This window comes from Crenobacter luteus (assembly GCF_004345725.1).
Lineage (GTDB): Bacteria > Pseudomonadota > Gammaproteobacteria > Burkholderiales > Chromobacteriaceae > Crenobacter > Crenobacter luteus.
This window is the reverse complement of record NZ_SLXG01000007.1, coordinates 1-111,318: the sequence shown is the minus strand read 5'-3', so window position 1 is coordinate 111,318 and position 111,318 is coordinate 1. Positions and strand designations below refer to the sequence as shown.

Annotated in this window: 107 protein-coding genes, 1 tRNA gene, 1 pseudogene and 2 riboswitches (1 of these 111 only partly in view); of the genes and pseudogenes, 37 read left to right on the top strand and 72 right to left on the bottom strand. The window is 69.0% G+C overall.

Annotation, left to right across the window (positions count from 1 at the left end):
• The 3 genes in view from EV683_RS14560 to EV683_RS06355 are tightly spaced (at most 19 nt apart) and all read left to right on the top strand, a layout consistent with a single transcriptional unit that may run on beyond the window.
• Positions 1-181, top strand: the final stretch of a protein-coding gene (locus EV683_RS14560) for a glycosyltransferase (RefSeq protein ID WP_131862224.1). Its footprint begins 926 nt before the window's first position; the window shows 181 of its 1,107 coding nt (coding positions 927-1,107); its start codon lies beyond the left edge, outside the window; its stop codon occupies positions 179-181.
• A gap of 10 nt (positions 182-191) precedes the next feature.
• Complete coding sequence (locus EV683_RS06360; RefSeq protein WP_131862223.1) at positions 192-1,169, top strand: polysaccharide deacetylase family protein; 978 nt, start codon at positions 192-194, stop codon at positions 1,167-1,169.
• Between the two features lie 19 nt (positions 1,170-1,188).
• Positions 1,189-2,184 carry a glycosyltransferase family 2 protein gene (locus EV683_RS06355; RefSeq protein WP_131862222.1) on the top strand — a complete coding sequence of 332 codons (996 nt, stop codon included), beginning with the start codon at positions 1,189-1,191 and terminating at the stop codon, positions 2,182-2,184.
• 15 nt (positions 2,185-2,199) lie between these two features.
• On the opposite strand, the gene EV683_RS06350 is transcribed toward EV683_RS06355, so the two are convergent.
• The 9 genes from EV683_RS06350 to cysG all read right to left on the bottom strand — a co-directional run bounded on the left by EV683_RS06350 (position 2,200) and on the right by cysG (position 12,927).
• Positions 2,200-3,411 (bottom strand): glycosyltransferase, encoded by a 1,212-nt coding sequence (locus tag EV683_RS06350; protein WP_131862221.1) that lies wholly within the window; start codon positions 3,409-3,411, stop codon positions 2,200-2,202.
• Complete coding sequence (locus tag EV683_RS06345; protein WP_131862220.1) at positions 3,408-4,538, bottom strand: glycosyltransferase family 4 protein; 1,131 nt, start codon at positions 4,536-4,538, stop codon at positions 3,408-3,410. The genes EV683_RS06350 and EV683_RS06345 overlap by 4 nt, the downstream gene beginning before the upstream one ends.
• A 47-nt stretch (positions 4,539-4,585) precedes the next feature.
• Positions 4,586-5,995, bottom strand: a complete 1,410-nt coding sequence (locus tag EV683_RS06340) for an O-antigen ligase family protein (RefSeq protein ID WP_165916799.1) — start codon at positions 5,993-5,995, stop codon at positions 4,586-4,588.
• A 1-nt stretch (position 5,996) separates the two neighbouring features.
• A complete protein-coding gene (gene msbA, locus EV683_RS06335) occupies positions 5,997-7,790 on the bottom strand; it encodes a lipid A export permease/ATP-binding protein MsbA (RefSeq protein ID WP_066610817.1) in 1,794 nt (597 codons plus the stop codon).
• A 22-nt stretch (positions 7,791-7,812) separates the two neighbouring features.
• Positions 7,813-8,937, bottom strand: coding sequence for a glycosyltransferase family 4 protein (locus EV683_RS06330; RefSeq protein WP_131862218.1), 1,125 nt, complete (start codon positions 8,935-8,937; stop codon positions 7,813-7,815).
• A 95-nt stretch (positions 8,938-9,032) separates the two neighbouring features.
• A complete protein-coding gene (ptsP, locus tag EV683_RS06325; RefSeq protein WP_131862217.1) occupies positions 9,033-10,769 on the bottom strand; it encodes a phosphoenolpyruvate--protein phosphotransferase in 1,737 nt (578 codons plus the stop codon).
• A gap of 4 nt (positions 10,770-10,773) precedes the next feature.
• Positions 10,774-11,043: an HPr family phosphocarrier protein gene (locus EV683_RS06320; protein ID WP_066610824.1), complete on the bottom strand. Its 270-nt coding sequence runs from the start codon at positions 11,041-11,043 to the stop codon at positions 10,774-10,776.
• Between the two features lie 68 nt (positions 11,044-11,111).
• Positions 11,112-11,495, bottom strand: a complete 384-nt coding sequence (locus tag EV683_RS06315) for a PTS sugar transporter subunit IIA (protein WP_066610825.1) — start codon at positions 11,493-11,495, stop codon at positions 11,112-11,114.
• 1 nt (position 11,496) lies between these two features.
• Positions 11,497-12,927, bottom strand: coding sequence for a siroheme synthase CysG (cysG, locus tag EV683_RS06310; protein ID WP_131862216.1), 1,431 nt, complete (start codon positions 12,925-12,927; stop codon positions 11,497-11,499).
• Positions 12,928-13,067: 140 nt separating this feature from the next.
• Here cysG and EV683_RS06305 point away from each other — a divergent pair, with 140 nt between their 5' ends.
• Both EV683_RS06305 and EV683_RS06300 read left to right on the top strand, forming a co-directional pair.
• Positions 13,068-15,017 (top strand): sensor domain-containing diguanylate cyclase, encoded by a 1,950-nt coding sequence (locus EV683_RS06305; protein ID WP_165916798.1) that lies wholly within the window; start codon positions 13,068-13,070, stop codon positions 15,015-15,017.
• Positions 15,014-15,730 (top strand): annotated as a pseudogene (locus tag EV683_RS06300) (DUF3025 domain-containing protein); the annotation flags it as partial. The gene EV683_RS06305 and the pseudogene EV683_RS06300, both read left to right, overlap by 4 nt.
• Before the next feature lie 41 nt (positions 15,731-15,771).
• Here EV683_RS06300 and EV683_RS14555 read toward each other — a convergent pair.
• Positions 15,772-16,986, bottom strand: a complete 1,215-nt coding sequence (locus tag EV683_RS14555; RefSeq protein ID WP_481764292.1) for a YihY family inner membrane protein — start codon at positions 16,984-16,986, stop codon at positions 15,772-15,774.
• Between the two features lie 89 nt (positions 16,987-17,075).
• Between EV683_RS14555 and wrbA the strand changes: the two genes are divergently transcribed.
• Entirely contained in the window at positions 17,076-17,672 is a 597-nt protein-coding gene (wrbA, locus tag EV683_RS06290; protein ID WP_066610832.1) for an NAD(P)H:quinone oxidoreductase, read from the top strand.
• 86 nt (positions 17,673-17,758) lie between these two features.
• Here wrbA and EV683_RS06285 read toward each other — a convergent pair whose 3' ends face one another.
• Genes EV683_RS06285 through EV683_RS06275 form a run of 3 tightly spaced genes read right to left on the bottom strand, consistent with a single transcriptional unit; the run spans position 17,759 to position 19,784 of the window.
• Complete coding sequence (locus EV683_RS06285; RefSeq protein WP_131862214.1) at positions 17,759-18,697, bottom strand: homoserine kinase; 939 nt, start codon at positions 18,695-18,697, stop codon at positions 17,759-17,761.
• Positions 18,698-18,708: 11 nt separating this feature from the next.
• Positions 18,709-19,044 (bottom strand): DUF2782 domain-containing protein, encoded by a 336-nt coding sequence (locus EV683_RS06280; RefSeq protein WP_066610836.1) that lies wholly within the window; start codon positions 19,042-19,044, stop codon positions 18,709-18,711.
• Between the two features lie 11 nt (positions 19,045-19,055).
• Positions 19,056-19,784: an LOG family protein gene (locus EV683_RS06275; protein ID WP_066610847.1), complete on the bottom strand. Its 729-nt coding sequence runs from the start codon at positions 19,782-19,784 to the stop codon at positions 19,056-19,058.
• A 12-nt stretch (positions 19,785-19,796) separates the two neighbouring features.
• On the opposite strand from EV683_RS06275, the gene polA reads away from it, so the two are divergent.
• The 3 genes from polA to EV683_RS06260 all read left to right on the top strand — a co-directional run bounded on the left by polA (position 19,797) and on the right by EV683_RS06260 (position 27,284).
• Complete coding sequence (polA, locus tag EV683_RS06270; protein ID WP_131862213.1) at positions 19,797-22,571, top strand: DNA polymerase I; 2,775 nt, start codon at positions 19,797-19,799, stop codon at positions 22,569-22,571.
• Positions 22,572-22,943: 372 nt separating this feature from the next.
• Positions 22,944-25,958, top strand: a complete 3,015-nt coding sequence (locus EV683_RS06265) for a pilus assembly protein (RefSeq protein ID WP_131862212.1) — start codon at positions 22,944-22,946, stop codon at positions 25,956-25,958.
• Positions 25,959-26,078: 120 nt separating this feature from the next.
• On the top strand, positions 26,079-27,284 hold the full coding sequence (locus EV683_RS06260) for a multidrug effflux MFS transporter (protein ID WP_131862211.1): 1,206 nt from the start codon (positions 26,079-26,081) through the stop codon (positions 27,282-27,284).
• Between the two features lie 100 nt (positions 27,285-27,384).
• Here the strand turns inward: EV683_RS06260 and ybaK are convergent, their stop codons facing one another.
• Positions 27,385-27,867 carry a Cys-tRNA(Pro) deacylase gene (gene ybaK / locus EV683_RS06255; protein WP_066610855.1) on the bottom strand — a complete coding sequence of 161 codons (483 nt, stop codon included), beginning with the start codon at positions 27,865-27,867 and terminating at the stop codon, positions 27,385-27,387.
• Positions 27,868-28,052: 185 nt separating this feature from the next.
• On the opposite strand from ybaK, the gene EV683_RS06250 reads away from it, so the two are divergent.
• Positions 28,053-28,481 (top strand): Hsp20/alpha crystallin family protein, encoded by a 429-nt coding sequence (locus EV683_RS06250; RefSeq protein WP_066610857.1) that lies wholly within the window; start codon positions 28,053-28,055, stop codon positions 28,479-28,481.
• A 53-nt stretch (positions 28,482-28,534) separates the two neighbouring features.
• Here EV683_RS06250 and EV683_RS06245 read toward each other — a convergent pair whose 3' ends face one another.
• Both EV683_RS06245 and msrP read right to left on the bottom strand, forming a co-directional pair.
• On the bottom strand, positions 28,535-29,182 hold the full coding sequence (locus tag EV683_RS06245; RefSeq protein ID WP_131862210.1) for a protein-methionine-sulfoxide reductase heme-binding subunit MsrQ: 648 nt from the start codon (positions 29,180-29,182) through the stop codon (positions 28,535-28,537).
• Positions 29,182-30,096 (bottom strand): protein-methionine-sulfoxide reductase catalytic subunit MsrP, encoded by a 915-nt coding sequence (msrP, locus tag EV683_RS06240; RefSeq protein WP_131862209.1) that lies wholly within the window; start codon positions 30,094-30,096, stop codon positions 29,182-29,184. The genes EV683_RS06245 and msrP overlap by 1 nt, the downstream gene beginning before the upstream one ends.
• Positions 30,097-30,261: 165 nt before the next feature.
• Here msrP and EV683_RS06235 point away from each other — a divergent pair, with 165 nt between their 5' ends.
• Complete coding sequence (locus tag EV683_RS06235) at positions 30,262-30,660, top strand: SRPBCC family protein (RefSeq protein WP_066610860.1); 399 nt, start codon at positions 30,262-30,264, stop codon at positions 30,658-30,660.
• Between the two features lie 10 nt (positions 30,661-30,670).
• Here the strand turns inward: EV683_RS06235 and EV683_RS06230 are convergent, their stop codons facing one another.
• Positions 30,671-30,850, bottom strand: a complete 180-nt coding sequence (locus tag EV683_RS06230) for a protein MIGRI (RefSeq protein ID WP_131862208.1) — start codon at positions 30,848-30,850, stop codon at positions 30,671-30,673.
• Between the two features lie 171 nt (positions 30,851-31,021).
• Between EV683_RS06230 and metX the strand changes: the two genes are divergently transcribed.
• The 4 genes from metX to EV683_RS06210 all read left to right on the top strand — a co-directional run bounded on the left by metX (position 31,022) and on the right by EV683_RS06210 (position 34,457).
• On the top strand, positions 31,022-32,167 hold the full coding sequence (gene metX / locus EV683_RS06225; RefSeq protein ID WP_131862207.1) for a homoserine O-succinyltransferase MetX: 1,146 nt from the start codon (positions 31,022-31,024) through the stop codon (positions 32,165-32,167).
• Complete coding sequence (gene metW / locus EV683_RS06220; protein WP_066610864.1) at positions 32,164-32,748, top strand: methionine biosynthesis protein MetW; 585 nt, start codon at positions 32,164-32,166, stop codon at positions 32,746-32,748. Before metX ends, metW begins: the two co-directional genes overlap by 4 nt.
• 90 nt (positions 32,749-32,838) lie before the next feature.
• A complete protein-coding gene (locus tag EV683_RS06215; RefSeq protein ID WP_131862206.1) occupies positions 32,839-34,107 on the top strand; it encodes an AmpG family muropeptide MFS transporter in 1,269 nt (422 codons plus the stop codon).
• A complete protein-coding gene (locus EV683_RS06210; RefSeq protein WP_131862205.1) occupies positions 34,104-34,457 on the top strand; it encodes an MliC family protein in 354 nt (117 codons plus the stop codon). Before EV683_RS06215 ends, EV683_RS06210 begins: the two co-directional genes overlap by 4 nt.
• 73 nt (positions 34,458-34,530) lie before the next feature.
• Here the strand turns inward: EV683_RS06210 and cls are convergent, their stop codons facing one another.
• Both cls and EV683_RS06200 read right to left on the bottom strand, forming a co-directional pair.
• A complete protein-coding gene (cls, locus tag EV683_RS06205) occupies positions 34,531-35,967 on the bottom strand; it encodes a cardiolipin synthase (protein ID WP_131862204.1) in 1,437 nt (478 codons plus the stop codon).
• Between the two features lie 114 nt (positions 35,968-36,081).
• The gene (locus EV683_RS06200) at positions 36,082-36,699 is read right to left on the bottom strand and encodes a glutathione S-transferase family protein (RefSeq protein WP_131862203.1); all 618 of its coding nucleotides are present in this window, start codon (positions 36,697-36,699) and stop codon (positions 36,082-36,084) included.
• Between the two features lie 114 nt (positions 36,700-36,813).
• Between EV683_RS06200 and hemF the strand changes: the two genes are divergently transcribed.
• Together hemF and EV683_RS06190 are read left to right on the top strand one after the other, a co-directional pair.
• Entirely contained in the window at positions 36,814-37,722 is a 909-nt protein-coding gene (hemF, locus tag EV683_RS06195) for an oxygen-dependent coproporphyrinogen oxidase (RefSeq protein WP_131862202.1), read from the top strand.
• 33 nt (positions 37,723-37,755) lie between these two features.
• Positions 37,756-38,163, top strand: a complete 408-nt coding sequence (locus EV683_RS06190) for a VOC family protein (RefSeq protein WP_131862201.1) — start codon at positions 37,756-37,758, stop codon at positions 38,161-38,163.
• Positions 38,164-38,200: 37 nt separating this feature from the next.
• On the opposite strand, the gene EV683_RS06185 is transcribed toward EV683_RS06190, so the two are convergent.
• From EV683_RS06185 to EV683_RS06125, 13 genes are all read right to left on the bottom strand, one after another.
• Positions 38,201-38,725, bottom strand: coding sequence for a hypothetical protein (locus tag EV683_RS06185; RefSeq protein WP_131862200.1), 525 nt, complete (start codon positions 38,723-38,725; stop codon positions 38,201-38,203).
• A 97-nt stretch (positions 38,726-38,822) separates the two neighbouring features.
• On the bottom strand, positions 38,823-39,476 hold the full coding sequence (locus EV683_RS06180; protein WP_131862199.1) for a peroxiredoxin: 654 nt from the start codon (positions 39,474-39,476) through the stop codon (positions 38,823-38,825).
• A 104-nt stretch (positions 39,477-39,580) separates the two neighbouring features.
• Positions 39,581-40,051: a YbhB/YbcL family Raf kinase inhibitor-like protein gene (locus EV683_RS06175; protein ID WP_131862198.1), complete on the bottom strand. Its 471-nt coding sequence runs from the start codon at positions 40,049-40,051 to the stop codon at positions 39,581-39,583.
• 175 nt (positions 40,052-40,226) lie between these two features.
• The gene (locus tag EV683_RS06170) at positions 40,227-41,690 is read right to left on the bottom strand and encodes an NAD-dependent succinate-semialdehyde dehydrogenase (RefSeq protein WP_131862197.1); all 1,464 of its coding nucleotides are present in this window, start codon (positions 41,688-41,690) and stop codon (positions 40,227-40,229) included.
• 44 nt (positions 41,691-41,734) lie between these two features.
• Complete coding sequence (gene gabT, locus EV683_RS06165; RefSeq protein WP_131862196.1) at positions 41,735-43,000, bottom strand: 4-aminobutyrate--2-oxoglutarate transaminase; 1,266 nt, start codon at positions 42,998-43,000, stop codon at positions 41,735-41,737.
• Between the two features lie 77 nt (positions 43,001-43,077).
• Positions 43,078-44,376: an NAD(P)/FAD-dependent oxidoreductase gene (locus EV683_RS06160; protein WP_131862195.1), complete on the bottom strand. Its 1,299-nt coding sequence runs from the start codon at positions 44,374-44,376 to the stop codon at positions 43,078-43,080.
• 63 nt (positions 44,377-44,439) lie between these two features.
• A complete protein-coding gene (locus EV683_RS06155) occupies positions 44,440-45,276 on the bottom strand; it encodes an ABC transporter permease subunit (protein ID WP_066610880.1) in 837 nt (278 codons plus the stop codon).
• Positions 45,277-45,285: 9 nt separating this feature from the next.
• Positions 45,286-46,257: an ABC transporter permease subunit gene (locus EV683_RS06150; protein WP_131862194.1), complete on the bottom strand. Its 972-nt coding sequence runs from the start codon at positions 46,255-46,257 to the stop codon at positions 45,286-45,288.
• Positions 46,254-47,387: an ABC transporter ATP-binding protein gene (locus tag EV683_RS06145; RefSeq protein WP_131862193.1), complete on the bottom strand. Its 1,134-nt coding sequence runs from the start codon at positions 47,385-47,387 to the stop codon at positions 46,254-46,256. The genes EV683_RS06150 and EV683_RS06145 overlap by 4 nt, the downstream gene beginning before the upstream one ends.
• Positions 47,388-47,446: 59 nt before the next feature.
• Positions 47,447-48,547, bottom strand: a complete 1,101-nt coding sequence (locus EV683_RS06140) for a polyamine ABC transporter substrate-binding protein (protein WP_131862192.1) — start codon at positions 48,545-48,547, stop codon at positions 47,447-47,449.
• A gap of 90 nt (positions 48,548-48,637) precedes the next feature.
• Positions 48,638-50,056, bottom strand: coding sequence for an aspartate aminotransferase family protein (locus EV683_RS06135; protein ID WP_131862191.1), 1,419 nt, complete (start codon positions 50,054-50,056; stop codon positions 48,638-48,640).
• A gap of 20 nt (positions 50,057-50,076) precedes the next feature.
• The gene (locus EV683_RS06130) at positions 50,077-51,405 is read right to left on the bottom strand and encodes a glutamine synthetase family protein (protein ID WP_066610889.1); all 1,329 of its coding nucleotides are present in this window, start codon (positions 51,403-51,405) and stop codon (positions 50,077-50,079) included.
• A gap of 56 nt (positions 51,406-51,461) precedes the next feature.
• Entirely contained in the window at positions 51,462-52,208 is a 747-nt protein-coding gene (locus tag EV683_RS06125; RefSeq protein ID WP_131862190.1) for a gamma-glutamyl-gamma-aminobutyrate hydrolase family protein, read from the bottom strand.
• 525 nt (positions 52,209-52,733) lie between these two features.
• Here EV683_RS06125 and EV683_RS06120 point away from each other — a divergent pair.
• Entirely contained in the window at positions 52,734-53,282 is a 549-nt protein-coding gene (locus tag EV683_RS06120) for a cupin domain-containing protein (RefSeq protein ID WP_066610897.1), read from the top strand.
• Between the two features lie 38 nt (positions 53,283-53,320).
• Entirely contained in the window at positions 53,321-54,811 is a 1,491-nt protein-coding gene (locus tag EV683_RS06115) for an aldehyde dehydrogenase (RefSeq protein ID WP_131862189.1), read from the top strand.
• Between the two features lie 159 nt (positions 54,812-54,970).
• Here EV683_RS06115 and EV683_RS06110 read toward each other — a convergent pair whose 3' ends face one another.
• Together EV683_RS06110 and EV683_RS06105 are read right to left on the bottom strand one after the other, a co-directional pair.
• Positions 54,971-55,747 carry a ferredoxin--NADP reductase gene (locus EV683_RS06110; RefSeq protein ID WP_066611038.1) on the bottom strand — a complete coding sequence of 259 codons (777 nt, stop codon included), beginning with the start codon at positions 55,745-55,747 and terminating at the stop codon, positions 54,971-54,973.
• A 129-nt stretch (positions 55,748-55,876) separates the two neighbouring features.
• Positions 55,877-56,668, bottom strand: a complete 792-nt coding sequence (locus EV683_RS06105; RefSeq protein ID WP_243694729.1) for an AraC family transcriptional regulator — start codon at positions 56,666-56,668, stop codon at positions 55,877-55,879.
• 99 nt (positions 56,669-56,767) lie between these two features.
• Between EV683_RS06105 and EV683_RS06100 the strand changes: the two genes are divergently transcribed.
• The 3 genes from EV683_RS06100 (at position 56,768) to EV683_RS06090 (ending at position 59,655) form a co-directional block, all read left to right on the top strand.
• Complete coding sequence (locus tag EV683_RS06100; RefSeq protein WP_131862188.1) at positions 56,768-57,685, top strand: DMT family transporter; 918 nt, start codon at positions 56,768-56,770, stop codon at positions 57,683-57,685.
• 91 nt (positions 57,686-57,776) lie between these two features.
• Entirely contained in the window at positions 57,777-59,030 is a 1,254-nt protein-coding gene (locus EV683_RS06095) for an Hsp70 family protein (RefSeq protein WP_131862187.1), read from the top strand.
• Positions 59,031-59,319: 289 nt separating this feature from the next.
• Positions 59,320-59,655, top strand: coding sequence for a hypothetical protein (locus EV683_RS06090; RefSeq protein WP_131862186.1), 336 nt, complete (start codon positions 59,320-59,322; stop codon positions 59,653-59,655).
• A 48-nt stretch (positions 59,656-59,703) separates the two neighbouring features.
• Here the strand turns inward: EV683_RS06090 and EV683_RS06085 are convergent, their stop codons facing one another.
• The 8 genes from EV683_RS06085 to EV683_RS06050 all read right to left on the bottom strand — a co-directional run bounded on the left by EV683_RS06085 (position 59,704) and on the right by EV683_RS06050 (position 67,356).
• Positions 59,704-60,711, bottom strand: a complete 1,008-nt coding sequence (locus EV683_RS06085; RefSeq protein WP_131862185.1) for a nucleoid-associated protein — start codon at positions 60,709-60,711, stop codon at positions 59,704-59,706.
• A 105-nt stretch (positions 60,712-60,816) separates the two neighbouring features.
• Positions 60,817-61,119, bottom strand: coding sequence for a monovalent cation/H(+) antiporter subunit G (mnhG, locus tag EV683_RS06080; protein ID WP_066610913.1), 303 nt, complete (start codon positions 61,117-61,119; stop codon positions 60,817-60,819).
• Positions 61,116-61,385 carry an MrpF/PhaF family protein gene (locus EV683_RS06075; protein ID WP_131862184.1) on the bottom strand — a complete coding sequence of 90 codons (270 nt, stop codon included), beginning with the start codon at positions 61,383-61,385 and terminating at the stop codon, positions 61,116-61,118. Before EV683_RS06075 ends, mnhG begins: the two co-directional genes overlap by 4 nt.
• Positions 61,382-61,714 (bottom strand): Na+/H+ antiporter subunit E, encoded by a 333-nt coding sequence (locus tag EV683_RS06070; RefSeq protein WP_165916797.1) that lies wholly within the window; start codon positions 61,712-61,714, stop codon positions 61,382-61,384. The genes EV683_RS06075 and EV683_RS06070 overlap by 4 nt, the downstream gene beginning before the upstream one ends.
• On the bottom strand, positions 61,711-63,186 hold the full coding sequence (locus EV683_RS06065; RefSeq protein ID WP_131862182.1) for a proton-conducting transporter transmembrane domain-containing protein: 1,476 nt from the start codon (positions 63,184-63,186) through the stop codon (positions 61,711-61,713). The genes EV683_RS06070 and EV683_RS06065 overlap by 4 nt, the downstream gene beginning before the upstream one ends.
• Complete coding sequence (locus EV683_RS06060) at positions 63,183-63,566, bottom strand: sodium:proton antiporter (RefSeq protein ID WP_066610919.1); 384 nt, start codon at positions 63,564-63,566, stop codon at positions 63,183-63,185. The genes EV683_RS06065 and EV683_RS06060 overlap by 4 nt, the downstream gene beginning before the upstream one ends.
• A complete protein-coding gene (gene mbhE / locus EV683_RS06055) occupies positions 63,563-66,223 on the bottom strand; it encodes a hydrogen gas-evolving membrane-bound hydrogenase subunit E (RefSeq protein ID WP_131862181.1) in 2,661 nt (886 codons plus the stop codon). Before mbhE ends, EV683_RS06060 begins: the two co-directional genes overlap by 4 nt.
• 284 nt (positions 66,224-66,507) lie before the next feature.
• The gene (locus EV683_RS06050; RefSeq protein WP_165916796.1) at positions 66,508-67,356 is read right to left on the bottom strand and encodes a universal stress protein; all 849 of its coding nucleotides are present in this window, start codon (positions 67,354-67,356) and stop codon (positions 66,508-66,510) included.
• A gap of 358 nt (positions 67,357-67,714) precedes the next feature.
• Between EV683_RS06050 and EV683_RS06045 the strand changes: the two genes are divergently transcribed.
• Both EV683_RS06045 and EV683_RS06040 read left to right on the top strand, forming a co-directional pair.
• Positions 67,715-68,404: a type 1 glutamine amidotransferase domain-containing protein gene (locus EV683_RS06045; RefSeq protein WP_131862179.1), complete on the top strand. Its 690-nt coding sequence runs from the start codon at positions 67,715-67,717 to the stop codon at positions 68,402-68,404.
• 98 nt (positions 68,405-68,502) lie between these two features.
• Positions 68,503-71,226 (top strand): cation-translocating P-type ATPase, encoded by a 2,724-nt coding sequence (locus tag EV683_RS06040; protein ID WP_131862178.1) that lies wholly within the window; start codon positions 68,503-68,505, stop codon positions 71,224-71,226.
• Positions 71,227-71,369: 143 nt separating this feature from the next.
• Here the strand turns inward: EV683_RS06040 and EV683_RS06035 are convergent, their stop codons facing one another.
• From EV683_RS06035 to EV683_RS06015, 5 genes are all read right to left on the bottom strand, one after another.
• Positions 71,370-72,734 carry an MFS transporter gene (locus EV683_RS06035; protein ID WP_165916795.1) on the bottom strand — a complete coding sequence of 455 codons (1,365 nt, stop codon included), beginning with the start codon at positions 72,732-72,734 and terminating at the stop codon, positions 71,370-71,372.
• A gap of 97 nt (positions 72,735-72,831) precedes the next feature.
• Positions 72,832-73,536 carry a fumarylacetoacetate hydrolase family protein gene (locus tag EV683_RS06030; protein WP_131862177.1) on the bottom strand — a complete coding sequence of 235 codons (705 nt, stop codon included), beginning with the start codon at positions 73,534-73,536 and terminating at the stop codon, positions 72,832-72,834.
• Between the two features lie 42 nt (positions 73,537-73,578).
• A complete protein-coding gene (maiA, locus tag EV683_RS06025) occupies positions 73,579-74,220 on the bottom strand; it encodes a maleylacetoacetate isomerase (protein ID WP_131862176.1) in 642 nt (213 codons plus the stop codon).
• An 11-nt stretch (positions 74,221-74,231) separates the two neighbouring features.
• Positions 74,232-75,425, bottom strand: coding sequence for a 3-hydroxybenzoate 6-monooxygenase (locus EV683_RS06020; RefSeq protein WP_131862175.1), 1,194 nt, complete (start codon positions 75,423-75,425; stop codon positions 74,232-74,234).
• 132 nt (positions 75,426-75,557) lie between these two features.
• Positions 75,558-76,595, bottom strand: coding sequence for a cupin domain-containing protein (locus EV683_RS06015; RefSeq protein ID WP_131862174.1), 1,038 nt, complete (start codon positions 76,593-76,595; stop codon positions 75,558-75,560).
• Positions 76,596-76,763: 168 nt separating this feature from the next.
• On the opposite strand from EV683_RS06015, the gene EV683_RS06010 reads away from it, so the two are divergent.
• Both EV683_RS06010 and aspA read left to right on the top strand, forming a co-directional pair.
• Complete coding sequence (locus EV683_RS06010) at positions 76,764-77,663, top strand: LysR family transcriptional regulator (protein ID WP_131862173.1); 900 nt, start codon at positions 76,764-76,766, stop codon at positions 77,661-77,663.
• A 169-nt stretch (positions 77,664-77,832) separates the two neighbouring features.
• A complete protein-coding gene (gene aspA / locus EV683_RS06005; protein WP_131862172.1) occupies positions 77,833-79,239 on the top strand; it encodes an aspartate ammonia-lyase in 1,407 nt (468 codons plus the stop codon).
• Between the two features lie 60 nt (positions 79,240-79,299).
• Here aspA and EV683_RS06000 read toward each other — a convergent pair whose 3' ends face one another.
• The 21 genes from EV683_RS06000 to mnmG form a co-directional block, all read right to left on the bottom strand.
• Positions 79,300-80,211 carry a LysR substrate-binding domain-containing protein gene (locus tag EV683_RS06000; protein ID WP_131862171.1) on the bottom strand — a complete coding sequence of 304 codons (912 nt, stop codon included), beginning with the start codon at positions 80,209-80,211 and terminating at the stop codon, positions 79,300-79,302.
• 136 nt (positions 80,212-80,347) lie between these two features.
• Positions 80,348-81,514 carry an MFS transporter gene (locus EV683_RS05995; RefSeq protein WP_131862170.1) on the bottom strand — a complete coding sequence of 389 codons (1,167 nt, stop codon included), beginning with the start codon at positions 81,512-81,514 and terminating at the stop codon, positions 80,348-80,350.
• Positions 81,515-81,765: 251 nt separating this feature from the next.
• Positions 81,766-82,236, bottom strand: coding sequence for an HAD family hydrolase (locus EV683_RS05990; protein ID WP_066610946.1), 471 nt, complete (start codon positions 82,234-82,236; stop codon positions 81,766-81,768).
• Entirely contained in the window at positions 82,233-82,952 is a 720-nt protein-coding gene (locus tag EV683_RS05985; RefSeq protein ID WP_131862169.1) for a hypothetical protein, read from the bottom strand. Before EV683_RS05985 ends, EV683_RS05990 begins: the two co-directional genes overlap by 4 nt.
• A 265-nt stretch (positions 82,953-83,217) precedes the next feature.
• Positions 83,218-83,279, bottom strand: a riboswitch (Fluoride riboswitch).
• Between the two features lie 76 nt (positions 83,280-83,355).
• The gene (locus EV683_RS05980) at positions 83,356-83,694 is read right to left on the bottom strand and encodes a DUF190 domain-containing protein (RefSeq protein WP_066610950.1); all 339 of its coding nucleotides are present in this window, start codon (positions 83,692-83,694) and stop codon (positions 83,356-83,358) included.
• Positions 83,691-85,022, bottom strand: a complete 1,332-nt coding sequence (locus EV683_RS05975) for a voltage-gated chloride channel family protein (protein ID WP_131862168.1) — start codon at positions 85,020-85,022, stop codon at positions 83,691-83,693. Before EV683_RS05975 ends, EV683_RS05980 begins: the two co-directional genes overlap by 4 nt.
• Before the next feature lie 80 nt (positions 85,023-85,102).
• Positions 85,103-85,168, bottom strand: a riboswitch (Fluoride riboswitch).
• Between the two features lie 128 nt (positions 85,169-85,296).
• Positions 85,297-87,126: a glutamine--fructose-6-phosphate transaminase (isomerizing) gene (gene glmS, locus EV683_RS05970; RefSeq protein ID WP_131862167.1), complete on the bottom strand. Its 1,830-nt coding sequence runs from the start codon at positions 87,124-87,126 to the stop codon at positions 85,297-85,299.
• An 83-nt stretch (positions 87,127-87,209) separates the two neighbouring features.
• Positions 87,210-88,574: a bifunctional UDP-N-acetylglucosamine diphosphorylase/glucosamine-1-phosphate N-acetyltransferase GlmU gene (gene glmU / locus EV683_RS05965; protein WP_131862166.1), complete on the bottom strand. Its 1,365-nt coding sequence runs from the start codon at positions 88,572-88,574 to the stop codon at positions 87,210-87,212.
• A 72-nt stretch (positions 88,575-88,646) separates the two neighbouring features.
• The gene (locus tag EV683_RS05960; protein WP_066610958.1) at positions 88,647-89,069 is read right to left on the bottom strand and encodes a F0F1 ATP synthase subunit epsilon; all 423 of its coding nucleotides are present in this window, start codon (positions 89,067-89,069) and stop codon (positions 88,647-88,649) included.
• 11 nt (positions 89,070-89,080) lie between these two features.
• The gene (gene atpD / locus EV683_RS05955) at positions 89,081-90,478 is read right to left on the bottom strand and encodes a F0F1 ATP synthase subunit beta (RefSeq protein WP_066610961.1); all 1,398 of its coding nucleotides are present in this window, start codon (positions 90,476-90,478) and stop codon (positions 89,081-89,083) included.
• A 43-nt stretch (positions 90,479-90,521) separates the two neighbouring features.
• Positions 90,522-91,388, bottom strand: coding sequence for a F0F1 ATP synthase subunit gamma (gene atpG, locus EV683_RS05950; protein ID WP_066610962.1), 867 nt, complete (start codon positions 91,386-91,388; stop codon positions 90,522-90,524).
• A 38-nt stretch (positions 91,389-91,426) separates the two neighbouring features.
• Positions 91,427-92,971, bottom strand: a complete 1,545-nt coding sequence (gene atpA, locus EV683_RS05945) for a F0F1 ATP synthase subunit alpha (protein ID WP_131862165.1) — start codon at positions 92,969-92,971, stop codon at positions 91,427-91,429.
• Positions 92,972-92,979: 8 nt separating this feature from the next.
• The gene (locus EV683_RS05940) at positions 92,980-93,516 is read right to left on the bottom strand and encodes a F0F1 ATP synthase subunit delta (RefSeq protein ID WP_066610967.1); all 537 of its coding nucleotides are present in this window, start codon (positions 93,514-93,516) and stop codon (positions 92,980-92,982) included.
• Between the two features lie 7 nt (positions 93,517-93,523).
• Positions 93,524-93,994 carry a F0F1 ATP synthase subunit B gene (locus EV683_RS05935; protein WP_066610968.1) on the bottom strand — a complete coding sequence of 157 codons (471 nt, stop codon included), beginning with the start codon at positions 93,992-93,994 and terminating at the stop codon, positions 93,524-93,526.
• Between the two features lie 50 nt (positions 93,995-94,044).
• Entirely contained in the window at positions 94,045-94,332 is a 288-nt protein-coding gene (gene atpE, locus EV683_RS05930; protein WP_066610972.1) for a F0F1 ATP synthase subunit C, read from the bottom strand.
• A 59-nt stretch (positions 94,333-94,391) separates the two neighbouring features.
• Entirely contained in the window at positions 94,392-95,204 is an 813-nt protein-coding gene (atpB, locus tag EV683_RS05925; protein ID WP_066610973.1) for a F0F1 ATP synthase subunit A, read from the bottom strand.
• Positions 95,205-95,213: 9 nt separating this feature from the next.
• Positions 95,214-95,543, bottom strand: a complete 330-nt coding sequence (locus EV683_RS05920) for an ATP synthase subunit I (protein ID WP_243694728.1) — start codon at positions 95,541-95,543, stop codon at positions 95,214-95,216.
• A 122-nt stretch (positions 95,544-95,665) separates the two neighbouring features.
• Positions 95,666-96,526 (bottom strand): ParB/RepB/Spo0J family partition protein, encoded by an 861-nt coding sequence (locus EV683_RS05915; protein WP_131862164.1) that lies wholly within the window; start codon positions 96,524-96,526, stop codon positions 95,666-95,668.
• Positions 96,527-96,528: 2 nt separating this feature from the next.
• Positions 96,529-97,326: a ParA family protein gene (locus tag EV683_RS05910; RefSeq protein WP_131862163.1), complete on the bottom strand. Its 798-nt coding sequence runs from the start codon at positions 97,324-97,326 to the stop codon at positions 96,529-96,531.
• Positions 97,323-97,952 carry a 16S rRNA (guanine(527)-N(7))-methyltransferase RsmG gene (rsmG, locus tag EV683_RS05905; protein ID WP_131862162.1) on the bottom strand — a complete coding sequence of 210 codons (630 nt, stop codon included), beginning with the start codon at positions 97,950-97,952 and terminating at the stop codon, positions 97,323-97,325. The genes EV683_RS05910 and rsmG overlap by 4 nt, the downstream gene beginning before the upstream one ends.
• Positions 97,949-99,841, bottom strand: coding sequence for a tRNA uridine-5-carboxymethylaminomethyl(34) synthesis enzyme MnmG (gene mnmG / locus EV683_RS05900; protein ID WP_131862161.1), 1,893 nt, complete (start codon positions 99,839-99,841; stop codon positions 97,949-97,951). Before mnmG ends, rsmG begins: the two co-directional genes overlap by 4 nt.
• 258 nt (positions 99,842-100,099) lie before the next feature.
• On the opposite strand from mnmG, the gene EV683_RS05895 reads away from it, so the two are divergent.
• The 4 genes from EV683_RS05895 to EV683_RS05880 all read left to right on the top strand — a co-directional run bounded on the left by EV683_RS05895 (position 100,100) and on the right by EV683_RS05880 (position 103,897).
• A complete protein-coding gene (locus tag EV683_RS05895) occupies positions 100,100-100,849 on the top strand; it encodes a GNAT family N-acetyltransferase (RefSeq protein WP_066610987.1) in 750 nt (249 codons plus the stop codon).
• An 84-nt stretch (positions 100,850-100,933) separates the two neighbouring features.
• Entirely contained in the window at positions 100,934-101,632 is a 699-nt protein-coding gene (gene tsaA, locus EV683_RS05890; RefSeq protein ID WP_131862160.1) for a tRNA (N6-threonylcarbamoyladenosine(37)-N6)-methyltransferase TrmO, read from the top strand.
• A 62-nt stretch (positions 101,633-101,694) separates the two neighbouring features.
• Positions 101,695-102,603 carry a Tim44 domain-containing protein gene (locus EV683_RS05885; RefSeq protein WP_131862159.1) on the top strand — a complete coding sequence of 303 codons (909 nt, stop codon included), beginning with the start codon at positions 101,695-101,697 and terminating at the stop codon, positions 102,601-102,603.
• Between the two features lie 112 nt (positions 102,604-102,715).
• Positions 102,716-103,897, top strand: a complete 1,182-nt coding sequence (locus EV683_RS05880; RefSeq protein WP_066610992.1) for a sensor domain-containing phosphodiesterase — start codon at positions 102,716-102,718, stop codon at positions 103,895-103,897.
• A gap of 74 nt (positions 103,898-103,971) precedes the next feature.
• Here EV683_RS05880 and EV683_RS05875 read toward each other — a convergent pair whose 3' ends face one another.
• From EV683_RS05875 to EV683_RS14550, 4 genes are read right to left on the bottom strand one after another with little or no spacing between them, the layout of a single operon-like run.
• Positions 103,972-104,550 carry a BON domain-containing protein gene (locus EV683_RS05875; protein ID WP_066610993.1) on the bottom strand — a complete coding sequence of 193 codons (579 nt, stop codon included), beginning with the start codon at positions 104,548-104,550 and terminating at the stop codon, positions 103,972-103,974.
• Positions 104,551-105,141 carry a phosphoheptose isomerase gene (locus EV683_RS05870; RefSeq protein ID WP_066610994.1) on the bottom strand — a complete coding sequence of 197 codons (591 nt, stop codon included), beginning with the start codon at positions 105,139-105,141 and terminating at the stop codon, positions 104,551-104,553.
• A 39-nt stretch (positions 105,142-105,180) separates the two neighbouring features.
• Positions 105,181-105,522 carry a YraN family protein gene (locus EV683_RS14405; RefSeq protein ID WP_207910410.1) on the bottom strand — a complete coding sequence of 114 codons (342 nt, stop codon included), beginning with the start codon at positions 105,520-105,522 and terminating at the stop codon, positions 105,181-105,183.
• On the bottom strand, positions 105,519-106,487 hold the full coding sequence (locus tag EV683_RS14550) for a penicillin-binding protein activator (protein ID WP_243694727.1): 969 nt from the start codon (positions 106,485-106,487) through the stop codon (positions 105,519-105,521). The genes EV683_RS14405 and EV683_RS14550 overlap by 4 nt, the downstream gene beginning before the upstream one ends.
• A 213-nt stretch (positions 106,488-106,700) precedes the next feature.
• Here EV683_RS14550 and rsmI point away from each other — a divergent pair, with 213 nt between their 5' ends.
• The 7 genes from rsmI (at position 106,701) to EV683_RS05830 (ending at position 111,183) form a co-directional block, all read left to right on the top strand.
• On the top strand, positions 106,701-107,528 hold the full coding sequence (gene rsmI / locus EV683_RS14545; RefSeq protein ID WP_131862158.1) for a 16S rRNA (cytidine(1402)-2'-O)-methyltransferase: 828 nt from the start codon (positions 106,701-106,703) through the stop codon (positions 107,526-107,528).
• 56 nt (positions 107,529-107,584) lie between these two features.
• Positions 107,585-107,669, top strand: a tRNA-Leu gene (locus EV683_RS05855).
• A 241-nt stretch (positions 107,670-107,910) separates the two neighbouring features.
• Complete coding sequence (locus tag EV683_RS05850; RefSeq protein WP_165916794.1) at positions 107,911-108,477, top strand: GspH/FimT family pseudopilin; 567 nt, start codon at positions 107,911-107,913, stop codon at positions 108,475-108,477.
• Positions 108,467-109,087, top strand: coding sequence for a type IV pilus modification protein PilV (pilV, locus tag EV683_RS05845; RefSeq protein WP_066611004.1), 621 nt, complete (start codon positions 108,467-108,469; stop codon positions 109,085-109,087). The genes EV683_RS05850 and pilV overlap by 11 nt, the downstream gene beginning before the upstream one ends.
• Positions 109,084-110,166, top strand: coding sequence for a PilW family protein (locus EV683_RS05840; RefSeq protein ID WP_165916793.1), 1,083 nt, complete (start codon positions 109,084-109,086; stop codon positions 110,164-110,166). The genes pilV and EV683_RS05840 overlap by 4 nt, the downstream gene beginning before the upstream one ends.
• Before the next feature lie 17 nt (positions 110,167-110,183).
• Entirely contained in the window at positions 110,184-110,747 is a 564-nt protein-coding gene (locus EV683_RS05835; RefSeq protein WP_243694726.1) for a pilus assembly PilX family protein, read from the top strand.
• A gap of 13 nt (positions 110,748-110,760) precedes the next feature.
• Positions 110,761-111,183: a type IV pilin protein gene (locus EV683_RS05830; protein WP_131862155.1), complete on the top strand. Its 423-nt coding sequence runs from the start codon at positions 110,761-110,763 to the stop codon at positions 111,181-111,183.
• Positions 111,184-111,318 lie beyond the last annotated feature (135 nt).

Genomic DNA, 111,318 nt, shown 5'->3' with positions numbered 1-111,318 from the left:
GGCGGCCATCCTGAGCGGCGAGCTCGCGCGCGGTCTCGCGCCGTTGAACGCCGAGGGCCTGGCCGGCGCGATCCGCGCCGTGCTCGCCGACCCGCCGGCGATCGCCGACGACGCGCTCGACCGCTTCGCGCTCGACGCCGTGGTCGACCGCTACCTGGCCCTCGCCGACGCAAACGATTGAAAGTGACGCCATGACCCGTCCCAGCTTCCTGATCACCATCGACACCGAGGGCGACAACCTCTGGGGCCACGCGCCCGAGGTCACCACCCGCAACGCCCGCTACCTCGAGCGCTTCCAGCAACTGTGCGAACACCACGGCTTCAAGCCGTGCTACCTGACCAACTACGAGATGGCGGTCGACCCGCACTTCCAGGCCTTCGGCCGCGACGTGATCGCGCGCGGCAGCGGCGAGATCGGCATGCACCTGCACGCGTGGAACAGCCCGCCGCTGCATGCGCTGACCGCCGACGACGACCGCCACAAGCCCTACCTGATCGAGTACCCGGACCGGGTGATGCGCGACAAGGTCGACTTCATGACCAAGCTGCTCGAGGACACCTTCGCGGTGAAGATGGTCAGCCACCGCGCCGGCCGCTGGGCCTTCGACGAGCGCTACGCGCGGCTGCTGGTCGAGTACGGCTACCAGGTCGACTGCTCGGTGACCCCGCACGTCGACTGGCGCCGCACGATGGGCAACCCGGCCGGCCAAGGCGGCACCGACTACCGGCGCTTTCCGACGACGGCCTACTTCATGGACCCGGACGACATCGCGCGTCCCGGCGACTCGCCGCTGCTGCAGGTGCCGATGACGATCGTGCCCAAGCACCCGGACTGGGTCGAGGCGGTGCGCCAGGGGGTCAACCGGCTGCGCGGCAAGCACAAGCCGCGCTCGATGAAATGGCTGCGCCCGCGCGGCGGCAACGCGGCGGAGATGATCGCCGTCGCCCGCCAGGCGCTGGACGCCGGCCACGACTACGTCGAATTCATGCTGCACTCGTCGGAATTCATGCCCGGCGGCAGCCCGACCTTCCGCGACGAGGCGTCTATCGAGCGCCTGTACGCTGATCTCGAGGCCCTGTTCGCCCACCTCAAACAGTGCTGCACAGGCAGCACGCTGAAAGAATACCGCGACACGTTCGTCGCCAAACACGGCGCCAGCAACGCCTGAACCCTCCCGACTGACAGTTATGGCTCCCCTCGTCTCCATCATCCTGCCGACCTTTAACGACAGGACATATCTGGGCGCTACGATAGCGGCCGTCCTTGCACAAAGCCACGATAACTTCGAACTCATCGTCGTCGACGACGGCAGCAGCGACGGCAGCGACCTCATCTATCTGGCTGCAGCGCGAAGCGATGCACGCGTCCGCCACATCCGACAGGCAAACCAAGGACTCAGTGCCGCTCGCAACACCGGCCTAAGTCTCGCCCGTGGCGAACTGATCGCCTTCCTCGACAGCGACGATCTGCTGCACCCTGACTTCCTGCATGTTTTGGTCCACACGTTGCAAGCCGAAACCGCCGATGTCGTCGTGTGCCAGCCGGACGTATTTTCCGACGGGCAGCAACCCGCCTTCACCCAAGTCGGCACAGGCGAATTGGTTCGGCTTGACGGCCCACAGGCCGTCGGCGCGCTGTTACGGGGGGACATTGTCACCAATGTGTGGAACCGGCTGTACCGGCGCGAACTATTCGAACGGCTGCGTTTTTTGCCCGGCATTTACCACGAGGACCTGGAGTTCAGCGCACGCCTGTTCCCGCTGACCCACAAAGTGGTCTGTATCGACGCGCGCCTCTACGGCTATCGCAAACGCAGCGGCTCCATCCTGTCGACCCCCAAGCCCAAGCTGTTAGAAGACCGAATCCAAGTCATTCGCCTAGTCTACGCGAGCCTGAAAAACGCCGGCATGGAACGGGAGCTGGCAACCGAGCTGCAGGCAATGGCTATCAAGCACCTCGGCTACTACGGCATGAAGGACCTCGTGCGCAGCCCAAAGGTCGATTGGGCGTGGTTCGACGCGATGAAGGAATGCCTCGTCAAGGAGTGTGGCGTGACATCAGCAGGGTTGAAGTCGCTCCCCCTACCCGCCAAGGCACGAAAATGGGCCGGACTCGCCCTCGGACCGACGTGGTTGGGGCGCATCTTCCTCGCCTACCAGCACTGGCGCGCCCACCGAGCTTAGAACCGGCAAGGTAACTCAGCCCCTCAGGTAACGCGCCAGAATGCCGTAAAACGCGTCCAGATACTGGGGGTATTGGAAGCCATTCTTCGAGCGTGCTATCGCACCCGCGCTGAAGCGCTGGTAGGTCGCGCTGTCCTCGGCCAACGTCAGCACCGCCTCTGCGATAGCGGCGGGATCCAGCAAGCGGGTTTCAATGAGATGGTCGGCCTGCGGGTCGTAGACGCGGCGCGCGAACGCGGTGCTGGCGCCGGTCAGCGCCGCGTAGTCGTCGACCGACAGCGTCGGCGCGAGGCAGACGCCGCTGACGCCGTGCGCGACCACCTCGGGAAAGCCGTCGACCCGGCTGGCGATCACCGGCACGCCGTGCGCCATCGCCTCCAGGCACACCAGCGGCATCGTCTCGTGCATCGACGGGCAGACGAACAGGTCGATGCCGCGGTAGAAGGCGCCCATGTCCGACACCAGGCCCAGCCAGCGGACCCGGTCGGCGACGCCGGCGTTTCGCGCCAGTTGCTCCAGCACACCGCGCTCAGGCCCCTCCCCCGCGATCGCCAGCTCGGCCTTCACGCCGCGCTCGGCCAAGGTCTGCAGCGCCAGGATCGCCAGACCGACCGCCTTCAGCGGCACCAGCCGCGCGGCGACGCCGAGACGCAGCGGCTGGCCGGGCGCCAGGTTGCGCGGTGCCGCCTCGGCGGGCAGCAGGCCGGGGCGGATCGGGTTGGTGCACAGCGCGACCGGAAAGCGCACCGCGTGCTTGAGCGCGAGCATGCGTGCCGCCGCGTTCGACACCGCGATCGCGCCGTCGACGTGCGGCAGGAAGCTCTCGAGCTGGCGCGGCGAATGGTTGTACCAGCTCATGCCGTGCTCGTAGTACACGACCGGACAGTCGAAGGCCGGCACGGCCAGACGGAAATCGGTGAACTGGTTCCACACCAGCACCAGATCCGGTCTGGCGGCCCGGATCAGGCGCCGCCGGCGGTGCGCGCGCACCCAGTGCGGCTTTCTCGGCAGGCTGAACGGCCCCCAGCGCTTGGGCGAGGCCACCGTCTTGCAGCAACGCCGCACCACCGGAAGGAAACGCGCGGCGATGTTCGGGCTGTCGGCGACCAGGTGGTGTTCGACGTCGAAACCCGCCGGCGCGGCGGCGGCGACGAAGTCGGCGAACATCGTCTCGACGCCGCCGACCTTGTCCAGGTCGATCAGGTGGACGAGGCGCAGGCGCGTCATCGACCGTTCACCTTCCCCGAGCGCGCGATCGCCTGGCGATAGGCGTCGAGCATGCCCGTCATCATGTAATCGAACGACATGTACTGCATCGCGTGGCGGTAGGCGTTCTCGCGCAGCGTTTCGGCCAGGGCCCGGTCGTGCAGCAGCCGCTCGACTGCCGCCGCGATCGCCGCCGCGTCGCCCGGCGCGCACAACAGGCCGGTGCGTTCGTGCTCTATCATTTCCGGCAGGCCGCCGGTGGTGGTCGCGACGATGTTCTTCTTCATCAGGAAGGCCTGCGCGACCAGGCGCGTCTGCGCCTCGGTCGCGACCGAAGCGACGACGACCATGTCGGCGATCGCCAGCCAGTTCTCGATGTCCGACTGGTAGCCGAGGAAGCGGATGCGTCCGTCGTCGAGCGCCGCGCCGGCCTCGCGCAGCACCTCGTCCTTGTAGCCGGCCGTCTGGCCGGTCGCCTCGCCAAGCTGGATCGCGGTCACGCCAGCGTGACGCGCCAGCAATTCCTTGCACGCGCGCACGAAGTAGAGCTGGCCCTTGTCCGGCCGGATCATGCCGACGTTGGCGATCACCACGTGATCGAGCGGGATGCCGAGCCGCTGGCGCAGGGCGCGGCCGTCGCGCTCGGGACTGAAGCGGGCCTCGTCGACGCCGGCGACCGCGACGTAGACGCGCTCGGGCGCGACGAGCCCGGCCTCGGCCAACATCTCGCGGATCTTGCCGGCGGTCACGACGACGCCGTCGTTGCCGCGCCGCCAGACCAGGCGACGCAGCGCGTCGACGCGGATCGGATCGGTCACGTGGCGCGAGCGCACCACCGGCAGACGCCGGAACCACTTGATATACGCGCCGTAGGTGCTGTCGCGGTTACCGTGGCAGTCGAGCAGCTCGATGCGCTCGCGCGCGAGAAAGTCGGCCAGCGCGCGGTAGGTCGCGGGGTTGGCCGAGCCGCGGATCTCCATCTCGTGGGTCGGCACGCCGCGCGAACGCGCCTGCTCGAGAATGGCGGCGCCGGGGCGCGCGACCACCCAGGTCGGATGCCCCCGGCGGTTGAGCCATTCGCTCTGCTCGACGATGCGTAACTCCTGCCCTCCCCAGTCCATCGAGGATTCGATGTGCGCGATGCGCATGACGCTGAAACTCCCTGCAAGGTTTTCGATACGACGCCGGCGACGCCCTAGGCCCTGACGCGAAGCGGCGCTTCTGCCTTTTCCGCGCGACAGAGCGCGAGCAACAGCATCGTCAGGAAAAAGAACATTTCGAGCATGTGATCGCGCAACACGTCGTCGATCAGGCTGCGCCCGGCATAGCTGAGCACCAGCATCATCAGGAACAGGCCCGGCACCAGCCCGTCGCGGTAGAACGCCCGCCCTCCGGCATAGACCAGGGCGCCGAGCAGCAGCAGCCACAGCAGCAGCCCGGGAATACCGTTGGCCAAGGCGAAATTGATCACGCCGGAATGGCTCTGGCTGGTGGTCTTGCTCTCGCCGTAATAGCGCTCGACCAGACGATGGAAATTGTCGCCGGCGATGCCCTGCCCCAGCGGTTCCCGCAGGATCAGCTGGCTGCCGATCTTGATCCAGGCTATTCGCTCGTAGGCCGATACCTCAGCCACCCCCCCGTCGGGTAAAGCCGGCAAGGGGAACGCCTCTCGGTCGCGCCAGCTCTGGTAGCGCTCGGTATCGAGCGAGAGCGGCACCGTCTGCACAAAGGTCTTCCAGCGCGGGTCGGACTGCCAGGACACGCCCGCGACGACGGCCAGCAACAGCAGGCCGGCCCCCAGCCCGCCCAGGGTCTTCGCCCAGCCCCAGTCGCGCGCGCGGAACAGCACGGCCATCAGCGTCAGCGACAGCACCATGCCGGCCAGGCCTATCGTCGCGTTCCTCGTCGCGATGGCCAGCCCGCTGAACAAACAAGTCGCGAGCATGAAAAGCAGGACAGGCCAGGACAGCGGCAGCCAGCGCCGGCCGGCGACGAGACGCGCGGCCAGCTCGGCGAACAGGAAGCTGGCAACCAGGTTGATATGGACGCTCATCTCCATCTTCGAGTAGCCCAGCCGGGTCTGCATCCACGGCAAGCTGCCGAGCTTGAACCACAACCACAACACGTCCAGCGACTGCAACAAGGGCACCAGCCACATCGCGACGAGCAGGTAGCAGAACAGCCGACGAGCGCCGAGCGCGCCCTCGCCGCGCGCCGCGAACAGCGGCAGCACCAGCAACCCCATGAAGCCGGTCTGCAACACGCGTAACCACTTGCCGTTGAAGGTACCGAGGTAGCCCCACTGCCGCGGCGAATGCCACAGCCCCGTCAGCAGTATCCACGCCGACAGCAGCAGCAACAGCCAGGCCAGCGCGCGGTACGGCGCCAGCGCGGCGCGGCGCTCGTCCGCCGGCAAGCGGTAGAACAGGTAGAGCATCGCGAAGAACGACAGCAACAACGGGAAGTTGCGATGGAACGGCAACTGCCCGTTCGGAATCGGCCAGATGAAGGCCAGCAACAACAGCAGGCCCCAGGCCAGCCGCGACAGCCACACCGGCTCGGTGCGCGGCGCAAACCCCGGCAGCGACGCCAGAAGACGCGTCATCTCATACCCTCCCGTCGTCTGACAGCGCCGCGCCGGCGTGGGCGGCATGGTCGCGGAACTGGATAGCGTGCAACTGCGCGTAGCGGCCCTTCGCCGCCAGCAGCGCCGCGTGGCCGCCGACCTCGAGGATGCGCCCCTGGTCCATGACGACGATGCGGTCGGCGTTCTCGATCGTCGACAGACGGTGCGCAATCACGATGGTGGTGCGGTTCTTCATCAGGTTCTCGAGCGCCGCCTGCACCAGCCGTTCCGACTGCGTGTCGAGCGCGCTGGTCGCCTCGTCGAGGATCAGGATCGGCGCGTTCTTCAGCAGCGCGCGCGCGATCGCCAGGCGCTGGCGCTGGCCGCCGGACAGCCTGACGCCGTTCTCGCCGATCAGCGTGTCGAAGCCCTGCGGCATCGCCTCGATGAATTCGAGCGCGTTCGCCGCGCGCGCCGCCGCGACGATGGCGTCGCGGCCGACCTCGCCGAGCCGGCCGTAGGCGATGTTCGCCGCGACCGTGTCGTTGAACAGCACCACCTCCTGGCTGACGAGCGCGATCTGGCTCCTGAGGCTGGCGAGCGTGTAATCGGACAGCGGCACGCCGTCGAGACGGATCTGGCCGTCGGCCGGGTCGTAGAAGCGCGGGATCAGGCTGACCAGCGTCGTCTTGCCGCTGCCGCTGGAGCCGACCAGCGCGACCGTTTCACCGGGCCGGATCGACAGGTCGACGCCGGACAGCGCGTCGCGCTCGGCGCCCGGGTAGCGGAAGGTCACGCCGGAAAACTCGATCGCGCCGCGCGGCTGGGCGAGCACCTTGCGACCGTGGTCGGGTTCGGGCGCCTCGTCGAGGAAGCCGAACACGCTTTCGGCGGCCGCCAGGCCGCGCTGCAACGACTGGCTGATGCTGGTGATGCGCTTGACCGGCGCGAACAGCATCAGCATCGCGGTCAGGAAGGACATGAAGTCCCCGGCGGTGAAGTTGCCGGTGTGCGCGCGCAAGGTCGCAAAGTACAGGATGGCCGCCAGCGCCATCGAGATCACCAACTGGGTGACGCCGGTGTTGAGCGAGCTCATCGAGCTCTGCTTGATCGCGTTGTGGCGGATCGCGCCGGCGGCGCGCGCGAAGCGGTCCGACTCGTAAGCCTCGCCACCGTAGATCTTGACCACGCGCTGGCAGTCGATCGTCTCGCCGAGCACCTGGGTCAGCTGCGCCATGTGGTGCTGGTTCTGGCGCGACAGGCCGCGCAGCCGCTTGCCGACCACCCGCACGATCAGCGTCACCAGCGGCAGCACGGCCAGGCAGATCAGCGTCAGCTGCCAGTCGGTATAGAGCAGCAGCGCCAACAGGCCGATCACGGTGATGCCGTCCTTGACCACGACGGTGATCACGTTGAAGCCGGCCTCGGTCACCATGCCGACGTCGAAGGCGATGCGCGACAGCAGCCGACCCGAGGCGTTGTCGTCGAAATAGCGGTTGGGCAGGCGCAAAAGCTTGCCGAACATTTCCTGGCGCAGACTCTGCACCAGGTGGCCCGACAGATAGCTGGTGGTGTACTCGTTGACGTAGCTGGTCGCGCCGCGCACCAGGAACAGGCCGACGATCGCCAGCGGCGTCCAGATCATCGCGTTCTTGTCCTTGTCGACGAAACCGCCGTCGATCAGCGGCTTCATCAGGCTGGCGAACAGCGGTTCGGTAGCTGCCGCCAGCGACATCGCCAGCAGCGACACGGCGAACATCTTCCAGTACTGCCGAAGGTAGCGGAACAGGCGCTTGTAGAGCGCGAAACTGTCCAGCGTGCTGTGTTCCGACATCTAGTCTTGTCCTCTGCCGCTTCTACAGGAAGCGGCGGTAAAGTTCGGTCAATTGCCGCGCCATCGCCGTCAGCGTCAAGGGTTCGGCGCTCGCGCGCGCCGCCGCGGCCAGGCTCGGCCAGGCGGCTTCGCGCGCGAGCCAGACCTGGATCGCGGCGGACAGGCCGTCGACGTCGAGCGCGTCGACCACCCAGCCGTTCTCGCCGGGGCGCACGAGCTCGGAGGCGCCGCAGCTGTCGGTGGTGAACACCGGCAGACCGCAGGCCAGCGCCTCGACGCAGACGTTCGGGAACGGATCGTACAGCGTCGGCAGCACGAAGGCGTCGGCCATGCCGTAAAACGGCCTGACGTCGTTCTGCGCGCCGGCGAAGCGCACCCGCGCGGCGACGCCGAGCGTCTCGGCCAACCGTTGATAGCGGTCGGCGTGCTTGTCGCGGCCGACCACTACCAGATGGACGCCTGCCAAGGGCGCGATGGCGCGCAGCGCGCGCTCGACGCCCTTGCGCTCGAAGCCCGAGCCGACGTAGAGCAGCGTCGGCGCCGCGTCGGGAATCTGCCACTTTTGGCGCATCGCCGCACGGTGTTCGACCTTCAGGCGCGGATGGAAGGCTTCGGTGTCGACGCCGTTGTAGACGACGGCGAACTTCTCGTCGGGCAGGCCGAAGTGGCGCTGGATCTCGCGCTTGACCATATGCGCGTTGCAGATCACCAGCTTCAGCGCCGGGTCGACGAACATCGCGCGCTCGGCGCGGCACACGTAGGCGTGATACGGGTTGAACGCGAGCGACAGCCGCTTGAAGCCGCCAAGCGCGCGTTTACGGTGCGCCAGCCACGCCGCGTGCACGCCGTCGCCGGCGCGGTAGATGCTGCAGCCGGGGATGCGCTCGTGCGATTGCACCAGCTCGAAGCCCGCGCGCCGCCACGCGCGCCGCGCCGCGCGCGCGAAGCCCCAGTCGCGCCAGACGTTGCCGAGGTAAAACGGATCGACGGTGATCGCGCCGATGCCGTCGACCTTCTCCCAGCGGCGGGCGATCAGGCTGACCTCGAGCGCACCGTCGGCCGACAGCGCGGCCAGCGCGCGGCTGACGAAACGCTCGGCGCCGCCGGCCGGATTGTACTTCTGGCGGATGATGGCGAGCCGGGTCATGGCGCCTCCGACGCGCAGGCACCCCGGCGGCGGGCCGGCACGGGGTGGGGCGGGACAATAACGGAACGAGTGCAATCCATAAAAAAACCGCCGGGTCAGTCGCCCGGCGCGGCATTCAGTTGGGTCAGCAGGTCGGCGATTTTATCAGGGTCTTCGGTGCGCAGCATGCGCGCGACCAGATCCTTGACCGAATCGAGCCGCGTGTTGCGCACGATCTGCTTGACCGCCAGCACCTGCGCCGGGTGCATCGAGAAGCGGCGCAGGCCCATGCCGAGCAAGAGGCGGGTCAGCCTGAGGTCGCCGGCCATCTCGCCGCACACCGACACCGGCACGCCGGCCTTGTCGGCGCTCCTGATCGTGAGCGAAAGCAGCTTGAGCACCGCCGGGTGCAGCGGGTCGTACAGATGGCTGACCGAGTCGTCGCTACGGTCGACCGCCAGCGTGTACTGGATCAGGTCGTTGGTGCCGATCGACACGAAGTCGACCAGCTTGAAGAAGCTGGAGACAACCAGCGCGGCGGCGGGCACCTCGACCATCGCGCCGACCTCGACGTTCTCGGCGAAGGCGATGCCCTCCTCCCACAATTCGTCCTTGGCGATCTCGAGCTGGGACAGCGCCTGCCTCAGCTCGTTGAGCCCGCTGACCATCGGAAACAGGATGCGCAGCTTGCCGTACACCGACGCGCGCATCAGCGCGCGCAGCTGCACGCGGAACAGCAGCGGCTCCGCGAGGCACAGCCGGATGCCGGTCAGCCCCAGCGCCGGGTTGTCGGCGACGCCGTGGCTCATCCAGCGCGCGTTCTTGTCGGCGCCCAGGTCCATGGTGCGGATCGTCACCGGCTTGCCCTGCATCGCCGAGACGACCTTGCGGTAGGCCTGGAACTGCTCGTCCTCGGACGGCAGCGTGTCGCGGCCGAGGAAGAGGAATTCGCTGCGGAACAGGCCGACGCCGTCGGCCGACGCCTCGACGACGTCGTCGATGTCGGACGGCATCTCGATATTGGCCAGCAGCTCGACCGCCGTGCCGTCGAGCGTCTCGGCCGGCGCCAGCCGCAGGTTCGCCAGCTCGGCGCGCGCGGCGCGCCAGCTCGCCTGGCGCGCGCGGTAGTAGTCGAGCACCAGCGGCTCGGGGTCGATCACCACCACGCCCTGCTCGCCGTCGACGACGATCCATTCTTCCTCGCGGATCAGCTCGCGCGCGTTGTGCAGCGCGATCACCGACGGCAGGTCGAGGCTGCGGCCGAGGATGGCGGTATGGCTGGTCGCGCCGCCGACGTCGGTGACGAAGGCCGCGAAGGCGCTGTCCTTGAACAGCACCATGTCGGCCGGCGACAGGTCGTGCGCGACCAGGATCAGCTCGCCGTCCCAGTCGCCGTCGGGCAGCTCGACGCCGTGGCCGTTGAGGTTCTTGAACACCCGCTCGACCACCTGCAGCACGTCGTGCTTGCGCTCGCGCAGGTAGGTCTCCTCGATCGCGTCGAACTGCTCGACCAGCGCGTCGGCCTGCTGCTTGAGCGCCCATTCGGCGTTGCAGCGCTGCGCGGCGATGATGTCGCAAGGCACCTCGGCCAACATCGGGTCGGACAGCAGCATCACGTGCAACGACAGAAAGGCCTTCATCTCGGCCGGCGCCTTGTCGGGCACGCTCGCGGTCAGCCTCTCGAGCTCGGCGCGCGTGGTGGCGATCGCCGCGCCGAAGCGCGCCTGCTCGGCGGCGACCTCGGCCTCGTCGAGCTGGTAGTGCACCACCTCGTCCATGCTTTGCGAAACCAGGTGGGCGCGACCGATCGCGATGCCGCCGCCGATCGGCACCCCGTGCAGCACGATGCTCATCGGCTCACTCCGCCTCGTCGAACTTGTTCTGGATCAGCGCGATCAGCGCCTCGCTGGCGGCCTGCTCGTCGTCGCCGCTGACCTCGAGCTCGACGGTGCTGCCCTTGCCGGCCGCGAGCATCATCACCCCCATGATGCTCTTGCCGTTCACGCGCCGCGCGTTGCGCGCGAGCCAGACCTCGCTCTTGTAGCGCGACGCCAGCTGGGTGAACTTGCTGGATGCGCGCGCGTGCAGGCCCAGTTTGTTGATGATTTCCACCTGGGTCTTGATCATTTCTTGCTTTTCTCCCTTGGACCCGGCCCGCGCCGGGGTTGCCCACGTCGTGTCGCCCGTGGCGACGTCTATTGCATGTCGAGGATGCCGTTGCGGGCGCCTTCGAGCGCCTTGACCGTGACCTCGTCGACCGGCAAGGCGCGGTAGCACAGCGCGCGCACCAGCATCGGCAGGTTCAGGCCGGCGGCGACGCGCACGCGGCCGGGCTCGGCCAACCTTTGCGCCGCGTTGGCCGGCGTCGCGCCGAACAGGTCGGTCAGCACCAGCACGCCGTCGCCGCCGTCGAGCACGTCAAGCAAACGCCGTGCCTTCTCTTCGACCGTGTCGATGCAGTCGTCGCGGCCGACCGCCAGCGCCGCGCAGCGCTCGGGCGGCGCACCCAGCACGTGCGTCGCGCACTCGAGCAGCGCCTCGCCCAGATGATAATGACAGACCAGCAACACCCCGACCATCTTACCCTTCCCCCCCGTCGTCCTGCACCTTGGAAGCCGCGACACCGTCCGGGTTCCCGCCGCGGTACCACGCCAGCCGCTCGGCCAGGCTCACCACCTCGCCGACGACGATGATCGCCGGCGACTTGATCTGCGCCGCGTCGATCAGCCCGGGCAGGGTCGCGAGCGTGCCGGTCAGCGTGCGCTGGCGGCTCGTGGTCGCCGCCTCGACGATGGCCGCCGGCGTGTCGGCCGTGCGGCCGTGGGCGACGAAGGCCGCGCACAGCTCGCGCGCGGTCGACAGCCCCATGTAGACCACCACCGTCTGCTGCGGCCGCGTCAGCGCCGGCCAGTCGAGGTCGATGCTGCCGTCCTTCTTGTGGCCGGTGACGAAGGTCACCGACTGCGCGTAGTCGCGGTGCGTCAGCGGAATGCCGGCGTAGGCCGCCGCGCCCGACGCGCTGGTGATGCCCGGCACCACCTCGAAAGGGATGCCGCGCGCGGCCAGCTCCTCGATTTCCTCGCCGCCGCGGCCGAAGGTGAACGGGTCGCCGCCCTTGAGCCTGAGCACGCGCTTGCCCTCGAGCGCGAGGCGCACCATCAGCGCGTTGATGTCCTCCTGCGGCAGCGTGTGGTTGGCGCGCTGCTTGCCGACGAACACGCGCTCGGCGTCGCGTCGCACCAGTTCGAGCAGTTCCGGCGCGACCAGGCTGTCGTACAGCACCACGTCGGCCTGCTGCATCAGCCTGAGCGCGCGGAAGGTCAACAGATCGGGGTTGCCCGGGCCGGCGCCGACCAGATAGACCGCGCCGGACGGCGCATCCGGCTCGGCCAACCTCTGCGCCATCTGCGCCTCGGCCGACGCGATATTGCCGGCGACCACCGCGTCGGCGATCGGGCCTTCGAGCACCGACTCCCAGAAGTTGCGCCGCGCCTCGACGTCGGCAAAGCGCGCCTTGACCTGGTCGCGGAAACGCGCGGCGAAGCCGGCCAGCGCGCCGAAGCCCGCCGGAATCAGGCTCTCGAGCCGCGCGCGCACCAGACGCGCCAGCACCGGCACGCCGCCGCCGGTCGAGACCGCGACCACCAGCGGCGAGCGGTCGACGATGGCCGGCGTGATGTAGCTCGACAACTCGGGATCGTCGACCACGTTGACCGGCAGGCCGCGCGCCTCGCCGGCCTCGAACACCGCCTGGTTGACGGCGCGATCGTCGGTGGCGGCGATCGCCAGCCGCACGCCGTCGAGGTCGGCCGCGACGAAGGTGCCGGCGCGGTGCGCGATCCGGCCCTGATGCACCAGCTCGGCCAGGCCGGCGACCAGCGCGGGGGCGACCACCGTCACCCGCGCGCCGGCCTGCGACAGCAGCCTCACCTTGCGCAGCGCGACCTCGCCGCCGCCGACCACCACGCATGCTCTACCCTGAAGCTTGAGAAAAATGGGAAAATAATCCATACGCCTTCCCGCGCCGCGACGCCGCGCGCTGTCCGAATCGATCAATGGGTGGCTGAATGCAAGCCCGGCCGCCGCTCGCGGGAAACCGAACATCCGAACCCGTCAGTGTATCCGGCCCGACCCGCCTGGAGAACCCGTTCTTGAATTATGCCCGTCTGATCGCCCTTCTCCCGCTTCTGGCGGCCAGCCCCGCGGCGCTGGCCGCCGACCCCGTCGCCTGGGCCGCGCCAGCCGCCGCCGTCGGCGGCCTCGTCGGCGTGGCGGCCGGCCTGTGGCTCGCGCGGCGCCGGCCGGCGCACGGCAAGGACGCGCACTGGCGCATGGCGCGGCAGAGCGCGATGCTCGGCTGGTTCGAGTACGACCCCAAGAGCGGCCGGGTGTGCAGCGAGGCCGAGACGCTGCTCGGCCTCGACGAGAGCTGGCGCAACGCGCCGTTCGAGCGCTGGCTCGCGCGCATCCACCCCGACGATCTCGCCGCCGTGTCGGCGCTGCGCAGCGAGCTGTCGCCCGGCGCCGAGCACCGGCTGACCTTCCGGCTGCGCCACGCCGACGACTACTGGGAATGGCTGGCGGTGCACGCGCGCGTGGTCGGCGAGGCGCCCGGCCATTTCACGCTGTTCGGCGTCTGCCAGGTCGTCACCCAGGCGAAGCTGGCCGAGGCCGAGCTGATCCGCCGCGAGCAGAGCTTCCGCGCGCTGGTCGACAACGCGGCCGACATCGTCGCGCGCTTCGACCTGAACCTCGCCTGCCGCTTCGTCAACCGCGCGGTCAACCGCTACACGCCGACGCCGCGCGACGAGATGCTGGGCCGCCGCCTCGGCGAGCACGGCTGGCCGCCGCCCGTCGCCGAGCGATTCGAGGCCGAGTGCCGCCACCTGATCGACACCTGGGAGAGCCGCCGTTTCGAGATCGAGGCCGGCTTCGGCGGCGCGGCGCGCCGCCACTTGTTCGAGGTACAGTTGCTGCCGGAATTCGACGCCGAGCAGCGGCTGGTCTCGCTGCTGGCGCTGATGCGCGAGGTCACCGAGGCACGCCAGACGCAGCGCCAGCTCGAGGAGGAGAACATCGTCCTCGAGATGATCGCCAACAACCGGCCGTTGGCCGAGGTGCTGATCCAGCTATGCCGGATGATCGAATCGCAGCTGATCGCCGGGCGCTGCGCGGTGATGCTCAAGGCGCCCGACCGCGAGACGCTGACGCTGGCGGCCGCGCCGTCGCTGCCGACGGGCTTCGCCCACATGCTGCGCGAGGTCGCCGTCGGCCCCGACGAAGCCAACTGCGGCAGCACCGCCTACTGGCGCCGCACCAGCATCATCGCCGACCTTGACGACGTCCCCGCGGCGCGCCGCTGGCGCGACGCCGCCCAGCAGTTCGGCATCCGCGCCTGCTGGTCGGTACCGGTCACCACCAACGAACAGCACCTGATCGGCACGCTGGCCGTCTACTACGACGAGGCGCGCCGGCCGACGCCCGACGAGCTGCGCTTCGCCTACCGCGCCTCGCGCATCGCGGCGATCGCGCTCGAACGCGACCGGCACGAGAAGCGCCTCTACCACGAGGCGACGCGCGACGTGCTGACCAACGCCTACAACCGTCGCCACTTCCTCGAACTGGCGGTGCGCGAGCACAAGCGCAGCCACCGCTACGACAGCCCGCTGTCGCTGCTCGTGATCGACCTCGACCACTTCAAACAGATCAACGACCGCCACGGCCACGCCGCCGGCGACGCGGTGCTGCGCGCCTTCGCGCACTTGGCGCGCCAGACGCTGCGCGGCAGCGACGTGCTCGGCCGTCTCGGCGGCGAGGAATTCGCCGCGCTCTTGCCCAACACCCCGCTCGCCGAGGCGCACGAGGTCGCCGAGCGGCTGCGCGGCGCGGCCGAGGCGGACGCGGTCGACTGGCAGGGCGGCGCCATCCATTACACCTTGAGCGTCGGCGTCAGCACGCTGATCGGCGCCGACAGCGTCGACGACATGCTGGCGCGCGCCGACCGCTGGCTGTACGCCGTCAAGCGCCGCGGTCGCAACCGCTGCGACGGCGAACGCCCCGGCCTGCGCGAACCGGCCGACCTTGTCCAGCAAACCCGATGACCTACCCCGACTGGCCGCTGCCGCACCCCGACCACCCGCTGTACGCGCCGCTCGCGCCGCTGCCCGAGCTGCCACGTTGGCCGAGCCAGGCCGACTTCGACGCGCTGGTCGCGCGCGCGCGCGCCGCCGGCGCCGCGTTGCCGCCGGGCCTGCGCTTCGCCTGCGACCTCGAACCCGAGCGCTACTACGAGGCGCACATCGCGGCGACCGGCGAAGTGCCGACGCGCAGCGCAAACTGGCACGACTGGTTCAACGCGCTGTCGTGGCTGGCGTGGCCGCGCGCCAAGGCGGCGCTGAACGCGCGCCACATGCGCGCGATCGCGCGCGGCGAGGTCAAGCGCGGCCCGCTGCGCGACGCGGCGACCTTGTTCGACGAATGCGGCATCATCGTGCTCGCCTGCGACGCGGCGCCACTGGACGCGCTGGCCGGCATGCGCTGGCATGAACTGTTCGTGGCCGGACGGGAAAACTGGGGGACGCGCGTCGCCGCCGTCCCCTTCGGCCACGCGCTGATGGAACAAGGGCTGAGCATGCACATCGGCTGGTGCGGCAAGGCGCTGCCGCTGACGGTCGACGCGGACTTCTTCGCGCTGCCGGCCGCCGCGCAGCGCGAGGCGCTCGACGCCAGGTTGGCCGAGCTGTTGGCCGACGACGCGAACCTTGCGACGCCGCGCGCGCTCTTGCCGCTGCCGCTGCTGGGCATTCCCGGCTGGTGGGACGCCAACCGCGACCCGGCGTTCTACGACGACACCGGCTACTTCCGCGCCAGCCGGCGCGCGAAGTCGGCCAAGGTGGTGGTCTCGAACGTGTCGGTCAGCGGCCGCATCAACACCTCGATCTCGCGCGCGATCGCGCCGTCGTCCTCGTCCGGCCGGTAGACGAACAGGCGGAACAGTTCGCTCAGCCGGATCGCGTTGAGCTTTCTGGCCAGCACGCAGGCGCCGCCCTGGGTGCGCTCGGCGTAACCCTCCTGCACCAGCGTGTCGAACACCACGCCGAGCTCGTCGTAACCGACGTTGACCGCGCCGCGCAGCTCGGTGACGGTCGGCGCGCGGCCGTCTGACTGCGCGGCGTCCAAGAGCAGCAACACCTCGACCGCGTCGAGAAAGCGGCGGCGCGGGTCGAGCGAGCGGCGCCAGGCGCCGCCGTCCCAGTACGACAGCGACGCGGTCAGCACCGCGCCGGCCAGCACCAGGAGCCACAAGAGGTAGAGCCACAACAGGAAGATCGGCAGGCTGGCGAAAGCGCCGTACACCAGCTGGTACGAGGCGACCTCCTCGATGTAGTAACGGAAACCGGCTTTCAGGATCTCCATCAGCGCCGCCGTCAGCGTCGCGCCGATCAGCGCGTGGCGCATCGGCACGAAGCGCGCCGGCACGATGCGGTACAGCAGCGACAGCACCAGCATCGTCAGCACCATCGCGCCGACGCTCTGCAACAGCTCGGCCAACGTCGACAGCTCGTGCTGGCGCGCCATGGTCTTGAACAGCCAGTGCCAGGAGCCGAGGCCGACGCCGAGGATCAAGGGCCCGAGCGTCAGCACCGTCCAGTACACCATGGTCTGGCTGATCAAGGGCCGCGAGCGGGTGACGCGCCAGATGGTGTTGAAGGTACGCTCGACCGTCATCATCATCATGATCGCCGTCACGCCGAGCATGACCACGCCGGCCGAGGTCAGCTTGCCGGCGTTGTCGGCGAACTGGCGCAAATACACCGAGAACACCTTGCCGGCGAACTCCGGCACCAGCGTGGTCAGCAGCATCACCTTGAAGCGGGTGCTGTAGTCGTCGAACACCGGGAAGGCCGACACGACGATCAGCGCGACGGTGAATAGCGGCACCAGCGCCAACAGGGTGGTGAAGGTCAGGCTGCCGGCCACCTGGGTCAGGCGCGCCTGCGCCATGCGGGCGAACAGGAAGCGGCCGAAGCCGCGCCAGTCGTCCCAGCGCTTGAATTCAGTCGTTTGCACGGTAATATCGCGGTTCATGTTCCGATGGTAACGCGTGTCGGCGTTCAGGCCCAACGACACGACGACGCGCTCACAGCAAAGGCCCCACGATGCAGGACATTCTGGTGTTGTACTACAGCCAGCACGGCGCGACGCGCGAGCTGGCGCGGCTGATCGCGCGCGGCATCGAGAGCGTGCCCGGCGCGCGCGCGCGCCTGCGCACCGTGCCCAAGGTGTCCACCGTGTGCGAGGCGACTTCGCCCGCGATTCCCGAAGCGGGCGCGCCCTACGTCGAACGCGCCGACCTCGCCGACTGCGTCGGCCTCGCGCTCGGCAGCCCGACCCGCTTCGGCAATATGGCCGCGGCGATGAAATACTTCCTCGACGGCACCAGCGCCGAGTGGATGGCCGGCACGATGGCCGGCAAGCCGGCCTGCGTGTTCACCAGCACCAGCACCCAACACGGCGGCCAGGAAAGCACCTTGCTGTCGATGATGCTGCCGCTGTTGCACCACGGCATGCTGATCGTCGGCCTGCCGTACACCGAGCCGGCGCTGACGCACACCAGCACCGGCGGCGGCCCCTACGGCGTCTCGCACGTGTCGGGCGTCAAGGGCGAGGCGCCGGTCTCGGACGACGAGAAGGCGCTGGCGATCGCGCAAGGCAAGAGGCTGGCCGAGGCGGCGCTCAAGCTCGCCGCGCGCTAGGCACGAAGCGCCCCGCAAGGCGGCGCATGAAAAAAAGCTCGGCCAACCCCGCAAGGTTGGCCGAGCTTTTTGCCGAACGGAACGTCCTACAACCAGAAGTCGCGCCGCGCGCGGTGGTCTTCGACCACCTTCTGGAACACCTTCGGGTCTTTCGTATAGGTCATCTCGCCGGCCTGCGGCCGGTACAGGTCCAACAGACGCGAGGTCCAGAAGCGCAGCCCGGCGGCGCGCAACAGCACCGGCCAGGCGGCCTTCTCGTCGTCGCTGAAGCGGCGCAGCGACTGGTAGCCGGCCAGCAGCGCGCGCGCCAGCGCGTCGTCGATCGCGCCGTCGTCGCGGCGCGCCCAGTCGTTGAGCGCGATCGCGACGTCGTAGGCCAGCACGTCGTTGCACGCGTAGTAAAAGTCGATGAAGCCGGCGACGCGGTCGCCGTCGAACAGCACGTTGTCGCGGAACAGGTCGGCGTGCACCACGCCGGTCGGCAGGTGGGCGAAGCGGTAGCGGTCCTGAAAGGCCACCTCCTCCCGGAGGCTGGCCGCGTCAAGCGCGTCCATCTCGGCGTAGAGGCCGGCGGCGGTCGCGCTCCACCACGCCGGGCCGCGCGGGTTGGCCATCCGGCGCGGAAAGGTGTTGCCGGCCTCGTGCATCGCGGCCAGCATCTCGCCGACGGCGAAGCACTGCGCCGCGCTCGGCGCGGACACCTCGGCGCCGGTCAGGCAGGTGACGAGGCAGGCGGGCTTGCCGGCCAGCATCGACGCGTAGCCGTCGGTCGAATCGGCGATCGGCGCCGGACAGGCGACGCCGTGGCGCGCGAGGTGGCTCATCAGCTCGAGGTAGTACGGCAGCTCGTCGAGCCTCAGCACCTCGAACAGCGTCAGCACGTAGCGGCCGTGCGTGGTGTCGACGAAGTAGTTGGTGTTGGTGATGCCCGCGGCGATGCCCTTGAGCGACTTGAGCTGACCGATAGAGTAGCGCGACAGCCAGGCGGCGAGTTCGGCCTCGCCGACCGAGGTGTAAACCGACATCAAGAAACCTTTCAGAAGCGGTACAGCACCCAGCGCGGGATCACCACGCGCCGGGTCGGGTCGATCTGGCGACGCTGCATCTGGCCGGAGCCGTCCTCGTCGACCAGGTAGTACGGCGCGCCGACCGGCGGCGTCACCTTGATCATGTAGAGCTTGCCGTTGATGCGGTATTCCTCGATCTTCTGCTCGCCCTTCTGGATGATGCGCACCTCGGGCTCGGGCTCGGCGCTGCCGTCGTCGGCCACCTGTGGCGGCAGCGGAACGGGGGTTGGCGCGGCCGCATCGGCGGCGTGCGCGAACGCCGGCAGACAGAGCGCCAGCAGGGCGGAAAGGAGATGACGGCGCATGGCGCGGGCCCTCACAGGTTGAGCAGTTGTTCGCGCTCTTCGGGCAGCGCTTCGAAACCGCGGGTCTCGTAGTAGCGGAAGATCGCCTCGACGATCTCGGCCGGCTCGTCGATCAGCTGGAGCAGGTTCAGATCGTCCGGCGAGATCATCTTCTCGCCGACCAGACGGTCGCGGAACCAGTCGACCAGGCCGCTCCAGAAGCCGTGGCCGACCAGGATCACCGGGATGCGACGGCTCTTGCCGGTCTGGATCAGCGTCAGGATCTCGAACATCTCGTCCATGGTGCCGAAGCCGCCCGGCATCACCACGTAGGCGATCGCGTGCTTGACGAACATCACCTTGCGCGAGAAGAAGTGGTTGAAGCGCAAGCTGAGGTCCTGGTAGGCGTTGCCGCTTTGCTCGTGCGGCAGCACGATGTTCAGGCCGATCGACGGGCTCTTGCCGTGGAAGGCGCCCTTGTTGGCCGCCTCCATGATGCCGGGGCCGCCGCCGGACACCACCGAGAAGCCGGAGTCGGACAACTGGCGGGCGATCTGTTCGGCCAGCTTATAATAGGCGTGGTCACGCGGGGTGCGGGCGCTGCCGAAGATGCTGACGGCCGGCGCGATGCCCTGCAATTCTTCCGCCGACTCCACGAATTCCGAGACGATCTTCAGCACGTGCCACGCCTCGCGGGCGCGGAAGCGGTGCATGGTGGCGTAACGGTCGCTCGCCTGCGGCAACTTATCGGACAAGCTCATAGCGTTTGCCTCATGAAAACATTGTTATTGATCGACGGCTCTTCTTATCTCTACCGCGCGTTCCACGCCATGCCGGATCTTCGCTCGCCGGACGGCCGCCCGACCGGGGCGGTGTACGGCATGGTCAATATGCTCAGGAGGCTCGAAAAGGAAGTCGCGTTCGATTATAGCGCCTGCATATTCGACGCAAAAGGCAAGACCTTCCGCGACGCATTGTACCCGGAATACAAGGCGCACCGCCCGCCGATGCCGGACGATCTGCGCGCGCAGATCGAGCCGGTGCACCAGCTGGTGCGCGCGCTCGGCTGGCCCTTGCTGATGGTCGACGGCGTCGAGGCCGACGACGTGATCGGCACGCTGGCGCGCCGCGCCGCCGCCGAGGGTTTCCGCGTGATCGTCTCGACCGGCGACAAGGACATGGCGCAGCTGGTGACGCCCGACGTGACGCTGGTCAACACCATGACCGACGAGACGCTCGACATCGAAGGCGTCAGGGAGAAGTTCGGCGTGCCGCCCGAGCGCATCGTCGACTACCTGACCTTGATCGGCGACAAGGTCGACAACGTGCCCGGCGTCGACAAGTGCGGCCCGAAGACCGCGCTCAAGTGGCTGCAAGCGTACGGCGACCTCGACGGCGTGATCGCGCACGCGGATCAGATCAAGGGCGTGGTCGGCGACAAGCTGCGCGCGGCGCTCGGCCACCTGCCGCTGTCGCGCGAGCTCGTCACCATCAAGTGCGACGTCGACCTCTCCGCCGAGCTGCCCGCCGGGCTCGACACGCTGCGCCACGGCGAACGCGACGCGACGACCTTGGCCGAGGCCTTCCGCGCGCACGGTTTCCGCACCTGGCTGAAGGAGGCCGAGGGCTGGCTGGCCGCCGGCTCGGCCAACGTTGCAGCGCCGCCCGCGCCGGCAAACGGCGCGACCGCCGACCTGTTCGGCGCGGACGATCCGCCCGCCGCCGACCCGCCGGCGCGCGTCGAGCGCCGCTACGAAACCATCCTGACCGAGCCGCAGCTGGCCGCGTGGCTGGCGAAGCTCGACGCGGCGCCGGTGGTGTCGCTCGACACCGAAACCGACAGCCTCGACCAGATGGCGGCACGCATCGTCGGCGTCAGCTTCGCCGTCGCGCCGGGCGAGGCGGCCTACCTGCCCCTGGCGCACACCGCGCCGGGCGTGGCCGACCAGCTCGAGCTGAGCGCGACGCTGGCGCGCCTGAAGCCGTGGCTGGAGAACCCGGCCAAGAAGAAGCTCGGCCAGAATCTCAAGTATGACCGCCACGTGTTCGCCAACCACGGCATCGCGCTGGCCGGCGTCGCCGACGACACCATGCTGGCGTCCTACGTGGTCGAAAGCCACCTGACGCACAATATGGACGACCTGGCCGAACGGCACCTGGGCGAAACGACGATCAAGTACGAGGCGGTGTGCGGCAAGGGCGCCAAGCAGATCGGCTTCGCCGAGGTCGACCTCGACACCGCGACCGCCTACGCCGCCGAGGACGCCGACATCACGCTGCGACTGAACGCGGCGCTGGCGCCGCAGCTTGTCGGCAGGTTGGCCGAGGTCTACCGCGACATCGAGCTGCCGGTCGCCGGCGTGCTGTTCGCGATGGAGCGCAACGGCGTGCTGATCGACCGGCAAAGGTTGGCCGAGCAAAGCCGCGAGCTTGGCGAGGCGATGCTCGCGCTCGAAGCGAAGGCCTACGAGCTGGCCGGCCAGCCGTTCAACCTCAATTCGCCCAAGCAGCTGCAGGAGATCCTGTTCGGCAAGCTCGGCATCGACACCCGGGGCGTGAAGAAGACGCCGTCCGGCGGCTATTCGACCGACGAGTCGGTGCTGGAAAAACTGGCGCTCGACCACCCGCTGCCCAAGACCATCCTCGACTACCGCGGCCTCGCCAAGCTCAAGTCGACCTACACCGATAAATTGCCGACGCTGATCAACCCGGCCACCGGCCGCGTGCACACCAACTACGCGCAGGCGGTGGCGATCACCGGCCGGCTCGCCAGTTCCGACCCGAACCTGCAGAACATCCCGGTGCGCACCGCCGAGGGCCGCCGCGTGCGCGAGGCCTTCGTCGCGCCGCCCGGCTGCCATATCGTGTCGGCCGACTACTCGCAGATCGAACTGCGCATCATGGCGCACCTGTCGGGCGACGAGAACCTGTTGGCCGCCTTCCGCGACGGCGCCGACGTGCACAAGGCGACCGCCTCCGAAGTGTTCGGCGTGCCGCTGACCGCGGTGACCAGCGAACAGCGCCGCTACGCCAAGACGATCAACTTCGGCCTGATCTACGGCATGGGCGTGTTCGGGCTGGCCAGCCAGCTGGAGATCGAGCGTTCCGCCGCGCAGGCCTTCATCGACCGCTACTTCATGCGCTACCCGGGCGTGGCGCGCTATATGGAGGAAACGCGCGTCAAGGCGCGCGAGGACGGCTACGTCGAGACCGTGTTCGGCCGCCGCCTCTACCTGCCCGAGATCAAGTCGAGCAACGCGGCGCGCCGCGCCGGCGCCGAGCGCGCGGCGATCAACGCGCCGATGCAGGGCACCGCCGCCGACCTGATCAAGCTGGCGATGATCGCGACGCAGACCTGGCTCGTCGACGCCGGCCTCAAGAGCAAGCTGATCATACAGGTGCACGACGAACTGGTGCTCGAGGTGCCCGACGACGAGCTCGCCGTCGTGAAGGAAAGACTGCCGGCGATCATGGCCGGCGTCGCGACGCTGAAGGTGCCGCTGTTGGCCGAGGTCGGCGCCGGCGACAACTGGGAAGCCGCGCACTGAGCGCGACGCGCAAGCGCAACAGCCCGCCGCAAGGCGGGCTTTGTTCTGGCCGGGTGGCCCGCCCCCCAAAAAGTCCTACCGATCAAAGCCTTACTGTAGAAATGGTCTTGGCAAACAAATCAAAAGATTTAAAACATCCCGAGCTTAATAAATCAAACACTTTACTTTTGACAAAATAACCGTATTGCTTATGAATTTTAAGTATTTATACGTATAGAGACACGCCAACAGCCTTTCTATACCGCGAACACAGGCCAGCCCTCGCCCCCTTCCGGGCGAAACGGCCGGGCCGTCGCGGGGGCGAGGGCACGGCGGATCGGGCGGCGCCTGATGTGCCGGCCACTGGCCGGACGTCCGACAAGGAAGCCAGCCATGTCGTCCGCCGCGATCCGTACCGCCGTCTGCACCGCCCTGCTGCTGCCCAGCCTGGCCGCGCAGGCCGGCCTGATCCTGCCCTACCCGTCGCCCTATCCGGCCGAGCCCCTGGCGCAGTCGTCGGCCCCGGTGCCGCCGAACATCATGCTGCTGCTCGACACCTCGCCGTCGATGAACGTGCCGCTGGCCGGCACGCCGCTGAACCTGGGCACGCGCCTGTCGGCGACCAACGCGGTCAGCCAGCAGCTGCTCGGCAAGCAGTACCCGGCGCGCGTCGGCCTGATGGCCTACGACAACAGCGGCCTGCAAGACCTGCAAACCTTGCTGAACGACATCCTGTCCAGCCCGATCCGGACGCTGCTGGAGTTGCCCGGCGCGCTGCTGAACGCCGACAAGCAGAGCAAGCGCCGCAACCAGGGCGGCCGGCTCTATATGGAAGCCAACCAGTACCATCTGGTCGGCGACGCGCTCACCGACGTCAACAAGCTGTTGAGCAGCCTGCCGCCGATCCAGCTGCCCTGCGCCGGCTGCGAAAAGCCCGCTTCGCCGATGCTGGAGGCTTACGCCGAGCTGACCCGCTACTACCAGGGCAAGCCGACGATGTACGACAAACCGCACGAGCCGATGCTGCAGGGCGTCTCCTCGTTGCTCGGCGGCGTGGTCGGCGGCCTGCTCGGCCGACGCGACGGCAGCTACGACTCGCCGGTGGTCTACCGCTGCCAGAAAAACTTCGCGCTCGTGGTGTCGGCTGGAGCCTTCGACGACGGCAGCAACAACGCCTTCCCCTACCCGTCCGACTCGCCGCACGCCGGCCTCGGCGTGCCGCCCACCCTCGGCCAACTGGCCGAACGCGCCTACCAGCGCGACCTGATCGTCGGCGGCACCGACCGCGACGGCGCCTCCTTCGACGCGGGAGACTATCCGCGCCAGAACCTCGTCACCTACACGATAGGCTTCACCCCGAACGGCGACGCCCAACTCAAGGACGCCGCGCAACGCGGCGGCGGCCGCTACCAGGGGGTGAGCAGCGCCTCGGAGCTGCACACCGCCTACCACAACGCGATGCGCGACATGGTCGGGCAAGGCTCGATCGGCGTGCCGCCGGTCGCGGCCAACCCGGCCGCGCCGTCGGTCTTCCAGGCCTCCTACCAGGCCGGCGCCTGGACCGGCCGGCTCGACGTCCACCCGGTCGACGACGAGGGGCGCATCGACCTGACGAAGCCGGTACCGGCCAAACTGCCGGCGCCGAAGGACAGGCGCATCGTCACCACCTACAAGGGTCTGGTCGACAGCTTGGGCAACCTCGTCGACGCGGCCGGCGACGACGTCAGGCAACTGGTCGGCATCGACCTCGGCCTCGGCGCCCTGCTCGGCGAACTGTTCGGCGAACCCAAGGGGCGCGCGGTCGACCTGCCGGTGCGACGCCAGTACCAGCTTGGCGACATCATCGACAGCCGCCCCGAGGCGACCACCGACGGCCGGCTGGTCGCGGTCGGCGCCAACGACGGCATGCTGCACGTGTTCAAGCGCGGCAACGGCGACACCGACTACACCGAAGTGCTCGGCTACATCCCGTCGGCCGTGCTGTGGAACACGCTCTACCTGGCGCGCAACGACTACGGCAGCCTCTCGAACCCGCACCGCTACTACGTCAACGGCCCGCTGGCGATCGAACAGGCCGGCGGCGCCACCGTGCTGGTCGGCACGCTGGCGCAGGGCGGCCGTGGCCTGTTCGCGCTCAAGCTCGATCCGCTGCTCGGCGACGCGGCCTGGGCCCCCGGCGACGTCGTGCTGTGGGACAAGACGGAGAAATCGGCCGGTTACGGCAACCTCGGCCACACCTTCGGCCGCCCGGTCATCGCCAAGGTGCCGACCGGCCCGGGCCGCAACGACTGGACCTGGGCCGCCATCGTCGCCAACGGCTACGACAGCGCAAACGGGCGCGCCAGCCTCTACGTGATCGACCTAAACAGCGGCGCCGTGCTGCGCGAAATGCCGGTCGGCGACGCCGGCGGCAACGGCCTGTCGGCGCCGGCGGTGATGGACGTCGACGGCGACGAGGTCGCCGACCTCGTCTACGCCGGCGACCTGGCCGGCGACGTCTGGCGCTTCCGGCTGGAGGGCGCGCCGACGGGCTGGCGCGCCGACCGCTTCTGGGACGGCACGCCAGCCCAGCCCATCGTCGACGCGCCGGTACTGGCCAAGAACGGCAGCGGCGGCCACACGGTGATCTTCGGCACCGGCCGCCTGCTCTACGCCGCCGACAAGAACGCACCTTTCGCCGTGCAGAGCGTCTACGGCCTGCACGACCGCAGCGGCGGCGTGCTGCTCGACGCGGCCGCCGCCTACAGCCACGCGGGCCGCGACAGCCGGCTGACCGCGCAGACCATCGTCCGCGAGGAAGAGGTGCAGGCCGGCACGCAACGGCGCAAGGTGCGGCTGCTCAGCCGCAAGCCGCTCGAGGCCGGCAAGGGCGGCTGGTTCCTCGACCTGCCCTCGGTCAACGGCGAGCGCGTGCTGCACAGCCCGCAACTGATCGCCGGCCGGCTCTATTTTTCCACCCAAATGCCGATCGCCAGCAACGGCCAGCGCTGCGCGCCGCCCGGCGACGGCTGGATCATGGCGCTGGACCCGGCCAACGGCGGTCGCATCGAGGGCTCCACGCTCGACGTCGACGGCGACGGGCATTTGACCGACGCCGACCGCGTCCGCTACAGCGGCGACGCCGGCAGCACCACGGTCAGCGGCGTCAACTCGCGGGTCGGCATGCCGTCGGCGCTGAGCTACCTCGGCAGCCGCGCCAAATCGGTGACGTGGCAGCCCTATCGCACCCAGGACGGACAGATCAACAACCGCGCCAACCTCTACTCGCTGCTCGACCCGGCGCGGCTCGACGTCCGGCTGACCATGGGCGGCAGCCGCGACGACAAGGCGATCGACACGCTCAAGCCGCTGCTTCCCGGCGGGATGGGCATGGTCGGCTACCGGCTCGCCTGGCGCGAAATCTTCTGACGAACCCTCCTTCCCGCCGACGGGCCGCCGAGCGCGGCCCGTCGTCGTTCTGCTGCACCGATTTGCCGGATTTTTAGTAAACCACTAAACTATTTCCTCGCTACACCATTCCGGACCCCCATGACTCCCGATACCCGGCGGACCGACTTCCGCCTCGCCATGCTGCTGGCCGCGCTCGCGACGCTCGGCCCGTTCTCGATCGACACCTTCCTGCCGGCGATGCGTGCGATCGGCGCGAGCCTTGCCGCCAGCCCGATCGCGATCCAGCAGGCGCTGACCGTCTACCTGTTCTTCTACGGCCTGATGATGCTGTGGCACGGCGCGATCTCCGACGCGGTCGGCCGCCGGCCGGTGGTGCTGGCGACGACGCTGCTGTTCGCGCTCGCGTCGCTCGGCTGCGCGCTGGCCGACGACCTGCCGACGCTGCTGGTCTTCCGCGCGCTGCAGGGCATCTGCGGCGGCGCCGGCCTGATCGTCGGGCGCGCGATCATCCGCGACCGCCTGGCCGGTGCGGCCGCGCAAAAACTGATGTCGCAAGTGACGATGTTGTTCTCGCTGTCGCCGGCGATCGCACCAGTGGTCGGCGGCTGGCTGTTCGGCGCCTTCGGCTGGCATTCGATCTTCGTCTTCATGGCGCTGATCGGCGCGGCGCTGTTCGTCGCCAGCGCCGCGGCGCTGCCCGAGACGCTGGCGCCGCCGTCGCGCCAGAAGCTGGCGGCGACGACGTTGCTGTCCAACTACTGGCAGGTGCTGAAGAAGCCGGAATTCGACCTCTTGGCGCTGGCGGTATCGTTCAACTTCGCCGGCTTTTTCCTCTACGTCCCGTCGGCGCCGGTGTTCCTGATGCAGCACCTGAAGCTGTCGCCGCAGGCCTTCCTGTGGATGTTCGGCCCGGCGGTATCCGGCATCATGTTCGGCGCCTTCCTGTCCGGCCGGCTGGCCGGCCGGTACAGCGCGCGCACGCTGGTCAGCTTCGGCTACACGCTGATGTTCGCCGCCGCCTCGGCCAACCTCGCCTACCACCTGTTCTTCCCGGCCGCGCTGCCGTGGAGCGTGCTGCCGCTGACGCTGTACACCATCGGCATGTCGGTGGTCGCGCCCACGATCACGCTGCTGCTGATGGACCAGTTTCCGCACCTGAGGGGCACGGTGTCGTCGCTGCAGGGCTTCACGCAGACCATGCTGTCGAGTCTGACCGCCGGCGTGATCTCGCCGCTGGTCTGGGGCAGCCCGCTGACGCTGGCGGCGGCGATGTTCGCGATGCTGACGACCGGCTTCGCGATGCGCACGCTGTTCCGGCGCCGGCTCGCCGCCGCCGGCCGCTAGCGAACGGCCCTTCCCGGGGCGGCGCCCGATACCGCGCACGAAAAAGGCTCGGCCAACTTGAAAGTTTGGCCGAGCCTTTTGACCGTCGGCGCGCCGCCGCTCACACCGCGACGTTCACCGGCGTCGGCGCGAGGATGGCGACCACGTCGGCCGGCGCGAGGCCGACCAGGAAGCCGCGCTTGCCGCCGTTGATATAGAGGCGCGGCAACTGGGCGATGCTCGCCTCCATATAGACCGGCATCGCGGCCTTGGTGCCGAACGGGCTGGTACCGCCGACCTGATAGCCCGAATGCCGGTCGGCGGTCTTCGGGTCGCACGGCTCGACGCGCTTGACGCCGATCTGACGCGCCAGCAGGCCGACGCCGACCTCCCTGTCGCCGTGCATCAGCACGATCAGCGGCCGCTTGTGCTCGTCCTGCATCACCAGCGTCTTGATCACGCAGTGCTCGGGCACGCCGAGCGCGCGGCTCGAGACGCGCGTGCCGCCCTTGTCCTCGTAGTCGTACAGATGCTCGGTGTATTCAACCTTGTGCTCGCGCAGCACGCGCACCGCCTGGGTGACCGGGGCCTTGCCCTTGCTCATGTCGACGGCCCTCCTCGGCCCGGAAAAATCGCTGCCGGCGAGTATACGGGCCGGCCCGCGCACGCGGCAAACCGCGTTTGCGCCAGGTCAAGACAAGCCGTTTTTCACATTGAAAAACAAGGCGCTAGCACCTATTTCGATGCTGGGCACCGCGAAATGCCCGTACCGATCGATAGGAGGACAGCATGAATCCACTGGTCAAACGCCCCGCTTTCGAAAACCTGTTCGACGACATGCTCAAGGGCTTCTTCGTGCGCCCGGTGGGCCTCGCCGCCGAAGGCGGCCTGTCGCCCGACATCAAGCTCGACGTGCGCGAGGACGACAAGGCCTACACGGTGGAGGCTGAACTGCCCGGCGTGAAGAAGGAAGACATCCACGTCGAGATCGACGGCAACACCGTGTCGATCAGCGCCGAGGTCAGGCAGGAGAAGGAAAGCCGCGAAGGCGAGAAGGTGTTGCGCTCGGAACGCTACTTCGGCAGCACCAGCCGCCGCTTCCAGCTCGCGCACGAGATCGACGACCAGGCCGCCAACGCGCGCTTCGTCGACGGCGTGCTGACGCTGACCTTGCCCAAGCGCGCGCCGGGCCGCGGCAGCAAGCTGCTGATCGAGTAAGGCCGCCCGTGGGCTGAGCACCGGCCGCCCGGCACACCGGGCGGCCTTTTTCGTCACGCGCGGCGCGACGCCAGCCAGCGGCGCAGCGCGCGCTCGGCCAACAGCACGAACAGCACCGCGCCGTAGGCGAGCGGCTGGCTCAGGTCCTTCTTCACCAGCCACGCGTAGTGCAGCACCGCGAGCACGGCCAGCGGATAAACCAGCGCGTGCAACTGCCCCCAGCGCCGCTTCAGCCGCCGCATCGCCGCGTCGGTCGAGGTCAGCGCCAGCGGCAGCATCAGGCAGAAGGCGGCGAAGCCGAGCGTGACGAAGGGCCGCTTGACGATGTCGCGCGCGATCGCCGCCCAGTCGAAGAACTGGTCGAGCCAGAAATAGGTCGTGAAATGCAGGCTGGCGTAGAAGAAGGCGAACAGGCCCAGCAGGCGGCGCAGCCGCAGCAGCTGGCCCCAGCCGGTCGCGCGCCGCAGCGGCGACACCGCCAGCGTCGCCAGCAGCATCACCAGCGTCCAGGTGCCGGTCGAGCGCGTGATGAACTCGATCGGGTTGGTCGGCTCGCCGGCGGCGAGCAGCCAGGCGGCGCGCGCCAGCGGCAGCAGGCAGACGAGGAAGAGCGCGGCCTTCAGCCACGGCAGCCGGCGGCCGAGCCACTCGTTGGCCGAACTCCGCGCGGCGCCGCCCAGCGCCTGGCTGTGCGCGTCCATCAGAAATTCGCCTTCAGATCCATGCCGCGGTACAGCTGCGCGACCTGGCTTCCGTAGCCGTTGAACGGCAGCGTGTCGCGCTTGAAGAATTCGCCGATGCGCCGCTCGCGCGCCTGGCTCCAGCGCGGATGGTCGACCGCCGGGTTCACGTTCGAATAGAAGCCATACTCGTTCGGCGTGGCGAGGTTCCAGCTCGTCGCCGGCGGCTTCTCGACCAGACGTATCCTCACGATGGACTTGATGCTCTTGAAGCCGTACTTCCACGGCACGACGAGCCGGATCGGCGCGCCGTTCTGGTTGGGCAGCACGTCGCCGTACAGGCCGACCGCGAGGATGGCCAGGGGATGCATCGCCTCGTCGATGCGCAGCCCCTCGCGATACGGCCAGGCGAGCACGCGCGAGCGCTGGCCGGGCATCTCGTTCGGCCGCATCACCGTCTCGAACGCGACGTACTTGCCGCGGCTGGTCGGCTGCACCTGCTTCAAGAGCGCCGACAGCGGAAAACCGATCCACGGGATCACCATGCTCCAGCCCTCGACGCAGCGCAGCCGGTAGACGCGCTCCTCGAGCGGCGCGAGCTTCATCAGTTCGTCGAGCGAGAAGGTGCGCGGCCGCATCACCTCGCCGTCGACCGTCACCGTCCACGGCCGCGGCCGGAACGCGCCGGCGTAGGCGGCCGGGTCGGCCTTGTCGGTGCCGAACTCGTAAAAGTTGTTGTAGCCGGTGATGTCCTTGAGGCTGTTGGCCTTCTCGGCGGTCGAGTAGACGCTCTTTCTGGCGGTCAGCGCGGCCAGCGCGTCGGCCGACAGCAGCGCGCCGGCGGCGCCCAGCGCGAGAAAGCGGCGGCGGTCGAGGTAGAGTTCGCGCGGCGTGATCTCGGACGGCGCGATCTCGTCGGGGTGGCGAATCAGCATGCACAGGACTCCGGAAAAACGGGCGGAAAGCCGCCGGCGGCGCGGCCGCGACGCCGGGGGGCTGAGCACTTAGTCGGCTGCCCGTGGCGTTTCTGACAGCGCGCGCGACGCGGAAGTTGCCGAACGGCTATAAAGGCGATACACCGCAGCGCGAAGGAGCCGGCCATGGCGACCAGCCAAACCCGAACCGTCAGCGTGACCATCGAGCGCGGCGCCGACGAGGTCTACGCCTTCCTTGCCGTTCCCGACAACTTTCCGCGCTGGGCGTCCGGCCTGTGTTCGGCGGTGACGCCGGACGGCGACGCCTGGCTCGCCGACACCCCGAACGGCCCGATGCGGGTGCGCTTCTCGCCGCCCAACCCCTACGGCGTGCTCGACCACCGCGTCTATCCGTCGGCCGACGTCGAGATCTACGTGCCGCTGCGCGTGATCGCCAACGGCGACGGCGCCGAGGTGGTGTTCACGCTGTTCCGCCTCGACGGCATGAGCGACGCGCAGTTCGACGAGGACGCGCGCTGGGTGGCGCGCGACCTCGCGACGCTGAAGGCGCTGCTCGAGGCCTGAGCGGCGCCGCTCAGCGCGCGCCGGCGAACAGCTGCCACAGGAAGGTCAGCAGCGCCGACAGCAGCAGCGCCTGCGCCAGCGTTTTCGTGCCCTCGTGCAGCGCGGCCTTCTGGCGCGAGCTCAGCAGCCAGCGCGCCAGCGCGCAGCCGACGGCGATCAGCACGAAGAGCTTGAACAGGCGTCCGGGCATCGGGAAAACAAGCGGGGCGGGAAAGCGTCGATTATCGCCGCGCGCGTCGCGGCGGTCGAGGGACTGACAGGGCCGCGAATGCCGTTATAATCGGACACAATCCTACAACACGATAAAGAGATGCCGACGCGCGCGCCGCGGCGGCGTCAGACGCCCGCAAGCCCTAACGCCATGTCCACCACTACGCCCCGCTCGGTCGGCCTGGTGCGCGCCCAGACCGCCGTGTTCGAATCGCCGCTGGCGCTCGAATGCGGCACGGCGCTGCCGGCCTACCAACTGCAATTCGAAACCTACGGCACGCTCAACGCGGCCAAAAGCAACGCCGTGCTGATCTGCCACGCGCTGTCCGGCCACCACCACGTCGCCGGCCGCTACAGCGACGCCGACAAGTACCCCGGCTGGTGGGACAATATGGTCGGCCCGGGCAAGCCGATCGACACCGAGCGCTTCTTCGTGATCGGCGTGAACAACCTCGGCGGCTGCCACGGCTCGACCGGCCCGTCGTCGATCAACCCGGACACCGGCAAACCGTGGGGCTCGGCCTTCCCGGTCGTCACCGTGGGCGACTGGGTGAAAGCGCAGGCGCGACTGGCCGACCGGCTCGGCATCGACACCTTCGCCGCCGTGATCGGCGGCAGCCTCGGCGGCATGCAGGCGCTGCAGTGGAGCATCGACTACCCCGATCGCGTCAAGAACGCGCTGGTGATCGCGTCGGCGCCCAAGCTGTCGGCGCAGAACATCGCGTTCAACGACGTCGCGCGCCAGGCCATCCTGACCGACCCGGACTTTTTCGGCGGCGACTTCTACGAGCACGGCGCGATCCCGCGCCGCGGCCTCAGGCTGGCGCGCATGCTCGGCCACATCACCTACCTGTCCGACGACGGCATGGGCGCCAAGTTCGGCCGCATGCTCAAGTCCGGCGAGTACCAGTACGGCTTCGACGTCGAGTTCGAGATCGAGTCCTACCTGCGCTACCAGGGCGACAAGTTCTCCGACAGCTTCGACGCCAACACCTACCTGTTGATGACCAAGGCGCTCGACTACTTCGACCCGGCCAAGCCCTTCGGCGGCGACCTCGTCAAGGCGGTGTCGGGCACCTCGGCCAACTTCCTCGTCGTCAGCTTCGACAGCGACTGGCGCTTCTCGCCGGGCCGCTCGCGCGAGATCGTCGACGCGCTGGTGGCCGCCGGCAAGCGCGTGCAGTACGCCCAGATCGCCTCCGGCCACGGCCACGACGCCTTCCTGATGATGGACCACCCCTACCACGAGCTGATGCACGCCTTCCTGAACCGCGTGCACGAGGAGGTCAATAGATGAAGTTACGCGCCGACCTCAAGGTGATCGCCGACTGGATCCCGCCCAAGAGCCGCGTGCTCGACCTGGGCTGCGGCGACGGCACGCTGATGGCGCACCTGATGCGCGACAAGCGCGTGCAGGGCTACGGCGTCGAGATCGACGTCGACAACGTGGTCAAGTGCGTCGCCGCCGGCGTGCCGGTGATCCAGAGCGACCTGGAAGCCGGCCTCGCCGATTTCGGCGACGCCAGCTTCGACCACGTGATCCTGTCGCAAACGCTGCAGGCGATGCGCAACACCGAGGAAATCCTGATCGAGCTGTTGCGCGTCGGCCGCGAGGGCATCGTCACCTTCCCGAACTTCGGCTACTGGGAAAACCGCCTGCAAATCATGCAGGGCCGCATGCCGGTGTCCGAGACCATCCCCTACCAGTGGTACAACACGCCGAACATCCACTGGTGCATGCTGGGCGACTTCGAGGCGCTGTGCGCCAAGAACGGCATCGCGATCCGCGAGCGGGTGGTGCTGAACAACGACGAGCGCGTGCGCTTTTTGCCGAACCTGCGCGGCAGCCTTGCGGTCTACCGCATCGGCCGTCCCTAAGGCCCTACCAAACCCTCAGGGTTGGCCGTGGCCGAGCGAAACGTCGCGACGGTCTGCTCGGCCAACCCTGTTTCTGCCGGCCCGCCGCCCATGACCGAGACTTCCACGACGCTCAAGAGCACGGTGTTCTCCCGCACCATGCTGACCTGCGTATTCACCGGCTTCGCCTCCGGCCTGCCGCTCTACCTGCTGATCAACCTCGTGCCGGCCTGGCTCAGGAGCGAAGGGGTCGACCTGAAGGCGATCGGCCTGTTCGCGCTGATCCAGCTGCCGTTCACCTGGAAGTTCCTGTGGGCGCCGCTGATGGACCGCTTCGTGCCGCCGTGGCTGGGCCGCCGGCGCGGCTGGATGCTCGGCACCCAGCTGGCGCTGATCGCGACGATGGCGGCCTTCGGCCTGTACGCGCCGCAACAGGACATCTGGAGCATCGCCGCGCTCGCGGTCGGCGTCGCCTTCTTCTCGGCCAGCCAGGACATCGTGCTCGACGCGTTCCGGCGCGAGATCCTCAAGGACCACGAGCTGGGGCTGGGCAACACCGTCCACATCAACGCCTACCGGCTGGCGAGCCTGGTTCCCGGCTCGCTGTCGCTGATCCTCGCCGACCACCTGCCGTGGGCGACGGTCTTTTTCGTCACCGCGCTGTTCATGCTGCCGGGCGTCGCGATGACGCTCTTGGTGTCCGAACCCAGGCTCGTCGGCGCCGCGCCCAAGACGCTGCGCGAGGCGGTGGTCGAACCGTTCCACGAGTTCGTCACGCGCTCGGGCTGGAAGGCCGCGCTGACCGTGCTCGCCTTCATCTTCCTGTACAAGCTCGGCGACAGCATGGCCACCGCGCTGGCGACGCCGTTCTACCTCGACATGGGCTTCTCGAAGACCGAGATCGGCCTGGTCGCCAAGCACGCCGGGCTGTGGCCGGCGGTGTTCGGCGGGCTGCTGGGTGGCGTCTGGATGGTCAAGCTCGGCATCAACCGCGCGCTGTGGGCCTTCGGCGTGGTGCAGGTCGCGTCGATCGTCGGCTTCGCCTGGCTGGCGGCGAAGGGCCCGTTCGCCGCGATCGGCGCGCCCGAGCTGACGATGCTCGCGGTGGTGATCGGCTTCGAGGCGCTCGGCGTCGGCCTCGGCACCGCCGCCTTCGTCGCCTACATCGCGCGCACCACCCACCCGGCCTACACCGCGACGCAGTTCGCGCTGTTCACCAGCCTGGCCGCCGTGCCGCGCACGGTGGCCAACGCCGGCACCGGCTTCCTGGTCGAGGCCTTCGGCTGGGTGCCGTTCTTCTGGCTGTGCACCGCGCTCGCGCTGCCGGGCATGGCGCTGTTGTGGAAAGTCGCCCCGTGGGGCGCCAAGGAGGAAGCATGAAACGCCTATCCGCCCCGCTCGCCGCCCTGCTCGTCACGCTGGCCGCGCCGGCCTTCGCCGACGAAACGAGCGCGCCCGTCGCCGAACAGGGCGCGACGCCGTTCACCGTACACTACCGCTGCGCCGGCGAGCGCACGCTGACGGTGCGCTACCCGGCCTACGCCGACGCCGGGCGCGAGCCGATCGAGCTTAGCTGGCGCGGCCAGCGCTACCGGCTCACGCTGGTGAAGAGCGGCAGCGGCGCACGCTACGCCAACCGCCAGCTGATCTGGTGGAGCAAGGGCGACGACGGTTTCCTGACCACCCGCGGCGGCCGCATGATCGCGCGCGACTGCCGGGCGCGACCGTAGGAACGGCGCACGCCGCGAACGGCTCGGCCAACCTTCAAAGGTTGGCCGAGCTTTTTTGCGCGTGCAACGCGCGTCAGAGTATCGGCGCGAACAGCCGCGCAAGGCTCATGCCGACGCGCCGCCACAGCGGCAAGGCTGCCAGCGCGCCCGGCCCGAGCGGCTCGGCCCGGGCGAAGTCGGCGGCCAGCATCGCCTCGACCTCGCGCGCGAAGTGCGCGTCTATCGTCGCCACCGTCAGCTCGAAGTTGAGCCGGAACGAGCGGTTGTCGAGGTTGGCGCTGCCGATCAGCGCGATCTCGTCGTCGACGAGCACGACCTTCTGGTGCAGGAAGCCCGGCCGGTAGCGGAACACCTGCACCCCGGCGCGCGCCGCCTCGCAGGCGTACAGCGTCGAGGCGGCGAACACCACGCGGTGGTCGGGCCGCGACGGCAGGAGCACGCGCACGTCGACGCCGCGCAGCACCGCGAGCCGCAGCGCGGCCGACACCGCCTCGTCGGGCACGAAGTAGGGGCTGCTCAGCCACAGGCGCCGCCGCGCCGCGTGGATCGCCTCGACGAACATCAGCGAGCCGGTCTCGAAGCGGTCGGCCGGCCCGCTCGGGATCACCTGGCAGGCCACCGTCCCGCCGTCGGCCTGCTTCGGCATGCGCAGCGCCGGCACGCGCTGCGTCGCCGCGTACCAGTCCTCGGTGAAGCACAGCTGCAACAGCGCCGCGACCGGCCCGAGCAGCTCGACGTGGGTGTCGCGCCACGGCGACAGCGGCGGACGTCGGCCGAGGTATTCGTCGCCGACGTTGTGGCCGCCGACGAAGGCGCGCTCGCCGTCGACGACGACCAGCTTGCGGTGGTTGCGGAAGTTGACCTGGAAACGGTTGACCACGCCGCGCGTCGCGACGAAGGCGTGCGCCTCGACGCCGGCGGCGCGCAAGCTCTCGATATAGCGCGCCGGCAGCGCGTGGCTGCCGATGCTGTCGTACAGGAAGTGCACGCGCACGCCGGCGGCGGCGCGCTCGATCAGCACGCGCTGCAGCGCGCGGCCGGTCGCGTCGTCGTGCACGATGAAGGACTGCACCAGCACGCAGTGGCGCGCGGCGCCGACCGCCGCGAGGATGGCGGCAAAGGTCGCCTCGCCGTCGACCAGCAGCCGCGCGCGGTTGTGGCCGGTGGTCGGCAGGCCGGCCAGCCGCGACCAGGTGCGCACGCAGCCGTGCCCGGGGGAGACGATCAGGTCGGACGCCAGCTCGCGCAGCGGCCGCCAGCCCAGCTGCGCCGCCTGCTCGTGCATGCGCTCGACGACGAAGCGGCGCGCGGCGACGTAGTCGGCGAAACGGCGGCGGCCGAGGAACAGGTAGGGCAAGAGCGTCAGGTAGGGCACGGTCAACAGCGCGATGCACCAGGCGACCGCGCCCTGCGAGGTGCGCACGGTCAGCACCGCGTGCACCGCGGCGGCGACGCCGGCCAGGTGCAGCGCCAGCAGGGTAAGGCTGATGTCGAGCAGGCCGAAGGTCATGGACAGGGGCGAGGACGCGGCGACGGCATGACTCGGCCCATCCGGACATGCCGTATGCGTTCTCTGCTACTAGGGTAGTCGATGGCGGCAGGAGGGCCCGGCCGCCCCGCCCGCTCAGGCCGGCACCGCCATGCCGCGGACGAAGGCCGGGCGCTGCGACAGCGCGGCGAACCAGCGCGCGACGTTGGGGAAGTCGGCAAGCCTCACGCTCTGCCACTCGTGGCGCGCCGCCCACGGGTAGAGCGCGATGTCGGCGATCGAGAATTCGCCGGCGACGAAATCGCGACCGTCGAGCGCCGCATCGAGCACGCCGTACAGGCGCTGCGCCTCGGCGTTGTAGCGCTGTTGCGCGTACGGCACGGCCTCGGGCGCGAAGCGGTTGAAGTGGTGCGCCTGGCCGAGGAAGGGCCCGAAGCCGCCCATCTGGAACATCAGCCACTGCAAGGCCGCGTAGCGCGCCGCGCCGTCGGCCGGCAACAGCCGGCCGGTCTTCTCGGCGAGGTAGATCAGGATCGCGCCCGACTCGAACACGCCGATAGGCGCGCCGCCCGGGCCGTCGGCGTCGACGATGGCGGGGATCTTGTTGTTCGGGCTGATGGCGAGGAAGTCGGGCGCGAACTGCGCGTTCGCGCCGATGTCGACCGGCTTCACCTCGTAGGCGAGGCCGAGCTCCTCGAGCGCGATCGGAATCTTGCGACCGTTGGGCGTGCCCCAGGTATAGAGGGTGATCATGGCGTCTCCTTGTTGTCGAACGGCTTGATGAGAATCACGCCGATGATAAGGGGAAACGCGGCCGCGCTCGGCGCTGCAGTACAATGGCGGCGAATATTTCAGCGAGGAATCCCGATGAGCCAGCCCGATATCGCCCGTGTCAAAACCTTCCTGATGGACCTGCAGGACCGCATCTGCGCCGCGCTCGAGGCGCGCGACGGCCGCGCGCGTTTCGCCGAGGAGGTGTGGCAGCGCGAGGGCGGCGGCGGCGGCCGTAGCCGCGTGCTCGCCGGCGGCGCGGTGTTCGAGCAGGCCGGCGTCGGCTTCTCGCACGTGATGGGCGACGCGATGCCCGCCTCGGCGACCGCGCACCGCCCGGAACTGGCCGGCCGGCGCTGGGAGGCGATGGGCGTGTCGCTCGTCATCCACCCGGAGAACCCCTACATCCCGACCAGCCACGCCAACGTGCGCTTCTTCGTCGCCGAGAAGGACGGCGCCGAGCCGGTGTGGTGGTTCGGCGGCGGCTTCGACCTGACGCCGTTCTACGCCTTCGAGGAGGACGTCGTGCACTGGCACACCGTCGCCAAACGCGTGTGCGAACCGTTCGGCGCCGACGTCTACCCGAAGTACAAGCAATGGTGCGACGAGTACTTCTACCTCAAGCACCGCGACGAGGCGCGCGGCGTCGGCGGCCTGTTCTTCGACGACCTGAACGCCTGGGGCTTCGAGCGCTGCTTCGACTTCATGCAGGCGGTCGGCAACGGCTACCTCGACGCCTACCTGCCGATCGTCGACCGCCGCAAGGGCACGCCGTGGGGCGAGCGCGAGCGGCAGTTCCAGCTCTACCGTCGCGGCCGCTACGTCGAATTCAACCTGGTGTTCGACCGCGGCACGCTGTTCGGCCTGCAATCGGGCGGGCGCACCGAGTCGATCCTGATGTCGATGCCGCCGTTGGTGCGCTGGCAGTACAACTGGCAGCCGGAAGCGGGCACGCCCGAAGCCGAGCTGTACGAGAAATACCTGCCGGCGCGCGACTGGGTGTGAACCGGCCCCGCCCGCTTCGACGAGGAGGAAGCCATGGCTCTCGATTCGCTGATCACCGGCATCGCCCACGTCGGCATCCGCGTGCACGATCTGGCGCGTTCGCGCGCTTTCTACGAGCGGCTCGGCTTCGCCTTCGTCGCCGGTCCGCTCGGGCCGGAGCCGGTCGCGATCCTCGTCCATCCGTCGGGCGTCGCGGTCAACTTCATCCTGAACGCCGCCGAGCCGGACGCGCCGAACGCGCTGATGGACGTCCCCGTCAAGCGCGCCGGCTACACGCACGTCGCGCTGGCGGTGTCCGACCTGGACGCCGTCGAGCGCGCGCTGCGCTCGGCCGGCGTCGCGATCAGCGAGGGGCCGGTCGTGTTCGAGGGCGGCGCCCGCGCGCTGTTCGTGCGCGACCCGGACCGCAACGTGATCGAGTTCAACCAGGCGCCGGCCTGAACGCCAACGCGCTCGGCCAACCTTGCGGGGACTTGCGCTACGGCAAGTCGGCCTCGCGCACCTGGCGCGCGATCTGCTCGAGCGCGCTCTCTACCGTCGAGGCGACGACGCTCTCGCCCGGCCACAGGTAGGTTCGTTCCGTCTTCTCGCCGCGCAGGTCGAGCTTTTTCCCGTCCGCCTTCAGCGCCAGCCGCACCCGGCCGACCACGTCCCAGTACAGCGGCGTGGTGACGGTGTTGGCGCCGAACTCGATCAGGTCGCACTCGTAGCTGCGCGCCCCGCGGCCGCCCGACGCCGCCAGCTTGCGAGACAGCTCGGTCTCCAGCAGGTGCTGGACCACCTGCGCCTCGGGCGGGTTGAAGGCGATATTGCCCATCGGCACGCCGAAGGCGGCCTCGCGCTTGCTCGCCGCCACGCCCGGCGCGCGCAGGTCGTTGACCTTGACCGTGGCCAGCGCCGGCGCGGAAGTCGGCGCCGGGCTCGCCAGCCGGACCGTCATGTCGCTGGCGCACCCGGCCAGCAGCGCACCGGCCAACAACATCGCCGCGCACGCTGTTCTCATTTTTCTTCCCTTCCTGCCTGCTTCGTCCTGGCGCACGCCCCCGTACGGGCCGACAGCGAAAAGGGGAAGTCCGCCGGACTTCCCCTTGCCTGCCGCGCTACTTCGGCTGCGCCACCACGCGCAGATACGGTTTGAGCGTCTTGAAGCCGTCCGGGTATTTCTTCCGCGCGTCCTCGTCGGACACCGAGGTCGGGATGATCACGTCGTCGCCCGGCCGCCAGTTCACCGGCGTCGCGACGGTGTGCCTGGCGTTCAGTTGCAAGGCATCCAGGAGGCGCAGCACCTCGTCGAAGTTGCGGCCGGCGCTCATCGGGTAGACCAGCATCGCCTTGACCTTCTTGTCCGGGCCGATCATGAACACCGAGCGCACCGTCGCGTTGTCGACCGCGGTGCGCGGGCCGGCGCTGGCGTTCGGGTGGATCATGTCGTAGAGCTTGGCGACCTTCAGGTCGGCGTCGCCGATCAAGGGGTAGTTGACCGCGCAGCCCTGCGTTTCGGCGATGTCGCCGACCCAGGCCTTGTGGTCGCTGACCGGGTCGACCGACAGGCCGATGATCTTGGTGTTGCGCTTGTCGAACTCGGGCTTGAGGCGGGCCATGTAACCGAGTTCGGTGGTGCAGACCGGCGTGAAGTCCTTCGGGTGCGAGAACAGGATCGCCCAGCCGTCGCCTATCCATTCGTGGAAGCGGATCGTGCCTTCGGTGGTTTCTGCGGTGAAGTCGGGCGCTTCGTCGCCGATGCGGATCGTCATGTTCGAACTCCTTGGAGAGAGGGGCGAACCGGGCAGACGCCGCCGCCCGGGGACGTGGAAAGTATAGGCTGCCGCCCGGCGGCGCGGACGCGAACGGCGCGGCTTCAGCCGGCCTTGCGGTAGGTGCCGACGAGCACCGCCTCGGCCAGCACGTGGCCGCGCATCGCCGCTTCGAGGGTGGCCTTGTCGGGCTCGCCGAGCTCGGGCAGCACGGCGTCGAGCGCGTAGAGCTTGTGGAAGTAGCGGTGCGTGCCGACCGGCGGGCACGGGCCGCCGTAGCCGGTGCGCTGCCAGTCGTTGCGGCCCTCGCGCGTGCCCGCCGGCAGCGTCGCGACGCCCTCGGGCAGGCCGGCGCAGTCGGCCGGCAGGTTGTAGAGCAGCCAGTGGACCCAGGTCGTCTGCGGCGCCGCCGGGTCGGGCGCGTCCGGGTCGTCGACGATCAGCGCGAAGCTTTGCGTGCCGGCCGGCGCGCCGCGCCAGGCCAGCGCCGGCGACAGGTCCCGGCCTTCGCAGGTGTAAGGCGACGGGATCGCGCCGCCGTCGGCGAAGGCGTCGGAGCTGAGGATGAACGGCATGGTCTGGCCTCCCTGAGATGAAGACGGATTCCTCCCGCCCACTATAGCCCGCCCTTCCCCTTGCCGAAGACGCGCCGATCCGTGCGGGAACGGCTTTTTTCCGGCGCCGGCGCGCGACAAACCGGGCTCGGCCAACCGCCGGGGCTGGCCGAGCGGATGAGGCGTTGGACCGGGCTCAGCGCTCCAACCCCGCGAAGCACAGGTACTTGACCTCCAGGTAGTCGTCGAGGCCGTACTTCGAGCCCTCGCGGCCGAGGCCGGACTGCTTGACGCCGCCGAACGGCGCCGCCTCGTTCGAGATCAGCCCGGTGTTGACGCCGACCATGCCGTACTCGAGCGCCTCGGCGACGCGCCAGACGCGGCCGATGTCGCGGCTGTAGAAGTAGCTCGCCAGGCCGAACTCGGTGTCGTTGGCGGCGGCGATCAGCTCGGCCTCGGTGTCGAAGCGGAACACCGGCGCCAGCGGGCCGAAGGTCTCCTCGCGCGCGACGCGCATGTCGGCGGTCGCGCCGGACAGGATGGTCGGCTCGAAGAAGGTGCCGCCGAGCGGATGGCGCTTGCCGCCGGCGACCAAGGTCGCGCCCTTGGCCAGCGCGTCGGCGATGTGCGCCTCGACCTGGCGCACCGCCTTCTCGTCGATCAGCGGGCCCTGCGTCACCCCGTCGTCGACGCCTCGGCCGACCTTGAGCCGCGCGACCGCCGCGGCGAGCTTGTCGACGAAGGCGTCGTAGACGCCGGCCTGCACGTACAGCCGGTTCGCGCACACGCAGGTCTGGCCGGCGTTGCGGTACTTGGACGCGATCGCGCCGTCGACCGCCGCGTCGAGGTCGGCGTCGTCGAACACGATGAAGGGCGCGTTGCCGCCCAGCTCCAGCGACAGCTTCTTGATCGTCGGCGCGCACTGCGCCATCAGCAGCCGGCCGACCTCGGTCGAGCCGGTGAACGACAGCTTGGCAACCAGAGGGTTGGCGGTCAGCTCGCCGCCGATCTCGGCCGAGCCGCCGGTCAGCACGCTGAACAGCCCTTCCGGGATGCCGGCCTCCTCGGCCAGCACCGCCAGCGCCAGCGCCGACAGCGGCGTCTGCGACGCCGGCTTGAGCACCATCGCGCAGCCGGCGGCGAAGGCCGGCGCGGCCTTGCGCGCGATCATCGCGTTCGGGAAGTTCCACGGCGTGATCGCGGCGGCGACGCCGACCGGCTGCTTGATCACCACCAGACGGCGGTCCGGCGTCGGCGCCGGGATGGTGTCGCCGTAGACGCGTTTCGCCTCCTCGGCGAACCATTCGACGTAGGCGGCGCCGTAGGCGATCTCGGCGCGCGCCTCGGCCAACGGCTTGCCCTGCTCGGCGGTCAGGATCTGCGCCAGGTCCTCCTGGTTCGCCATCAAGAGCTCGTACCAGCGGCGCAGCACCGCGGCGCGCGCCTTGGCCGGGCGCGTCTTCCATTCGGCCATCGCGGCCTTGGCGGCGGCGATCGCCGCGCGGGTTTCCACGGCGCCGAGGCGCGGCACCTCGGCCAACGTGTCGCCGGTGGCCGGGTTGCTGACGACGATGGTCGCCTCCTTACTGGGGGCGCCGACCCAGCGGCCGGCGACGAAGGCCTGATTGCGCAGCAGGTCGGGACGTTTCAGTTGCAACATGGTGTCTCCTTGCCGGCCGGGGTCGCCGGCCGATTTCGTTCGTTTCAGCCGCGCAGCGCGACGTTCAGGATCGCGAGCGCCTCGTCGAGCACCGCGTCCTCGATGGTCAGCGGGCACAGGAAGCGGATCACGCTGCCGTAGCTGCCGCAGGTCAGGAGGATCAGCCCGGCGTCGAGCGCGCGCGCCTTGACCGCGTTGGCGATCTCGGCCGACGGCTGGCCGTCCGGGCCGAAGAACTCGACCGCGACCATCGCGCCCAGGCCGCGCACCTCGGCGATCGCCGGCACGTCGGCGCGCGCCGCCTCGAGCGTCGCGCGGATTTTGGCACCGATGAGGTCGGCGCGCTCGCACAGCCGCTCGTCGTCGATCACGTCGAGCACCGCCAGCGCGGCGGCGACGCCGATCGGGCTGCCGCCGTAGGTGCCGCCGAGCCCGCCCGGGGCCGCGGCGTCCATCAGCTCGGCGCGGCCGGTGACGCCGGCGAGCGGGAAGCCCCCGGCCAGCGACTTGGCCATGGTGATCAGATCGGCTTCGACGCCGTAGTGTTCCATCGCGAACAGGCGGCCGGTGCGCGCGAAGCCGGTCTGGATCTCGTCGGCGACCAAGAGGATGCCGTAGTAGTCGGCCAGTTCGCGCAGCCGCTGCATGAATTCCGGCGGGCAGACGGTGAAGCCGCCCTCGCCCTGCACCGGCTCGATGACGAAGGCGGCGACGCGCGCCGGGTCGACGTCGGCCTTGAACAGCCGCTCGACGCCGGCGAGCGCGTCGTCGACGCCGACGCCGTACAGCGCGTTAGGGTACGGCGCGTGGAAGATCTCGCCGGGAAACGGCCCGAAGCCGAGCTTGTACGGCGCGACCTTGCCGGTCAGCGCCATGCCCATCATCGTGCGGCCGTGGAAGCCGCCGGTAAAGGCGATCACCGCCGAGCGACCGGTAGCGGCGCGCGCGATCTTGACCGCGTTCTCGACCGCCTCGGCGCCGGTGGTGACGAACATCGTCTTGTTGACGCCGGCGATCGGCACGCGCTGGTTCAGTTTCTCGGCCAGCTCGACGTAGCCGGTATACGGCATCACCTGGTAGCAGGTGTGCGAGAACGCGTTCAACTGCGCGGCGACCGCCGCCTTCACCTTCGGGTGCAGGTGGCCGGTGTTCAGCACCGCGATGCCGGCGGCGAAGTCGATGTAGCGCCGGCCGTCGAGGTCCCAGACCTCGGCGTTCTGCGCGCGCGCGGCGAAGATCTGCGTCGTGAGGCCGACGCCGCGCGGCGTCGCGTGCCGGCGGCGTTCGTTCCATTGCTGCTGGATGCTCATGCTGTCCTCCTTCGCGTCCCACTCGGGACGGCTCGGCCAACGTTGGCCGAGGCCGGTCGATGGGCCAAGAACCTGCTCTAAAGGTAGTCGCGCAGCCGGTAGTAGCTGGTCGCCATCAACAGCGCCGGCGTCCGCAGCAGCGCGCCGCCGGGAAAGCTGCGGTGCGACAGCCGCGCGAACAGATCGAAGCGCTCGGGCTCGCCGTCTATCGCCTCGGCCATCAGCCGGCCCGCGAGCCCGGTCAGCGCGACGCCGTGGCCGGAGAAGCCCTGCGCGAAGAAGACGTTCGGCTGCACGCGGCCGAAGTGCGGCGCGCGGTTCATCGTGATGTCGACGAAGCCGCCCCAGTCGTACTCGACCTTCGCGTCGGCAAGACCCGGGAAGACCTTCAGCATGCTGCGCCGCATCGCGTCCCTGAGGCCGACCGGCGTCATGCCGGTGTAGCTGACGCGGCCGCCGAACAACAGCCGCGTGTCGCGCGAGAAGCGGAAGTAGTCGAGCACGAAGTTGGCGTCGCACACCGCGAGGTTCTTCGGGATCAGCGCGCGCGCCCTCGCCTCGCCCAGGGGCTCGGTCGCGATGAGGTAGGTGCCGACCGGCATGATCTTCTTGTCGAGCTCGGGCACCAGCTGGCCCAGATAGGTGTTGCCGGCCAGCACCACCGACTCGGCGCGCACCTCGAGCTTGCCGACCGCGACGCGCACCGTCGCGCCCGGCACGATCCCGCTGACCGCGCTGTGCTCGAAGATGCGCACGCCGGCCGCCTCGGCGGCGCGCGCCAGCCCCTGCGCGTACTTCAGCGGGTGCAGGTGCCCCGCGTCGGGCTCGAACAGGCCGCCGACGTAGCGCTCGGACGCCACCATCTCGGGCAGGCGGTCGCGGCCGACCAGCTCGAAGCGGTCGTAGCCGTAGTGGCGCGCGGCGTCCTCCTGCCAGGCGGCCTGCTCGCGCAGCTGGCGCTCCTTGAGCGCGGCGTGGAAATAGCCCCACACCAGCTCGGCGTCGATGTCGTACTTTGCGCAACGTTGGCCGACCAGCTCGACCGCCTCGCGCGTCATGTTCCAGATCTCGCGCGCGGCGTCCTGGCCGAGCTCGTCGCGCACGAGATTCATGCCGCAGGCGAGGTCGGACAAGACCTGGCCGCCGTTGCGCCCGGACGCGCCCCAGCCGACGCGCGCGCCCTCGAGCACGACGACGCGGTAGCCGCGCTCGGCCAGCTCCAGCGCCGCCGACAGCCCGGTATAGCCGGCGCCGACGACGCACACGTCGGCCGTCAGCGACTCGCCCAGCCGCGGTCGCGGCGTGAACGACCCGGCGCTGGCGGCGTACCACGACTCGACATGCTCCCGACCGGCAAACTGCAAGGACCCGAACATAAACCCTCCTGAAGCGTTGCGAAAAAAGCCCGCGCCGGCCAGGGCGGCGCGGGCGCCCTGCCCTCAAGCCGCGGCCGCCGCCAGCCGCGCGCGGCGGCGCTCGGCGCGGACCATGATGCGGTTGGCCGAGACCACCAGCACCGCGACCGCCAGCACGGTGATCGTCGCCAGCGCGTTGATCTCCGGGTTCAGGCCCAGACGCACGCGCGAGAAGATCAGCTGCGGCAGCGTGGTCGAGCCGGGGCCCGACAGGAAGGCGGTGATCACCAGATCGTCGAGCGACAGCGTGAAGGCCAGCAAAAAGCCCGACGCGATCGCCGGCGCGATGATCGGCAGCGTGATCAGGAAGAAGATCTTCAAGGGCCGCGCGCCGAGGTCCATCGCCGCCTCCTCGACCGAGCGGTCCATCTCGACCAGCCGCGCACGGATCACCACCGTCACGTAGGCCATGCACAGCGTCACGTGGCCGACCCAGATCGTCAGCACGCCGCGCTCGGCCGGGTGGCCGAACCACTGCTGCATCTGCACGAACAACAGCAGCATCGACAGGCCGGTGATCACCTCGGGCATCACCATCGGCGCGGTGATCATGCCGGCGAACAGGCTCTTGCCGCGGAACGGGCCGAAGCGCGCCAGCACCAGGCCGGCGATGGTGCCGAGCACCACGCTCATCGTGCTGGCCAGAAAGGCGATCTTCAGGCTCAGCCACAGCGAGGAGAGCACCGCCTCGTCGCGGAACAGCTCGCCGTACCAGTGCGTCGAGAAGCCGGCCCACACCGTCACCAGCTTGGACGCGTTGAACGAGTAGACGACGAGCACCACGATGGGCAGGTAGAGGAAGGCGAAGCCGGCGCCCAGCGACAGCTTGCCGAACACGCTGAGATTGTTGGCGTTGTTCATGCTTGTCTCCTAGCGCCGGGCCGCGCGGGCCAGTGCCTTCTCTTCGCGCTTGTGCAGATAGACGATGGGCAGGATCAACAGCGCGAGCATCACGATGGTCACCGACGCCGCCATCGGCCAGTTGTTGTTGTCGAAGAATTCCATCCACAACACCTTGCCTATCATCAGCGACTCGGGCGTGCCGACCAGTTCCGGGATCACGAACTCGCCGACCGCCGGGATGAACACCAGCATGGAGCCGGCGACGACGCCGTTCTTCGACAGGGGCAGCGTGACGGTCAGGAAGGTCTTCCACGGCCGGCAGCCGAGGTCGGCGGCGGCCTCCAGCAAGCGCCCGTCGAGCTTCACCAGGTTGGAGAACAGCGGCAGGATCATGAACGGCAGGTAGGCGTACACCATCACGATCTGCACCGACAGCTGGGTGTGCATCAGCTGCAGCGGCGCGTCGACCAGCCCGAGCGCCAGGAGCGCCTGGTTGACGAGGCCGTTGCTGTCGAGGATGCCCATCCACGCGTAGACGCGCACGAGGAAGGAGGTCCAGAACGGCAGCATCACCAGCATCAACAGCGTGTTGCGCCTGGCCTCCGGCGCGCGCGCGATGGTGTAGGCGATCGGGTAGCCGATCAGTAGGCAGATCGCCGTCGTCACCGCCGCCGTCTCCAGCGAACCGAGGTAGGCGTCGAAGTACAGCGGGTCGCCGAAGATGTACGTGTAGTTGCCGAGGTTCAGCGCGATGTTCAGCACGTCCTCGCTCCGTTCGACCAGCGCGCGGTACGGCGGGCTGGCGATCTCGACCTCGGAGAAGCTGATCTGCAGCACGAACAGGAAGGGCACCAGGAAGAACAGCAGCAGCCAGCCGTAGGGGATCGCCGTCACCAGCGTCCGACCGCGCGGCGCCAGCCGCTGCCACCAGGCGGCCCGGCGCGCGGCGCGCCCGGCCGGATCGCGGGAATCCCGCAGCGAGAGAAGTCGGCTCATCATTGCGTCAGCACCACAGCGTCGTTGTCAGCCCAGCTGACGAACACCGGCTCGTCCCAGGTCGGAGCCGCCTCTTCGCGCCAGCGCGTCGCCGGCACGCTGGCCTTGACCACCTTGCCGGTGGGCAGGCGCACGTGGAAGATCGAGAAGCCGCCGAGGTAGGCGATGTCGTGCACCGTGCCGGCCGCCCAGTTGCCGTCGCCGACCGGCTGCTGGCGCGACACGCCGACGCGCTCGGGACGCAGCGACAGCCACACCGGCATGCCGAGCGTGCCGGTGATGCCGTGGCCGATGTGCACCGGGCGCGGCAGCTCGGCCGACTGGATGCGCACGTAGTCGGGCTCGTCCTCGACGACGTGGCCGCCGAACAGATTGGTCTCGCCGATGAACTCGGCGGTGAAGCGGCAGTTCGGCCGCTCGTAGATCTCGCCGGGGCTGGCGACCTGCAAGAGCTGGCCGTCGGACATGATGCCGATGCGGCCGGCCATGGTCATCGCCTCCTCCTGGTCGTGGGTGACCATGATGCAGGTCACGCCGACCTGCTCGATCATGTTCACCAGCTCCAGCTGCGTCTGCTGGCGCAACTTCTTGTCCAGGGCGCCCAAGGGCTCGTCGAGCAGCAAGAGCTTGGGGCGCTTGGCGAGCGAGCGCGCGAGCGCGACGCGCTGCTGCTGGCCGCCGGAGAGCTGGAAGGGCTTGCGGCTCGCGTACTTCTTCATCTGCACCAGCTCGAGCATGCGCTCGACGCGCTCGGCGATCTCGCCGCGCGGCAGGCCGTCCTGCTTGAGGCCGAAGGCGATGTTCTGCGCGACGCTCATGTGCGGGAACAGCGCGTAGCTCTGGAACATCATGTTGATCGGGCGCTCGTAGGGCGCGAGGTGGGTGATGTCCTCGCCGTCGAGGATGATGCGGCCCGAGCTCGGCGTCTCCATGCCGGCGAGCATGCGCAGCAAGGTCGACTTGCCGCAGCCCGAGCTGCCCAGCAGCGCGAAGATCTCGTTCCTGGCGATGTTCAGATTGATGTGGTCGACCACGGTGTTGTCGCCGAACTTCTTCACGACGTCGACGATCTGCAGGTAGGGCTTGGCGCCTGCGGCCGCCCCGGCGGCCTGGTTCACGGACGATTCAAGCATGTTCACGATTCTTTCCCTCCGAGTTGGCCGCCCGTCGCGCGGGCGGCCGCGTCTTCAGCTCACTTGCGGGTTTTCACTTCGGTCCACAGACGCGTCTGCAGGCGCTGGGTCTTGGCGTCCAGCGGCAGCTGCACGAAGCTCTTTTGCTGGATCTCGGCCGTCGGGTAGATCGACGCGTCGGCCAGCAGCTTGGCGTCGAGCCGGGCCCGTGCGGCGCGGTTAGGCGTCGCGTAGCTGACCGCGCGCGCGTTCGCCGCCGCGACCTCGGGGCGCATCACGTAGTCGATGAAGGCGTAGGCGTTGTCGACGTTCTGGGCGTCCTTCGGGATCGCCATGCTGTCCATCCACAGCATCACGCCGGCCTTGGGCGCCAGCACCTTCAGTTGCTGGCCGTTCCTGGCTTCCTCGGCGCGGCGACGGGCGATGTTCAGGTCGCCGCCGTAACCGAGCACGACGCACAGCGAACCGTTGGCGAATTCGTTGATGTAGCCGGACGACGAGAAGCGCGTGATGTAAGGGCGCACCTGCTTGAACAGCTCGGCGGCGGCGCGCCAGTCGGCGTCGGCGTTGCTGTTGGGGTTGCGGCCCAGGTAGTGCGCGGCCATCGGCAAGGCCTCGGCCGGGCTGTCGAGCACCGACACGCCGCAGGACTTGAGCCTCGCCGCGTACTCGGGCTTGAACAGCAGGTCCCACTCGTTGGCCGGCATCGGCAGGCTGCCCAGCGCCGCCTTGACCTTGCCGACGTTGATCGCCAGCGTGTTGATGCCGTAGAAGTACGGCACCGAGTAGGCGTTGCCCGGGTCGAACTTGGCCGCCTGCGCCATCACCGCCGCGTCGAGGTGCTTGTAGTTGGCGATCTTGCTCTTGTCGATCGGCTGGTAGATCCCGGCCTTGATCTGCTTGGCGAGGAAGGCGTTGGTCGGCACCACGATGTCGTAGCCCGAGCGGCCGGTCAGGATCTTGGCCTGCAGCACCTCGTTCGAGTCGTAGACGTCGTAGCGGACCTTGATGCCGGTTTCCTTCTCGAAGTTCTTCACCGTTTCCGGCGCGATGTAGTCCGACCAGTTGTAGACGTTGAGCACCTTGCCGGCGGCGAGCGCCGGGCCGGCCGACGCGGCGAGGACGGAAGCGGCGATGACGGTGAACATGCGCTGGCGCATGGGTTTCTCCTCTATAGGCTCGATGGGCGAAGCGAAGGAGCGGGCCGCCTGTAGTCGGTGGCATGGCGGCGGCCCGTCCGAGGGGGACGCTTACAGTCGGCCGAGCTCGCGCGCGAACTGGTCGATGCACTTCTTGGCGAGGCCGACGAACTCCTCGGCCTCGGCGCGCGTCATCGTCAAGGGCGGCGCCGAGATCATGCTGTCGCCGGTCGCGCGCATCACCAGGTTGTTGGCGAAGCAGATGTCGCGGCAGCGCAGCGCCAGCTCGCCGCCATTGGCGAAGCGCTTGCGGCTGGCCTTGTCGTCGACCAGCGTCACCGCGAAGAAGAAGCCGAGCGCGCGCACGTCGTCGACCAGCGGGTGGTCGTCGAAGGCCTCGTGCCACAGCTGATGCGCGTACGGCATCACCTCGTCGCGCATCGTCTCGATGATGCGCTCGCGCTTGAGGATGCGGATGTTCTCGGCGGCGACCGCGCAGGCGACCGGGTGGCCCGAATACGTGAAGCCGTGGTTGAAGTCGCCCGACTCGGCGATCACCTTGGCGACCTGGTCGTGCACCAGCACGCCGCCGATCGGCATGTAGCCCGACGACAGGCCCTTGGCGATCGTCATCAGCTGCGGGCGGATGCCGAAGTGCTGGCTGCCGAACCACGAGCCGGTGCGGCCGAAGCCGCAGATCACCTCGTCGGCGACCAGCAGGATGCCGTACTGGTCGCAGATGCGCTGGATCTCCGGCCAGTACGTCGACGGCGGGATGATGATGCCGCCGGCGCCCTGCACCGGCTCGCCGATGAAGGCGGCGACGTTCTCCACCCCCAGTTCCAGAATCTTCTTCTCCAGCTCGCGCGCCGCCTTGATGCCGTATTCCTCGGGCGAGAGCTCGCCGCCGTTGGCGTACCAGTACGGCTGCTCGATGTGCACGACGCCGGGGATGGGCAGGTCGCCCTGCTCGTGCATATAGCCCATGCCGCCGAGGCTGGCGCCGCCGATGGTCGAGCCATGGTAACCGTTGACGCGCGAGATGATGGTCTTCTTCGCAGGTTGGCCGAGGCTCGCCCAGTAGTGGCGCACCATGCGGATCACCGTGTCGTTCCCCTCCGAGCCCGAGTTGGTATAGAAGACGTGGTTGAAGCCCTCCGGCGCGACCTCGGCCAACAGCGCCGACAGCTCGACCACCGGCGGGTGGGTGGTCTTGAAGAAGGTGTTGTAGAACGGCAGCTCGAGCATCTGCCGGTAGGCGACCTCGGCCAGCTCCTTGCGGCCGTAGCCGACGTTGACGCACCACAGGCCGCTCATCGCGTCGAACAGCTTGTTGCCGTCCGAATCCCACAGGTAGACGCCTTCGGCGTGCGTGATCACGCGGCTGCCCTGCTTGTTCAGCGACGCGGCGTCGGAGAAGGGGTGGAAGTGGTGGGCGGCGTCGAGCGCCTGCCACTCGCGGGTGCTGCGCTGGCCGGCCTGGCTGTCGTGGGCCGGGCGGACTTCGGCGACGTTCGGGATCAGGGTCATGATTCGGTCCTCTCGACAACTTAGACGTGCAGCAGCAGGAACTTGCGTTCCCACGGGCTGATCACGCGCGCGTATTCGATGTATTCGGCTTCCTTGACGGCGCAGAAGGCCTTGACGAAGCCCTCGCCGAGCACCTCGGCGACCGGACGGCAGGCGGCCAGCGCGTCGATCGCGTCGTCGAGCGAACGCGGGAAGGCGAACGGCAGGCCGTAGGCGTCGTCGGCCAGCGGCTCGGTCGGCTTGAGCTTTTCGACGATGCCGAGCCAGGCGCAGGCCAGCGTCGCCGCCAGCGCGATGTAGGGGTTGCAGTCGACGCCGGGCAGGCGGTTCTCGATGCGGCGCGCGCCCGGGCCCGAGTGCGGCACGCGGATGCCGCAGGTGCGGTTGTCGTAGCCCCACTGCACGTTGATCGGCGCGGCGGTGTGGCGCACCAGGCGGCGGTAGCTGTTGACGAAGGGCGCGAACAGCGCGATCGCCTGCGGGAAATACTTCTGCATGCCGCCGATGCTGTGGAAAAACACCTCGCTCGGGCTGCCGTCGGCGTTCGAGAACACGTTCTGGCCGGTCGCCTTGTCCTTGACGCTCATGTGGATGTGCATCGCGCTGCCCGGCTCGTTCTCCATCGGCTTGGCCATGAAGGTCGCGTACATGTTGTGGCGGATCGCCGCCTCGCGCACGGTGCGCTTGAACAGGAACACCTGGTCGGCCAACTCGAGCGGGTTACCGTGCAGGAAGTTGATCTCCATCTGGCAGGCGCCGACCTCGTGGATCAGCGTGTCGATCGCCAGGTTCTGCGCGTCGCAGAAGTCGTAGATTTCCTCGAACAGGTCGTCGTACTCGTTGACCGCGTCGATCGAGTAGGCCTTGCGGCCGGTCTCGGGGCGGCCGGTGCGGCCGATCGGCGGCGTGAGCGGCAGGTCCGGGTCGCGGTTGACGTCGACGATGTAGAACTCCATCTCGGGCGCGACCACCGGCTCCCAGCCCATGTCCTCGTACAGCTTCAGCACGCGGCGCAGGATGTGGCGCGGCGACTGCTCGACCGGCGAGCCGTCGAAGTGGTAGCAGTCGTGGATCACCTGCGCGACCGGATCCTTGGCCCACGGCACCAGGCGGATGGTGCTCGGGTCCGGGATCAGCACCATGTCCGGGTCGGTCGACTCGGTGATGCCTTCGGCGTACTCGCCGGTCACGGTCTGCACCAGCACCACCTCGGGCAGGCGCATGCCCTCCTCTTCGCTGAACTTTTCCTTCGGCACGATCTTGCCGCGCGCGATGCCGGTGAAATCGGGAATCACGCACTCCACTTCGGTAATCCGGTGTTCTCGCAGCCATTCGCTCAACACGCTCATGGTTGCCTCCTTGTCGACGGTTGTTTCAGTTGCGGGATGGTTGCGGCCGGCCTCGGTCAGGCGCGCGCCGCCTGGCGTTCGGCGCACGCGGCGCCGAAGGCCTTGAAAATCGCCAGCGACAGCGGGTCGTCGCGGAACTGCCACTCCGGGTGCCACTGCACGGCGAGCGCGAAGGCGCGCGCGTCGCGGACGCGGAAGGCTTCGACGAGACCGTCCGGCGCGTGCGCCTCGGCTTCCAGCGCCGACGCCAGCCGCTCGACGCCCTGGCCGTGCAGCGAGTTGACCTGCGCCCGGAGCCCGCCGGCCAGCCGCTCGAGCACGCCGCCCGGCACGAACGACACCGGGTGCGCCGGCGCGTACTGCTCGGCCAGCGTCTCGCCCCGGTCGCGGTGGTCGGCGAAACCGTCCACCTCGTGCACCCGGGCGTAGAGGCTGCCGCCGAACGCGACGTTGATCTCCTGAAAGCCGCGGCAGATGCCGAGCACCGGCACGCCGGCGGCGATCGCGGCGCGGATCAGGGGCAGCGTGGTCGCGTCGCGCGCCGGGTCGTTGAAGTCGCCGGCTACGCGCGCCGCGCCGTAGTGGTGCGGTTCGATGTTCGACGGGCTGCCGGTGAACAGCAGGCCGTCGACCAGCGACAGGACCTGTTCGAGCGGCGTCGTCTCGCCGAGCGCCGGCAGCAAGAGCGGCAGGCCGCCGGCGCCTTCGGCGGCGCGGATGTACTTCTCGCCGGCCAGGTGGAAGAACTGGGACTCCTTGAGCCACCAGCGACAGCAGGGTATTCCGATGACGGGTCGTTTCATCGCGATCGCGCCCCCCGCCTTCAGACGGCGGCGCGCCTCCTTTGCAGCGTGTTCAAGACAAAAAAACGGCGCCCCGAAAGAGGCGCCGTGAAAAGCACAACGACGAAGGCCGCCGCCAGCGCGCGGCGGGCGCGAAGCCCCTGCCCCTTGCGCTCGCCCGGCAAGAGCAGCCCGCAAGCGGCCGGCGCCGCGAAGGCGGCGGGCGGGGCGAGTCGGTGGCTGGGGCGGGCTGGCATTCGGCGTCTGTCCTTTGTGGCGCTCTGTTCCGCCGGTCGGAACGTTGTTTCGAGCGTGAATCCAGTCTAAGCTCGTTAAAAATAATTGACAAGCACCGTCAAAAAAATTTTACTGGTTCACGCCAACCGAATCGCCGATGCCCCAAGTTTGTGCTGCGACGCATCAAAATTGTGCATCACAACAAGCGTCAAAGGGTTTGAGATACAATGGTCTTTCGCCGCGACGGCTCAGAACCGTCAAGGATTTTTGAACGCCTTGCGTCAATTATTATCAACATCCGAGGGCAAGATGGACATCGGACCACGACTCAAACTGGTGCGCGAACGCTACAAGCTTTCGCAGCGGGAGCTGGCAAAACGGGCCGGCGTGACCAACGCCACGATTTCGCTGATCGAACAGAACCGGGTCAGCCCGTCGGTCAGCTCACTGAAGAAGCTGCTCGAAGGCATCCCGATGTCGCTGGCCGACTTCTTCACCTTCGACGAGCCGCCGCGTGAAAACCGCTACGTGTTCCGCCCCGGCGAACAGCCCGACCTCGGCAACAGCGGCCTGCGCCTGCTGCTGATCGGCGCGACGGTGCCGGGGCGGCAGATGCGCATGCTGCGCGAGCTGTACGCGCCGGGCGCCGACACCGGCCCCGAACCGATCACCCACCCCGAGGGCGAGGAGTGCGGCATCGTGGTGCGCGGCCGGATCGAGCTGACGATAGACGGGCAAGTCAACGTGCTGAACACCGGCGACGGCTACTACTTCCCGAGCACGCTGCCGCACCGCTTCCGGAACATCGGCCCGGACGAGGCCGAAATCATCAGCGCCAACACGCCGGCCAACTTCTGAGCCGCACCGGCGGTCGGCGCGCTACCTAGGAGAATGAGATGTCCCGCCTCACCCACGCAGAGTGGCAAGCGCTGGCCGCGCGCCAGACCTTCGAAGGCCGCGCCTTCATCGCCGGCGAGTACGTCGCCGCCGCCAGCGGCAAGACCTTCACCACCGTCAACCCGGCCAACCGGCAAACGTTGGCCGAGGTCGCCGACTGCGGCGAGGCCGACGTGAACCGCGCGGTGGCCGCCGCGCGCGCCGCCTTCGACGACGGCCGCTGGGCCAACCTCGCGCCGGTGCGGCGCAAGGCGGTGCTGCTCCGCTTCGCCGCGCTGCTCCGCGAGCACGCGCACGAGCTGGCGCTGCTGGAGACGCTCGACATGGGCAAGCCGGTGTCCGACTCGCTGAACGTCGACGTCGCCGGCGCCGCCTACTGCGTGCAGTGGTTCGCCGAGGCGATCGACAAGGTCGGCGGCGAGGTGCCGCCCCTGGCGCCGAACCTGCACGGCACCGTCACGCGCGAGCCGGTCGGCGTCGTCGCCGCGGTGGTGCCGTGGAACTTCCCGCTGTTGATGGCGAGCTGGAAGTTCGCGCCGGCGCTGGCGGCCGGCAACTCGCTGATCCTCAAACCGTCGGAAAAATCGCCGCTGACCGCGATCCGCGTCGCCGCGCTGGCGCAACAGGCCGGCATCCCCGACGGCGTGTTCAACGTGCTGCCCGGCGCCGGCGAGACCGGCCGCCTGCTGGCGCTGCACATGGACGTCGACTGCCTCGCCTTCACCGGCTCGACCGCGGTCGGCAAGAAGATCATGGCGTGCGCGGCCGAATCGAACCTGAAGCGCGTGTGGCTGGAATTGGGCGGCAAGTCGCCGAACATCGTGCTCGACGACTGCCCCGACGTCGCCGAGGCGGCGCGCGCCGCCGCCGGCGGCATCTTCTTCAACCAGGGCGAGATGTGCTCGGCCGGCTCGCGCGTGCTGGTGCAGCGCGGCATCTACGACGCCTTCATGGCCGAGCTCAAGCGCGCCGCCGAAGGCTACCGCCCGGGCGACCCGCTGAACCCGGCGAGCCGCATGGGCGCGATCGTCGACGAGCTGCAGTACCGCCGCGTGCTCGACTACATCGCGGTGGGCAAACAGGAAGCGACGCTGGCCTTCGGCGGCGACGCGCTGCACACCGACACCGGCTACTACATCGCGCCGACCGCGTTCGAGACCACGCCCGACGCGCGCATCGCGCGCGAGGAGATCTTCGGCCCGGTGTGCGCGGTGATTCCGTTCGACAGCGAGGACGAGGCGATCGCGATCGCCAACGACAGCGAGTACGGCCTCGCCGCCGCGCTGTGGACGCGCGACGTCAGCCGCGCGCACCGCCTCGCGCGCCGCTTGCGCGCCGGCACGGTGTGGATCAACTGCTACGACGAGGGCGGCGACCAGAACCTGCCGTTCGGCGGCTACAAACAGTCCGGCAACGGCCGCGACAAGTCGCTGCACGCGCTGGAGAAGTACACCGAGCTGAAGTCGACGCTGCTGAAGCTGTATGCCTGATTTGTCACGAGCGCGTGCTTTCGGGCCACCTGACGGTGGCCCGTTTTTTTGCGTGTGCGGCGCGCGAAGGTTGGCCGAGCCCTCTGGCATCCCGCGCCCCGGCCAACAAAAAAGCCCGCCAATTGGCGGGCTTTTTCACTGTCGACTCGCGACGGACGCTTACTTCTCGACGAAGGCGCGCTCGATCACGTAGTCGCCCGGCTCGCCGATGCGCGGCGAGACCTTGAAGCCGAGCTCGTCGAGGATCTTGCAAGTGTCGTCCAGCATCGCCGGGCTGCCGCACAGCATCGCGCGGTCGGTTTCCGGGTTCATCTGCGGCAGGCCGATATCGGCGGCCAGCTTGCCGTTGACGATCAGGTCGGTCAGACGGCCCTGGTTGCGGAAGGGCTCGCGCGTCACCGTCGGGTAGTAGATCAGCTTCTCGCGCACCGCTTCGCCGAAGAACTCGTTGTTCGGCAGCTCGTTGGTGATGAAGTCGGCGTAGGCCAGTTCGCTGGTCCAGCGCACGCCGTGGATCAGCACAACCTTGTCGAAGCGCTCGTAGGTTTCCGGATCCTGGATCACGCTCATGAACGGCGCGAGACCGGTGCCGGTCGACAGCAGGTACAGGTGCTTACCCGGGTTCAGGTCGTGCAGCACCAGCGTGCCGGTCGGCTTGCGGCTGATCATGATCGGATCGCCCGGCTTCAGGTGCTGGAGGCGCGAGGTCAGCGGGCCGTTCTGCACCTTGATGCTGAAGAACTCCAGGTGCTCCTCGTAGTTCGGGCTGGCGACGCTGTAGGCGCGCATCAGCGGCTTGCCGTTCACCTCGAGGCCGATCATCACGAACTGGCCGTTCTCGAAGCGCAGGCCGTCGTTGCGGGTGGTCTTGAAGCTGAACAGCGTGTCGTTCCAGTGGTGGACGCTGAGAACGGTTTCGGTGGAAAGATTGGACATGGCGGAGTCGCTCGCAAGGTTTACCGGTTGGTCGCAATTGTACGCGAGCGGCAACTCATCCGCGAAACAGATTGTTTCGATATTGATTATCGTGAATATCGATAAAACGGCCGGGAATAAGGTCCGGACTCAGCGCGGCGCGGGGCGGGTCTTGCGGAATTCGTCCGGCGACGCGCCGGTGTGGCGGCGGAACATCGCGATGAAGGCCGACGCGCCGCTGTAGCCGAGCTCGAAGGCGATGTGCTCGACCTTGTCGCCGGCCGCCAAGAGCGTCAGCGCACGCACCACACGCAGACGCTGGCGCCATTCGGAAAAGCTCATGCCGAGGTCGCGCCGGCAGCGGCGCTCGAGCGTGCGCGCGGTGCTGTGCACCGTCTCCGCCCAGGCCGACAGCGGCCGCCGGTCGCCCGGCGACGCCATCAGCGCCGACAGCACCGCCGACAAGGCCGGGTCGCCGGAGGTCGGCAGGTAGGAGCCGTGGCGCGGCGCGCGCGCGAGCGCGTCGACCAGCACGCGGAACAGCCGCCTCTGCTCGGCGCTCGCCGGCACCGACAGGCCGCGCGCGCGCAATTCGTCGATCAGGCCGGCGATCAGCGGGCTGACCGTCAGCGCGCACGGCGTCGCGGGCAGCGCGCTGCACAGCGCAGGGGCGAGGTAGAGCGAAGAGAAGCTCGCCGCGTCGCGGTTCTGGCTCAGGTGCTCGACGCCGGGCGGCAGCCAGATGCCGAAGCGCGGCGTCCCGATCAACTGGCCGCTGTCTAGGCCGATCTCGATCACGCCGCTGTAGGAATGGACGAACTGCCCGGCGCGATGGCTGTGCGGCGGGTAGAGGCTGCCAGCGTCGAGCGCGGCGCTCCTGAAGTAGACCGGCACTTCGGGCGGCTCACTCAAGGGCATCAGGTGGGGGAATTCGGCGCTCATGGCAAGTTCGCGCTATCGCTTGTCGCAAACGCGCTATATCCAGCGATGTTGACGGGCCGATAATGGCCCCGTCCCCCGTTTTGCCGCAAGGAGTTCGCCATGCATGCCCCCCGCCGCCCCATCGACGGCCTCGCCGCCGGCCTGATGGTCGTCCTGTGCTCTTTGTGGGGCCTGCAGCAGATCGCGCTCAAGCTGGCGGCCGACGACACCGCGCCCATCATGCAGATCGCGCTGCGCTCCGGCCTCGCCGCGCTCCTGGTCGGCGCGCTGATGTGGCGCCGCGGCCAGCGGCTGCGCCGCGACGTGCGCGACCCCGGCCTCGTCGCCGGCCTGCTGTTCGCGGTCGAGTTCGTGCTGATCGCGCTCGGCCTCGGCTACACCAGCGCGTCGCACATGGTGGTCTTCCTCTACACCGCGCCGATCTTCACCGCGCTCGGCCTCGCCTGGCGGCTCGAGAGCGAGCGGCTGGCGCCGCAGCAGTGGCTGGGCATCGCGCTGGCCTTCGCCGGCATCGCCTTCGCCTTCCTCGGCGACACCGGCGGCGACGCGCAAAGCCGCCTGGGCGATGCGCTCGGCGTGCTCGCCGGCGCCGCCTGGGGCGCGACGACGGTGGTGGTGCGCGCCTCAAGGCTGGCCGACGCCGACCCGGCCGAGACGCTGCTCTACCAGCTGGTCGCCGGCTGCGTGGTGGCGCTCGCCTGGGCCGCGTTCAGCGGCGACATCGGCCACGTCTCGTTTAGCTGGCTCACCGTCGCGACGCTGTTCTACCAGGGCGTGCTGGTCGCCTTCGCCAGCTACCTCGCGTGGTTCTGGCTGCTGCGCCGCTACCAGGCCGCGCAGCTGGTGGTGTTCTCCTTCCTGACCCCGCTGTACGGCGTCGTCTTCGGCGTCGCGCTGTTGGCCGAGGCGCTCGACCCCCACTTCGTCGCCGGCGCCGCGCTGGTGCTGGCCGGCATCTTCGTCGTCAACGGCGGCCCGCTGATCGGCCGCGCGCGGCTCGCGCTGGCGCGCCGCTGAGCACCCGAAAAGCGGCAGTGCACGCGAGCCGGCGTGCGCTGCCGCTTTCGGCTATACTCGCGCGCCCATCGCAAACCGCTTCGGAGCCCAGATGATCAGCAACGCCTGCGGCGTGGATTTCGGCACGTCCAACTCGACCGTCGGCTGGCACCGCCCCGGCCGGCCCACCCTGCTGTCGCTGGAGGACGGCAAGGGCACGCTGCCGTCGGTGGTGTTCTTCAACGCCGACGAGGACTCGGTCGCCGTCGGCCGCGCCGCGATCGCCGAATACCTCGAAGGCTACGAGGGCCGGCTGATGCGCTCGCTCAAGAGCCTGCTGGGCACCAGCCTGATGAACGGCCAGACCGAGGTGCAGGGCCGCGCGCTGCGCTTCATCGACCTGCTGACGCTGTTCATCGAACAGGTCAAGACGCGCGCCGAGGCCGAGGCCGGCCGCGCCTTCCGCCAGGCGGTGTTCGGCCGCCCGGTCCACTTCGTCGACGACGACGCAAAGGCCGACAAGTTGGCCGAGGACACGCTGGCCGAGATCGCGCGCCGCGTCGGCTTCGCCGACGTCGAATTCCAGTTCGAGCCGATCGCCGCCGCCTTCGACTACGAAAGCCGCATCGAACGCGAGGAGCTGGTGCTGGTGGTCGACATCGGCGGCGGCACCTCGGACTTCTCGCTGGTGCGCCTGTCGCCCGAGCGCGCCGACCGGCTCGACCGCCGCGACGACATCCTCGCCAACCGCGGCGTGCACATCGGCGGCACCGATTTCGACAAGATGCTCAGCCTTCACACGGTGATGCCGCTGCTGGGCCTCAAGAGCCGGCTCAAGAGCGGCGCCGAGATGCCGTCGGGCATCTACTTCAACCTCGCGACCTGGCACACGATCAACTTCGCCTACACCCGCCAGGCGCTCGCCGACCTCAAGGGCGTGTACAGCGAGGCGCTCAAGCGCGACAAGCTCGACCGCCTGTTCAACCTCGTCAACCGGCGCGCCGGCCACTGGCTGGCGATCCAGGTCGAGGCGGCCAAGATCGCGCTGTCGGACGACGAGACGGTGACGCTGTCGCTCGACGAGGTCGAGGCCGGCCTGACGCACGACATCGCCCGCGCCGACTTCGACGCGGCGATCGAACGCCAGATCGACACCATCGAGACCACCGTCGCTACGCTGCTGGCCGACGCCGGCGTCGCCGCCGGGGCGGTCGACACGGTGTTCTTCACCGGCGGTTCGAGCGGCGTGCCGCTGTTGCGCCGGCGCATCGGCGCGCTGCTGCCCGAGGCGCGGGCGGTCGAGGGCGACCGCTACGGCAGCATAGGCAGCGGCCTCGCGCTCGACGCGGCGCGCCGCTTCGCCTGAGAGCGGGCGGTCGCGCGCCGATCACGGCCAAATACCGTTTGGCGTGGCGGCATTGTTTTCCCATAATCAAATCAACAGTCGTCAGCGATACTTGCAAATGCGACGACATGGCGCCATGCGTCGCGGTACGACCGCACGGACGCCGCCACCGCCATACGGCGGTCTTTTCTCTTTCCGCTTCGGAAACCTCGGGGGATGTCGCCGCAGCGCCGGGACCCGGGGGATCCCGGGCGGCACCGCCGGCATGGGGCGGGCGGGCCGGCCAAGGCTGCGGGAAGGGAGAACGATCATGAGAATCAGCCTGCTGTTCAATCTGTTCGGCAAACCCGCGGCGCTGGCCGCGCTCGGCGCCGTCGCCCTCAGACAGGGCGAGCGGCTGCACGCGCTCGGCCCGCCGACCGAGTTTCCCACCATCGCCGGTGGCGTGATGGTCCAGCTCGGCCCGCTGCTGATCGGCGCGGCGATCGTCTGGGCGCTGTGGGGCGTGCTGCGGCTGCTGCGCGCGCGCGCCGGGCGCGGCATCGTCTGCTTCAGCTGCGGCGGCCCGATGCACCAGCGCCGCAACCGCTGGGGCGCCTACCAGCACTGCCTGAACTGCGGCCGCAACGAATCGCTGCGCCACTGAAACCCGCCCCCGGCCGCCCGGCCGGGGCGCCCGTCGCGACAGCCTCTCTCAGTCGCGGCGCCGCAACTTGATCGTCAGCGTCATCTCCCCTTCGCCGTCGTCCAGCGTGTGGAAGTGCTTCAGGCTCAGATGCGAGGGCATCAGGAGGTTGATGCCGTGGCCGACGCCGACGCGGCTCAGCGTCTTTTCCAGCCGCCGGGCCACGCCCAGCGCCGGCAGTTTCGCCTCGTCGTCGAGCGCGAAGCCGTAGGATGCGGCCGCCTCGTCCCTGACCTGCTCGACCCGCTCGCGCGGCACGAAACGCTCGGCCAGCCGCGCCACCTCGCCGGGCGCCACCTCGTCCTCGGCGACGCACAGCTCGAAGCAGGCCTCCTTGAAGCGCGCCTGCTCGAGCGGGTCTGCTATCCCGTCCGACAGCTGCTCGACCACGGTGGCGACCATCCGGCTGCGCGACGCGGCGTCCGGCACCCGCATCGCCTTCAGGAAGTCGTCGAGCCAGAACTTGGCTTGCTGGCCGAGGCGGTCGACCGCGTAGACGGTCGGGCCGTTCTCGAGCAAGAGCGCGCCCTTGTCGATCAGGCGCGGGTTGATGCCCGAGGCGTGGCGGATGTCGATCACGTCGCCCGAATCGATCAGCGTCAGGAACTCGTCGCGGATCTCCGACTTGAACACCCCGAGAGCCCGCTGCGCGGTCTCGCCGTCCGACAGGCCGGAAAACAGGATCACCAGGAGGTCGCCCGGGCTGATGTTCGGGTGCTGCGAGCGCGCGTAGAGGTGGCGGGCGATGCGCTGCGAGGCGTCGAGGAAGTCGACCTCGCCGCGGAAGAACTGCCGCGAGTAGTGGTAGAGCTCGTTGAGGTTGAGGTCGGACTCGTGGAAGAACTGGTGCTTTTTCTTGTCCGAAACGATGCCCTTCAGATAACCGTCGAGCAGCAGCGCCGACACCTCGTCGTCGACCGTCGCGGCGCGGTCCGACAGTTGCAGCCGCTCGTCGCGCGCCGGATTGCCGACGCGGTGCACCACCAGCCGCTCCACCTTCGCGTCACCGATCATCATCCGCCCTCTCCCTCCTTCCCGAATCCGAAAACCGGACCGCCCGGCGGACGGCCCGCCGCGCGGCCGCGCAGGCGGGCCGATTCTACACCGGGTGCGACGTCGCGATCAGGCGCCGTCGTCGGCCTGCCCCTGCCGGCCGGCCAGACGGGCGGCGGCGCGCGCCAGGGCGTGCGAGGCCAGCGGCAGGGTCAGCAGCAGCACGGCCATCAGCAACACTAGCCGCATCCACCAGGCGCCGTGCGGATGGATCAGGCCGACGCCGACCACCATCACGCCCAGGGCCAGCGTCGCCGCCTTGGTCGCGGCGTGCTGCCGGCTCAGCGCATCGGGCAAGCGCAGCACGCCCCAGCAGGCGACGACGAGCAGGCAGACACCGAGCAGCAGCAAGATCCAGCCCAGCGCGGTCATTTTTCGTCCTCCTCGCGTTTGGCGAGCGCGCTGGCCCAACTGACCGTCCCGAGAAAGGCGACCAGCGCGAAGCCGATGGCCACGTCGAGGAAGGCGGTCTCGCCGCTGAGCGCCGCGGCGATCAGGCAGGCGGCGAGCGCGCACGAGGACAGCGCGTCGACCGCCACCAGACGGTCGGCGCGACCGGGCAGGCGCCGGTAGATTAGCGCGATCAGCGCACAGGCGATGAACAGCCCGAGCACGCACAAGGCGACGACGAGCTTCATCGGCGCCCCCATAGCCGGCGCAGCGGCGCCTCGAAGCGGCGGCGGATGCCGTCCAGCGTGCCGGCCACGTCGCCGGTATCGAGCAGATGCAGACGCAGGCGGCCGCCCGCCGCGTCGAGCTCGACCGCCGTCGTGCCCGGCGTCAGCGTCACCAGGCAGGCGAGCACCACCATGCCGGTCTCGCTCAGGGGCGCGCACCGGTAATCGACGAAGCCCGGTCGCAGGCGAGCGGCCCGGAACAGGATCAGCCAGCTGGTCTGCACGCCCGACAGGCTCACCGCGACCAGAAAACGGCACGCGAGCACGAGCGCCGCCTGCGGTTTTGTCATCGTCCCCCTCCGTTCGGCAAGGCCAGGTCGGCGACGGCCGCCTCGGCAAAAGCGATCAAGGTTTGCGGGTAGACGCCGATCGCCAGCGTAATGGCGGCCAGCGCCCCGCAGGCGACCCAGGCCCGCCATGGCAGCGGCACCACGGCGGCAGCCGGCGCTTCGGGGCGGCGCCAGAACGCCTCGATCCAGACCTTGGACATCGAGTACAGCGTCAAGGCCCCGACCAGCAGCGCGACGCCCCCCCACGCGTACGCGCCCTGGGCAAAGCAGGCGCGCACCAACAGGTATTTGGCCCAGAAGCCCGAGGTCAGCGGCACGCCGACCAGCGAGGCGGCCGGCAAGGCAAACAGCAAGGCCAGCGCCGGCCGCGTCACCGACAGGCCGCCGCTGCGCCGCAGGTCGAAACTGCCGCCACAGCGGCGCATCAGCCCGCCGATCAGGAACAGGTTGGCCTTCACGACGATATGGTGCAGCGTGTAGAACAGCGCGGCGGCCAGCCCCGCCACGCTGCCGAGCGCGACGCCGAGCAGGATGTAGCCGATCTGGCTGATGATGTGGAAGGCGAGAACGCGCCGCATGTCCCAGTGCCACGCGGCGCCGAGCACGCCGGCCAGCATCGTGAGGACCGCCAGCCAGCCCAGGGCGGGCAGCAGCGGTTGCGCAACCGGCACCGCGATCTCGCCGACCACCCGCATGACGCCGTAGGCGCCGACCTTGGTCAGCAGGCCGGCGAACAGCGCCAGCAACGGCGTCGGCAAGGCCGGATAGGCGGCCGGCAGCCAGAAGAACAGCGGAAACGCGGCCGCCTTGCTCAGCAAGGCCAGCAGCAGCAGGGCGACGAAGACCGTCACCAGCGCCGCCTGCCCGCTCCCGGGCAGGACGGCGGCCAGTTGGCCGAAGCCCAACTGCCCCGCTACGCCGTACAGGCCGCCGACGGCGACCAGCAACCAGACCGTGCCGACGAGGTTGAGCACCAGATACTTGAAGCCGGCCTCGAAATGGGCCGCCCTGCCGCCCTGCACCAGCAGCCCCAGCGCGGCGATCAGCATCACCTCGAACCAGACGTAGAGGTTGAACAGGTCGGCGCTGGAAAAGGCCCCGCCGACGCCGGTCATCAGACCGAACAGCAGCGGCCGGCTCCAGGGGCCGACCGGGCCGGAAGCGTCGACGCGCGCCGGATAGAGCAACACGGCCAGCAGGACGAGCGCGCTGACGGCCAGCATCGCGGCGCCGAGCCGGTCGATGCGGAACGCGATCGCAAAGCCGGCCGGCCAGTCGCCGAAGTGCGCGACATAAGCAGCGCCGTCGGCCAGACCGGCCAGCAAGGCGACCGTGATCGCAACGAAACCCACCGCGCCCGCGAACGCGACCCCCTCTTGCCAGCGCGAGCGCCCGGCGCAGGCGATGCAGGCCAGCATCGTCAGCATCGGCCAGAGTACCGGCAGCGCGGTCAGCAGCAGGACGGCGTTCACGGCAAGCCCCCGGGTTCGCCGTCGCGCGCGGGCGGCGGCTCGGCGGCGCTCAGGGCATCACCGTCGACCTCGCGCCCGCCGGCCAGCCGCAGCGCCAGCGCGACCGCGAAGCAGGTCAGCGCGAAGCCGATCACGATGGCCGTCAGCACCAGCGCCTGCGGCAAGGGGTTGGCTACCGCGTGCGCGAAGGCCGTCTCGCCGGCCGCCAACAACGGCGGCCTGGCCTCCACCACGCGACCGGCGCCGAACAGGAAGAGATTGGCGGCGGTGCCGACCAGCGCCAGGCCGATGACGATGTCGACCAGATCGCGGCGCAGCGCCAGCCACAGGCCGGCGGCGGCGATCGCCGCCACCGACAAGGCAAACAACAGGTTCGTCATCGTCCCTCCCCCAAAAGCCGCAAGCAAAAGCCGGCAAGCGCGCCCCAGACGCAGCACAACACCCCGAGGTCGAACAGCAGCACCGTCGAGAACGCGAACGAAAACCCGCCCAGCGTTATCTCTCCCCACTGATGCGTCAGGAAAGCTTGGCCGAGCAGCAAGGCCGGCAGACCGCTCAAGAGCGCGAGCACCAGACCCGCCGCCGCCAGCGCCGGCGGCGCCAACGGCAGCCGGGAGCGGGCCGCCGCAGGGCCGAACACCAGCGCAATCGCCGCGCTGGCCGACACCGCGAGCAAGGCGGCGATGAAACCGCCGCCCGGCGCGTTGTGGCCACGCAGCAGCACCAACGCGGCGGTAAACAGCATCAGCGGGTACAGAAAGGCAACCGCGTGCGCGAGGATGACCGAGCGGCCGGCCGTCGCCGCGTCGGCGCCTCGCAGCGCCGCCACGAGCGGCCGCGCCGCGACAGCCGCCAGCAAGACCACCGCGATCTCGCCTAGCGTATCGAGCGCGCGGAAGTCGACGATGATCACGTTGACGACGTTCCGCCCGTGCGCCTGCGGCAAGCTGGCGCCGAGGAAGAACTGCGACAGTTGCGTATCGGGCGGTGCCTGCTGCACCGCGAGCGTCAACCCGCCCAGCAACGCGCCGAAGGCGACGGCGACGGCGGCGCGCAAGGCGCCGACGCGCGGCGGGGGCGACAACGGGCGATGGCGCCTGAGCGCGACGGCGGCCACCACGACGAACACCGTTTCGACCACCAGTTGCGTAAAGGCGAGGTCGGGCGCGCCGCGGAACAAAAAAACCATCGCGCAGGCGACGCCGACCAGACCGGCAGCCAGCAGGCGTGCCAGCGTGTCGCGTGCCGCGACCGCCGACACCGCGCCGACGACGGCCAGCGCGGCCGCCGCCGCAAACCCCAGATCGGCGCCGTCCAGCGCCGTGGCGGACCAGCGCGGCGGCGGCAACAGCGGGGCCGCCAGCGCGACGACGGCCAGCACCGACACGCACAGATAAAAGCCGGTACGGCCATTCTGCATGCGCCGGCCGACCAGCGCGCCGCCGGACTTGACCAGGCGCAGCGCGAGCCGGTAACCGGCGGCTGGGCCGAACGCGTCCAGCGGCCGCAGACGCTCGAGCAGAAGGTGGAAGCGGTCCCAGCAGCCATAGGTCGCCGCGCCCAGCGCCACGACGATGGCCACGCCGCCAAGCCGCGGCCCGTCGACCAGGCCCAGCACGGGCAACGCACCCGCCAGGCGTGGCGCGACGACACCGGCGGCCTCCAGCAGCACCGGCTCGGCCCAGGCCGGAAACAGGCCGAGCAGCAGACCGCACAAGGCCAGCAACAAGGGGGGCAGATCGAGTCGCAGCGAGACGCCCTGACCGTCGGCGGCGAGGGGCGGGCCGTCCGCCGGCCCGAAAAACACCCGCAAAGCCGCCACCGCCGCCACCGCGACGCCGACGGCGCTGACGACGACCGACGCCGCGCCGACCAGCCACATCGGTTCGCTCAGGCTCTTGGCGATACTCATCACATCCTTGGCGACGTAGCCAAGGCTGGCGGGCAAGCCAGCCATCGACAGGCCGGCCAGCACCGCGGCCGTCGCGGTCAGCGGCAAGGCGCGGCGCATGCCGCGCAGCCGGTCGATCGAGCGGGTGCCGGTAGCATGGTCGACGTTGCCGGCGACGAAGAACAACGGCGCCTTGTACAAGGCATGCGCGAGCAGAAAGATCGCGAAAGCCAGCGCGCCCCATTCGTTCGGCAGGCCGATCAGCAAGGTCAGCGTGCCCAATGCCGACACGGTCGACCAGGCCAGGATGCGTTTGAGGTCGCGCTCGCGCAGGCTCAGCACCGCCGCCCAGACGGCCGTCAGCGTGCCGATGGCGACCAGCGCATCGGCCCACCACGACAAGACGCCGCTCAGCGCCGGGTCGAAACGCGCCAGCAGGTAGACGCCCAGCTTGACCATGGTCGCCGAATGCAGATACGCCGACACCGGCGTCGGCGCGCTCATCGCGCCGGGCAGCCAGAAGTGGAACGGAAATTGCGCCGACTTGCTCATCGCCCCAACCAGCACCAGCGCCACGCCGGCCGCAAACAAGGGTTGGCCGACCGTCGCCGCATCGAGCGACGACAAGGTCGACAGGCGCAGCCCCGGAGCGGCCTCAAGCAAGAGCAGCAGACCGGCCAGCAGCACCAGCCCGCCGCCGCCGGTGACGAGCAGCGCCTGCCGGGCAGCCTCGCGGCTGGCCGGCTTCTCGTGGTCGAAGCCGACCAGCAGGAAGGACAGCACGCTGGTCGCCTCCCAGAACAGGAACAGCAGCACGAGATCGTCGGCGCACACGGCGCCGAGCATCGCGGCCATGAAGGCCAGCAGCAGCCGGACCAGCGACGCGAGCCGCGGGTCGCCGGCGAGATAGGCCGGTGCGTAGAACAGCACCAGAGCGCCGATGCCGGTGATCAGCAGCACGAACAGGCGGGAGAGCCCATCGATATGGAAGGCGACGGCAACGTCGAGCGCCGCCACCCAGGCGAATTCGACGCCCAGCGGCCAGCGCCCGTTGCCCAAGGCCAGCGCGAACAGCAAGGCCGGCAGCAGCCAGGCGAACCGGACCCATGCGGCAAGCGGAGGATGGACTGCGGGTGTGGCGTGCATCTTCCGTCTCCCGCGCGCGGCTCCGCCGCCGCGCGCTTTTTTTGGCGGCTAATGACAGAACGGGACGGGGCAGCTCGCATGCCGCATCAGGCGGCGTCGCCCCAACAAAAAACGCTCGCGCCAGCGACGGCCGGCAACGCTTTGCGCGGCCGCGCCGGAAAGTGGACGGCGGCCAGGGCGTGCGTGCAGCCGTAAACGGACCGTGGACCGCGCTCCCGAGGCAGCGGCCGGCATGTTCCTGCCAGTATGGGCAAGATTCCGCGCGGCCGCCCGCGCATCGGCGCTCAATGGCAGAGCAGCACCGGGCAGGTACAACGCGCGATCATCGTCTCGGTCGCCGCACCGAACAGGCGGTCGAGCCAGCTGCGGTGGCCGAAGGTGCCCATCACCAGCAGGCTCGCGTGCTGGCTGTCGAGCTCGGCCAACAGCAGTTGCCGGGGACGGGCGGCGCTGGCGATCGGCACCGGCTGCGCCGGCAGGCCGTGGCTGGCCAGATAGGCCGCCCCCTCGTCGGCGAGACGCCCGGCCTCGGCGGCATCCGGGTGGATGGCCACGACCTTGCGCGGCCGCTCGTGGCCGACACCGAGGAAGGCGAACTGCTGCAGGGCGCGCGCCGCGCTCGTGCTGCCGTCGTAGGCGAGCACGACGAACCCGGCGTCGGCGGCCTGCGGCCGGTAGGCCGGCGTCAGCAGCAACAGCGGTCGCGGCGCGTCGGCGAGGTAGCGGCTCAGCCAGTGGGTGTCGTGCGGGCGGCTCTCGGCGCCCAGATGGCAGTCCGAACTTGCGACGACCAGGTCGTGCATTCGCGCCTGGTTCAGCAGCGCGACGTCCGGCTGGTCGTCCTCGGCCAACACGCTGGAGACGGTGACGCCGGCGGCGGCGGCGGCTTCGCGCATGTGCACGATGCGCTCGCGGGCGCCCTCCAGCCATTCGGCCTCCCATTTCGCGTTGCGCGCCTCGAGAAAGGCCGAGCCGCCGGCCGGTGCGGCCTCTCCGGCGTGCAAGGGCGCGGTGTCGATCAGCGACAACGCCGTCAGTCCGGCGCCGTGGGTTTGCGCGAGCGAGAGCGCCAGCTCCCTTGCCTGCTCGGCGATGGGGCCGGCGTCGAGTACCAGCAACAGGTTTTTCAACATCGTGTTCTCCTTGGGGCGCGGATTGACGCCACGAACGGCCAGCGCAGCATCGTCCCCGATCGCCACCACGCCGGCCTTGATCGAAAACAAGTTGCCCCGCTTCCCGTCTGTCCCCCTTTCTGCCGTTCTGGTTCCGCGCGATCCGGCTGTCAAGTCATCGACATGGCCGTCGTCTAGACTGAAGCAGCCACGGCGCGCCGTCCCCGCCCCATCGTCCGTCGTCATGCCCGCCCCCCTGCGCGAGGAAAGCCTCGCGCGGCGGCGCCCTTTGCGACGCTGCCGGCCAGGAGCCGCGGACGGCCCGTTTGCCCCCCGGCGACGGCGCCCCGGCCCGCCTCCCCCCATCGAAGGAGCCCCCATGGACAAGAAGATTCTGATCGTACTGACCAGCGTGGCCAAATACCCGGATCTGAACCGCGCGACCGGCCTGTGGCTGGGCGAGGCGGTACACTTCGTCGCGCGCGTGACGGCCGCCGGCTACCGCGTCGACTACGTCAGCCCGCAGGGCGGCTACACGCCGATCGACCCGCACAGCCTGGCGATGGCCGACGAAGACGACTGGCGCTGGTACCAGGACAAGGGCTTCATGGCGCGGCTCGGCGCGACGCTGCACCCCGACGAGGTCGACGCCGACGCCTACGCGGCGATCTACTACGCCGGCGGCCACGGCGTGATCTGGGACTTTCCCGACGACGCCAGGCTGCAGGCGATCGGACGGCGCATCTACGAGAACGGCGGCGTCGTGGCGGCGGTCTGCCACGGCGTGGCGGGCCTGCTCAACATCGCGCTGTCGGACGGCAGCCTGCTGATCCGCGACAAGCGCGTCACCGGTTTTTCGAACGAGGAAGAAAGGTTGGCCGAGCTCGATCGCCACGTGCCCTTCCTGACCGAGGACGCGCTCGTCGCGCGCGGCGCGCGCTACCTCAAGGCCGACGCGCCGTGGGCGCCGTTCGCCGTCGCCGACCGGCGCGTGGTCACCGGCCAGAATCCGGCCTCGGGCGCGTGCGTCGCCGAGCTGGTGCTGGCCGAGCTGGCCGAGCCGCGCTAAAGCCGGCCCGGCTTGCGCCGGATCAAGCCGCGGCGCGCGCCGCGCCGCCACACTGAAGGGGCGGGCCCGCACCGGGCCCCCTCACGCAGGACGCCCCGATGCGAGAACCGCCCTCTCCCCCGCCCCCGTGGCACGCGCTGCCCGGCCAGGATGCACTCGACGCGCTGCGCAGCGGAGAACACGGCCTTTCCCGCGACGAGGCGGCCGCGCGGCTCGCGCGCCACGGCCCGAACGCGCTGCCGGCCCCGCCGCCCGAGAGCGTGCTGCGCCGTTTCCTGCGCCAGCTCGACAACCTGTTGATCTACGTGCTGCTCGTCGCGGGCGCGGTGACGCTGCTGATGGGCGACGTCGTCGACAGCGCGGTGATCCTCGGCGTGGTGTTGATCAACGCGACCATAGGCTGTCTGCAGGAAGGCCGCGCCGTCCGCGCGCTCGCCGCGATCCGCGCGATGCTGTCGCCGCGCGCGACCGTGATGCGCGACGGCGAGCGGCACGAGATCGACGCCGCGGCGCTGGTACCCGGCGACATCGTGCTGCTGGACGCCGGCGACAAGGTGCCGGCCGACCTCAGGCTGGTGCGCGCGCGCGCGTTGCGCGTCGACGAGGCGGCGCTGACCGGCGAATCGCTGCCGGTCGACAAGGGCGGCGACGCGCAGCCGGCCGACACGCCGCTCGCCGAGCGCCGCGCGATGGCCTACGCCGGCACGCTGGTCTGCGCCGGCCAGGCCCGCGGCCTCGTCGTCGCCACCGGCGAGGACACCGAGCTGGGCCGCATCAACCGGATGCTCGCGACCATCCCGCGCCACGACACGCCGCTGACGCGGCGGCTCGAGCGCTTCACCCGCACGCTGACCTGCGCCATCCTGACCGTCGCCGCGCTGACCGTCGCGCTGGGCACGCTCTGGCACGGCGAAGGCTGGCGGACCATGTTCCTCGCCGGCGTCAGCCTCGCCGTCGCCGCCATTCCCGAGGGCCTGCCGGCCATCGTCACCATCGTGCTGGCGATCGGCGTCGAGCGGATGGCGCGCCACCGCGCGATCGTGCGCCGCCTGCCGGCGGTCGAGACGCTGGGCTCGGTCACCGTGATCTGTACCGACAAGACCGGCACGCTGACGCGCAACGAGATGACCGCCGGCCGCGTCCGGCTCGCCGACCTCGACGTCGAGGTCAGCGGCAGCGGCTACGCGCCGGATGGCGGGCTGTGCTGGCGGCGCGACGACGGCACGGTGCCGCTCGCCTGGGGCGAGCGCCCGGAGCTGGATGCGCTGCTGACGGTGGCCTCGCTGTGCAACGACGCCCGGCTCGCGCACGACGACGCGCACGGCTGGCAAGCCTTCGGCGATCCGACCGAGGCGGCGCTGGTGACGCTGGCGCACAAGGCGGCGCAGCCGGTCGAGACGCTGGCGCGGCGCTGGCCGCGCGTCGACGCGCAGCCCTTCGACGCGGCGATGCGACTGATGGCGACGCTGCACCACGACCACCTCGGCCACCGGCTGATCCTGGTCAAGGGCGCGCCCGAAACGGTGCTCGCGCGCGCCTCGCGCGAACTGGGCGCCGCCGGCGAAAGACCGCTGGACGAGGCCGCGTGGCTGGCGCGCGCCGACGCGATGGCGCGCGACGGCTACCGGGTGCTGGCGCTGGCGCGGCGCGAGGTCGACGACGACGCTGCGCTGACATACGACGACGTCGCCGGGTTGACGCTGCTGGGCCTGGTCGGCCTGATCGACCCGCCGCGCGACGAGGCGGCCGACGCGGTCGCGCGCTGCCGCGAGGCCGGCATCCGCGTCAAGATGATCACCGGCGACCACGCGGCGACCGCCGCGGCGATCGGCCTGCGGCTCGGCATCGGCGACGGGCGGCGCGCGCTGTCCGGCCCCGAGCTCGACCGGATGGACGCGGCCGCGCTGCGCGCGGCGGTGCGCGACGTCGACGTGTTCGCGCGCGCCAGCCCCGAGCACAAGCTCGGCCTCGTCGCCGCGCTGCGCGCGAACGGCGAGGTCATCGCGATGACCGGCGACGGCGTCAACGACGCGCCGGCGCTGAAGTCGGCCGACATCGGCGTCGCGATGGGCGGCAAGGGCACCGAGGCGGCCAAGGAAGCGTCGGCGATGGTCATCACCGACGACAACTTCGCGACGCTGGCGCACGCGGTCGCCGAGGGGCGCGCCGTCTACGACAACATCCGCAAGGCGGTGCTGTTCATCCTGCCGACCAACGTCGGCCAGGCCGCGATCGTCGTCGCGGCGGTCGTCGCCGGCCTGCCGCTGCCGATCTCGCCGCTGCAGATCCTGTGGATCAACATGGTCACCGCCGTCACGCTGGCGCTGGCACTGGCCTTCGAAGCGCCCGAGGACGACGTGATGCGCCGCGCGCCGCGCCCGCCCGACGAGGGGCTCGGCGACCGGCTGTTCGTCTGGCGCCTCGTCTTCGTCGGCGCGCTGATGGTCGCGTTGCCGTTCGGCTTCTACCTCGACGCGCTCGGGCGCGCCGGCCACGCCTACGCCGGCACGCTGGCGGTCAACGCGATGGTCGCGATCGAGATCGCCTACCTGTTCAACAGCCGGCGCTACGGCCCGAATCCGGCCTCGCTCGCCCACCTCGCCGGCAACCGCGCCGCGCTGCTCGCCTGCGGCGTGCTCGCGCTCTTGCAACTGGCCTTCACCTACCTGCCGGCGATGCAGGCCCTGTTCGGCACCGTCGCGCTCGACGGCGCCGACTGGGCGCGAGCCGGCGCCGCCGCGCTGGCGGTCTACCTCCTGATCGAGGGCGAGAAGGCCGTCGCGCGGCGGCTCGCGGGCGGGCAGCCGCCCGGCGGTAGCTAGCGCAGCGCCGCGTAGCCTGCTTTCATGGGTATCTCCCGTATAGCTTGTCTTTTCGGGCCGCACCCCGCCCTGCCCCCTCGGCCGACGTTGGCCGAGGGCGGCGGCGCCGCGACGGACAGGGGAAAGGCGGGGCGGGGAAGGCGTCAGTGCGCGACGGCCTCGGTCGCGGCGACGGCGTCCTGGCGGTCGATGCGCCGCTTGACGAGGCCGAGCAGCAGCAGGCCCAGCGCCGCGAGCAGCGCCGGCAGCGCCAGCAGCAGCAGGATGCGGTCGATCGCGATCTGCATCGACAGCAGCCAGCCGCCCGCCATCGAGCCGAGCACCGAGCCGCAGCGGCCGACCGCGTTGGCCCAGCTCACGCCGGTCGCGCGGTTGCCGGTCTGGTAGAAGGCCGCGACCATCGCGTTGGCGCCGACCTGGCCGCCGCTGATGCAAAAGCCGATGCCGAACACCGCGAACGTCAACAGCGCGAACTGGCCGGTGCTGGCGCTGCACAGCGCGACGAAGGCGGCGCCGAGCACGTAGGACAGCGACAGCGTGCGCGCCGAGCCGAAGCGGTCCATCAGCCGGCCGAGCAGGATGGCGCCTATCGTGCCGCCGACCTGGAACATCGCGGTCACCACCGACGCGCGGCCGAGGCCGATGCCGGCGGAGTTGAGCAGGATGGGCAGCCAGCTCGACAACAGGTAGATGATCAACAGGCTCATGAAGAAGCTGCACCAGATCAGCAGCGTACCGGCGGCCAGCTTGCCGTGGAACAGCTCGCGCACCGGCGAGGCGACCTTGTGCTCGAGCCCGCCGACGACGAACTCGGGCACGGCGCCGCCGCGGCCGGCGCCCATCTTCTCGACGATGCGCCGTACCGTTTCGGGCGAGCCGTTGCGCAGCACCAGAAAGCGCAGCGACTCGGCCAGGTAGACCTTCAGGAAAACCGCCAGCAGCAGCGGCAGCACGCCGCCCACCACCAGCACGCCGCGCCAGCCGACGTAGGGCAGGATCTGCACCGACAACAGGCCGCCGAGCGCCGAGCCGACGGTGAAGCCGCAGAACATCAGCGTGACGAGCTGCGAGCGGCGCGCCTGCGGGCAGTATTCCGAGGTCAGCGTGATCGCGGTCGGCATCGCGCCGCCGAGGCCGACGCCGGTCAGGAAGCGCAGCGCGACCAGCGTCGTCAGGTCGGTGCTGAAGGCCGAGGCGAGGCTGGCCAGGCCGAAGAAGAGCACCGAGCACAGCAGCACCTTCTTGCGGCCGACGCGGTCGGCCAACGGGCCGAACACCAGCGCGCCGGCCATCAGGCCGAACAGGCCGGCGCCGAACAGCGGCGCGAGCGCCGCGGAGCTGAGCCCCCATTCGTCGCGGATCGCCGGCGCGATGAAGCCGATGTAGGCGGTGTCGAAGCCGTCGACCAGCACGACCAGGAAGCACAGCAGCAGGATGGTTTTCTGGAAGCGCGAAAACGGGTGGTCGTCGATGTAGCGCTGCACGTCGACGCGGGTATTCAGGTCCATCTGTTTCTCCTCTGGGGCGGACGCAAGGCCCGAGACGGACGGCGGCTGGTTTTATTATTGCCGCCGCTCCGGTTCACGACGCGCCTCGGGCGCGTCCTTAAACGACGTCGACCGTGATCGGGCTCAGGCCGTCGATGCGCGCGACCATGCGCTCGCCCACCTTCACCGCGCCGACGCCCTCGGGCGTGCCGGTGAAGATCAGGTCGCCCGGCTGCAGCTCGAACAGCGTCGACAGCTTGGCGATCACCTCGGACACCGACCAGATCAGGTGGGTCAGGTCGCTGTTCTGGCGGGTTTCGCCGTCGACGGTCAGCTCGATCGCCCCGGCGTTGATTTCGCCGGTCTGCGAGAGCGGGTGCAGCACGCCGACCGGCGCCGAGTAGTCGAAGGCCTTGCCGATTTCCCACGGGCGACCCATTTCGCGCATCGTCATCTGCAGGTCGCGGCGGGTCATGTCGAGGCCGACCGCGTAGCCGAAGATGTGCCCGGCGGCTTGTTCGACCGGGATATCGCGGCCGCCCTTGCCGATCGCGACCACCAGCTCGATCTCGTAGTGGTAGTTGCTGGTCTGGGCCGGGTACGGAATCGTCACCGCCTCGCCCGCCGGCACCGGCACGATCGATTCCGGATCGTTCGGCTTGCAGAAGAAGAACGGCGGCTCGCGGTCAGGGTCGAAGCCCATCTCGCGCGCGTGGGCGGCGTAGTTGCGGCCGACGCAGTAGACGCGGCGCACCGGGAACTGGTCGGCGGTGCCGGCGACCGTCAGGCCGACGGTGGCGACGGGGGGGAACAGGTAGCTCATGGTTTCACCTCGGGGAGAATCGGATAAGGGGTTGGCCGAGCCTTACGCCGCGTCGGGCTGGACGGCCGGCGCGGCGCGGGCGAAGGCCGGCAGCGCGGCGCAGGCCGCGTCGACGGCGACGATGTTCGGATAAGGCGCGAGGTCGACGCCGAAGCGGCGCGCGCTCTCGACCTGTGGCACCAGGTAGACGTCGGCCAAGGTCGGCGCGTCGCCGTGGCAGAAGTCGCCGCGCGCGGGATCGGCGGCCAGGAGCGCCTCGAGCGCGGCGAAGCCGGCCGCTATCCAGGTGCGGCACCAGGCGGCGACGGCCGCCTCGTCGTGGCCGAGCGTGTGGCGCAGGTACTCGAGCACGCGGCGGTTGTTGAGCGGGTGGATGTCGCAGCCGATGAGCGCCGCGAGCGCACGCACGCGGGCCCGGCCGGCCGCATCGGCCGGCAGCAGCGGCGGCGCCGGGTGGCGCTCCTCCAGCCACTCGACGATGGCCGGCGACTGGATCAGCACCTGCTCGCCGTCGACCAGCGCCGGCACCAGGCCCTGCGGGTTCAGCGCCCTGAACGCCTCCCCCAGATGCTCGTCGCGCCGCAGGTCGACCGCGACGTAGTCGTAGTCCAGTCCCTTGAGGTTCAGCGCGATGCGCAGCCGGTGCGAGGTGCCGCTGCGGAAGAAGTTGTACAGCTTCATCACGGTTCGGCCCCTCAGTCGCGCGCCAGGCAGTTGTCGGCGTTCCAGCCGTACAGCCATTCCATCGCGTCGTAGAAGCGTTCCGGGCTGCGGCCCTTCCACAACTCGTTGCGCACCAGGCGCTCGACGCCCTTGGCGTGGAAGATGCGGCCCATCTCGCGCGCCGACAGCACGATGCGCGCGGTGCGGGCGACGCGGGACGCCTGGTAGAGCGCGAAGGCCTTGGCGAAGTCGTTGCCGTTGACGCGCACCGCCTCGCCCAGCGTCACCGCGTCCTCGAGCGCCATGCACGCGCCCTGCGCGAGGTATTGCAGCGTCGGGTGGGCGGCGTCGCCCAAGAGCGCGACGCGGCCGAAGGTCCAGGTGGCGATCGGTTCGCGGTCGGCGGTCGCCCAGCGCTTCCAGCTCTTGGGCAGATCGATCAGCTGGCGCGCCTTCGGGCAGATGCCCTGGAAGTAGCTTTGCACCTCCTCCGGGCTGCCCTCGGTGACACCCCATTCCTCCTGGTCGCGGCTGTGGAAGGTGACGACGACGTTGTACTGCTCGCCGCCGCGCAGCGGGTAGTGCACCAGGTGACAGTTCGGGCCGACCCAGATGCTGGCGGCGTTCCACTGCAGGTCTTGCGGGAAGTCCTTCCTGTCGACCACCGCGCGGTAGACGACATGGCCGGACACGCGCGGCGGATCGCCGACGTACTGCGCGCGCACCACCGACTTGACGCCGTCGGCGCCGATCAGCGCGACGCCGCGGTGCGCGTTGCCGGCGCGGTCGTAGACGGTGACGCCGGCCTCGTCCTGCTCGACGCGCTCGACGTGGGTGCCGGTCAGGAATTCGACGCGGCCGGTCTCCTCGGCGCCTTCGAGCAGCGACAGGTGAACGTCGACGCGGTGGATCACCGCGTACGGGTTGCCGAAGCGCTTGCGGAACGCCTCGCCGGTCGGGATGCGGCCGACCAGCGTCTCGTCGAGCGCGTCGTGCATCACCATCTCGTCGGTGTAGACGGCGCGGCCGCGCGCCTTGTCGCCGACGCCGAGCGCGTCGAAAGCGTGGAAGGCGTTCGGGCCGAGCTGGATGCCGGCGCCGATCTCGCCGATCTGCGGCGCCTGTTCGAGCACCTTGACGGAAAAGCCTTGGCGCACCAGCGCCAGTGCGGCGGCGAGGCCGCCGATGCCGCCGCCGGCGACGATCACGGGAAGTTTGGGGGGCATGTCGTTCTCCTCTGTCTGAGGTCTCCCCCCGCGACGACGGGCAAGGCTCCGCCTGCGCGCGGACCGCCAGGGTCAGCGCGGGGCTCGGGCATCGGCCCGTCGTCGGGAAAGGAGGGAGTCGTTAGCGCCGGCTCAAGGGCGCACTTCGTAGACGCCGAGCTTTTTGTGCAGCGGGCTCTCGTCGGCGATGAACAGGAAGGCCGGCTCGGTCGCCGAACCGTTGCTGAGCGTGACGCGCGCAAAACCCGGCGCGCAGCAGGTGTCGGCCTCGGCCAACGTCAAGGTCTGACCGTCGATCTCGGCCGTGGCGGCGCCTTCGATCAGGTGGAACACCGCCGCGGGCGAACGGGCCGGCAGCGCGAGGGTCTCGCCCGGACGCAGCATCAGCGCGAAGAAACCGAGGATGTTTTCGCAGTCGCCGCCGTTTTCCGGGTTGATATAGGCCACCTGCACCGCGTCGAGGCCCGGCTCGGCCTCGGCCAAGGTTTCGAGCGCGACGCGCACCTCGGCCCACGGGTAGTGCAGCATCGGGTAGCGCGCGTCGCGGCGCTCGAACAGCGGGCTCGGCACCACGCCGCCGCGCGCGTAGGCGCGCGCGCCGCCGTCGCCGGCGACGCTCTGCAGCTCGCCCTCCTCGACGTAGGACGCCTCCATGTAATACACCAGCGGCAGGTCGAGCACGTCGAGCCACACCACCGGCGCGTCGCCCTCGTGGCCGTGTTCGTGCCACAGGCCGGTCGGCGTCAGGATCAGGTCGCCGCGGCGCATTTCGCATTTCTCGCCGTCGACGGTCGAGTAGGCGCCCTCGCCCTCGACGATCAGCCGCACGGCGTTCGGCGTGTGGCGGTGCGCCGGCGCGACTTCGCCGGGCAGCAAGAGCTGCATGCCCAGGTAGATCGCCGCGCTCGCCTGCATCTTCTCGAGGCCGTGGCCCGGGTTGGCGAGCACCAGCACGCGGCGCTCGGCCTTGGCTATCGGGGTCAGCTCGCCGGCCTGCATCAAGAGCGGGCGCAGCGCCTCGTAGCTCCAGTGCGTCGGGCGGGTGCGCGGCATGGGCTTGCCCGGCGGCAGCACCGCGCGCAGGCTGGGCCACAGCGGCACCAGGTTCTGCGCGCAAAGCGCGTCGCGGTAGTCCAGCGGCAGATCGTCGAGTCGGCCGAGTTCCAGCATGTTCATCTCCTGACTGTGCAAGGCCATCTCGTGCCCCGGCCGAAAAACCGAATCGGCTCAAGGGGATGGCGGCCCGTGGTGGTGATGAAAATGTAGACCCGCGTCGACATTCGGTCCATTCAATGGTATCAATCCATATCATTCATAAATTGAATGGAGAACGCGGCGATGCTGACGCCCGATATCCGGCTGCTGCAGGTGTTCGACGAGATCTACAAGACGCGCAGCGTGACGCGCGCGGCCGAGAACCTCGGCGTCGGCCAGCCGACCGTCAGCATCGCGCTCGCGAAGCTGCGCGAGCACTTCGACGACCCGCTGTTCGTGCGCATCTCGAACGCGATGGCGCCGACGCCGATGGCGCGCGCGCTCGAACAGCCGGTGCGCGCGGCGCTCGACGCGGCGAACGCGGTGTTCGGCCACCGCGTCGAGTTCGACCCGGCGAGGTCCGAGCGCACCTTCACCATCAGCATGACCGACATCAGCCAGCTGGTGCTGCTGCCGAGGCTGTCGACTTACCTGAGAAAGACTTCGCCGGGCGTGCACATCGACGTCGTGCCGCTGTCGGCCGACACCGCGCGCCTGCTCGAATCGGGCGAGGCCGACCTCGCGCTCGGCTTCATGCCGCAGCTGGAAGCCGGCTTCTACCAGCAGGCGCTGTTCCGCCAGCGCTACGTGTGCGTGGCCGGCGCCGACCACCCGCGCATCCGCGACGCGCTGACGCTCGCACAATTCGAGGCCGAGGAGCACGCGGTCGTCACCTCCTCCGGCACCGGCCACCTGATCCTCGAGCGCGAGATCGCGCGCCAGGGCATCGCGCGCCGCATCGCGCTGAGGGTGCCGAACTACCTGGGCGTCGCTTTCGTGGTCGAGCAGACCGACATGCTGGTGACGATTCCGGAAAGGTTGGCCGAGGTGCTCGAGGGGCGCGGCCGCTTCAAGGCGTTTCCGGTGCCGTTCGAATTGCCCGACTACGCGGTCAAGCAGCACTGGCACGAGCGCTTCCACCACGACCCGGGCAACCGCTGGCTGCGGAAGGCGATCTCCGACCTGCTGTCGGCGCCGGCCTGAGCCGCTGTCGCCGGCTTCGTTGCCGAGCCGGCGGCCCGGCAACGGCCGGGGCATGTCCGGCCGGCATGGGGCGATGAGGAATCGGCATTGGCAAGGGACGGGGCGGCGGCCCTACAGTGGCGGCATCGCTTCGCCACGTCGGCGAAGCCCCCGAAGGAAAGCCCCCGCCATGCAGACCCGACGCGAACACGACCTCCTGGGCGACCGCGACGTCCCCGCCTCCGCCTACTACGGCGTGCACACGCTGCGCGCGCTCGAGAACTTCCCGATCACCGGCACGCCGATCTCGGCCTACCCCGACCTCGTCGACGCGCTGGCCGCGATCAAGCACGCGGCGGCCGAGGCCAACCACCAGCTCGGCCTGCTCGACGCGGGCAAGGCCGCCGCGATCGGCCGCGCCTGCGAGGAGATCCGCGCCGGCCGCCTGCACGACCAGTTCGTCGTCGACGTGATCCAGGGCGGCGCGGGCACCTCGACCAATATGAACGCCAACGAGGTGATCGCCAACCGCGCGCTCGAGCTGATGGGCCACGCCAAGGGCGACTACCAGCACCTGCACCCGAACGAGGACGTCAACCTCGGCCAGAGCACCAACGACGTCTACCCGTCGGCGCTGAAGCTGGCGACCTACACCGGCATCTTCCGCCTCGTCGACGCGATGGCCTACCTGCGCCGCGCCTTCGAGGCCAAGGCCGAGGAATTCAAGGACGTGCTGAAGATGGGCCGCACCCAGCTGCAGGACGCGGTGCCGATGACGCTGGGCCAGGAGTTCTCGACCTACGCGGTGATGTTGGCCGAGGACGAGGAGCGCTTGAAGGAAGCCGCGCGGCTGATCTGCGAGATCAACCTCGGCGCCACCGCGATCGGCACCGGCATCAACACCCACCCCCAGTACGCCGCGCGCGTCAGCCGCCTGCTCGCCGGCCTGACCGGCATCCCGGTGGTGACCGCGCCGAACCTAGTCGAGGCGACGCAGGACTGCGGCGCCTTCGTGCAGCTGTCGGGCGTGCTCAAGCGCGTCGCGGTCAAGCTGTCCAAGACCTGCAACGACCTGCGCCTGTTGTCGAGCGGCCCGCGCGCCGGCTTCGGCGAGATCAACCTGCCGCCGATGCAGGCCGGCTCGTCGATCATGCCGGGCAAGGTCAACCCGGTGATTCCCGAGGTGGTGAACCAGATCGCCTTCGAGGTGATCGGCAACGACACGACGGTGACCTTCGCCGCCGAGGCCGGCCAGCTGCAGCTGAACGCCTTCGAGCCGATCATCGCGCACAGCCTGTTCAAGAGCGTCGCCCACCTGACGCAGGGCTGCCGCGTGCTCGCCGACCGCTGCGTGTCCGGCATCACCGCCAACCGCGACCACCTGCGCGCGAGCATCGAGCGCTCGATCGGCATCGTCACCGCGCTGAACCCCTACATCGGCTACGCGAACGCGACCGATATCGCCGCCGCGGCGCACGCCAGCGGCCGCGGCGTCGCCGAGATCGTGCTCGAGCGCGGCCTGATGTCGGCCGAGGCGCTGGCCGAGGCGCTGCGCCCCGAAAGCCTGACCCAGCCGCGCCCGCTGCCGGCTCACTGATAAAGCATCCTCCGCTTTGCCCGCGCCGCCCCTCACCGGGGTCGCGCGGGTCTTTTTGCGTCAAACCGCCGGATAGCGCGCCGCCAGGAAAGCCCACAGCGCGTCCTGCGCCGGCTTCGCGCGCCGCGCGTCGCGGTACAGGTGAATGCCCAGCGCCTCGCCCCAGGCCGCGTCGCCGGCCGGCGCGAGCTGACCTTGCGCCAGCTCGCGCGCCACCGTGCTCTCGGGCAGGAAGGCGACGCCATGGCCCTCGAGCACCATGTTCTTCAGCCCTTCCGCCATGTCGTTCTCGTAGCACTGCTCGAGGTGGCAGGGCGCGGCCGAGCGAGCGAGGATCAGGTCGGCGATCCGCCTGAGGTAGGCGCCCGCCGAATAGCCGAGGTAGGGCAAGGGCCGGCCCGGCTCGCCCGGCAGCGCGTAGCGCGGCGCGCCGCCCCCGTCGCAGGCCGAGAACGGCAGCAGCCGCTCGACGCCGAGCACCAGGCCCGGGTAGCGCCGACGTTCGAGTTCGACCGGCTGCGCCGGGTGGTGGTAGCACAGCAACAGGTCGCACTCGCCCTCGACGAAGGCCAGCACCGCGTCGTGCACGTTGCCGGCTTCGAGCCGGCAAGGCAGCGCGCCGAAGCCCTGCCGGATCTGGCTCAGCCACTTCGGGAAGAAGGACAGCGCCAGCGCGTGCGGCAGCGCGAAGGCGAGGCTGGCCGCCGGCAGCGGCGTCTGGCCGCGCACCTGAGCGCGCGCGGCGCGCAGCGCCTCGACGATGGACGCGGCGTGCTCGCGGAACAGCTCGCCGGCGACGGTCAGCCGCGGCGGGTAGACGGTGCGGTCGATCAGGTCGGCGCCGACCCATTCTTCCAGCGCCTGGATTCGGCGCGAAAACGCCGGCTGCGTCATGTGGCGGAACTGCGCCGAGCGGGTGAAGCTGCCGGTCTCGGCCAGCGACAGGAAGTCCTCGAGAAGCTTGGTGTCCATGCGAAGGGGGCGTCAGTGGCGGTAAAAGGCGCGCCGCGCGTGGAGCGCGGCGCCGCCCAAGCGTAGCGGCAGGCGCGGCGACGGCGCCATCGGAGAAAACCTGGACGGGACGATGCCGTACCGAGCGCGTGACGGCTCACGCGCGCCCGTCCGGAGGGGTAGCGGGCAGCAGGTAACGGTCGATCGGTCCGATCAGCGTGAACAACTGCACGGCGGCCAAGCCCTGTAGCGCGACCGAGAACACCACCAGCGCCGTCAGCGAGACATCGTACAGCCACCCCATCAGCGCGCTGCCGGCAAACCAGAAGACGCCGAAAGCCAGATGGTAGACCCCGAAGGCCCTGCCGCGCTGCTCCGCCGGCGACATCGCGGCAATGGTCGCCTTCATGATCGACTCCTGGGCCCCCATCCCCAGCCCCCACAGGATGGCGCCGGCCAGACTGGCGCCGAACCCGCCCCAGAACACCAGCGGGGCGACCGGCATCGCCAGGACGGCGGCCAGCACCAGCACGCTCAGCCCGTGCCGGTCGTAGCCGTAACCGAGCAGCAACGCGGCCAGGCCGTCGACGCCCATCGCGATCGCGTAGAACATCGCGATCCACTCGCCGCCGACGCCGCCGCTCTTGCCGAGGTGGAAGGCAATCAGCGGGTAATCGGCAAAACCGGCGGCGATACAGCCGGCGGCGATCAGGTAACGCCAGTAGACCCGGTCGAAACCGCGCGCCCCGAGTGCCAGCCCGGCCGGTTCGAGCGCGGCCGGGTTAGGGTACAAGGCCCGCGCCAGCAGCAGCACGCCGAGCGACAGCAGCGCCGGCAACAACAGCACCGCAAAGCCGAGCCGGTAATCGTGCCGCCAGGCCAGCAGCGCCGCGACGGCCAACGGACCCAGCATCGCCCCGCCCTGATCCATCGCCTCGTGCAGGGCGAAGCCCCAGCCCTTGCCCATGCGCCGGCCGGCAAACGACAGCATCGCGTCGCGCGGCGACACGCGGATGGCCCGGCCGGCCCGCTCGATGAACAGCAAGCCCACGGCCAGTTGCCAGCTTCCGGCCAATGCGAGCAAGGGCACGGCCAGCAGGTTGAGCGCGTAGCCGGTCAAGGCGATCGACCAGTAGCGACGGGTGCGGTCGACCAGACTGCCCGACACCAGACGAAGCGCGTAGCCGAGCAGCTCGCCCAGACCAGCAGCGACGCCGACGGTGGTGGCGCTGGCGCCGAGCAGGGCCAAGAAGGGGCCCGAGATGCTGCGCGCCGATTCGTAAGTCATGTCGCCGAACAGGCTGACCGTCCCGAGCAAAAGCACGAAGGCCGTCGCGCGTCGTGCGTCGAGCCCGCGATCCGGCCTGGCGCTCGGGGCTGTCCGTTCCGCTCGCCCCGCCGGGCGACTAGCCCGCGTGTCCCGCCGTCGCATCGTCCCTCCCCCGCTCATCGGCGTTCAGGCGGACCAACGGTCGAACCGCGCCGCCCGGCTCCGGCCGGCTGGCGGGCACAGCCACCGCGTGGCCCGTTTCGATCCGGATAGACAAGGTCTTGCCCGTCAACCGGGTGCTACCGTCAATCGCGCAAGCTGGCGACGAGCCGCAAGGGATGCGCGAGCAGCGCGAACGCTTCGTCGATATCGCGCACCAGCAGGTCGGCCGCCTGCACGCTCTGGGCCGCACAGCCCTCCGGCCCGAGCACGGCAATGCCGAGCGCTGCGGCGGACAACATCAGGCGGTCGTTGCGGCCATTGCCTATCGCAACGGTCTGCTCGGCCCCGAGCCGCAGCACATAGTCGCGTTTGGCTTGTGCCTGCCCGTGGGCACCGAGCACGGACAGGGTACAAGGTAGGTCGCCGAGCTGCCGGGCGGCCTGTCCGAAGGTGTCGCCGCTCAGAACGTGGACGGTCAGACCGCCGGGAGCATCGGCCAAGCGCGCCCTCAGCCGCGACGGCAAAACGCCGTCGCAGGCGAGCGTACCGTTGAAATCGAGCACCAGATGCCGCAAGTCGGCCTGGCCAAAGCCGGGAATGTCGAGCGAGATCATGACGGGACTCCTTGCCGGATTTCGACGTCGTAAAAAGCGAGCAGGTCACGCCAACCGGCGCTCCAGCCGGCAGCGCAGATCAGGGCAGCGCGATCCTCGCGGCGGTCGCTGCCTCTCAGTTCCCATTGAAACGAGGCGTCATAACGGGCCAGACGCGCCGCCACGGTCTCGACCGCCTCGCGCTGGCGCGGCAACGTCGCCGCTCCGGCACGGGCGAGGTCGTCGCACAGATGGCGGCGGCAGCGCGCCAGGCCGGACGAGCCGGCGCAAACGCCGCACACGAAGGGCCGCCAGTCCGGCTCCGTCTCGCGCATGAACGCGCGCAAGGGACCCGCGTCCTGGCCGCATAGCAGCCGCGGATCGAGACGATCCGCCGTCGACGGCGGCGCGCTCGTCATCGCGCACAGATGGCAGACGCCTTCTGTACACAGCCGACGCGCCAACCAGCGCACCGACACCCTCCCCCAGCGCACGAAGGTACGCTCGGCGTGCTCCATCAGGTCGCGGTAGAACACCGCCGGCCCGTGCAGATAAGCGTGGCGCCACGCCGCCTCGACGCGCAGCCAGATCAGCGCATGACGCTCGCACAATCCCCAGGCGCGCAACATGCCGTTTCGCACGTCGGCGTCCATGATGCTGCCTTGGATGAACCACCACAGAAAGGCGAGTTCGGCAGCGGACGGCGTCAGCCGGTCGATTTTTCCGTCGTCCAGCATTCCCCTGCCGCTCAGCGCACGGTCGGCTCCGGGCCCGCACAACGCCACCGCTTGCGGTGAACACGGGACATGCGAGTCACTTGCTGCAGCCATGGCGGCCTCCTGCCTTGAACGGCGGTCCGGCAAGCATGCGGCGGCGAAGAAAGCAGGCCGATGGCAAACCGACGAACCGCCCGTCGCGCTCGCGATGGTCTTCGACGACGCGGCGCCCGGGACGGCGTGACGGCAAGCACATAAAGAAAATGCCTACACCGATCCCGACGGATCGCGTGTAGGCATCATCAGCCGTAAAGGCGGTTAGGGAGGCATGCCATCTCCCACGCTGCGACTATAGGCAAGGGCGGCGGCGGCGGCAAGGTGCGCTATCGCGGCCGCCGGTCGCGCTGCGCCGCGGCGGGCGTATTCAGAACAGAGAGGCGCAGGGATGCAGCACCGCCCTCACCTCGGCCAGATGATCGGCATGGGCGCAGAGAAAGGCTTGCAGGCGCGCCTCCTCGTCGATCAGTTCAAGGCAGTTCGGCAAGCGTGCCGGCGGCGTGTCCGACGCATAGTGCTGCACCTGCCCGCCCGGCAAATAGCCGGCAAAGACCTTGTGCAGGACGGCCTGCCGGATGCCGGCCCGGTGGGCATGGCGTAGCAGGTAAGTCGCCAGGCTAGGCGCAACGAGCCGCTGCCAAAAACGCGCCGGCTTGGCCTTGGCGGACTGCGGAAAATAAAGGCGCAAGGCCGACAGCTGGGTCATGGTTGCGTTTCCTGCGAGCTGTTCATCGACGTCTGCGCGGGCGTTTTGGCGAGCGCCTTGCGCCAGGCCGGCAACTCGGACAGACGCATCCCCTCGGGCAACTTGCGGTGCTTGGCCTGCCCCACCCGCTGCGCACGGTAAATCCCGGTGTGCCCCGAGCACAAGTAGCTGACCACGCAGGCCAGGCCGGCATAGACGCCGATTTGCGGACCGAACAATTCGATGGCCATGACCGTGGACGCCAGCGGCGTATTGGCCGCGCCGGCGAACACCGCGACGAAGCCCATGCCGGCCAGCAGCGGGAACGGCAGTTGCAACAACGGCGCAAGCGCATTGCCCAGCGTCGCGCCGATGTAGAACAGCGGGGTCACCTCCCCGCCTTTGAAACCGGAGCCGAGGGTGAGCGCGGTGAACGCCAGCTTGCCGATGAAGTCGTAGGGCGGCAGCGGCTGCTCGAAGGACGACACGATCGTCGGGATACCCAGCCCCAGATAGGGGTCGGCCGGCAGAGCGACGGCGGCCAGCACGAGCAGCGCCCCGCCCAGCAGGGGCCGCGCCGGCGCAAACACGACGCGCCGTTTGAACTGCGCCGCGACGAAGTGCACGGTGTCGGCAAACAGCTTGCCGACCAGCCCGAAAGCCACCCCGGCGACAATCGACGCGAACAGGCCCCAGCTGTCCAGTTTGGGAATGAAAGGAATCGCGTAATGGCTGTGGTGCACTCCCCACAGCGAAGCGACCTGGTCGGCGACGATCGCCGCCACCATGCACGGCAAAATCGCATCGTAGCGCAGGCGTCCGATCGCCAGCACCTCGAGGGCGAAAATCGCACCGGCCAGCGGGGTGCCGAATACCGACGCGAAGCCGGCGCCGATCCCGCTCATCAGCAAAATGCGCCGGTCCTCGGACGACAGCGGCAACAGATGGTTCAGCTGGTCGGCCAGGGCGCCGCCCATTTGCACGGCCGCCCCTTCCCGGCCGGCCGAGGCGCCGAACAGGTGCGACACCACCGTGCCGATCAGCACCAGGGGCGCCATCCGCAAGGGGATGACTTTTTTCGGGTCGTGGATTTCGTCGATCAGCAGATTGTTGCCGGCCTCGACCTCGCGCCCCAGCCACCAATACGCCAGCCCGACGACGAAGCCGGCCAGCGGCAACAGCCAGATCAGCCAGGCGTGCGCCAGCCGCGTCGCCGTGGCCCATTCGAGCGCGAACAGGAAAAAAGCCGACGCGGTGCCGGCGAGCACGGCCACCAGGCCGGAGAGCACGACCCACTTGCCCAGATACGGCAAGACGGCGATCGACTCGGGGAGTTTGGAAGAAGTCATGGTTGTCCAGTGTTGCGTGTGTCGACGACCCTGGACGGAAAACGGCAGAAAAGGCTGCGCCTATAGCTTCCCGGCCAGGGAATACCATAGGCATCATCAGCCCGATCGGGGCGGTTATGAGGAGGAATGCCATCTCCTGCAGCAGCGGTTGACGATTTTGTGGCGCGGCCCCCGAAGGGCTGGCCCGGCACGCAGATCGTGAACAGCTTCTGACGACGGGACGCATTTTAAAGGCGAGCGAACCCGGCGGCAAGCCGCGTTCGCTCGCGCGTGCTTACTCCACCGTCACCGATTTGGCGAGGTTGCGCGGCTTGTCGACGTCGGTGCCGCGTGCCAGCGCGGCGTGGTAGGCGAGCAACTGCACCGGGATCGCGTGCACGATCGGGCTCAGGATGCCGACGTGGCGCGGCGTGCGGATCACGTGCACGCCTTCCGAATCGGTGAAATGGCTGTCGGCGTCGGCGAACACGAACAGCTCGCCGCCGCGCGCGCGCACTTCCTGCATGTTCGACTTCACCTTTTCCAGCAGCGCGTCGTTCGGCGCGATCACCACCACCGGCATCGCCTCGTCGACCAGCGCGAGCGGGCCGTGCTTGAGCTCGCCGGCCGGATAGGCCTCGGCGTGGATGTAGGTGATTTCCTTGAGCTTGAGCGCGCCCTCGAGCGCGATCGGGTAGTGCAGGCCGCGACCGAGGAACAGCGCGTTGTGCTTGGCGGCGAAGGCCTGCGCCCACGCGTGGATCTGCGGCTCGAGGTTCAGCGCGTGTTGCACGCTGCCCGGCAGCGCGCGCAATTCCTCGAGCAGCGCGGCTTCCCGCTCCAACGACAGGCGGCCGCGCAGCTTGGCCAGCGTCGCGGCCAGCGTGAACAGCGCGACCAGCTGGGTGGTGAACGCCTTGGTCGACGCGACGCCGATCTCGGCGCCGGCGCGGGTGTAGAACACCAGGTCGGACGCGCGCGGGATCGCCGACTCGCGCACGTTGCAGATCGACAGCGCATGCTCGTGGCCAAGGCTGCGGGCGTACTTGAGCGCTTCCATGGTGTCGAGCGTCTCGCCGGACTGCGAGATGGTGACGATCAGGTGCTTGGGATGCGCCCACGCGTCGCGGTAGCGGTATTCGCTGGCGATCTCGACGTTGCACGGCAGGCCGGTCATCGCCTCGATCCAGTACTTGGCGGTCAGGCCGGCGTAGTAGCTGGTGCCGCAGGCGAGGATCTGCACGCCCTCGACCTCGGCCAACCTTTGCGCGGCGCTCTCGCCGAACAGCGCGGCGTCGAAGCCGAGCTCAAGCACCGCCTCGATGGTGTCGGCCAGCGCCCTGGGCTGCTCGTGGATTTCCTTCTGCATGTAGTGGTCGTACGGGCCGAGCTCGAGCGAGGCGAGCGACACGTCCGACTGGTGCACGGCGCGCTCGGCCGGCTGGCCGTTGCCGTCGAGGATCTCGACCGCGTCGCGCGTCAGGCGCGCGACGTCGCCCTCCTCGAGGAAGATCACCTTGCGGGTGGCCGACAGGATGGCCGACACGTCCGAGGCGATGAAATTCTCGCCGTCGCCGAGGCCGATCAGCAGCGGGCAGCCCATGCGCGCGGTGATCAGCTCGTCGGGGCGCGCCTGCGCGATCACGCCGATCGCGTAGGCGCCGTGCAGCTCGGCGGTCGCCTCGCGCACCGCGCCGAACAGGTCGCCCGAAGCCTTGAAATAGTGGTGGACCAGGTGGGCGATCACCTCGGTGTCGGTCTGCGACTCGAAGGTGTAGCCGAGGCCCTTGAGGCGCTCGCGCTGCGCCTCGTGGTTTTCGATGATGCCGTTGTGCACCACCGCCAGCTCGCCGAAGGAGATGTGCGGGTGGGCGTTCGGCTCGGTCACGCCGCCGTGCGTCGCCCAGCGCGTGTGGCCGATGCCGACCTGACCTGCGAGGCTCTCGGCCGCCGCCGCGCCCTCCATCTCGGCGACGCGGCCGACGCGGCGCACGCGGCGCACCGTCTCGCCGTCGAGCACCGCCACCCCGGCCGAATCGTAACCGCGGTACTCGAGGCGCTTGAGGCCGTCGACCAGTACCGGAACCACATTGCGCGACGCGATCGCACCGACAATCCCACACATAATGTCCACCTTGCGGGGCCACGCCCCGAATCATGATGATCTGTAGTTTCCGCCCGGCCAAGGTTGGCCGAGCCTTGCTGCGCTTACTTGTGCTTGACCGGACGCTGCCAGCCGGACACGGTGACCTGGCGCGCGCGCGCCACCGTCAGCGCTCCGGCCGGCGCGGTCTTGGTCAGCACGGTGCCGGCGCCGATGGTGGCGCCGTCCTCGACCGCGACCGGCGCGACCAGCAGCGTGCCCGAACCGACGAACACATCGTCGCCGATGGCGGTCTGGAACTTGTTCACGCCGTCGTAGTTGCAGGTCACGGTGCCGGCGCCGATATTGCTGCCGGCGCCGATCGTCGCGTCGCCGATGTAGCTCAGGTGGTTGACCTTGCTGCCGCGGCCGATCTCGCTCTTCTTGACCTCGACGAAGTTGCCGATGTGCACGCCCTCGGCCAACCTCGCGCCCGGGCGCAGCCGCGCGTACGGGCCGACGCGGCTGTTCGCGCCGACCACGGCGTCTTCCAGATGCGAGAACGGCGCGATCCTGGCGCCGGCTTCGACCCGGACGTTCCTGAGCACGCAGTTGGCGCCGATGCTGACCTTGTCGCCGAGCACGACCTCGCCCTCGAACACGCAGTTGACGTCTATCGTCACGTCGCGGCCATGCGCCAGCGTGCCGCGGATGTCGATGCGCGCCGGGTCGAGCAGCTGCACGCCCGCTTCCAGCAGCGCGCGCGCCTGGTTGGCCTGCAGCACGCGCTCGAGCTCGGCCAACTGCACCTTGTTGTTGACGCCGGCGGCCTGCCACGAGGCCGGCACCTTGAGCGCGTGGACCTTGACGCCGTCGCGCACCGCCAGCTCGACGACGTCGGTCAGGTAGTACTCGCCCTGGGCGTTGCCGTTCTTCAGCTCGGCCAACCAGCGGCCGAGGTGGCGGTTCGGCAGCACCAGCATGCCGGTGTTGATTTCGCGGATCGCCTTCTGCTCGGGCGCGCAGTCCTTGTCCTCGACGATGGCCTCGACCGCGCCGCTGGCGCCGCGCACGATGCGGCCGTAGCCGGACGGGTTCGCCAGCTCGTCGGTCAACAGCGCCGCGTCGTCGCCGGCCAGCGCGGCGAGCTCCTCCAGCACATGCGCCTCGATCAGCGGCACGTCGCCGTACAGCACCAGCGTCTTGCCGGTATCGGGCAGCAGCGGCAGCGCGCACTTGAGCGCGTGGCCGGTGCCCAGCTGTTCGGCCTGTTCGGCCCAGGCGAGGTCGGCGTCCGGCAGCGCGGCGCGCACCTGTTCGCCGCCGTGGCCGTAGACGACCACCAGCTGCGCCGGTTCGAGCCGGCGCGCGGTGTCGAGCACGCGCGCGAGCATAGGCTTGCCGCCGACGGTGTGCAGCACCTTGGGCAGATCGGAATACATGCGCTTGCCGCGGCCGGCGGCGAGAATGACTACGGAAAGACGATCCATGAACGTTTAATCGGCGTCGAAAATGGAAAAAGGCTGCCCCTGGGGGCAGCCTGGAAGTATACGCGATTCGACTCAGTGCGCGCGTCGACGCAGGTACTCGAGCGTCTTCAGCTCGGCGATCGCGGCGGCCAGCGCCACATGGGCGTTGGCGGTGTCGCGGTCGTCGGTGGCCTTCTTGAGCGCCTCTTCGGCGTCCTTCTTGGCCTGCTGCGCCCGGGCCTCGTCCAGCTCGTCGCCGCGCACGGCCACGTCGGCCAGCACGGTGATGAGGGTCGGCTGCACTTCCATCATGCCGCCGGAGACCGCCACCAGAACCTCTTTCGCCTCGCCCGGCACCTGCACGCGCAGGACGCCGGGTTTGATGCGAGTCAGGAGCGGCACGTGACGCGGATAAATACCGATTTCGCCGTTTTCCGCCGGGGCGACCAGGAACTCGGCCTCACCGGAGAAGATCTGCTCTTCGGTACTCACCACTTCCACACGCATCTTGGCCATGGGCCCTCTCCTTAGTTAAGGGTCTTGGCCTTCTCGACGGCTTCTTCGATGGAACCGACCATGTAGAACGCTTGTTCCGGCAGGTGGTCGTATTCACCGGAGATGATCGCCTTGAAGCCCTTGATGGTGTCCTTCAGCGACACGTATTTGCCCGGCGAACCGGTAAACACTTCGGCCACGTGGAAGGGCTGCGACAGGAAGCGCTGGATCTTACGCGCGCGGTACACGGTGAGCTTGTCTTCTTCCGACAGTTCGTCCATGCCCAGGATCGCGATGATGTCGCGCAGTTCCTTGTACTTCTGCAGCGTGGTCTGCACGCCGCGGGCGACCGCGTAGTGCTCGTCGCCGACCACCAGCGGGTCGAGCTGGCGGGAAGTCGAGTCGAGCGGGTCCACCGCCGGGTAGATACCGAGCGAGGCGATGTCACGGGACAACACGACGGTCGCGTCCAGGTGGGCGAAGGTGGTCGCCGGCGACGGGTCGGTCAAGTCGTCCGCGGGGACGTACACGGCCTGGATCGAGGTGATCGAACCGGTGCGGGTGGAGGTGATACGCTCCTGCAGACGGCCCATTTCCTCGGCCAGCGTCGGCTGGTAACCCACCGCCGACGGCATACGGCCCAAGAGTGCGGACACTTCGGTACCGGCCAACGTGTAGCGGTAGATGTTGTCGACGAAGAACAGCACGTCGCGGCCCTTGCCCGACGCGTCCTTCTCGTCGCGGAAGTGCTCGGCCATCGTCAGGCCGGTCAGCGCGACGCGCAGACGGTTGCCCGGCGGCTCGTTCATCTGGCCGTAGACCATCGCCACTTTGTCGAGGACGTTGGAGTCCTTCATCTCGTGGTAGAAGTCGTTGCCCTCACGGGTACGCTCACCCACGCCGGCGAACACGGACAGACCCGAGTGCGCCTTGGCGATGTTGTTGATGAGCTCCATCATGTTCACGGTCTTGCCGACGCCGGCGCCGCCGAACAGACCCACCTTGCCGCCCTTGGCGAACGGGCACAGGAGGTCGATCACCTTGATGCCGGTTTCCAGCAGCTCGGTGGCGGACGACAGCTCGTCGAACTTCGGTGCGGCCTGGTGGATGGCGCGACGTTCCTCGGTGGCGACTTCGCCGGCCTCGTCGACCGGGTTGCCCAGCACGTCCATGATGCGGCCGAGGGTGGCGGCGCCGACCGGCACCGAGATCGGTGCGCCGGTGTTCACGACGTCCGTGCCACGCTTCAGACCGTCCGAGCTGCCCATGGCGATGGTACGCACCACGCCGTCGCCCAGCAGTTGCTGGACTTCGAAGGTGAGGCTACCGTCGACCAGTTTCAGGGCATCATAAACCCTCGGCATGGCGTCGCGCGGAAACTCCACGTCGACCACCGGGCCGATGATTTGTACGATTTTGCCTTGGCTCATTATCGGTTCCTAAACAATATACGTTACAGCCTGCTTGGCGGGTTTACACCGCGGCGGCGCCGGCCACGATTTCCGACAGCTCGGTGGTGATCGCAGCCTGGCGCGCCTTGTTGTACACAAGACGCAGCTGCTTGATCGTATTCCCGGCGTTGTCGGTGGCGGCTTTCATCGCCACCATCCGAGCGGCCTGCTCGGAGGCCATGTTCTCGGCCAACGCCTGGTAGACCACCGACTCCACGTAGCGACGCACCAGGAATTCCATCACGGCGTCGGCGCTCGGCTCGTAGAGGTAATCCCACGAGTGCGAGTGCTCGACCACCATCTGTTCCGGGGTCAGCGGGAGCAGCTGTTCGAGCGCCGGCTCCTGCTTCATCGTGTTGATGAAGCGGGAATACACGACGTAAACCGCGTCCAGTTCGCCATCGGCGTACTTCTTCAACAGGACTGTAAGCGGGCCAATCAGTTTTTCCAGCTTGGGCACGTCGCCCAGGTGGATCGCGCTGGTCACCACGTCGAGGCCGGTACGCTGCGCGGCCGCCAGGCCCTTCTGGCCCAGGGTGCACACTTCGACTTCGACGCCGGCTTCGGTCAGTTCCTGCACCTTGGTGTAGAAGCGCTTGAGGGTGTTGACGTTCAGTCCACCGCACAAGCCCTTGTCCGAGGTGATCAGGATGACGCCGGCGCGCTTGATGACGTCGCGCTTGGCGAGCAGAGGATGCTCCAGGTCCGTATTGGCCTGAGCCAGGTGCGCCATCACGTGGCGCACCTTCTCGGCGTAAGGACGGGCAGCGCGCATACGCTCTTGCGATTTGCGCATCTTGGAGGTTGCCACCATCTGCATCGCGCGCGTGATCTTCTGCGTGTTCTGCACGCTTCGGATCTTGGTGAGAATCTCTTTACCGACTGCCATGTCCTGACCCTTTCAGTTAGCTTCGTTTACCGAAAGGCTCAGTTGTAGCTGTAGCCGGCCTTGAACGATTGCATCGCCGAGGTCAGGATCTTCTCGTTGTCGCCCGACAGTTCGCCCGACGCGTCGACGGCCTTCAGCAGGTCGCCGTGGTTGGCGCGCACGTAGGCGAGGAAGGCGGCTTCGAACGCCAGCGCGTTCTTGACCGGCACGTCGTCGTAGCAGCCCTTGCTCACCGACCACAGCGTCAGCGCCATTTCGGCGGTCGACAGGGTCGAGAACTGCTTCTGCTTCATCAGCTCGGTCACGACCTGGCCGTGGCGCAGCTGCTTGCGGGTCGCTTCGTCGAGGTCCGACGCGAACTGCGCGAACGCGGCCAGTTCACGGTACTGGGCCAGCGCCAGACGGATACCGCCGCCGAGCTTCTTGATGACCTTGGTCTGGGCTGCGCCGCCGACGCGGGACACCGAGATACCGGCGTTGATGGCCGGACGGATGCCCGAGTTGAACAGGTCGGTTTCCAGGAAGATCTGGCCGTCGGTGATCGAGATCACGTTGGTCGGCACGAAGGCGGACACGTCGCCGGCCTGGGTTTCGATGATCGGCAGCGCGGTCAGGCTACCGGTCTTGCCCTTGACGCGGCCACCGGTCAGCTTCTCGACTTCGTCTTCGTTGATGCGCGAGGCGCGCTCCAAGAGACGCGAGTGCAGGTAGAACACGTCGCCCGGGTAGGCTTCGCGGCCCGGCGGACGGCGCAGCAGCAGCGAGATCTGACGGTAGGCGACGGCCTGCTTGGACAGGTCGTCGTACACGATCAGCGCGTCTTCGCCGTTGTCGCGGAAGTATTCGCCCATCGCGCAGCCGGCGTACGGCGCCAGGAACTGCAGCGCGGCGGCTTCGGAAGCGGTCGCGGCGACGATGATGGTGTGACCCATCGCGCCGTGCTCTTCGAGCTTGCGCACCACGTTGGCGATCGACGAGGCCTTCTGGCCGACGGCGACGTAGATACAAATGACGCCGGTGCCCTTCTGGTTGATGATCGCGTCCAGCGCGACGGCGGTCTTGCCGGTCTGGCGGTCGCCGATGATCAGTTCGCGCTGACCGCGGCCGATCGGCACCATCGAGTCGATCGACTTCAGGCCGGTCTGCATCGGCTGGTCGACCGATTTACGCGCGATCACGCCCGGGGCGATCTTTTCCACCGGCGAGGTCGCCGAGGCGTTGATCGGGCCCTTGCCGTCGATCGGTTGGCCGAGCGCGTTCACGACGCGACCGACCAGTTCCGGGCCGACCGGCACTTCGAGGATGCGGCCGGTGCAGGTGACTTCGTCGCCTTCGGAAATGTGCTCGTACTCGCCCAGAACCACGGCGCCGACGGAGTCGCGCTCGAGGTTCATCGCGAGGCCAAAGGTGTTGCCCGGGAATTCGAGCATTTCACCCTGCATCACGTCTGCCAGGCCATGGATGCGAACGATACCGTCGGTCACGGAAATCACCGTACCTTTGGTACGGGTTTCAGCGCCTTCGGCCAGGTTCTGGATCTTGGCCTTGATCAGGTCGCTGATCTCAGAGGGGTTCAACTGCATGATCTCTCCTAATTCTTGAGGCTTGCCGCCATGGCGTGCAGTTTGCCGCGAACGGAAGCGTCGATGACATCGTCACCGACCAGAACCCGCACTCCGCCGATCAGATCGGCGTTCTCGCGCACGTCAAGACGCACGGCGCGGCCGTACTTCTTGGAAAGCGTCTGGACGAGTTCGGTCTTCTGTTCCTCACTCAGGGGGAAGGCGGTCTCGACGGTGGCGTCGACCGCGCCTTCGGCCTGGGCCTTGAGCAGTTCAAACTGGTGGGCGATTTGGGGCAGCAGCGTCAGACGGCTGTTCTCGATCAGCGTGCGGACGAAGTTCTTCACTTCGCCGTCGGCACGCTCGCCGAGCACTTCCAGCATCAGCGCCTCAACCTCTTGGGCGGTATGTTTCGGATTAGCGGCGTATTCGGCCACTTCCGGGTTTTGCACCATGGCAGCCAGCCAGCGAAGCGCCTCGGACCATTGGTCGAGGCGTTGGGCTTCGCTGGCGAGGCTGTATACCGCTTCGGCGTAGGGCCTTGCTACGGTAGTAAGTTCTGCCATGAGTTAATTACAACTCCGCTTTGATGGAGGCGAGCAGATCGGCGTGCTTGGCCGAGTCGATCTCGCGGCGCAGGATCTTCTCCGCACCGGCGACCGCCAGGGCCGACACCTGCTGGCGCAGGGCTTCCTTGGCGCGCAGGACTTCCTGCTCGATCTCGGACTTGGCGTCGGCGACGAGACGGGCGCCTTCGGCGCGGGCGGTCTCCTTCGCTTCTTCCACGATCTGGTTGGCGCGCTTCTCGGCCGACAGCACGATTTCGGTCGACTGCTCCCGGGCCTTGCGCAGCTCGTCGGCTACGCGTTTTTCGGCGGCTTCCAGATCTTGTTTGCCGCGTTCTGCAGCGGCCAAGCCATCAGCGATGCGCTTGGCACGCTCGTCCATCATGTTGGTAAGCGGAGGCCAAACAAACTTCATGGTGAACCATACCAGGATGGCGAAGGTGATCGCCTGACCCAGTAGTGTCGCGTTGAATTCCACGCTTGTTTTCCTCCAGTGTGGTGACTACAACAACCGTCACTGCCCGATGATTAGGCAGCGGCTTTCAGGGCGGCCAGGGCAGCACCCAGGAACGGGTTGTTGAAGGTCAGCAGCATGGCCACACCCACACCGATCATGGAGATCGCGTCCAGCAGACCGGCCAGGATGAACAGTTTGGTTTGCAGGACGGAGATCATTTCCGGCTGACGAGCGGAGGACTCGAGGAACTTGCCGCCGAGGATGGCGAAACCGATGGCGGTACCGATAGCGCCCACAGCCACGATGATAGCCACTGCCAGAACGGTCATCGACTGGATCTGAGAAACGAGAGCTTCCATTTAAATCTCCTAAGAAGTAAGCAAGGATGGTTGGGTAAAAGGGTTCTGCGAAATCGGGGTTAGTGCGCTTCGACCGCGAGGCTCAGGTACACGATGGTCAGCATCATGAACACGAAGGCCTGCAGGGTGATCACCAGGATGTGGAAGATCGCCCACGGCGCGCCGAGCAGCCACTGCGCGCCCCACGGCAGCAGCGCGATCAGGATGAAGATCAGCTCGCCGGCGTACATGTTGCCGAAGAGACGCAGCGACAGCGAAATGCCCTTGGCGCCCAGCTCGACGAGCTGGAAGGCGAAGTTGATCGGCGCGAGGATGGCCGCCAGGATCGGGTTGGTCGCGTGGAACGGCGCGGTCAGCAGTTCCTTGCCCCAGCCGCCGACGCCCTTGGCGCCGATCGAGAAGCCGATGATGCAGATCAGCACCGACAGCGACATCGCGAAGGTGGCGTTCACGTCGGCCGAGGGCACGACGCGGAAGTAGACGTGGGCCGGGTCGGCACCGAAGAAGGTGTAGCCCACCCACTGCGCGATCATCGGAATCAGGTCGACCGGCAGCAGGTCCATGAAGTTCATCAGGAAGATCCAGCAGAAGATCGTCAGCGCGAGCGGCGCGATCACCTTGCTCTTGCCGTGAAACACGTCGCGCACCTGGGTGTCGACCATCTCGACCACGGTTTCGATGAACAGCTGCAGGCGGCCCGGGTTTTCCAGGCTCGCGCTGCGCGCGACCTTGGCGAACACGCCGGCGAAGATGAAGCCGAGAACCAGCGACACGCTGAAGGTGTCGATATTGAGCGACCAGAAGCCGCCGCCCGGCGAGGACTGCCAGAAGGTTAGGTGGTGCTGGATGTATTCAGTAGCGTTGCTTGCCATTGCTTTGTCTCAATTTTTGATTAGAAGCCCGAACCAGTAACCCGACGCCGCGGACAGATAGCCCAGGACCAGCGCAGGTATGGATAAACTCTTGAAAAACGCCCCCACCACCACCATCAGGACTACAGTCAGCAGGAACTTGTAGGCCTCGGCCTTGTAGTGCGCCCGCATCAGCACTGCGGGAGCCGCCCTCCCCGGGGCGCCCGACACCCGCCCGTAGAGCAGGGCGGGGATCACCACCACGGCACCGCCCGCGAGCGCGGACAGCGCCGCGTCCTGCCCCGCGAAGAGCGCGACCAGCACGGTCGCGGCCACGGTCATGGCCACTTGCAGGCGCACGACCCGCTTCACCTCTGGACTCATCATGTCGGACGATGCACAAAAAGCACGCGATTATAGGCTGTCGCCGCTCATGACGTCAACCGACAGACCACCCTCGCGGTATGACGACGTTGAGGCCATTAGCTTGATTTTGCTTGCAGTTTTCCCAAAAGACTGTCCAGCTCGTCGAGCGAGCCGTAGTCGATCGACAGCCGGCCGGTACCGCGCCGGCCGTGACGGATCTGCACCCGCGCGCCGATGCGCTCGGACAATTCCTCGGCCAACCTCGCGATATCCGGATCGACCGGCCGCGTCTCGCGCGGCGCGGCCGGCGCCAGCTCGCGCTTGACGCGCTCCTCCACCTCGCGCACCGACAGGCCCCGGTCGGCGATCTCCTGCGCGAGCTCGACCTGCCGCAGCACCGGCAGCGGCAGCAGCGCGCGCGCGTGCCCCATCTCGAGCTCGCGCCGGTGCACCATCTGCTGCACCGGCTCGGGCAGCGCCAAGAGGCGCAGCAGGTTGGACACCGCGCTCCTCGAGCGGCCGACCGCCTGCGCGGTCGCGTCGTGGGTGAGGCCGAATTCGTCGATCAGGCGCTTGAGGCCCTGCGCCTCTTCGAGCGGGTCGAGCTCCTGGCGCTGGATGTTCTCGATCAGCGCCATCGCCAGCGCCGCCTCGTCGGACACCTGGCGCACCACCGCCGGCAGTTCGGCCAGGCCCGCCAGCTGCGACGCGCGCCAGCGGCGCTCGCCGGCGATCAGTTCATAGCGGCCGAGGTCGACCTCGCGCACCACCACCGGCTGGATGATGCCCTGGGCGCGGATCGAGTCGGCGAGCTCGGCCAACGCCGCCTCGTCCATGTGGCTGCGCGGCTGGTACTTGCCGGGCCGGATGGCGGACACCGCCAGGGTTTGCAGGCGGTCTTCGGGAGCTTGCTCGTCGGCGGCGCCGAACAGCGCGTCAAGGCCGCGGCCGAGTCCTTTGAGTTTGGGTTTGGCCATGGTCAGACGGGGTCGGATTGCGGTTGGACGGCGGGTTCGAGGCGCGACACCAGCTCGGCGGCGAGCGCCGCGTAGGCCTTGGCGCCGCGCGACGACTTGTCGTAGGCGAAGATCGGCCGGCCGTAGCTCGGGGCCTCGGCCAACCTGACGTTGCGCGGGATCACGGTGTCGTACACCTTGTCGCCGTAATGCTTTTTCAGCTGTTCGGACACCTGCACCGACAGCAGCCGCTGCGGCTCGAACAGCGTGCGCAGCACGCCCTCGATCTCGATCTTGGGGTTGAGCCACTTCTTGATCTTGCGCAGCGTGGTCGACAACTCGGCCAAGCCTTCGAGCGCGAAGTACTCGCACTGCATCGGGATGATCACCGAATCGGCGGCGACGAAGCCGTTGATCGTCATCAGGTTCAAGGCCGGCGGGCAGTCGATCAGGATGTAGTCGTAGTCGTTCTCGACTTCGGCGAGCGCCATCTTCAGGCGCGTCTCGCGCGCCATCATCTCGACCAGCTCGACGTCGGCGCCGGCGAGGTCGCGGTTGGCCGGCAGCACGTCGAAGCCGCCCGAGTCGGAGCGCGCGATCGCCTCGCGCGTCTCGCATTCGTCGATCAGCACGTGGTAGACCGAGCGCTCGAGGACGTGCTTGTCGATGCCGCAGCCCATCGTCGCGTTGGCCTGCGGGTCGAGGTCGATGATCAGCACGCGACGGCCGAGCTGGGCCAGGCCGGCGGCGAGGTTGACCACGGTGGTGGTCTTGCCGACGCCGCCCTTCTGGTTGGCGACGGCCATCACGCGCGCGCTCATGCGGCCACCATCCTCACCAGATGGCGCTCGGCGTCGAGGCCGGGCACCGTCACGGGCAGCACCTCGGCGACGCGCACCGTGGCCGGCAGCTGGGCGATCTCCTCGTAGGGGTAGACGCCCTTCATCGCGACGTACTGGCCACCCTCGGCCAACAGGTGCGGCGTCAGCTTGACGAACTCGGCCAGCTCGGCGAAGGCGCGGCTGGTCAGGCGGTCGAATTTCTCTTCCGGCCGGTAGGCCTCGACGCGCTCGGTCACCACCTCGACGTTCGGCAGCTTCAGCTCGATCACCGCCTGGCGCAGGAAGGTGGTCTTCTTGTGGTTGGCGTCGAGCAGCACCACCTTGAGGTCGGGCCGCGCGATCGCCGCCGGGATGCCCGGCATGCCGCCGCCGGAACCGACGTCCAAGAGGCGCGTGCCGCCGGCCAGGTGCGGCACCAGGCTCAGGCTGTCCAAGAGGTGGTAGCTGACCATGCGGTCGGTGTCGCGCACCGCCGTCAGGTTATAGGTCTGGTTCCACTTGGCCAGCAGCGCGAGGTAGGCGCCCAGCTGCTCGAGTTGGCTGTCGGAGAGGCTCAGGCCGAGGGCGGCCACGCCCGCGGCGAAATCGGATCGGGTGGAAGTCATGCGCTTTTTTTCGCGTCGGCAAAGCCGCGTTTCAGGTGAACCATCAGGAGCGCCACCGCGGCCGGGGTGATCCCCTGGATGCGCGAGGCCTGACCCAGCGTCTCGGGACGCTGGGCGTTGAGTTTCTGCTGGACCTCCTTCGAGAGGCCCTTGACCAGCGCATAGTCGATGTCGTCGGGCAGCCTGACCTCTTCGAGGCCGCTGGCGCGCGCGATTTCTTCGTTCTGGCGGTCGATATAACCCTGATATTTGACCTGAATTTCCACCTGCTCGGCAACGTCGGGTTCCGTCACCGGCTCGCCGGCGCCCGGCAGCGTCATCAGGCTTTGGTAGCTGACGTCGGGGCGGCGCAGCAGGTCGGACAGGTTGTACTCGCGCTCGATCGCCTTGCCCAGCACGCGCAGCGCGTCCTCGGCCGGCAGACGGCCCGGGTGCACCCAGGTCGCCTTCAGGCGCGCCTTTTCGGCCTCGACCGCGTCGCGCTTGCGGCAGAAGGCGTCCCACTGCGCGTCGCCGATCAGGCCGAGGCTTCGGCCAAGCTCGGTCAGGCGCAGGTCGGCGTTGTCCTCGCGCAGCTGCAGCCGGTATTCGGCGCGGCTGGTGAACATGCGGTACGGCTCGGAGACGCCCTTGGTGATCAGGTCGTCGACCAGCACGCCCAGATACGCTTCGTCGCGGCGCGGGCTCCAGCCCTCGTCGCCGGTCGCGAAGCGCGCGGCGTTCAGGCCGGCCAACAGGCCCTGCGCGGCCGCTTCTTCATAACCGGTGGTGCCGTTGATCTGGCCGGCGAAAAACAGCCCGGCAATCGACTTGGTCTCGAAGGTCGACTTCAGGTTGCGCGGGTCGAAGTAGTCGTACTCGATCGCGTAGCCGGGGCGCAGGATGTGCGCGTTTTCCATGCCGCGGATCGAGCGCACCGCCGCCAGCTGGATGTCGAACGGCAGGCTGGTCGAGATCCCGTTCGGGTAGAACTCGTGCGTGGTCAGGCCCTCCGGTTCGAGGAAGACCTGGTGGCTGTCCTTGTCGGCGAAGCGGTTGATCTTGTCCTCGATCGACGGGCAGTAGCGCGGGCCGACGCCCTCGATCACGCCGGTGAACATCGGGCTGCGATCGAAACCGGAACGGATGATCTCGTGGGTGCGTTCGTTGGTGTGGGTGATCCAGCACGGCAGCTGCTTCGGGTGCAGATCGCGCGAACCGCGGTAGGAGAACACCGGCGCGGGGCTATCGCCCGGCTGTTCCTCCATCACCGAGAAATCGATGGTCCGGCCGTCGATGCGCGGCGGCGTGCCGGTCTTGAGGCGGCCGGTCGGCAGCGCCAGCTCGCGCAGCCGCGCGCCGAGCGTGACCGCCGCCGGGTCGCCGGCGCGGCCGCCGGTGTAGTTCTCGAGACCGACGTGGATCTTGCCCGACAGGAAGGTGCCGGCGGTCAACACCACCGCGCGCGCGCTGAAGGTGATGCCGATGGTGGTGACCACGCCGGTGACGCGCTCGCCCGTGACGATCAGGTCGTCGACCTGCTGCTGGAACAGCATCAGGTTGGGCTGGTTCTCCAGCATCTCGCGGATCGCGGCCTTGTAGAGCACGCGGTCGGCCTGCGCGCGGGTGGCGCGCACCGCCGGACCCTTGGAGGCGTTCAGCGTGCGGAACTGGATGCCGCCGATGTCGGTGGCCAGCGCCATCGCACCGCCGAGCGCGTCGACTTCCTTGACCAGATGACCCTTGCCGATGCCGCCGATCGACGGGTTGCACGACATCTGGCCGAGCGTTTCGATGTTGTGCGTCAGAAGGAGCGTGGTGCGCCCCATGCGCGCGCTGGCGAGCGCGGCTTCGGTGCCGGCGTGGCCGCCGCCGACCACGATGACGTCAAAGGCTGTCGGGTAGATCATGGCTCAAAGATCGGTTCAGCAAGGACAAACGCAGCATTGTAAGGCAAAACCCGTCCTTCTGCTTAAGTGACTGATTTTACTCGCCCGCGGCCGTCATTTCGTCTTCACACGCCGGTCACGCCGTCGTCACGCGCGCGACACGCCGCCGTCAAGCACGCCCCCTAGCATGGACACCAGCACCCGGCACGAGCCGGCGTGCGACCGCGAATCCGGCCCGACAGCGGGCGCCCGTGCCACACGAGAAGAAGGGGCAAGGCCATGCAACTGAACGAACACGAACAGCCGCGCGAACGCGTCCGCCTGTCGGTACGCGTCGCCGACCAGGCCGAGGACATCCGCCGCGCGCAGAAGCTGCGCTACCACGTCTTCGCCGGCGAGATGGGCGCGCGGCTCGCGTCGGCCGCGCAGGGCATAGACTGCGACGAGTACGACGCGCTGTGCGACCACCTGATCGTCGAAGACCACGCGCGCGGCCTGGTGGTCGGCACCTACCGCATGCTGCCGCCGCAGGCGGCTCGCCGCGTCGACCGTCTCTACTCCGAGCACGAATTCTCGATCGAACGGCTCGGCCACCTCCGTGACCGGCTGATCGAGGTCGGCCGCTCCTGCGTACACCCGGACTACCGCTCCGGCGCGGTGATCGCGCTGTTGTGGTCGGGTCTGGCCGACTACGTCGCGCGCCAGGGCGGCGAATACCTCGCCGGCTGCGCCAGCGTCAGCCTCGCCGACGGCGGCCACCAGGCGGTCAGCCTGTACCGTCAGCTCGAGCAGCAACACCTGTCGCCTCCCGAGTGGCGCGTGTTCCCGCACCTGCCGCTGCCGCTCGAACGCGTGCACGACGACGCGCCGCCCGCGCCGCTGCCGCCGCTGATCAAGGGCTACCTGCGCGCCGGCGCCTTCGTGTGCGGCGAGCCGGCTTGGGACCCGGACTTCAACTGCGCCGACTTCTTCATGCTCTTGCCGATGAGCCGCCTCAACGGCCGCCACAAGAAGCACTTCGCCGCCTGATCGTCCGAGGCTCGGCCAAGCCGGCTCCCCGAGGTTGGCCGAGCCCCCCCTTCCCCGCCGCGGCGCCGTGTTAGCATCGCCGCCATGTCCTACACCTTCGAGGCCGTCGGCCGCATCCACTCCCCCTACCGCGAGAAGTTCGGCATCCCGCGCCAGCCCTCGCTGGCGCCGTCGGCGCGCGTCACGCTCGAACTGTTGCCGCCGTACAACCAGCCGGACGCGGTGCGCGGCCTGAGCGCCTTCTCGCACCTGTGGCTGACCTTCGTCTTCCACCAGACCGCCGAACGCGGCTGGACGCCGCTGGTGCGTCCGCCGCGGCTGGGCGGCAACGCCAAGGTCGGCGTGTTCGCCAGCCGCTCGACGCACCGGCCGAATCCGCTCGGTCTGTCGCTCGTCGAGCTGCTCGACGTCGACACCCGCGCCGGCGTCGTGCTGACGCTCGCCGGCGCCGACCTGCTCGACGGCACGCCGGTGCTCGACATCAAGCCTTATATCCCCTTCGTCGAGGCCCGGCCCGACGCGCGCGGCGGCTTCGTCGACGGCCCGCCGCCGACGCTCGCCGTCGCGTGGAGCGAGACGGCGCTCGCGCAACTGGCCGCCCTCCCCGCGCCGCCGCCGGGGTTCGCCGCGCTGATCGGCGAGGTGCTCGCCCAGGACCCGCGCCCCGCCTACCAGGACGACCCGGCGCGCGTCTACGGCGTGCGGCTCTACGACTACAACGTGCGCTTCTCCGTCGCCGCCGGCGCGGCGACGGTGCTTGAAATCCGGCTCACCACACCCTAAATAAAGCGGGTAGAATGTTTCCAAATGTAACCAACCGATCCACCCTGACGGAGACACACCCGATGACGACCAAGACCAAGTCGGCCCTGCTCGCCTTGACCCTGGTTTCGCTGCTCGCCGCCCCGCTCGCCGAAGCCGCCCGCGTCGGCAAGGGCCGCAGCAGCGGCATGCAGCGCAGCGCGCCGACCCAGAGTTACCAGCAACCGTCCACGCCGATGGCGGCCCCCGCCCGCCCGGCCGCGGCGCCGGCGCAAGCCGCCCCGCAGAAGGGCCCGGGCCTCGGCACCGCGCTCGCCGCCGGCGCCGCCGGCGCCGCCGCCGGCTACATGATCGGCCAGGCGATGGACAGCTCGGCCGGCAGCAGCGAAGCCGGCAGCGGCTTCCCGTGGGGCACGCTGGCGATCGGCGGCCTGCTGCTGGTCGGCGCGATGATGTTCTTCCGCCGCCGCCAGGCGCAGACGCACGGCCGTCTCGCGACGCCGGGCGGCGCGCCGATGCACTACCAGCCGCCGCAAGCGCCGGCCGGCAACAGCCAGTTCGGCGCGATCCCGCCGATCGGCGCCGGCCTGGGCGGCGGTGCCGCCCCGCTCGGCGCGACCGGCCTCGCCCGCCTGCCCGACGGCACCGAGACGCCGCATTTCCTGCGCCAGGCCAAGGCGACCTTCCTGCACCTGCAGAGCCTGAACACGCCGGAAAGCCTCGAGGAGGTACGCAAGTACATGACGCCGGAGCTGTTCGAGGCGCTGCGCGCCGACATCGCCGGCAACAGCGACGTCGCCGACTTCCCGTCGCTCGACTGCCAACTGACCGACGCGGTCGACGAGGGCGGCCGCTTCGTCGCCAGCGTGCGCTTCTCCGGCACCGTCAGCGAGTCGGTCGGCGCGCCGGCCGAGCCGTTCGCCGAGACCTGGCACTACGTGAAGGACAAGGGCGGCCAGCGCTGGCTGCTGGCCGGCATCCAGCAGGATTGACGCTCGGCCGGACCTGACTGCAAACGGGCGCCCGACGGCGCCCGTTTTTTGTTGGCGACGTTCTCGTCTAAACTGGAAAATTGAACAGGATTCCGGCAAGAAAGATACAACCATGAGCAGCCCTCCCCCCACGCCGTTGGCCGAGGGGCTGGACCGGTCCACCGCGGTGGACACCTTCTTCCAGCCCATCTACAGCCTCGCCCACCGCCGCACCGTCGGACTGGAGGCGCTGGCCCGCCCGCTGCACGACCACTTCCCGCCCCACGGCGACGCCGAGACCCGCCATACCCAGGACGTGGCCGCCTGCACGCAGCACGCACGCCGCTTCCTCGCCCAGCCCGGCGAGCCGCGCTGGCTGTGCCTGAACGTCGACACCGCCACGCTCGAACGGCCCGAGCGCGCCGAGCGCCTGGTCGCCGCGCTGCAAGACTGCGGCGTCACCCCGGAAACGGTGGTGCTCGAATTGCTCGACCATGTCGGCGACGGCGCCGACGAGCTGGCCGTCTCGATCTTCAAGCAGGCCGGCTTCCTGATCGCGATCGACAACTTCGGCGCGCAGCAGACCGACCTCGAGCGCATCTACCGGATCGCCCCCGACCTGGTGAAGTTCGGCCACGCGCTGGTGCGCAAGGCCGGCACCGAGCCGCGCTCGCGCCAGTTCCTGTCGCGCCTCGTCCAGCTGATGCACGACGCCGGCGCGCTGGTGGTGGTCGAAGGCGTCGAAACCGACGACGACGTCGGCATCGCGCTCGAATCCGGCTGCGACCTGGTGCAGGGCTTCTTCGTCGCCCCACCGGCCGGCCGGCCCGAGGGCGACGACACGATCACGCCGCGCATCGACGCCAAGTGGGACGAACTGACCGGGCGCGAAATGCTCAAGCGCAAGGTCACGCGCCGCCACCTCGAACTGTCGCGCCAGGCCTTCGTGCAGGCGGCGATCGCGCTGATGCAGGGCACGCCGTTCTCCGACGCCGCGACGCCGATGCTGGCGCTGCCCGACGTGCTGCGCTGCTTCCTGCTCGACCACGAGGGGCGCCAGATCGGCGCCAACCTCAACAGCCGCCCGGCGGCCGGCCAGCCGCGCGCCAAGTTCGCGCCGCTGGCCGACACCACCGGCGCGATCTGGTCGCGCCGCGCCTACTTCCAGCACGCGATCGAACAGCCCGGCGTGCTCTACATGAGCCAGCCCTACCTGTCGATGACCGACACGCGCAGCTGCGTGACGCTGTCGATGGCGATCGAGATCAACGAGGCGCTGCACGTGCTGTGCGCCGACCTGCAGATGCCGCACTAAGACACTCCGGCAGCCAGACGAAAAAGGCTCGGCCAACCTCGTGAGGTTGGCCGAGCCTTTTTCGTCGCGCCGCTTCAGGGCTGGATTTCGCTTATCGTCTCGAACAGCGTCACCACCTTCTGCACGCCGGCTGTCTGACTGACCTGGCGGGCGGCCGCCTCGGCCTCGCTCGGCGTCAACAGCCCCATCAGGTAGGTCACGCCGCGCTCGGTCACCACCTTGACGTGGTTGGGCGAGAAGCCCTGCGCCTGCAGCAGGTTGGTGCGCACCTTGGTCGTGATCCAGGTGTCGCCGTTGCGCGCCGCGAACGACGAGGCCGGCGCGACCTCGGTGTAGTTGTAGACCTGGCGCACATTCGGAATCGCGCGCACGATCAGCTCGGCCTCGGCGCGCGCCGCCTCGGTCGGCACCTCGCCGGTCATCAGCACCGCGCGGTTGTAGGCGGTCACGTTGACGTGGGCGGCCGGGATCTTCTCGCCGATGCGACGTGCCTTCAGCTCGATACCCTGGTCGTCGACCTGCGCGCCGCCGGTGCGACGGTCGCTTGCGGCCAGCACGCCGGTCGCGGCACCGCCGGCGACCACCGCCGCGCAGCCGCCGAGGCTGCCGGCCAGCGCCGCGGCGAGACCCAGCATCATCCAGTGTCGCTTCATTTATTCGCCCCCCAGCAGCATGTAGTCGATCGCGTCGCACAAGGCGTGGATCAGCAGGATATGCACTTCCTGGATGCGAGCGGTACGCGGCACCGGCACGTTCAGCAGCAGGTCGTCGGGGCCGAGCAGTTCGGCGATCTTGCCGCCGTCCTTGCCGGTCAGCGCGATCACGCCCATGCCGCGCTCGTGCGCGGCGTAGATCGCCTCGATCACGTTGGCCGAGTTGCCCGAGGTCGAGATCGCCAGCAACAGGTCGTTCTGGTGGCCGAGCGCCCTCACCTGCTTGGAGAACACCATGTCGAAGTCGTAGTCGTTGCCGATCGCGGTCAGCGCCGACGAATCGGTCGCCAGCGAGATCGCGGCGAGACCCGGGCGCTCTTTCTCGAAGCGGCCGACCATCTCGGCGGCGAAATGCTGCGCATCGGCGGCCGAACCGCCGTTGCCGCAGGCGAGGATCTTGCCCTCGTTCATCAGGCAGGCCACCATCCGTTCGGCGGCGACGGCCACGGCCGGGGCCAGGACGTCCATCGCCTGCTGCTTGGCGGCGATGCTTTCCAGAAAATGTCCGTTGACGCGGTCGATGAGGTCCATGTGGGTCTTTCTCGGCGATGGGCGGCAAAAACCGCCCGGTTAGGCGACGATGTTCTTCAGCCACTCGGGCGGCGCGTCGCCTTCGAACAGCACGGCGTCGATGCGGCAGGGCGCGTCGATGCCGTGATCCATCAGGAAGACGGCGGCGGCGTGCCTAAGTTTCCGGCATTTGCTTTCGTTAATACTTTCCAGCGCGCCGCCGAAGGCGGCGCTGCGGCGCTGGCGTACCTCGACGAACACCCAGGTGGCACCGTCGCGCATCACCAGGTCGATCTCGCCGCCGCGACAGTGCCAGTTGCGCGCGCAGAGCGTCAGGCCGGCGCGCGTCAGCAACGCGAGGGCGGCATCCTCGTAGGGCCGTCCGCGCGCGTTGGCCCTCACGGCGCGGCGCCCTCGAGCACCGTCACCGGCAGGCGCCGCTCGAACTGGCGGTCGCGGCCGAGCCTGAGGTCGCCGGTCACGCCGTCGAGCGCGAGTCCCGGCGTCGCAGGCCGCGCGGCGAGCCTGACCGCCAGCCGGTAGGCATCGACGCCGAGCGCGTACAGCCGCTCGGTCTGCTGCGTCAGCCGCGCGTCGGGGCGCGGGTAGCGCTTGACTGCCGGATGGTCGGGCATCAGGAACCACGGCATGTCGATCACGCGCGCGCCGGCGAGCGCCGGCTGGTCGCGCCGCAGGTTGAGCGGGCTGGCGCCGTAGACGGGCAGCTCGGCCGACAGCTGGCCGCGCCAGCGCGCCGCAGCCTCGGCGCCGGCGGCGAGCAGCAGCGCGTCGGCGCCGCCGATCCGGCCGGCGATGGCGGTCTCTTCCGCGTCGAGCTCCAGCGACAGCGGCGCGCGCCCGCCAAGACGCTGCCATTCGGCGGCGAAGGCCTGCGCGAGGCGGCGCGACAAGGCGTCGCGCGCCACCAGCACCGCCGGCTGGCGGCGCCCGTCTTCGCGCATCAGCTGCGCGAGCTGGCGCGCCTCGCCCTCGATGGCCAGCGACAGCGACAGCAGCTTGGGATTGGCCGGGATGCCCGGATCGAAGGCGTTCAGCGCCAGCGTCGGCACGCTGACCTCGGGCGCGACGGCGGCGATCGCGCCGCGCGTCAGCGGGCCGACCACCACGCGCGCGCCGTCGGCCACCGCCTCGCGGTAGCGCTGCGCCGCCTCGCCGTCGTCGCTCGACAGCAATGTCACCGACAGCGCGTCGTCGGTGCGCGCCGCGGCGAGAAAGCCCTCCTGCACCACGGCCGCCGCCTCGCCAAGCGTCTTGGACGCCGTCGGCAGCATCAGCACCACCTTGGGCAGGCCGGCGCGCGCCGGCGAGCCCTGCACCGGCGCGACGGACCGGTTGGGGGCGGCCACCGGGGCGGGGGCCTCGTTCTGCGCGGACGCCGTCGCCACGATTGGCGCTGCGCCCTGCGCTTGCGGGATAATGGGGCCGGTCGGGACGGCCGCGAGCGCCGCGCCCGACCACAGGGCCAGACCCAGCAACCACAGCGGAGCCGTCTTTTGCATATCTCGTTTGCCCACCTTGTTGATTCTGCGCGTGAAAGCTTTCATCGCGGCACATTATATGTGGTGGCCACCCCCATTGGAAACTTGGCCGACATCAGCCTGCGCGCGCTGGCGGCCTTCAGCGTCGCCGACATCGTCTGCGCCGAGGACACCCGCGTGACCGGCCAGCTGCTGTCCGCCTACGGTCTGAAATGCAAACTGGTCAGCGTCCGCGAGCACAACGAGCGCGCGATGGCCGAACAGGTGGTCGGCTGGTTGGCCGAGGGCCGGATCGTCGTGCAGGTCTCCGACGCAGGGACGCCGGCGGTGTCCGACCCCGGCGCACGCCTGGTCGCGAGGGTGCGCGAGGCGGGCCACCCGGTCAGCCCGCTGCCCGGCGCGAGCGCGGTGGTCGCCGCCCTGTCGGCCAGCGGGCTGGCCACCGGCCGCTTCCTGTTCGCCGGTTTCTTGCCGCCCAAGAGCGGCGAGCGCCGCCGCACGCTGGAAGCCTGGCAAGACTGCGACTACTGTGTGGTGTGCTACGAGGCGCCGCACCGTCTGGTCGACACGCTCGAGGACGTGGTCGCCACCCTCGGCGCCGAGCGTCCGGTGCTGCTGGCGCGCGAACTGACGAAAACCTTCGAGACGCTGCGCCTCTTGCCCGCCGGCGAGCTGCTCGACTGGGTGAAAAACGACAGCAACCAGCAGCGCGGCGAAATCGTGCTGATCATCGACGCCGCGCCGGCCAGGGAAGGAGACGGAGGACTCGACGCCGAGAGCGAACGCATCCTCGCGCTCCTGGCCGCCGAACTGCCGACCAAGCAGGCCGCCGGCCTCGCCGCGGCGATCACCGGCCTGCCGCGCAAACAACTGTACGACGCGGCGCTGCGGCTCAAGAGCGGGAACTGACGTCGACCGTTTACAAGGCCGCGCGCTTTGGGTACACTCGCGAACTTCTGGATGCCGCCCAGGTGGCGAAATCGGTAGACGCAGGGGACTCAAAATCCCCCGCTGCAAGGCGTGTCGGTTCGAGTCCGACCCTGGGCACCAACAAGGCATCCAACGCAGTCCAAAGCATTCCCGCAAAGCCCCCGCAAGCCAAGCTTGCGGGGGCTTTGCGCTTCTCTCCCCCTCGTTCGCGTGCACGAGCCCGACAGCACTCCCTCCGCCAGCCTGATGGCCGACACACGACGGCGGCCCTTCGTCCGCGCTCCGATGGCGCCGCGCGGGCATGCAGCGACACGCCATCTGTCCTATAGAAAGAATGTTGGCATTATCTGGCGCTCAGAAAATGACAAATACGGTGTCGATGCGCGGCCTCACGCTGGTCGAACTCCTGGTCGCCATGGCCGTGGCCGCCATCGGCCTCGCCATCGCCATTCCCTCCTTCGGCGCGCTGTCGCGCAAGGCGCGCCTGTCCGACGCGTCGTCCGACCTCGCCGCCAGCCTGAACTACGCGCGCAGCGAGGCGATCCGCCGCAACCAGGCGGTGCACGTCTGCGCGCTCAACGCCAAGACCAACCTGGACGTCCAGGGCTGCCTGTCGCTCAAGACCACACCGCAGGAATACAGCTGGAACGAAGGCGTGCTGCTATACGCCGACCGGCCCGACAAGGCCAAGCCGGGGGTGTACGAGAGCGGCGAACGCATACGCCACGTCCAGTTCAAAGCAGCGGTCGCCGTCAGCACCACGAGCCCGCAGTTGACCTTTAACGCGGAGGGACGCGTCGACGGAGGGCAAACGCTGCTGTTTCGGCTGCGCGACCTTCACAGCGACAAATGCCTGACCGTGCGGCTCTCCGCCGGCGGGCGGGCGAGGCTGCTGGATCCCGAGGAGAACAACTGCGATGCCAGCTAGCTGCCACCGGCACGCGAGCGGCTTCACCCTGCTCGAGGTGCTGATCGCCCTCTTTGTGCTGGGCTTCGGCCTGCTCGCGCTGGCCGCCTTGCAGATACGAACCTACTCGGCGACGCGCGACGCCGAATACCAGTCCATCGCCGCCCTGCACGCCGAAGGGTTGGCCGAGGCGATGCGCGCGAACCCCAAACGGACCGGCGTCACGAACGAACCGTGGTCGTGGCAGCACTACCTCACCGGCGAGACGGGCGTAGTCGGTGCGACGACCAAGGCTTGCACCACCTACGACGACGCGGCACAGGGCTTTTCGTCGGGTAGCGTCGAATGCACCCAGGACGAGATCGCGGCCCACGATCTCGCCCTGTTCAAGGCCCGTCTCGAATCAGCCTTTCCCGGCGCCGACGAGGTCAAGGCCGGCGTGTGCCCGAGCGCCGACCTGTCCGCCCCGCCTACGCTGGGTTCGCTCGGCTGCGACGCCTCCGGCCCGCTGGCGATCAAGATCGCGTGGCGGGTGAAAGTCGGCAGCGACACCAACCAGAAGCTGAGCGCGTCGAGCGGCACGACGTCGTCGCTGCGCGAAATGGGCTTCCAGATGAGGTTCAGTCCGTGAAACCGTCCCTCGCCCGCCAGGCGGGCTTCTCCCTCGTCGAACTGATGGTGGCCCTCACCCTCTCGCTGTTCGTCATCGTCGCCGTCAGCGCCAGCTATCTGTCCGGCAGGCAGGCCGGCCGCAAGCTGGAAGAGCGCATCGCCTTGCAGCAGGATGCCCGGCTCGCTTTGGCGACCCTGTCGCGCGACCTCAGGATGGCGGGCGTATTCGGCTGCGCGGTGCCGGCGATGAGCAATCTCGAACGCAGCGGATCCTCGGGCGTGACCCTGCGCGAAGGCGTCGCCATTCACCAGCACTTCACCCCCGAGGACGACACCGAGGCTTTCGACCCGCACGGCCCACTCGGCTTTCGCACGGTAGCGGCCAGCGGCTCTAGCTGGATGAAGAACGCCGCCGTCGCGGCCACCGGCCCGATGCTAGTCGTCCAGTTCGGGCAGGGCACGGCCGCCGTCGTCGACTCGCAGCCCAAGGTCAGCGGCAGCGGCACGGTCTCGCTGACCCGCCTGGACATCCTCCCTCCCGCCGAGCGCGGCCTGAGCGGCAACGCCCGCCTGCTCGCCATCGGCAGTTGCTCCCGTCTCGACTTCGTCAAGGTTGGTCAGAACGGCGTCGTTCGCGGGGCCAGCGCGGGCATTCAACTGACCTTTCCCGCCAGCGCAGCGCTGACGGTCGGGCAGGCAAACGGCGCCCACCGCTGGGGCAGCCTCGACGTCATGCGCTTCGTGTCGCGCGCCTACGTCGCGGGCAGCTATCAGGGCCGCCAAGGCCTGTACATGTACGAGCGCGCCGAAAACGGCAGCCTGGTCGGCCCGGTGGAAATCGCTGCCAATGTCAGCAGAATCGCCGTGGAATTCGGTACGATCAACGCCTGCCAGGGCGCCGGCGCGGCGACGAAAATCACCTACAGCACAAGCCCGGCCGACTGGCGCACGGTCGACCTGGTCCGGCTCCTGATCACGGTGGAAAGCCCTCCGTCTTCAAACACGCCGGCGACTTCCCGGCAGTACGGCACCACCATCGCGGTCAGAGGGAGCAATCTATGCGTCAACCAGGCCAAGGTCCTCGGCGAAGCGTCGTAGGCGGCGAGCGCGGCAGTGTGCTAGTCATCTCGCTGGTGTTATTGCTGGCTTTCACGTTGGTCATTCTCGGCTCGGGCCAACAATTGCTGGTCGAGCAACGCATCGGCAGCAACCAAAGCGACCGCCAGAAGGCCTTCCAGCTGGCGCAACTGACGTTGGCCGAGGGCGAGAAATACGTCGACGCGCAGAACGCCGGCTGGAGCAGCAGCCCGGATACCTTCTCGGCCCCCTATTGCGACAAGGAGGGACTCGAGGGGCTGTGCAACAAAAATGGCGGCGATCAGCCCGCATGGGAGCGCAAATCGGAACAGCAGCCATTCGGCGTGCTTCACCCGTGCGGCAAGGCTCGCGAATACGCCAGCGTCAACCCGCAGGGCAAGACGCCGATCGGCTGCAACAAGGGCAAGGTCACGCCGGGAACCGTCACCTGGGCCAACCCGCGTTACATCGTCGAACTGCTCGACGAACACTATTCCGACCCCAAGGTGTCCGGCCGGCTCTACAGGATCACCGCGCGCGCCTGGGGCAAGAACCAAAGCACCCAGGTGACGCTGCAGAGCCACTACGTCGTCCCCTACTAGGCAAGGAGCGCCCATGTCCCCTCCGCGCGGCTTTACGCTCATCGAGATCATAATCGCGCTGGCCATCGTCGCCATCATCGCGTCGATCGCCTATCCCAGCTACCGGCAGCATGTTGTCCAGACACGACAAACCGAAGCCATGATGGCCCTGGTCGAGAATGCGCATTTCATGGAACGCTGGTACGCGGAGAACGGAACGTACAAGAACGGGGGCAGCACCAACTGGCCGACACTGCCGATTTCCAGCACAAGCGCTTTTGTCATCGATTTCTCGACGACCGCCAAGAACACCGACGAAGGCGAATACCGCATCAAAGCCGTGGCAAAGGCCGGGGAGGAGTGGCTAAGCGAGCGCTACCTGACCATCAATGAAAGCGGCAACATCGAAAAATGCAAAACCGCCGCCCTGCCGAAGAAAGACTGTGAGCCTTGGTAGCGACAACGTCCCCCATTTCCTGCGACGTCGCAAAGCGACGACGCCCCGAGCATGGGCTCGGGGCGTGGTCTTGAGGGGCGTCTGGCGGTGACCTACTTTCACACGGGAACCCGCACTATCATCGGCGCTGAGGCG

What these genes read in the sequence shown, in the direction of transcription:
- EV683_RS06360 (WP_131862223.1), top strand. Translation starts at nt 192, where the DNA reads ATGACCCGTCCCAGCTTCCTGATCACCATCGACACCGAGGGCGACAAC.
- EV683_RS06355 (WP_131862222.1), top strand. Translation starts at nt 1,189, where the DNA reads ATGGCTCCCCTCGTCTCCATCATCCTGCCGACCTTTAACGACAGGACA.
- EV683_RS06350 (WP_131862221.1), bottom strand. Translation starts at nt 3,411, where the DNA reads ATGACGCGCCTGCGCCTCGTCCACCTGATCGACCTGGACAAGGTCGGC.
- EV683_RS06345 (WP_131862220.1), bottom strand. Translation starts at nt 4,538, where the DNA reads ATGCGCATCGCGCACATCGAATCCTCGATGGACTGGGGAGGGCAGGAG.
- EV683_RS06340 (WP_165916799.1), bottom strand. Translation starts at nt 5,995, where the DNA reads ATGACGCGTCTTCTGGCGTCGCTGCCGGGGTTTGCGCCGCGCACCGAG.
- msbA (WP_066610817.1), bottom strand. Translation starts at nt 7,790, where the DNA reads ATGTCGGAACACAGCACGCTGGACAGTTTCGCGCTCTACAAGCGCCTG.
- EV683_RS06330 (WP_131862218.1), bottom strand. Translation starts at nt 8,937, where the DNA reads ATGACCCGGCTCGCCATCATCCGCCAGAAGTACAATCCGGCCGGCGGC.
- ptsP (WP_131862217.1), bottom strand. Translation starts at nt 10,769, where the DNA reads ATGAGCATCGTGCTGCACGGGGTGCCGATCGGCGGCGGCATCGCGATC.
- EV683_RS06320 (WP_066610824.1), bottom strand. Translation starts at nt 11,043, where the DNA reads ATGATCAAGACCCAGGTGGAAATCATCAACAAACTGGGCCTGCACGCG.
- EV683_RS06315 (WP_066610825.1), bottom strand. Translation starts at nt 11,495, where the DNA reads ATGGTCGGGGTGTTGCTGGTCTGTCATTATCATCTGGGCGAGGCGCTG.
- cysG (WP_131862216.1), bottom strand. Translation starts at nt 12,927, where the DNA reads ATGGATTATTTTCCCATTTTTCTCAAGCTTCAGGGTAGAGCATGCGTG.
- wrbA (WP_066610832.1), top strand. Translation starts at nt 17,076, where the DNA reads ATGCAGGACATTCTGGTGTTGTACTACAGCCAGCACGGCGCGACGCGC.
- EV683_RS06285 (WP_131862214.1), bottom strand. Translation starts at nt 18,697, where the DNA reads ATGTCGGTTTACACCTCGGTCGGCGAGGCCGAACTCGCCGCCTGGCTG.
- EV683_RS06280 (WP_066610836.1), bottom strand. Translation starts at nt 19,044, where the DNA reads ATGCGCCGTCATCTCCTTTCCGCCCTGCTGGCGCTCTGTCTGCCGGCG.
- EV683_RS06275 (WP_066610847.1), bottom strand. Translation starts at nt 19,784, where the DNA reads ATGAGCTTGTCCGATAAGTTGCCGCAGGCGAGCGACCGTTACGCCACC.
- polA (WP_131862213.1), top strand. Translation starts at nt 19,797, where the DNA reads ATGAAAACATTGTTATTGATCGACGGCTCTTCTTATCTCTACCGCGCG.
- EV683_RS06265 (WP_131862212.1), top strand. Translation starts at nt 22,944, where the DNA reads ATGTCGTCCGCCGCGATCCGTACCGCCGTCTGCACCGCCCTGCTGCTG.
- EV683_RS06260 (WP_131862211.1), top strand. Translation starts at nt 26,079, where the DNA reads ATGACTCCCGATACCCGGCGGACCGACTTCCGCCTCGCCATGCTGCTG.
- ybaK (WP_066610855.1), bottom strand. Translation starts at nt 27,867, where the DNA reads ATGAGCAAGGGCAAGGCCCCGGTCACCCAGGCGGTGCGCGTGCTGCGC.
- EV683_RS06250 (WP_066610857.1), top strand. Translation starts at nt 28,053, where the DNA reads ATGAATCCACTGGTCAAACGCCCCGCTTTCGAAAACCTGTTCGACGAC.
- EV683_RS06245 (WP_131862210.1), bottom strand. Translation starts at nt 29,182, where the DNA reads ATGGACGCGCACAGCCAGGCGCTGGGCGGCGCCGCGCGGAGTTCGGCC.
- msrP (WP_131862209.1), bottom strand. Translation starts at nt 30,096, where the DNA reads ATGCTGATTCGCCACCCCGACGAGATCGCGCCGTCCGAGATCACGCCG.
- EV683_RS06235 (WP_066610860.1), top strand. Translation starts at nt 30,262, where the DNA reads ATGGCGACCAGCCAAACCCGAACCGTCAGCGTGACCATCGAGCGCGGC.
- EV683_RS06230 (WP_131862208.1), bottom strand. Translation starts at nt 30,850, where the DNA reads ATGCCCGGACGCCTGTTCAAGCTCTTCGTGCTGATCGCCGTCGGCTGC.
- metX (WP_131862207.1), top strand. Translation starts at nt 31,022, where the DNA reads ATGTCCACCACTACGCCCCGCTCGGTCGGCCTGGTGCGCGCCCAGACC.
- metW (WP_066610864.1), top strand. Translation starts at nt 32,164, where the DNA reads ATGAAGTTACGCGCCGACCTCAAGGTGATCGCCGACTGGATCCCGCCC.
- EV683_RS06215 (WP_131862206.1), top strand. Translation starts at nt 32,839, where the DNA reads ATGACCGAGACTTCCACGACGCTCAAGAGCACGGTGTTCTCCCGCACC.
- EV683_RS06210 (WP_131862205.1), top strand. Translation starts at nt 34,104, where the DNA reads ATGAAACGCCTATCCGCCCCGCTCGCCGCCCTGCTCGTCACGCTGGCC.
- cls (WP_131862204.1), bottom strand. Translation starts at nt 35,967, where the DNA reads ATGACCTTCGGCCTGCTCGACATCAGCCTTACCCTGCTGGCGCTGCAC.
- EV683_RS06200 (WP_131862203.1), bottom strand. Translation starts at nt 36,699, where the DNA reads ATGATCACCCTCTATACCTGGGGCACGCCCAACGGTCGCAAGATTCCG.
- hemF (WP_131862202.1), top strand. Translation starts at nt 36,814, where the DNA reads ATGAGCCAGCCCGATATCGCCCGTGTCAAAACCTTCCTGATGGACCTG.
- EV683_RS06190 (WP_131862201.1), top strand. Translation starts at nt 37,756, where the DNA reads ATGGCTCTCGATTCGCTGATCACCGGCATCGCCCACGTCGGCATCCGC.
- EV683_RS06185 (WP_131862200.1), bottom strand. Translation starts at nt 38,725, where the DNA reads ATGAGAACAGCGTGCGCGGCGATGTTGTTGGCCGGTGCGCTGCTGGCC.
- EV683_RS06180 (WP_131862199.1), bottom strand. Translation starts at nt 39,476, where the DNA reads ATGACGATCCGCATCGGCGACGAAGCGCCCGACTTCACCGCAGAAACC.
- EV683_RS06175 (WP_131862198.1), bottom strand. Translation starts at nt 40,051, where the DNA reads ATGCCGTTCATCCTCAGCTCCGACGCCTTCGCCGACGGCGGCGCGATC.
- EV683_RS06170 (WP_131862197.1), bottom strand. Translation starts at nt 41,690, where the DNA reads ATGTTGCAACTGAAACGTCCCGACCTGCTGCGCAATCAGGCCTTCGTC.
- gabT (WP_131862196.1), bottom strand. Translation starts at nt 43,000, where the DNA reads ATGAGCATCCAGCAGCAATGGAACGAACGCCGCCGGCACGCGACGCCG.
- EV683_RS06160 (WP_131862195.1), bottom strand. Translation starts at nt 44,376, where the DNA reads ATGTTCGGGTCCTTGCAGTTTGCCGGTCGGGAGCATGTCGAGTCGTGG.
- EV683_RS06155 (WP_066610880.1), bottom strand. Translation starts at nt 45,276, where the DNA reads ATGAACAACGCCAACAATCTCAGCGTGTTCGGCAAGCTGTCGCTGGGC.
- EV683_RS06150 (WP_131862194.1), bottom strand. Translation starts at nt 46,257, where the DNA reads ATGATGAGCCGACTTCTCTCGCTGCGGGATTCCCGCGATCCGGCCGGG.
- EV683_RS06145 (WP_131862193.1), bottom strand. Translation starts at nt 47,387, where the DNA reads ATGCTTGAATCGTCCGTGAACCAGGCCGCCGGGGCGGCCGCAGGCGCC.
- EV683_RS06140 (WP_131862192.1), bottom strand. Translation starts at nt 48,547, where the DNA reads ATGCGCCAGCGCATGTTCACCGTCATCGCCGCTTCCGTCCTCGCCGCG.
- EV683_RS06135 (WP_131862191.1), bottom strand. Translation starts at nt 50,056, where the DNA reads ATGACCCTGATCCCGAACGTCGCCGAAGTCCGCCCGGCCCACGACAGC.
- EV683_RS06130 (WP_066610889.1), bottom strand. Translation starts at nt 51,405, where the DNA reads ATGAGCGTGTTGAGCGAATGGCTGCGAGAACACCGGATTACCGAAGTG.
- EV683_RS06125 (WP_131862190.1), bottom strand. Translation starts at nt 52,208, where the DNA reads ATGAAACGACCCGTCATCGGAATACCCTGCTGTCGCTGGTGGCTCAAG.
- EV683_RS06120 (WP_066610897.1), top strand. Translation starts at nt 52,734, where the DNA reads ATGGACATCGGACCACGACTCAAACTGGTGCGCGAACGCTACAAGCTT.
- EV683_RS06115 (WP_131862189.1), top strand. Translation starts at nt 53,321, where the DNA reads ATGTCCCGCCTCACCCACGCAGAGTGGCAAGCGCTGGCCGCGCGCCAG.
- EV683_RS06110 (WP_066611038.1), bottom strand. Translation starts at nt 55,747, where the DNA reads ATGTCCAATCTTTCCACCGAAACCGTTCTCAGCGTCCACCACTGGAAC.
- EV683_RS06105 (WP_243694729.1), bottom strand. Translation starts at nt 56,668, where the DNA reads ATGAGCGCCGAATTCCCCCACCTGATGCCCTTGAGTGAGCCGCCCGAA.
- EV683_RS06100 (WP_131862188.1), top strand. Translation starts at nt 56,768, where the DNA reads ATGCATGCCCCCCGCCGCCCCATCGACGGCCTCGCCGCCGGCCTGATG.
- EV683_RS06095 (WP_131862187.1), top strand. Translation starts at nt 57,777, where the DNA reads ATGATCAGCAACGCCTGCGGCGTGGATTTCGGCACGTCCAACTCGACC.
- EV683_RS06090 (WP_131862186.1), top strand. Translation starts at nt 59,320, where the DNA reads ATGAGAATCAGCCTGCTGTTCAATCTGTTCGGCAAACCCGCGGCGCTG.
- EV683_RS06085 (WP_131862185.1), bottom strand. Translation starts at nt 60,711, where the DNA reads ATGATGATCGGTGACGCGAAGGTGGAGCGGCTGGTGGTGCACCGCGTC.
- mnhG (WP_066610913.1), bottom strand. Translation starts at nt 61,119, where the DNA reads ATGACCGCGCTGGGCTGGATCTTGCTGCTGCTCGGTGTCTGCCTGCTC.
- EV683_RS06075 (WP_131862184.1), bottom strand. Translation starts at nt 61,385, where the DNA reads ATGAAGCTCGTCGTCGCCTTGTGCGTGCTCGGGCTGTTCATCGCCTGT.
- EV683_RS06070 (WP_165916797.1), bottom strand. Translation starts at nt 61,714, where the DNA reads ATGACAAAACCGCAGGCGGCGCTCGTGCTCGCGTGCCGTTTTCTGGTC.
- EV683_RS06060 (WP_066610919.1), bottom strand. Translation starts at nt 63,566, where the DNA reads ATGACGAACCTGTTGTTTGCCTTGTCGGTGGCGGCGATCGCCGCCGCC.
- mbhE (WP_131862181.1), bottom strand. Translation starts at nt 66,223, where the DNA reads ATGCACGCCACACCCGCAGTCCATCCTCCGCTTGCCGCATGGGTCCGG.
- EV683_RS06050 (WP_165916796.1), bottom strand. Translation starts at nt 67,356, where the DNA reads ATGTTGAAAAACCTGTTGCTGGTACTCGACGCCGGCCCCATCGCCGAG.
- EV683_RS06045 (WP_131862179.1), top strand. Translation starts at nt 67,715, where the DNA reads ATGGACAAGAAGATTCTGATCGTACTGACCAGCGTGGCCAAATACCCG.
- EV683_RS06040 (WP_131862178.1), top strand. Translation starts at nt 68,503, where the DNA reads ATGCGAGAACCGCCCTCTCCCCCGCCCCCGTGGCACGCGCTGCCCGGC.
- EV683_RS06035 (WP_165916795.1), bottom strand. Translation starts at nt 72,734, where the DNA reads ATGGACCTGAATACCCGCGTCGACGTGCAGCGCTACATCGACGACCAC.
- EV683_RS06030 (WP_131862177.1), bottom strand. Translation starts at nt 73,536, where the DNA reads ATGAGCTACCTGTTCCCCCCCGTCGCCACCGTCGGCCTGACGGTCGCC.
- EV683_RS06020 (WP_131862175.1), bottom strand. Translation starts at nt 75,425, where the DNA reads ATGCCCCCCAAACTTCCCGTGATCGTCGCCGGCGGCGGCATCGGCGGC.
- EV683_RS06015 (WP_131862174.1), bottom strand. Translation starts at nt 76,595, where the DNA reads ATGCTGGAACTCGGCCGACTCGACGATCTGCCGCTGGACTACCGCGAC.
- EV683_RS06010 (WP_131862173.1), top strand. Translation starts at nt 76,764, where the DNA reads ATGCTGACGCCCGATATCCGGCTGCTGCAGGTGTTCGACGAGATCTAC.
- aspA (WP_131862172.1), top strand. Translation starts at nt 77,833, where the DNA reads ATGCAGACCCGACGCGAACACGACCTCCTGGGCGACCGCGACGTCCCC.
- EV683_RS06000 (WP_131862171.1), bottom strand. Translation starts at nt 80,211, where the DNA reads ATGGACACCAAGCTTCTCGAGGACTTCCTGTCGCTGGCCGAGACCGGC.
- EV683_RS05990 (WP_066610946.1), bottom strand. Translation starts at nt 82,236, where the DNA reads ATGATCTCGCTCGACATTCCCGGCTTTGGCCAGGCCGACTTGCGGCAT.
- EV683_RS05985 (WP_131862169.1), bottom strand. Translation starts at nt 82,952, where the DNA reads ATGCTGGACGACGGAAAAATCGACCGGCTGACGCCGTCCGCTGCCGAA.
- EV683_RS05980 (WP_066610950.1), bottom strand. Translation starts at nt 83,694, where the DNA reads ATGACCCAGCTGTCGGCCTTGCGCCTTTATTTTCCGCAGTCCGCCAAG.
- EV683_RS05975 (WP_131862168.1), bottom strand. Translation starts at nt 85,022, where the DNA reads ATGACTTCTTCCAAACTCCCCGAGTCGATCGCCGTCTTGCCGTATCTG.
- glmS (WP_131862167.1), bottom strand. Translation starts at nt 87,126, where the DNA reads ATGTGTGGGATTGTCGGTGCGATCGCGTCGCGCAATGTGGTTCCGGTA.
- glmU (WP_131862166.1), bottom strand. Translation starts at nt 88,574, where the DNA reads ATGGATCGTCTTTCCGTAGTCATTCTCGCCGCCGGCCGCGGCAAGCGC.
- EV683_RS05960 (WP_066610958.1), bottom strand. Translation starts at nt 89,069, where the DNA reads ATGGCCAAGATGCGTGTGGAAGTGGTGAGTACCGAAGAGCAGATCTTC.
- atpD (WP_066610961.1), bottom strand. Translation starts at nt 90,478, where the DNA reads ATGAGCCAAGGCAAAATCGTACAAATCATCGGCCCGGTGGTCGACGTG.
- atpG (WP_066610962.1), bottom strand. Translation starts at nt 91,388, where the DNA reads ATGGCAGTCGGTAAAGAGATTCTCACCAAGATCCGAAGCGTGCAGAAC.
- atpA (WP_131862165.1), bottom strand. Translation starts at nt 92,971, where the DNA reads ATGCAGTTGAACCCCTCTGAGATCAGCGACCTGATCAAGGCCAAGATC.
- EV683_RS05940 (WP_066610967.1), bottom strand. Translation starts at nt 93,516, where the DNA reads ATGGCAGAACTTACTACCGTAGCAAGGCCCTACGCCGAAGCGGTATAC.
- atpE (WP_066610972.1), bottom strand. Translation starts at nt 94,332, where the DNA reads ATGGAAGCTCTCGTTTCTCAGATCCAGTCGATGACCGTTCTGGCAGTG.
- atpB (WP_066610973.1), bottom strand. Translation starts at nt 95,204, where the DNA reads ATGGCAAGCAACGCTACTGAATACATCCAGCACCACCTAACCTTCTGG.
- EV683_RS05915 (WP_131862164.1), bottom strand. Translation starts at nt 96,526, where the DNA reads ATGGCCAAACCCAAACTCAAAGGACTCGGCCGCGGCCTTGACGCGCTG.
- EV683_RS05910 (WP_131862163.1), bottom strand. Translation starts at nt 97,326, where the DNA reads ATGAGCGCGCGCGTGATGGCCGTCGCCAACCAGAAGGGCGGCGTCGGC.
- rsmG (WP_131862162.1), bottom strand. Translation starts at nt 97,952, where the DNA reads ATGACTTCCACCCGATCCGATTTCGCCGCGGGCGTGGCCGCCCTCGGC.
- mnmG (WP_131862161.1), bottom strand. Translation starts at nt 99,841, where the DNA reads ATGATCTACCCGACAGCCTTTGACGTCATCGTGGTCGGCGGCGGCCAC.
- EV683_RS05895 (WP_066610987.1), top strand. Translation starts at nt 100,100, where the DNA reads ATGCAACTGAACGAACACGAACAGCCGCGCGAACGCGTCCGCCTGTCG.
- tsaA (WP_131862160.1), top strand. Translation starts at nt 100,934, where the DNA reads ATGTCCTACACCTTCGAGGCCGTCGGCCGCATCCACTCCCCCTACCGC.
- EV683_RS05885 (WP_131862159.1), top strand. Translation starts at nt 101,695, where the DNA reads ATGACGACCAAGACCAAGTCGGCCCTGCTCGCCTTGACCCTGGTTTCG.
- EV683_RS05880 (WP_066610992.1), top strand. Translation starts at nt 102,716, where the DNA reads ATGAGCAGCCCTCCCCCCACGCCGTTGGCCGAGGGGCTGGACCGGTCC.
- EV683_RS05875 (WP_066610993.1), bottom strand. Translation starts at nt 104,550, where the DNA reads ATGAAGCGACACTGGATGATGCTGGGTCTCGCCGCGGCGCTGGCCGGC.
- EV683_RS05870 (WP_066610994.1), bottom strand. Translation starts at nt 105,141, where the DNA reads ATGGACCTCATCGACCGCGTCAACGGACATTTTCTGGAAAGCATCGCC.
- EV683_RS05850 (WP_165916794.1), top strand. Translation starts at nt 107,911, where the DNA reads ATGACAAATACGGTGTCGATGCGCGGCCTCACGCTGGTCGAACTCCTG.
- pilV (WP_066611004.1), top strand. Translation starts at nt 108,467, where the DNA reads ATGCCAGCTAGCTGCCACCGGCACGCGAGCGGCTTCACCCTGCTCGAG.
- EV683_RS05830 (WP_131862155.1), top strand. Translation starts at nt 110,761, where the DNA reads ATGTCCCCTCCGCGCGGCTTTACGCTCATCGAGATCATAATCGCGCTG.